General features: G+C 74.0%; 102 protein-coding genes, 1 tRNA gene and 1 pseudogene (1 of these 104 cut by a window edge). 59 read left to right on the top strand and 45 right to left on the bottom strand.

The features are described 5' to 3' along the window. Positions 1-136 precede the first annotated feature (136 nt). Positions 137-1,531, top strand: a complete 1,395-nt coding sequence (locus LPA42_RS15875) for an MFS transporter (RefSeq protein ID WP_198956590.1) — start codon at positions 137-139, stop codon at positions 1,529-1,531. A 69-nt stretch (positions 1,532-1,600) separates the two neighbouring features. Here LPA42_RS15875 and leuA read toward each other — a convergent pair whose 3' ends face one another. The 3 genes from leuA to LPA42_RS15890 all read right to left on the bottom strand — a co-directional run bounded on the left by leuA (position 1,601) and on the right by LPA42_RS15890 (position 5,307). Further along, complete coding sequence (leuA, locus tag LPA42_RS15880) at positions 1,601-3,361, bottom strand: 2-isopropylmalate synthase (protein WP_077937961.1); 1,761 nt, start codon at positions 3,359-3,361, stop codon at positions 1,601-1,603. Positions 3,362-3,747: 386 nt separating this feature from the next. After that, on the bottom strand, positions 3,748-4,323 hold the full coding sequence (locus LPA42_RS15885; RefSeq protein WP_077937962.1) for a nitroreductase family protein: 576 nt from the start codon (positions 4,321-4,323) through the stop codon (positions 3,748-3,750). 84 nt (positions 4,324-4,407) lie between these two features. Beyond that, the gene (locus LPA42_RS15890) at positions 4,408-5,307 is read right to left on the bottom strand and encodes a hypothetical protein (RefSeq protein ID WP_228986649.1); all 900 of its coding nucleotides are present in this window, start codon (positions 5,305-5,307) and stop codon (positions 4,408-4,410) included. Between the two features lie 242 nt (positions 5,308-5,549). Here LPA42_RS15890 and LPA42_RS15895 point away from each other — a divergent pair, with 242 nt between their 5' ends. Beyond that, positions 5,550-6,815, top strand: coding sequence for an aspartate kinase (locus tag LPA42_RS15895; protein ID WP_077937963.1), 1,266 nt, complete (start codon positions 5,550-5,552; stop codon positions 6,813-6,815). Positions 6,816-6,819: 4 nt separating this feature from the next. After that, positions 6,820-7,881, top strand: a complete 1,062-nt coding sequence (locus LPA42_RS15900; RefSeq protein ID WP_043964903.1) for an aspartate-semialdehyde dehydrogenase — start codon at positions 6,820-6,822, stop codon at positions 7,879-7,881. A 97-nt stretch (positions 7,882-7,978) separates the two neighbouring features. On the opposite strand, the gene LPA42_RS15905 is transcribed toward LPA42_RS15900, so the two are convergent. Then, the gene (locus tag LPA42_RS15905) at positions 7,979-9,358 is read right to left on the bottom strand and encodes a diguanylate cyclase (RefSeq protein WP_077937975.1); all 1,380 of its coding nucleotides are present in this window, start codon (positions 9,356-9,358) and stop codon (positions 7,979-7,981) included. A 239-nt stretch (positions 9,359-9,597) separates the two neighbouring features. Between LPA42_RS15905 and LPA42_RS15910 the strand changes: the two genes are divergently transcribed. The 6 genes from LPA42_RS15910 to LPA42_RS15935 all read left to right on the top strand — a co-directional run bounded on the left by LPA42_RS15910 (position 9,598) and on the right by LPA42_RS15935 (position 13,622). After that, entirely contained in the window at positions 9,598-10,377 is a 780-nt protein-coding gene (locus LPA42_RS15910; protein WP_077937964.1) for a phosphodiesterase, read from the top strand. 4 nt (positions 10,378-10,381) lie between these two features. After that, positions 10,382-11,014, top strand: a complete 633-nt coding sequence (locus tag LPA42_RS15915; protein ID WP_198956589.1) for a histone deacetylase — start codon at positions 10,382-10,384, stop codon at positions 11,012-11,014. A gap of 266 nt (positions 11,015-11,280) precedes the next feature. Continuing rightward, the gene (locus LPA42_RS15920) at positions 11,281-11,739 is read left to right on the top strand and encodes a lamin tail domain-containing protein (protein WP_228986650.1); all 459 of its coding nucleotides are present in this window, start codon (positions 11,281-11,283) and stop codon (positions 11,737-11,739) included. A gap of 87 nt (positions 11,740-11,826) precedes the next feature. Continuing rightward, positions 11,827-12,327 carry a hypothetical protein gene (locus tag LPA42_RS15925; protein ID WP_077937967.1) on the top strand — a complete coding sequence of 167 codons (501 nt, stop codon included), beginning with the start codon at positions 11,827-11,829 and terminating at the stop codon, positions 12,325-12,327. Positions 12,328-12,336: 9 nt separating this feature from the next. Beyond that, the gene (locus tag LPA42_RS15930) at positions 12,337-12,837 is read left to right on the top strand and encodes a GNAT family N-acetyltransferase (protein ID WP_077937968.1); all 501 of its coding nucleotides are present in this window, start codon (positions 12,337-12,339) and stop codon (positions 12,835-12,837) included. A 125-nt stretch (positions 12,838-12,962) separates the two neighbouring features. Continuing rightward, positions 12,963-13,622: an HNH endonuclease family protein gene (locus LPA42_RS15935; protein ID WP_077937969.1), complete on the top strand. Its 660-nt coding sequence runs from the start codon at positions 12,963-12,965 to the stop codon at positions 13,620-13,622. 365 nt (positions 13,623-13,987) lie between these two features. Here the strand turns inward: LPA42_RS15935 and LPA42_RS15940 are convergent, their stop codons facing one another. The 4 genes from LPA42_RS15940 to LPA42_RS15955 form a co-directional block, all read right to left on the bottom strand. Continuing rightward, positions 13,988-14,227 carry a hypothetical protein gene (locus LPA42_RS15940; protein WP_077937970.1) on the bottom strand — a complete coding sequence of 80 codons (240 nt, stop codon included), beginning with the start codon at positions 14,225-14,227 and terminating at the stop codon, positions 13,988-13,990. Positions 14,228-14,229: 2 nt separating this feature from the next. Then, the gene (locus tag LPA42_RS15945; protein ID WP_228986651.1) at positions 14,230-15,432 is read right to left on the bottom strand and encodes a helix-turn-helix domain-containing protein; all 1,203 of its coding nucleotides are present in this window, start codon (positions 15,430-15,432) and stop codon (positions 14,230-14,232) included. After that, the gene (locus LPA42_RS15950) at positions 15,419-15,586 is read right to left on the bottom strand and encodes a hypothetical protein (protein WP_228986652.1); all 168 of its coding nucleotides are present in this window, start codon (positions 15,584-15,586) and stop codon (positions 15,419-15,421) included. Before LPA42_RS15950 ends, LPA42_RS15945 begins: the two co-directional genes overlap by 14 nt. A gap of 187 nt (positions 15,587-15,773) precedes the next feature. After that, positions 15,774-16,976: a helix-turn-helix domain-containing protein gene (locus tag LPA42_RS15955; RefSeq protein WP_077937971.1), complete on the bottom strand. Its 1,203-nt coding sequence runs from the start codon at positions 16,974-16,976 to the stop codon at positions 15,774-15,776. A 729-nt stretch (positions 16,977-17,705) separates the two neighbouring features. On the opposite strand from LPA42_RS15955, the gene LPA42_RS15960 reads away from it, so the two are divergent. From LPA42_RS15960 to LPA42_RS15970, 4 genes are all read left to right on the top strand, one after another. Beyond that, positions 17,706-18,650, top strand: coding sequence for an ABC-three component system protein (locus LPA42_RS15960; protein ID WP_077937972.1), 945 nt, complete (start codon positions 17,706-17,708; stop codon positions 18,648-18,650). Next, positions 18,634-18,885: an ABC-three component system middle component 6 gene (locus LPA42_RS34735; RefSeq protein ID WP_077937973.1), complete on the top strand. Its 252-nt coding sequence runs from the start codon at positions 18,634-18,636 to the stop codon at positions 18,883-18,885. The genes LPA42_RS15960 and LPA42_RS34735 overlap by 17 nt, the downstream gene beginning before the upstream one ends. After that, complete coding sequence (locus tag LPA42_RS15965; RefSeq protein WP_077937974.1) at positions 18,875-20,575, top strand: ABC-three component system protein; 1,701 nt, start codon at positions 18,875-18,877, stop codon at positions 20,573-20,575. Before LPA42_RS34735 ends, LPA42_RS15965 begins: the two co-directional genes overlap by 11 nt. Positions 20,576-20,862: 287 nt before the next feature. After that, the gene (locus LPA42_RS15970; protein WP_228986653.1) at positions 20,863-21,927 is read left to right on the top strand and encodes a site-specific integrase; all 1,065 of its coding nucleotides are present in this window, start codon (positions 20,863-20,865) and stop codon (positions 21,925-21,927) included. Positions 21,928-22,001: 74 nt separating this feature from the next. Here the strand turns inward: LPA42_RS15970 and LPA42_RS15975 are convergent. Together LPA42_RS15975 and LPA42_RS15980 are read right to left on the bottom strand one after the other, a co-directional pair. Next, positions 22,002-22,075: transfer RNA gene (locus LPA42_RS15975), tRNA-Pro, on the bottom strand. A gap of 284 nt (positions 22,076-22,359) precedes the next feature. After that, positions 22,360-23,253 carry a metallophosphoesterase gene (locus LPA42_RS15980; RefSeq protein WP_228986654.1) on the bottom strand — a complete coding sequence of 298 codons (894 nt, stop codon included), beginning with the start codon at positions 23,251-23,253 and terminating at the stop codon, positions 22,360-22,362. A 25-nt stretch (positions 23,254-23,278) separates the two neighbouring features. Here LPA42_RS15980 and LPA42_RS15985 point away from each other — a divergent pair, with 25 nt between their 5' ends. Further along, positions 23,279-23,734: a GatB/YqeY domain-containing protein gene (locus LPA42_RS15985; RefSeq protein WP_074472220.1), complete on the top strand. Its 456-nt coding sequence runs from the start codon at positions 23,279-23,281 to the stop codon at positions 23,732-23,734. Positions 23,735-23,775: 41 nt separating this feature from the next. Here LPA42_RS15985 and LPA42_RS15990 read toward each other — a convergent pair whose 3' ends face one another. Further along, a complete protein-coding gene (locus LPA42_RS15990; protein ID WP_077937983.1) occupies positions 23,776-24,033 on the bottom strand; it encodes a hypothetical protein in 258 nt (85 codons plus the stop codon). Positions 24,034-24,200: 167 nt separating this feature from the next. Continuing rightward, positions 24,201-26,651 (bottom strand): transglycosylase domain-containing protein, encoded by a 2,451-nt coding sequence (locus LPA42_RS15995; protein WP_077937984.1) that lies wholly within the window; start codon positions 26,649-26,651, stop codon positions 24,201-24,203. 396 nt (positions 26,652-27,047) lie between these two features. Between LPA42_RS15995 and LPA42_RS16000 the strand changes: the two genes are divergently transcribed. Then, positions 27,048-27,365, top strand: a complete 318-nt coding sequence (locus tag LPA42_RS16000) for a WhiB family transcriptional regulator (protein ID WP_043964926.1) — start codon at positions 27,048-27,050, stop codon at positions 27,363-27,365. A 42-nt stretch (positions 27,366-27,407) separates the two neighbouring features. On the opposite strand, the gene LPA42_RS16005 is transcribed toward LPA42_RS16000, so the two are convergent. From LPA42_RS16005 to LPA42_RS16015, 3 genes are read right to left on the bottom strand one after another with little or no spacing between them, the layout of a single operon-like run. Continuing rightward, positions 27,408-28,559, bottom strand: coding sequence for an ArsA-related P-loop ATPase (locus tag LPA42_RS16005; protein WP_176734170.1), 1,152 nt, complete (start codon positions 28,557-28,559; stop codon positions 27,408-27,410). 54 nt (positions 28,560-28,613) lie between these two features. After that, entirely contained in the window at positions 28,614-29,591 is a 978-nt protein-coding gene (locus LPA42_RS16010; protein WP_077937986.1) for an ArsA-related P-loop ATPase, read from the bottom strand. A 48-nt stretch (positions 29,592-29,639) separates the two neighbouring features. Further along, positions 29,640-30,332: a hypothetical protein gene (locus LPA42_RS16015; RefSeq protein ID WP_228986655.1), complete on the bottom strand. Its 693-nt coding sequence runs from the start codon at positions 30,330-30,332 to the stop codon at positions 29,640-29,642. Positions 30,333-30,693: 361 nt separating this feature from the next. On the opposite strand from LPA42_RS16015, the gene LPA42_RS16020 reads away from it, so the two are divergent. The 7 genes and pseudogenes from LPA42_RS16020 to LPA42_RS16050 all read left to right on the top strand — a co-directional run bounded on the left by LPA42_RS16020 (position 30,694) and on the right by LPA42_RS16050 (position 38,741). Continuing rightward, on the top strand, positions 30,694-31,182 hold the full coding sequence (locus LPA42_RS16020) for a hypothetical protein (protein ID WP_043964934.1): 489 nt from the start codon (positions 30,694-30,696) through the stop codon (positions 31,180-31,182). 44 nt (positions 31,183-31,226) lie between these two features. Next, complete coding sequence (locus LPA42_RS16025) at positions 31,227-31,382, top strand: DUF4177 domain-containing protein (protein WP_018222171.1); 156 nt, start codon at positions 31,227-31,229, stop codon at positions 31,380-31,382. Positions 31,383-31,387: 5 nt separating this feature from the next. Next, the gene (locus LPA42_RS16030) at positions 31,388-31,849 is read left to right on the top strand and encodes a RidA family protein (protein WP_043966380.1); all 462 of its coding nucleotides are present in this window, start codon (positions 31,388-31,390) and stop codon (positions 31,847-31,849) included. Between the two features lie 123 nt (positions 31,850-31,972). Further along, complete coding sequence (locus LPA42_RS16035) at positions 31,973-32,785, top strand: MBL fold metallo-hydrolase (protein WP_077937987.1); 813 nt, start codon at positions 31,973-31,975, stop codon at positions 32,783-32,785. Further along, positions 32,782-36,363 (top strand): adenylate/guanylate cyclase domain-containing protein, encoded by a 3,582-nt coding sequence (locus LPA42_RS16040; protein ID WP_077937988.1) that lies wholly within the window; start codon positions 32,782-32,784, stop codon positions 36,361-36,363. Before LPA42_RS16035 ends, LPA42_RS16040 begins: the two co-directional genes overlap by 4 nt. A gap of 179 nt (positions 36,364-36,542) precedes the next feature. Beyond that, positions 36,543-36,914: pseudogene (locus LPA42_RS16045) on the top strand (hypothetical protein); the annotation flags it as partial. 222 nt (positions 36,915-37,136) lie between these two features. Beyond that, positions 37,137-38,741: a serine/threonine-protein kinase gene (locus LPA42_RS16050; RefSeq protein WP_077937990.1), complete on the top strand. Its 1,605-nt coding sequence runs from the start codon at positions 37,137-37,139 to the stop codon at positions 38,739-38,741. Here the strand turns inward: LPA42_RS16050 and LPA42_RS16055 are convergent. Continuing rightward, positions 38,728-39,078, bottom strand: coding sequence for a hypothetical protein (locus LPA42_RS16055; protein WP_141722195.1), 351 nt, complete (start codon positions 39,076-39,078; stop codon positions 38,728-38,730). The two genes, LPA42_RS16050 and LPA42_RS16055, sit on opposite strands and share 14 nt — an antisense overlap. A 296-nt stretch (positions 39,079-39,374) precedes the next feature. On the opposite strand from LPA42_RS16055, the gene LPA42_RS16060 reads away from it, so the two are divergent. The 3 genes from LPA42_RS16060 to LPA42_RS16070 all read left to right on the top strand — a co-directional run bounded on the left by LPA42_RS16060 (position 39,375) and on the right by LPA42_RS16070 (position 43,281). After that, positions 39,375-41,189 carry an alpha/beta hydrolase gene (locus tag LPA42_RS16060; RefSeq protein ID WP_077937992.1) on the top strand — a complete coding sequence of 605 codons (1,815 nt, stop codon included), beginning with the start codon at positions 39,375-39,377 and terminating at the stop codon, positions 41,187-41,189. A gap of 131 nt (positions 41,190-41,320) precedes the next feature. Further along, positions 41,321-42,262, top strand: coding sequence for a transporter substrate-binding domain-containing protein (locus LPA42_RS16065; RefSeq protein WP_043964943.1), 942 nt, complete (start codon positions 41,321-41,323; stop codon positions 42,260-42,262). Then, complete coding sequence (locus LPA42_RS16070) at positions 42,259-43,281, top strand: hypothetical protein (RefSeq protein ID WP_043964944.1); 1,023 nt, start codon at positions 42,259-42,261, stop codon at positions 43,279-43,281. The genes LPA42_RS16065 and LPA42_RS16070 overlap by 4 nt, the downstream gene beginning before the upstream one ends. Here the strand turns inward: LPA42_RS16070 and LPA42_RS16075 are convergent. Further along, positions 43,271-43,903: a hypothetical protein gene (locus tag LPA42_RS16075; protein WP_077937993.1), complete on the bottom strand. Its 633-nt coding sequence runs from the start codon at positions 43,901-43,903 to the stop codon at positions 43,271-43,273. The two genes, LPA42_RS16070 and LPA42_RS16075, sit on opposite strands and share 11 nt — an antisense overlap. Before the next feature lie 546 nt (positions 43,904-44,449). On the opposite strand from LPA42_RS16075, the gene LPA42_RS16080 reads away from it, so the two are divergent. Next, positions 44,450-45,595: a phosphatidylserine/phosphatidylglycerophosphate/cardiolipin synthase family protein gene (locus tag LPA42_RS16080; RefSeq protein WP_077937994.1), complete on the top strand. Its 1,146-nt coding sequence runs from the start codon at positions 44,450-44,452 to the stop codon at positions 45,593-45,595. Positions 45,596-45,646: 51 nt separating this feature from the next. After that, on the top strand, positions 45,647-46,291 hold the full coding sequence (locus tag LPA42_RS16085) for an MBL fold metallo-hydrolase (protein ID WP_077937995.1): 645 nt from the start codon (positions 45,647-45,649) through the stop codon (positions 46,289-46,291). 106 nt (positions 46,292-46,397) lie between these two features. On the opposite strand, the gene LPA42_RS16090 is transcribed toward LPA42_RS16085, so the two are convergent. The 9 genes from LPA42_RS16090 to LPA42_RS16130 form a co-directional block, all read right to left on the bottom strand. Next, a complete protein-coding gene (locus tag LPA42_RS16090) occupies positions 46,398-47,072 on the bottom strand; it encodes a hypothetical protein (RefSeq protein WP_198956594.1) in 675 nt (224 codons plus the stop codon). A gap of 162 nt (positions 47,073-47,234) precedes the next feature. Beyond that, positions 47,235-48,398, bottom strand: coding sequence for an acyl-CoA dehydrogenase family protein (locus LPA42_RS16095; RefSeq protein ID WP_077937996.1), 1,164 nt, complete (start codon positions 48,396-48,398; stop codon positions 47,235-47,237). Continuing rightward, positions 48,395-50,419 carry a biotin carboxylase N-terminal domain-containing protein gene (locus LPA42_RS16100; RefSeq protein ID WP_077937997.1) on the bottom strand — a complete coding sequence of 675 codons (2,025 nt, stop codon included), beginning with the start codon at positions 50,417-50,419 and terminating at the stop codon, positions 48,395-48,397. Before LPA42_RS16100 ends, LPA42_RS16095 begins: the two co-directional genes overlap by 4 nt. Positions 50,420-50,431: 12 nt before the next feature. After that, positions 50,432-52,033 (bottom strand): acyl-CoA carboxylase subunit beta, encoded by a 1,602-nt coding sequence (locus tag LPA42_RS16105; protein ID WP_077937998.1) that lies wholly within the window; start codon positions 52,031-52,033, stop codon positions 50,432-50,434. Beyond that, positions 52,030-53,715, bottom strand: coding sequence for an acyclic terpene utilization AtuA family protein (locus LPA42_RS16110; RefSeq protein ID WP_077938000.1), 1,686 nt, complete (start codon positions 53,713-53,715; stop codon positions 52,030-52,032). Before LPA42_RS16110 ends, LPA42_RS16105 begins: the two co-directional genes overlap by 4 nt. Continuing rightward, positions 53,712-54,557: a TIGR03084 family metal-binding protein gene (locus tag LPA42_RS16115; protein ID WP_228986656.1), complete on the bottom strand. Its 846-nt coding sequence runs from the start codon at positions 54,555-54,557 to the stop codon at positions 53,712-53,714. The genes LPA42_RS16110 and LPA42_RS16115 overlap by 4 nt, the downstream gene beginning before the upstream one ends. Positions 54,558-54,602: 45 nt before the next feature. Continuing rightward, positions 54,603-55,208: a TetR/AcrR family transcriptional regulator gene (locus LPA42_RS16120; RefSeq protein ID WP_077938001.1), complete on the bottom strand. Its 606-nt coding sequence runs from the start codon at positions 55,206-55,208 to the stop codon at positions 54,603-54,605. A gap of 336 nt (positions 55,209-55,544) precedes the next feature. Next, the gene (locus LPA42_RS16125) at positions 55,545-56,288 is read right to left on the bottom strand and encodes a metallophosphoesterase (RefSeq protein WP_077938002.1); all 744 of its coding nucleotides are present in this window, start codon (positions 56,286-56,288) and stop codon (positions 55,545-55,547) included. A gap of 84 nt (positions 56,289-56,372) precedes the next feature. Then, positions 56,373-57,050 carry a Crp/Fnr family transcriptional regulator gene (locus tag LPA42_RS16130; protein WP_007073398.1) on the bottom strand — a complete coding sequence of 226 codons (678 nt, stop codon included), beginning with the start codon at positions 57,048-57,050 and terminating at the stop codon, positions 56,373-56,375. A gap of 158 nt (positions 57,051-57,208) precedes the next feature. Between LPA42_RS16130 and LPA42_RS16135 the strand changes: the two genes are divergently transcribed. The 6 genes from LPA42_RS16135 (at position 57,209) to LPA42_RS16160 (ending at position 62,607) form a co-directional block, all read left to right on the top strand. Continuing rightward, entirely contained in the window at positions 57,209-57,907 is a 699-nt protein-coding gene (locus LPA42_RS16135) for an adenosylcobinamide amidohydrolase (protein ID WP_228986657.1), read from the top strand. A gap of 56 nt (positions 57,908-57,963) precedes the next feature. Further along, positions 57,964-59,148 carry a CapA family protein gene (locus LPA42_RS16140; RefSeq protein WP_228986658.1) on the top strand — a complete coding sequence of 395 codons (1,185 nt, stop codon included), beginning with the start codon at positions 57,964-57,966 and terminating at the stop codon, positions 59,146-59,148. An 84-nt stretch (positions 59,149-59,232) separates the two neighbouring features. After that, positions 59,233-60,021 carry an endonuclease III gene (gene nth, locus LPA42_RS16145; RefSeq protein ID WP_043964962.1) on the top strand — a complete coding sequence of 263 codons (789 nt, stop codon included), beginning with the start codon at positions 59,233-59,235 and terminating at the stop codon, positions 60,019-60,021. Then, positions 60,018-60,644 carry a TlpA disulfide reductase family protein gene (locus LPA42_RS16150; RefSeq protein ID WP_077938003.1) on the top strand — a complete coding sequence of 209 codons (627 nt, stop codon included), beginning with the start codon at positions 60,018-60,020 and terminating at the stop codon, positions 60,642-60,644. The genes nth and LPA42_RS16150 overlap by 4 nt, the downstream gene beginning before the upstream one ends. Beyond that, a complete protein-coding gene (locus LPA42_RS16155; protein WP_043964966.1) occupies positions 60,641-61,339 on the top strand; it encodes a CoA pyrophosphatase in 699 nt (232 codons plus the stop codon). Before LPA42_RS16150 ends, LPA42_RS16155 begins: the two co-directional genes overlap by 4 nt. An 89-nt stretch (positions 61,340-61,428) precedes the next feature. Beyond that, positions 61,429-62,607, top strand: coding sequence for a MarP family serine protease (locus LPA42_RS16160; RefSeq protein ID WP_043964968.1), 1,179 nt, complete (start codon positions 61,429-61,431; stop codon positions 62,605-62,607). 112 nt (positions 62,608-62,719) lie between these two features. Here the strand turns inward: LPA42_RS16160 and LPA42_RS16165 are convergent, their stop codons facing one another. The 4 genes from LPA42_RS16165 to eccCa all read right to left on the bottom strand — a co-directional run bounded on the left by LPA42_RS16165 (position 62,720) and on the right by eccCa (position 69,887). Continuing rightward, positions 62,720-63,427 carry a phosphatase PAP2 family protein gene (locus LPA42_RS16165; RefSeq protein ID WP_077938004.1) on the bottom strand — a complete coding sequence of 236 codons (708 nt, stop codon included), beginning with the start codon at positions 63,425-63,427 and terminating at the stop codon, positions 62,720-62,722. 30 nt (positions 63,428-63,457) lie between these two features. Then, positions 63,458-64,318, bottom strand: a complete 861-nt coding sequence (locus tag LPA42_RS16170; RefSeq protein ID WP_096761656.1) for a phosphatase PAP2 family protein — start codon at positions 64,316-64,318, stop codon at positions 63,458-63,460. 88 nt (positions 64,319-64,406) lie between these two features. After that, a complete protein-coding gene (gene mycP / locus LPA42_RS16175; protein WP_077938006.1) occupies positions 64,407-65,807 on the bottom strand; it encodes a type VII secretion-associated serine protease mycosin in 1,401 nt (466 codons plus the stop codon). A gap of 99 nt (positions 65,808-65,906) precedes the next feature. Beyond that, positions 65,907-69,887 carry a type VII secretion protein EccCa gene (gene eccCa / locus LPA42_RS16180; RefSeq protein WP_077938007.1) on the bottom strand — a complete coding sequence of 1,327 codons (3,981 nt, stop codon included), beginning with the start codon at positions 69,885-69,887 and terminating at the stop codon, positions 65,907-65,909. A gap of 101 nt (positions 69,888-69,988) precedes the next feature. Here eccCa and eccD point away from each other — a divergent pair, with 101 nt between their 5' ends. Then, complete coding sequence (eccD, locus tag LPA42_RS16185; protein ID WP_077938008.1) at positions 69,989-71,389, top strand: type VII secretion integral membrane protein EccD; 1,401 nt, start codon at positions 69,989-69,991, stop codon at positions 71,387-71,389. Positions 71,390-71,420: 31 nt separating this feature from the next. On the opposite strand, the gene LPA42_RS16190 is transcribed toward eccD, so the two are convergent. Next, positions 71,421-71,927: an inorganic diphosphatase gene (locus LPA42_RS16190; protein WP_077938009.1), complete on the bottom strand. Its 507-nt coding sequence runs from the start codon at positions 71,925-71,927 to the stop codon at positions 71,421-71,423. A 455-nt stretch (positions 71,928-72,382) separates the two neighbouring features. Between LPA42_RS16190 and dacB the strand changes: the two genes are divergently transcribed. The 3 genes from dacB (at position 72,383) to tilS (ending at position 76,082) form a co-directional block, all read left to right on the top strand. Further along, positions 72,383-73,897 (top strand): D-alanyl-D-alanine carboxypeptidase/D-alanyl-D-alanine-endopeptidase, encoded by a 1,515-nt coding sequence (dacB, locus tag LPA42_RS16195; protein ID WP_077938019.1) that lies wholly within the window; start codon positions 72,383-72,385, stop codon positions 73,895-73,897. 69 nt (positions 73,898-73,966) lie between these two features. Further along, positions 73,967-75,031, top strand: a complete 1,065-nt coding sequence (locus LPA42_RS16200) for a zinc-dependent metalloprotease (protein ID WP_077938010.1) — start codon at positions 73,967-73,969, stop codon at positions 75,029-75,031. A gap of 10 nt (positions 75,032-75,041) precedes the next feature. Beyond that, positions 75,042-76,082 carry a tRNA lysidine(34) synthetase TilS gene (tilS, locus tag LPA42_RS16205; RefSeq protein ID WP_077938011.1) on the top strand — a complete coding sequence of 347 codons (1,041 nt, stop codon included), beginning with the start codon at positions 75,042-75,044 and terminating at the stop codon, positions 76,080-76,082. 167 nt (positions 76,083-76,249) lie between these two features. Here the strand turns inward: tilS and LPA42_RS16210 are convergent, their stop codons facing one another. Further along, complete coding sequence (locus LPA42_RS16210) at positions 76,250-77,209, bottom strand: GlxA family transcriptional regulator (protein WP_077938012.1); 960 nt, start codon at positions 77,207-77,209, stop codon at positions 76,250-76,252. A gap of 151 nt (positions 77,210-77,360) precedes the next feature. Here LPA42_RS16210 and LPA42_RS16215 point away from each other — a divergent pair, with 151 nt between their 5' ends. From LPA42_RS16215 to folE, 4 genes are all read left to right on the top strand, one after another. After that, positions 77,361-77,498, top strand: coding sequence for a hypothetical protein (locus tag LPA42_RS16215; RefSeq protein WP_176734168.1), 138 nt, complete (start codon positions 77,361-77,363; stop codon positions 77,496-77,498). 102 nt (positions 77,499-77,600) lie between these two features. After that, positions 77,601-78,173, top strand: a complete 573-nt coding sequence (gene hpt / locus LPA42_RS16220) for a hypoxanthine phosphoribosyltransferase (protein ID WP_043964985.1) — start codon at positions 77,601-77,603, stop codon at positions 78,171-78,173. Positions 78,174-78,553: 380 nt separating this feature from the next. Next, entirely contained in the window at positions 78,554-80,569 is a 2,016-nt protein-coding gene (gene ftsH, locus LPA42_RS16225) for an ATP-dependent zinc metalloprotease FtsH (RefSeq protein WP_077938020.1), read from the top strand. A gap of 32 nt (positions 80,570-80,601) precedes the next feature. Next, a complete protein-coding gene (gene folE, locus LPA42_RS16230; RefSeq protein WP_043964986.1) occupies positions 80,602-81,267 on the top strand; it encodes a GTP cyclohydrolase I FolE in 666 nt (221 codons plus the stop codon). A 93-nt stretch (positions 81,268-81,360) separates the two neighbouring features. Here the strand turns inward: folE and LPA42_RS16235 are convergent, their stop codons facing one another. Together LPA42_RS16235 and LPA42_RS16240 are read right to left on the bottom strand one after the other, a co-directional pair. Further along, positions 81,361-82,239: a hypothetical protein gene (locus LPA42_RS16235; RefSeq protein ID WP_077938013.1), complete on the bottom strand. Its 879-nt coding sequence runs from the start codon at positions 82,237-82,239 to the stop codon at positions 81,361-81,363. Then, positions 82,236-85,259 (bottom strand): FtsK/SpoIIIE domain-containing protein, encoded by a 3,024-nt coding sequence (locus LPA42_RS16240; protein WP_096761657.1) that lies wholly within the window; start codon positions 85,257-85,259, stop codon positions 82,236-82,238. Before LPA42_RS16240 ends, LPA42_RS16235 begins: the two co-directional genes overlap by 4 nt. A 206-nt stretch (positions 85,260-85,465) precedes the next feature. Here LPA42_RS16240 and LPA42_RS16245 point away from each other — a divergent pair, with 206 nt between their 5' ends. Next, positions 85,466-86,029: a hypothetical protein gene (locus tag LPA42_RS16245; protein WP_077938014.1), complete on the top strand. Its 564-nt coding sequence runs from the start codon at positions 85,466-85,468 to the stop codon at positions 86,027-86,029. Between the two features lie 9 nt (positions 86,030-86,038). On the opposite strand, the gene LPA42_RS16250 is transcribed toward LPA42_RS16245, so the two are convergent. Genes LPA42_RS16250 through LPA42_RS16280 form a run of 7 tightly spaced genes read right to left on the bottom strand, consistent with a single transcriptional unit; the run spans position 86,039 to position 94,521 of the window. Continuing rightward, entirely contained in the window at positions 86,039-86,638 is a 600-nt protein-coding gene (locus LPA42_RS16250; protein WP_077938015.1) for a hypothetical protein, read from the bottom strand. Positions 86,639-86,651: 13 nt separating this feature from the next. Next, entirely contained in the window at positions 86,652-87,791 is a 1,140-nt protein-coding gene (locus tag LPA42_RS16255; protein WP_077938021.1) for a M23 family metallopeptidase, read from the bottom strand. Between the two features lie 8 nt (positions 87,792-87,799). After that, a complete protein-coding gene (locus tag LPA42_RS16260; RefSeq protein WP_096761658.1) occupies positions 87,800-88,357 on the bottom strand; it encodes a hypothetical protein in 558 nt (185 codons plus the stop codon). Then, positions 88,354-90,306 carry a DMT family transporter gene (locus tag LPA42_RS16265; protein ID WP_077938017.1) on the bottom strand — a complete coding sequence of 651 codons (1,953 nt, stop codon included), beginning with the start codon at positions 90,304-90,306 and terminating at the stop codon, positions 88,354-88,356. The genes LPA42_RS16260 and LPA42_RS16265 overlap by 4 nt, the downstream gene beginning before the upstream one ends. A gap of 1 nt (position 90,307) precedes the next feature. Next, positions 90,308-93,784 (bottom strand): ATP-binding protein, encoded by a 3,477-nt coding sequence (locus tag LPA42_RS16270; RefSeq protein WP_228986659.1) that lies wholly within the window; start codon positions 93,782-93,784, stop codon positions 90,308-90,310. A gap of 49 nt (positions 93,785-93,833) precedes the next feature. After that, positions 93,834-94,196, bottom strand: a complete 363-nt coding sequence (locus LPA42_RS16275; RefSeq protein WP_043965000.1) for a hypothetical protein — start codon at positions 94,194-94,196, stop codon at positions 93,834-93,836. A gap of 10 nt (positions 94,197-94,206) precedes the next feature. Further along, positions 94,207-94,521, bottom strand: coding sequence for a hypothetical protein (locus LPA42_RS16280; RefSeq protein ID WP_077938023.1), 315 nt, complete (start codon positions 94,519-94,521; stop codon positions 94,207-94,209). 353 nt (positions 94,522-94,874) lie between these two features. Here LPA42_RS16280 and folP point away from each other — a divergent pair, with 353 nt between their 5' ends. From folP to LPA42_RS16315, 7 genes are all read left to right on the top strand, one after another. Beyond that, on the top strand, positions 94,875-95,795 hold the full coding sequence (folP, locus tag LPA42_RS16285; RefSeq protein WP_077938024.1) for a dihydropteroate synthase: 921 nt from the start codon (positions 94,875-94,877) through the stop codon (positions 95,793-95,795). After that, positions 95,792-96,190: a dihydroneopterin aldolase gene (folB, locus tag LPA42_RS16290; protein WP_077938025.1), complete on the top strand. Its 399-nt coding sequence runs from the start codon at positions 95,792-95,794 to the stop codon at positions 96,188-96,190. The genes folP and folB overlap by 4 nt, the downstream gene beginning before the upstream one ends. Next, positions 96,187-96,714 carry a 2-amino-4-hydroxy-6-hydroxymethyldihydropteridine diphosphokinase gene (gene folK / locus LPA42_RS16295; RefSeq protein WP_077938026.1) on the top strand — a complete coding sequence of 176 codons (528 nt, stop codon included), beginning with the start codon at positions 96,187-96,189 and terminating at the stop codon, positions 96,712-96,714. Before folB ends, folK begins: the two co-directional genes overlap by 4 nt. A 19-nt stretch (positions 96,715-96,733) precedes the next feature. Continuing rightward, positions 96,734-97,270: a DUF3180 domain-containing protein gene (locus LPA42_RS16300; RefSeq protein WP_077938032.1), complete on the top strand. Its 537-nt coding sequence runs from the start codon at positions 96,734-96,736 to the stop codon at positions 97,268-97,270. A gap of 119 nt (positions 97,271-97,389) precedes the next feature. Beyond that, entirely contained in the window at positions 97,390-98,607 is a 1,218-nt protein-coding gene (locus tag LPA42_RS16305) for an ABC transporter permease (protein WP_077938027.1), read from the top strand. Positions 98,608-98,667: 60 nt separating this feature from the next. Further along, positions 98,668-98,976: a hypothetical protein gene (locus LPA42_RS16310; protein WP_074472273.1), complete on the top strand. Its 309-nt coding sequence runs from the start codon at positions 98,668-98,670 to the stop codon at positions 98,974-98,976. Positions 98,977-99,040: 64 nt separating this feature from the next. Further along, the gene (locus LPA42_RS16315) at positions 99,041-99,559 is read left to right on the top strand and encodes a hypothetical protein (protein WP_077938028.1); all 519 of its coding nucleotides are present in this window, start codon (positions 99,041-99,043) and stop codon (positions 99,557-99,559) included. A 33-nt stretch (positions 99,560-99,592) separates the two neighbouring features. Here the strand turns inward: LPA42_RS16315 and LPA42_RS16320 are convergent, their stop codons facing one another. Then, complete coding sequence (locus LPA42_RS16320; protein ID WP_077938029.1) at positions 99,593-100,606, bottom strand: ABC transporter ATP-binding protein; 1,014 nt, start codon at positions 100,604-100,606, stop codon at positions 99,593-99,595. Between the two features lie 2 nt (positions 100,607-100,608). Here LPA42_RS16320 and LPA42_RS16325 point away from each other — a divergent pair, with 2 nt between their 5' ends. From LPA42_RS16325 to LPA42_RS16340, 4 genes are all read left to right on the top strand, one after another. Next, positions 100,609-101,295: an ABC transporter permease gene (locus LPA42_RS16325; RefSeq protein ID WP_043965016.1), complete on the top strand. Its 687-nt coding sequence runs from the start codon at positions 100,609-100,611 to the stop codon at positions 101,293-101,295. Next, positions 101,292-102,017 (top strand): ABC transporter permease, encoded by a 726-nt coding sequence (locus tag LPA42_RS16330; RefSeq protein WP_077938030.1) that lies wholly within the window; start codon positions 101,292-101,294, stop codon positions 102,015-102,017. Before LPA42_RS16325 ends, LPA42_RS16330 begins: the two co-directional genes overlap by 4 nt. Positions 102,018-102,182: 165 nt before the next feature. Further along, complete coding sequence (locus LPA42_RS16335; RefSeq protein ID WP_077938031.1) at positions 102,183-103,187, top strand: glycine betaine ABC transporter substrate-binding protein; 1,005 nt, start codon at positions 102,183-102,185, stop codon at positions 103,185-103,187. 94 nt (positions 103,188-103,281) lie between these two features. Continuing rightward, positions 103,282-105,156: a hypothetical protein gene (locus LPA42_RS16340; RefSeq protein ID WP_228986660.1), complete on the top strand. Its 1,875-nt coding sequence runs from the start codon at positions 103,282-103,284 to the stop codon at positions 105,154-105,156. A gap of 35 nt (positions 105,157-105,191) precedes the next feature. Here LPA42_RS16340 and LPA42_RS16345 read toward each other — a convergent pair whose 3' ends face one another. Together LPA42_RS16345 and LPA42_RS16350 are read right to left on the bottom strand one after the other, a co-directional pair. Next, positions 105,192-106,361, bottom strand: a complete 1,170-nt coding sequence (locus tag LPA42_RS16345; protein ID WP_176734167.1) for an NADH-quinone oxidoreductase subunit D — start codon at positions 106,359-106,361, stop codon at positions 105,192-105,194. Next, a complete protein-coding gene (locus LPA42_RS16350; RefSeq protein ID WP_228986662.1) occupies positions 106,358-107,371 on the bottom strand; it encodes an SAM-dependent methyltransferase in 1,014 nt (337 codons plus the stop codon). Before LPA42_RS16350 ends, LPA42_RS16345 begins: the two co-directional genes overlap by 4 nt. Positions 107,372-107,417: 46 nt before the next feature. Between LPA42_RS16350 and LPA42_RS16355 the strand changes: the two genes are divergently transcribed. The 4 genes from LPA42_RS16355 to panD all read left to right on the top strand — a co-directional run bounded on the left by LPA42_RS16355 (position 107,418) and on the right by panD (position 111,117). Then, a complete protein-coding gene (locus LPA42_RS16355) occupies positions 107,418-108,695 on the top strand; it encodes a phytase (RefSeq protein WP_077938034.1) in 1,278 nt (425 codons plus the stop codon). A 147-nt stretch (positions 108,696-108,842) separates the two neighbouring features. Next, the gene (locus LPA42_RS16360) at positions 108,843-109,811 is read left to right on the top strand and encodes a Rossmann-like and DUF2520 domain-containing protein (RefSeq protein WP_077938035.1); all 969 of its coding nucleotides are present in this window, start codon (positions 108,843-108,845) and stop codon (positions 109,809-109,811) included. Beyond that, positions 109,808-110,656, top strand: a complete 849-nt coding sequence (gene panC / locus LPA42_RS16365; protein ID WP_077938036.1) for a pantoate--beta-alanine ligase — start codon at positions 109,808-109,810, stop codon at positions 110,654-110,656. The genes LPA42_RS16360 and panC overlap by 4 nt, the downstream gene beginning before the upstream one ends. Positions 110,657-110,691: 35 nt before the next feature. Beyond that, the gene (panD, locus tag LPA42_RS16370; RefSeq protein WP_043965029.1) at positions 110,692-111,117 is read left to right on the top strand and encodes an aspartate 1-decarboxylase; all 426 of its coding nucleotides are present in this window, start codon (positions 110,692-110,694) and stop codon (positions 111,115-111,117) included. 29 nt (positions 111,118-111,146) lie between these two features. Here the strand turns inward: panD and LPA42_RS16375 are convergent, their stop codons facing one another. Continuing rightward, positions 111,147-111,848 carry an SDR family oxidoreductase gene (locus LPA42_RS16375; RefSeq protein ID WP_077938037.1) on the bottom strand — a complete coding sequence of 234 codons (702 nt, stop codon included), beginning with the start codon at positions 111,846-111,848 and terminating at the stop codon, positions 111,147-111,149. Between the two features lie 128 nt (positions 111,849-111,976). On the opposite strand from LPA42_RS16375, the gene LPA42_RS16380 reads away from it, so the two are divergent. Together LPA42_RS16380 and LPA42_RS16385 are read left to right on the top strand one after the other, a co-directional pair. Further along, a complete protein-coding gene (locus tag LPA42_RS16380) occupies positions 111,977-112,873 on the top strand; it encodes a septum formation family protein (protein WP_077938038.1) in 897 nt (298 codons plus the stop codon). A gap of 138 nt (positions 112,874-113,011) precedes the next feature. Beyond that, positions 113,012-114,206, top strand: partial view of an L-aspartate oxidase gene (locus tag LPA42_RS16385; protein WP_077938039.1) — the 5' portion only. 503 nt of this gene lie beyond the right edge of the window; 1,195 of the gene's 1,698 nt are visible here — the first part of the coding sequence; its start codon is at positions 113,012-113,014; the stop codon falls past the right edge of the window.

A 114,206-nucleotide genomic window follows, 5' to 3' on the forward strand; every position in this document is an offset into this window, starting at 1 on the left:
TCCAGCTTGCGGGCTCCCGGCGATTGCGCACAGTACCCCGGCACCGTTTCCATGATTCGTGGCGTCCGGCAAATCGGCCGGAGGAACACTGGTACCCGTGACCGCACCCACACCGCCCCACGCTCCCGCGCTCCGGATGGGCACCCCCGCCGGCCGGGGCACCCTGCTCGCCGCCATCCTCGCCTCCGGCATGGTCTTCCTGGACAGCACGGTGGTCAACGTCGCACTGCCCCGCCTCGGTGCGGACCTCGGCGCCACCGTGGCCGGTCTCCAGTGGACCGTCAACGGCTACCTGTTGATGCTGGCCGCGTTCGTGCTGCTCGGCGGCGCGCTGGGCGACCGCTTCGGGCGGCGGCGCGTCTTCCTCCTCGGGGTGGTCTGGTTCGCCGTCGCCTCCGCGCTGTGCGGCCTGGCCCAGGGCACCGGCTGGCTGATCGCGGCCCGGTTCCTCCAGGGCGCCGGCGGCGCGCTGCTCACCCCCGGCTCGCTGTCGGTGCTCCAGTCCAGCTTCCACCCGGACGACCGGGGCCGGGCCATCGGCACCTGGTCCGGGCTGGCCGGGGTCTCCACCGCGCTCGGCCCGTTCGTCGGCGGCTGGCTGATCGACGCCCTGTCCTGGCGGTGGATCTTCTTCATCAACCTGCCGCTGGCCGTGCCGGTGGTGCTCGCCGCGCTGCGCTGGGCACCCGAGAGCCGCGACGTCGACGCCTCGCGTACCGGATCGGGCCGGCGGCGGTTCGACGTGGCCGGCGCGCTGCTCGGCGCGCTCGGCCTCGGTGGCGTGACGTACGCCCTGATCGACGCACCGGCCCGCGGGGTGACCTCGCTGCCGGTGCTGGCGTCGGTGCTGGTCGGCGTGCTCGCGGCCGTGGCGTTCGTGCTGGTGGAACGCCGCCGGGGCGACACCGCGATGCTGCCCACCGGCCTGTTCGGCAGCCGGCTCTTCTCGGTGCTGAACGTCTTCACGGTGGTGGTGTACGCGGCCCTCGGCGGGTTCACCTTCTTTCTCTCCGTCTACCTGCAGAACGTCGTCGGCTGGTCGGCCATGCTCACCGGCCTGGCCACCGTACCGATGACGGTGCTGCTGCTGGTCGGCTCGTCGCGGGCCGGCGCGCTGTCGGCCCGGATCGGGCCCCGGCTGCCGCTGACGATCGGGCCGGTCGTGGCCGCGCTCGGCCTGCTGCTGCTGCGCGGGGTGTCCCCGGGCGCGTCGTACTGGACGGACGTGCTGCCCGGGGTGACCCTCTTCGGCCTCGGCCTCACCCTCGTGGTGGCCCCGCTGACCGCCTCGGTGCTGGCCGCCGTGGCGGACCGGTTCGCCGGGGTGGCCAGCGGGTTCAACAACGCCGCGTCGCGGGCCGGCGGCCTGCTCGCGGTGGCCGCGCTGCCGCTGCTGGTCGGGCTGAGCGGCACCGGGTACGAGCAGGCGGCGGCCCTGACCGACGCGTTCCGGGGGGCGATGCTCTGGTGCGCGAGCGGGCTGCTGGCGGGCGCGGCGATGGCCGGCCTGCTGATCCACCGCCCCAGGTGAGCGGCAGCGCTCGTTAGGAAGGGCCCCCTGCTATGCAGAATGCGTTAACAGGGGGCCCTTCCTTGCACCTCAGGCGCGGGCGCGGTTGACGGCGCTGGTGACCGCCTTCACGGAGGCGGTGACGATGTTCGCGTCCACCCCGACGCCCCACACCGTGCGACCGTCCACCTCGCACTCGACGTACGCGGCGGCCTGCGCGTCGCCGCCGGAGGAGAGCGCGTGCTCGTGGTAGTCGAGCACCCGTACCGCCACGCCCACCGACTCCAGCGCGTTGACGTACGCGTCGATGGGGCCGTTGCCGACGGCGGTCAGCGACCGGGTGTCCGACCCGCCGACGCCGACCCGGGCCTCGATCTCGACCTTGCCGTCGACGGTGCCGATGGCGTAGCCGGCCAGCGTCAGCGCCGGGTCGCTCTGGTGGTCGACCAGGTAATGCCCGGCGAAGATGTCCCACATGGTGCCGGGGTCGACCTCGCCGCCGCCGTGGTCGGTGACCTGCTGGACCACGCCGGAGAACTCGATCTGCAGGCGGCGGGGCAGGTCGAGCTGGTGCTCGCTCTTCATGATGTACGCGACGCCGCCCTTGCCGGACTGCGAGTTGACCCGGATGACCGCCTCGTAGGTGCGGCCCAGGTCCTTCGGGTCGACCGGCAGGTAGGGCACGGCCCAGGCGAAGTCGTCGACCGGCACCCCGGCCGCCGCCGCGTCGGCGTGCAGGGCGTCGAAGCCCTTCTTGATGGCGTCCTGGTGGGAGCCGGAGAAGGCGGTGTAGACCAGGTCGCCCGCGTACGGGTGGCGCTCGTGCACCGGCAGCTGGTTGCAGTACTCGACGGCCCGCTTGACCTCGTCGATGTTCGAGAAGTCGATCATCGGGTCGATGCCCTGGGAGAACAGGTTGAGCCCCAGCGTCACCAGGTCGACGTTGCCGGTGCGCTCGCCGTTGCCGAACAGGCAGCCCTCGATCCGGTCCGCGCCGGCCAGCAGGCCCAGCTCGGCGGCGGCCACGCCGGTGCCCCGGTCGTTGTGCGGGTGCAGGCTCAGCACCAGGCTGTCGCGGCGGGGCAGGCGGCGGTGCATCCACTCGATCGAGTCGGCGTACACGTTGGGGGTGGCCATCTCGACGGTCGCCGGCAGGTTGATGATCAGCTTGCGGTCCGGGGTCGGGTCGATCACTTCGATCACCGCCGAGCAGACCTGGAGCGCGTACTCCAGCTCGGTGCCCGTGTACGACTCCGGAGAGTATTCGTAGTAGATCTCCGTGTCGGGGGTGTGGATCTCCGCGTACTTCTGGCAGAGCCGCGCGCCGCTGGTGGCGATGTCGGTGATGCCGTCCCGGTCCAGGCCGAAGACCACCCGACGCTGGAGCGTGGAGGTCGAGTTGTAGAAGTGCACGATCGCCCGCTTCGCGCCGCGCAGCGACTCGAACGTCCGCTCGATCAGGTGCTCCCGGCACTGGGTGAGCACCTGGATGGTCACGTCGTCGGGGATCAGATCCTGCTCGATGAGCTGCCGGACGAAGTCGTAGTCGGTCTGGCTGGCCGACGGGAAGCCGACCTCGATCTCCTTGTAGCCCATCTGCACCAGCAGCTGGAACATCCGGCGCTTGCGCTCGGGGGACATCGGGTCGATCAGGGCCTGGTTGCCGTCGCGCAGGTCCACGGCGCACCAGCGGGGCGCGGCCTCGACGTGCCGCGTCGGCCAGGTGCGGTCGGGCAGGTCGATCCGGAACTGCTGCTGGTAGGGCTGGTAGCGGTGGTGCGGCATCCGGCTGGGGCGCTGCCGGGCGAAGGGATCAGCGTCGGTGTCGGAGGCGGTGGCGGGTTGAGCCATGGCGGAGTGTTCCCCCTGAGTCAGGTGGCGTCAGCAATCGGAAGGCCGGCGACGGTGCGGCAGCGGCGGCTGGGCCGGTGCCGGGGCCGGCGCGGGGCGCCGACGGGAGGTTCGGATCTGCTGGACGGCGCGCTTCGACTCCGCGACGAGGTGCCGGCCGGTCAGGCCTCGTCGCGGCGACCAAGGAGAAGGTACGCCCGCCACATGACAGAGTGACCCTACGTGATGGGACGGGGGGTGGGAAGGCCGGTCCGCAGATTGAGACGGGAGTCGCAACCGGTCGAGATTCCTGCTGCTCGGACGCGGTGCCACCGGAGGCTGGGCGGCCGGGTCCCGTCCCAGCCTGGCGTCACGCTCGGCCCAGCCCGGCCGGCAATCGTCGACGCTCAGCGCAGCAGCAGGTCGGCCAGGGGCCGGCGGCGGCGCAGGCCGACCTCCTGTGCCCGCAGCGCGGTGGGCAGGCTGGACGGGTCGCCGAGTCGGCCCACCGCCGCCACCACCAGCGGGCGGACGCCGGCCGGCAGGTCCAGGTCGGCGGCGAGCCCGGCGTGGTCGAAGCCGGCGATCTGGCGCACGTAGAGCCCGAGCGCGGTGGCCTGCACGGTCAGGTGGGCCACCGCCTGCCCCAGGTCGTACGCCGCGCCGGTGCCGGCGTCGCGGGCGCCGCCGGTCACGGTGGTGCCGCTTGCCGTGGTGCCGGCGGTGAGGTGGGCGCCGAGCAGCAGGGCGGCGGCGTGCCGGGCCCACGGCTGGTCGTCGGAGGGGAGGTTGACCAGGATGCGTTTCCAGGTCTCGTCGTCCCGGTGGCCGAGGGCGAACCGCCACGGCTGACCGTTGCCCGCGGAGGGTGCCCAGCGGGCCGCCTCCAGCAGCGAGGCGGCCTCGTCGGCGGTCAGCGTGGCGGCGGGGTCGAACGCCCGGGGACTCCAGCGGAACGCGAGCAGCGGGGTCAGGTCAGCCATGGATGAAGCATCCCGTATCGGACTTTTTGCCCCGTAATGCGGGTCGGGTGAATGTGGCCGGAGCCACCCGTAACGGACGGCCGGTCAGGGCGTTGCCGTGCCAGACGGAGCCGGCTCCGGCGGGGACTCCGGCGAGGACTCCGCCGTGGGCTCCGGCGCGGCGACGCCGAGCGGCTCGCCGTCGGTGACCGGGCCGGCCAGCTGCACCGTCGCGGGCCCCGGGCCGGCCGGCCCGGCCAGGACGAGCGTGCCGCCGGTGGTCCGCACCGCCGTCGGGGTGCCGTCCGGGGCGTAGCAGTAGATGCCGACGTCCAGCGGGGCGTTCAACGAGGCCGAGGTGGTGTCGACCGAGTAGCAGGACCCGCTCGCCCCCTGCGGCGGTCGGGCCGGGGAGACCGCGAGAGGGGCCCGCCGGTCGGTGAGCACCTCCAGCCAGTCGGTGAACGGGTGCTGCACCCGGGGGTCCAGCCGGTGCGGGACGGCGTCCGTCGGGTCGCCGAGGCGTACGCAGCTCGCCGGCTCCGGCCGGCCCGCCGACGGCAGGCCGCACTGGTAGAGCCCGTCGGCCGTGGCGGCGAGCGACACGTCCGCCGTGCCGCCCAGCGCCCCGCCCGGCACGTCCACCCGCCAGGTGCCGTCGGCGGCGCTGGTCACCACGATCGAGCGGTCGGAACCGGTGCCGTCGGCCAGGGTGTAGCGGGCGGTGAAGCTCCGGTCCTGGGCCGCCGCGGCCAGGGCGGCCAACTCGTCGCGGGCGGCGTCGGCGGCGGCGGGCGCGGGGTCGGTGGGCGTCGGCGGGGCCGGCGCGGGGGCCGGATCGTCGGCGCAGGCGGCGAGCAGGGCCGGCAGGACGGCGAGCGCCGCGACGCCGGTCAGCCGCCGGGCCGCCGGGACGGGCGCGGGGATGCCGGTGCGGTGTGGGGCCGGCGGGGTGGGCGTGGGGACGCCGGTCGGACGCCGGGCCGCGCGGAGGTGGGCGTGCACCGGGTCATTCTGCGGTGCGCGGGCCGCGCCCGGGACCCCGCCGACGCCGTTGCGCGGGCGTGTCGCGTACCCCGCGGCGGGCTGGTGAGGGCGCGGCCCGGCCGGCCGGGCGGGCCGGATGGTGGGATCACCTGACCCGGCCTTCCGGGCCGCCGGATACCCTGATGGGGTCTGACAAGGTGCCACCGGCTGGTTGCCGGCGGTGCGACACGTCGAAGGACGCGGGGAGGGAGTGCACCGTCGTGGCACTCGTGGTGCAGAAGTACGGCGGATCCTCCGTCGCCAACGCCGAGCGGATCAAGCGGGTGGCCGAGCGCATCGTCGCCGCCCGCAAGGCCGGCGACGACGTGGTCGTGGTGGTCTCCGCCATGGGCGACACCACCGACGAGCTGCTCGACCTGGCCAACCAGGTGAGTCCGCTGCCGCCGGGCCGCGAGCTGGACATGCTGCTCACCGCCGGGGAGCGGATCTCCATGGCGCTGCTCGCCATGGCCATCCACAACCTGGGGTACGAAGCCCGCTCGTTCACCGGCTCGCAGGCCGGCGTGATCACCACCTCGGTGCACGGCAAGGCGCGGATCATCGACGTCACCCCGGGGCGGCTCAAGGGCGCGCTCGACGAGGGCGCGGTGGTCATCGTCGCCGGCTTCCAGGGCGTCTCGCAGGACACGAAGGACGTCACCACGTTGGGCCGGGGCGGCTCGGACACCACGGCCGTGGCGCTCGCCGCCGCGCTGCACGCCGACGTCTGCGAGATCTACACCGACGTCGACGGCATCTTCACCGCCGACCCCCGGATCGTGCCGAACGCCCGGCACATCCGCCACGTCACCTACGAGGAGATGCTGGAGCTGGCCGCCTGCGGCGCGAAGGTGCTGCACCTGCGCAGCGTCGAGTACGCGCGCCGCGCGGGGCTGCCGATCCACGTCCGCTCGTCATACTCGACCAACACCGGCACGATGGTCACCGGATCGATGGAGGACCTTGCTGTGGAACAGGCACTGATCACCGGCGTCGCCCACGACCGCAGCGAGGCGAAGATCACGATCGTCGGGGTGCCGGACGAGCCGGGCGCCGCCGCGCGGATCTTCGACACCGTCGCCAGCGCCGAGATCAACATCGACATGATCGTGCAGAACGTCTCCACCGAGGGCACCGGCCGCACGGACATCTCGTTCACCCTGCCCAAGACCGACGGCCCGACCGCCATGGCCGCGCTCAGCAAGATCCAGGAGCCGGTCAAGTTCAAGGGCCTGCTCTACGACGACCACGTCGGCAAGGTCTCGCTCATCGGCGCGGGGATGCGGTCGCACCCGGGCGTCGCGGCCGGCTTCTTCGCCGCCCTCGGCGCTGCCGGCGTCAACATCGAGATGATCTCCACCTCCGAGATCCGGGTCTCCGTGGTCTGCCGGGACACCGACCTCGACAAGGCCGTCCGGGCCATCCACGACGCCTTCGAGCTGGGCGGCGACACCGAGGCCATCGTCTACGCGGGGACCGGGCGGTAACGCCGTGCCGGCGCGGCCCACCCTCGCCGTGGTCGGGGCGACTGGTGCCGTCGGCACCGTCATGTGCGAGCTGCTGTCGTCGCGGCGCGACGTGTGGGGCGAGATCCGGCTGATCGCCTCCGAGCGGTCGGTCGGGCGGCGGGTGCGCTGCCGGGGCGAGGAGCTGACCGTCGGGGCGCTCACCCCGGAGGCGTTCGACGGCGTCGACGTGGCCATGTTCGACGTGCCCGACGACGTCTCCGCCGAGTGGGCCCCGGTCGCGGTGTCCCGGGGCGCGGTGGCGGTCGACAACTCCGGCGCGTTCCGGATGGACCGCGACGTCCCGCTGGTCGTCCCCGAGATCAACCCCGAGCAGGTGCGCAACCGGCCGAGGGGCATCGTCGCCAACGCCAACTGCACCACCCTCGCGATGATCGTGGCGATCGCCCCGCTGCACCGCGAGTACGGGCTGCGCGAGCTGGTCCTGGCGTCCTACCAGGCGGTCTCCGGGGCGGGGCAGGCCGGCGTGGACGCGCTGCACCTCCAGCTCGGCAAGATCGCCGGGGACCGGGTGCTCGGCTCCCGCCCTGGCGACGTGCGGCAGGCGGTCGGCGACGAGCTGGGGCCGTTCCCCGCCCCGCTGGCGCTCAACGTGGTGCCCTGGGCCGGCTCGCTCGCCGACGGCGGGTGGTCGTCCGAGGAGCTGAAGATGCGCAACGAGTCGCGCAAGATCCTCGGCCTGCCCGACCTCAAGGTCTCCGCGACCTGCGTACGGGTGCCGGTGGTGACCGGCCACTCCGTGGCCGTGCACGCCGTCTTCGCCACCGAGGTCGACGCGGAGGGCGCCCGGGAGGCCCTGCGCAACGCCCCCGGCGTGATCCTGGTCGACGATCCGGCCGCGGGGGAGTTCCCGATGCCGATCGACGCCGTGGGCACCGACCCGTCCTGGGTCGGCCGCATCCGCCGCGCCGTCGACGACCCGCGCGCCCTCGACCTCTTCGTCACCGGCGACAACCTGCGCAAGGGCGCGGCCCTCAACACCGCCCAGATCGGCGAGCTGCTGGCCAAGGAGCTCACCGCCCGCTGACGCCCCGCGCGCCGGCGGGCCCGCCCAGCCGGCGAGGCGCTCAGGCGCGGTGGGCCCGCCCAGCGGCGGCCGGGCGCTCAGGCGCGACGACGTCCGCTCAGGCGGCGGCCAGGCGGACGCCGTCGCGCCCCTGGCGCTTGACCGCGTAGAGGGCCTGGTCGGCGCGGCGCAGGGTCTGCTCGGGCGACTCGCCCGGCCGGGGCAGGGCGACGCCGACGCTGATCGTGCGGCCGGTGCCCCGGGCCGCCTCGGCCAGCCGCTCGGCGATGCGCACCGCCTCCTCGGGGCGGTTCACCTCGATCACGGCGACGAACTCGTCCCCGCCGATCCGGTACAGCTCGTCGCCCTGGCGCAGCGCCGCCTCCAGCGCCCGGGCCAGCCCCACCAGCAGCCGGTCCCCGGCCTGGTGGCCGTACGTGTCGTTGACCGCCTTGAAGCCGTCCACGTCGATGGCCAGCAGCGCCGTACGCCCCGGGGTGGCCCGCGCGATCCGCTGCCCGAACGGCCCGGTGTGCCGCAGCCCGGTCAGCGGGTCGGAGCTGGCCTGCTCGCGCAGCCGCGCCAGCGTACGCAGCCGGTCGAGGCACGTCCACGCCTGCCCGGCGAGCAGCTCCATCAGGTTGACCGTCGTCGGGTCGGGCCGCAGCAGCCGCTCGTCGGCGACCAGCAGCACCCCGCCGCCGTCGGGCGGCCCGACGGGCACCGCCACCAGGGTGCGCACCCCGGCGTCGGCGAGCGGCCGGTATTCCTCCGTGGGCGGGTGCCCCGCCTCGCCGAGGGTGTAGCCGGCGCCGTGCCGGTGGGCGCGGGTCACCATCCGGTGCAGGGCCGGCGCGCCCGCCTCGGTCAGCTCGGCCCGGATGCGGGACTCCAGCTCGCCCGGTGCGCCGGTGGGTGCGCCCAGCCGGGGGCCCCTCCCGCCGCCGGACAGCAGCAGCACGGCCGCGGAGAGGGTGGAGACCTCCCGGGCCGCGCAGATGGCGGTCGTCATCAGGTCCCACTCGGTGGGGGCCGCGGTCAGCGCGGCGGCGTGCCGCAGCAGCTTCTCGCTGCGGGTCTCGGCGGGCGGGCCGCCCAGCGCGGTGATCCGCGCGCCGAGCCGGGCGGCGACGCGTTCGGCGGTCTCCCGCCACGCGTCCAGCTCGACCGGGTCGGACCACTGGAGGTCGAGCACCCCGATCGGCCGGCCCGCCGGGTCGAGGACCGGCACGCAGACCTCGGCGGTCACGTCGGGGCGCACCGGGAGGTAGTCGGGGTCGGCGGCCACGTCCGCGACGGTGGCGGGCTCGCCGGAGGCGTACACCCGGCCGACGACGCCGGCTTTCGGCGGGACGGTGGCGAAGACCTGCCACGCGCCGGTGGCGGCGACGCAGCGCAGCCGGTCGCGCACCTGGAGCAGCACGGAGATCGTGGCCGGCGCGTACCGGGCCAGCGCGGTGACGGTCCACTGGCACGCCTCGACGGCGGTCGACGCCATCGGCAGGCGGACCGTGACGTCCCGGACGACCCGGTGGTGATCTACGCGCACGTGGTTCCTGACAGGGGAGGGAAGCGGCCCGACCAAGCGTACTCACCGCAGCTCAGCAGGCTGCCACCAAGATCATTTACTTCGTACACATGTGCTATCCACAGGCTGTGGACGCGGCCTGTGGACGGGGCCGTGGGCGGCGTGCGGCGGCGATAGCCTGAAGGCACCGGTCGACCTGGAGGCCCGCGATGCTCATCGCCCAGCTCAGCGACACCCACCTCACCACCGGTCCGCTCGCCGCCGAGCCCGCCGCCGCGCTGCACCGGGCGCTCGGCCGGGTGCTCGGCCTGCGCCCCCGACCCGACCACGTCGTCATCACCGGCGACCTCACCGAGCACGGCAGCCCCGAGGAGTACGTCGCGCTGCGCGACCTGATCGCCCGGTTCCCGGTGCCGGTGCACCTCGTCGCCGGCAACCACGACGACCGCGAGTCGCTGCTCGACATCTTCGGCGGCACCCCGCACCTCGGCGGCGGCTACCTCCCCCACTACGCCGTCGAGCAGCCCGACGGGACCATCGTCGTGCTCGACTCCGTCAGCCCCGGCGAGCCGGCCGGCCGGCTCGGCCCCGAGCAGCTCGCCTGGCTCGACGAGACGCTCGCCCGCCGACCCGGGCTGCCCGCCGTCGTCTGCCTGCACCACCCGCCCGTCCCGGTGGGCCTGCCCTACCTCGACGGCATGCGCCTGCTCGACGGCGACGACCTCGCCACGGTGGTGGCCGCCCACCCGCACGTCGTCCGGGTCGTCGCCGGGCACGTGCACCGCCCCGTCACGGTCGGCTTCGCCGGCACGGTGCTGACCACCGCGCCGAGCACCTGGCGGCAGTCGTCGCTCACCCTCGACGAGGGCGACGAGATGGGGTACGCCCTCGAACCCACCGCCTTCCTGCTGCACCTCGTCGCCGACGGCGGCTGCGTCACCCACACCGTGCAGGTGAGCCATGCGGCGGCCCGCACCGGCGCGTACTGACCGGATGGACGAACTTCTCTGGTACGTCGCCTACGGCTCGAACATGCACGCCGACCGGCTCGGCTGGTATCTGGGCGGGGGCCGGCCGCCGGGCGGGCTGCGGACGTACCCCGGATGTCGGGACTGCCGGCCGCCCCGCCGGTCGGCGGCGGTGCTGGTGCCCGGCGGCATCTACTTTGCCGGGGAGTCCCGGGCCTGGACCGGCGGGATGGCCTTCTACGATCCGGCGCTGCCCGGCACGGCGGCGGCGCGGGCCTGGCTGCTCACCCGCGAGCAGTTCGCCGACGTCGCCGCGCAGGAGATGTACCGGGAGCCCGGCGCCGACCTCGACCTGATCGGGGCCGCGGTCACCCACGGCCGGGCCACTCTCGGCCCGGGGCGCTACGAGACGCTGCTGTGCACCGGGCTCCGCGACGGCGTGCCCATGCTGACCTTCACCGCACCGTGGCGGGCGGCGGACGTCGAGTGGACCGCGCCCGCCCCCGGATACCTCGCGATGCTCGCCGCCGGCCTGCGCGAGGCGCACAGCTGGGCGCCGGCGCGCATCGCCGGCTACCTGGCGGGCCGCCCCGGCGTCGCCGACCGCTGGGACCCTCGGGCCGTCGACTCGTTGGTGGCGGCCACACTCGCCGGGTGAGGCTCGCCCGCCCGGGACGTGCCCCGGTACTGCCGTTCGCGTCACGCTGTGTCGCCGTTCGCCCCGTGCTCTCCCGCCGTTCGCGTCACGCTGCGTCGCCGTTCGCGCGGTCCCTCGGCACCGTTCGGCCGCGATCGGTGGGCCCTGCGGGCGTAGTTGCCGGCGCGGGTGTCGAACCATCCACAGTGGCTGTCCGACGCCGATAGCCTCTGCTCACGTTCCGCGCCGGCACCCGTCGAGGGCCGGCCGTCAGCATGTGGGGGATCGTGTTGAAGAAGAGGCTGACCGGCATCGCCGTCGCTCTCGCCGTCACCGTCGGTGGCTCGCTCACCCTGGCCGCGCCCGCGCAGGCCGCCACCCCGGCGATCCAGATCACCAAGGCCTACTACAACTCGCCGGGCACCGACGACCGGTCGAACAGCAGCCTGAACGCCGAGTACGTGAAGCTGACCAACCGCAAGACCACGACCGTCAACCTCAAGTCGTGGACGCTGCGCGACAAGTCGAGCCACATCTACAAGTTCACCAGCGACTTCAAGCTCGCCGCCGGGGCCAGCGTCACCATCCACACCGGCAAGGGCACCAACACCTCGACCCACCGGTACTGGGGGTCGGGCGCGTACATCTGGAACAACACCGGCGACACCGCGTACGTGCGCGACACGGCGGGCAAGACCATCGACTCCTGCTCGTGGGGGAGCAGCGGCAGCTACACCAACTGCTGACGCTGTCTGTTGGTCGGCCGGCTCTCATGAGGGGGGAGCCGGCCGCCAGCGTCCGGCCCGCTTGGTGGGTCTGCCATCCTGGGAGCGATGACGACGACCTGGCGACACCTGCCCGCGCCGGCCCGCGAGATCGCCCGGGCAGCCACCGACGCCGTGGCCGCCGCCCGGGTCCGGGACACCGAGGCGTACGACGAGGCGGCCGACCGGCTCGCCGGGGCGGACCGGTCCGGGCTGGTCCTCGGCGCGGTGGTCCGCCTGCTGCTGGAGGAGACCCACCCCGACGGGCTGGACGGCGACGACGTCCGGCAGGTGCTGGAATCGTGCGTCCGAAGCGCGGCGAGCTGGCGGCCCGACGTCGACCCGCACGTGGTGCTGGTGCTGCTGGCCGGCGCGCTCGGCGTGTACGACCCGGGCGACGACCCCACCCCGCCCGATCCGGCCGCGCTGGCCCGGCACGCGCCGCTGCTCCTCGCCGACCTGCTGGCCGCGAGCGCTTCGGAAGGGCCTCCGGCTGCGCCGGACCGGCCGCTCGACGGCCTGCTGACCGCCGCGTTCGCCGAGATCCGGCGCACCGAGCTGAACGACTGAGGCGTACGCGTGCTGCTCCGGGACGTCGACGCCGGCGACGTCGAGGCGTACCGCCGGATGCGCTGCGACCCGGTGATGATGGCCGACCTCGGCGGGCCGGTGCCGGAGGAGTCCGTGGCCGGTCAGCTCCGGCACGACCTGGACCTGGTGGCGCGCGGCGCCGGCCTGATCAAGATGATCGTGCCCGATCCGGCCGACCCGGCGGTCGTGGCCGGCACGGTGACCCTCCACCGGCACGAGATCGACGGTGCGCCCGCCGCCGAGATCGGCTGGATGGTGTTGCCCGAGCACCAGGGGCGGGGCGTGGCCGGGCGGGCGGTCCGGATGCTGCTCGACGAAGCGCGCCGGGTGGGCGGCTGGTCACCGGTGCACGCCTTCCCGGGGGTCGACAACGCAGCCTCGAACGGCCTCTGCCGGTCGCTCGGGTTCGCCCTGCTCGGAGGGCGGGAGACGCCGTTCCGGGGCCGGATCTTCCGGACCCGGCACTGGGTGCTCGACCTGCGTGCCTGAGGCGCGGTGGAGCCGCCTCGGGCGAGGGTTCGCGAAGCGTTCACCTGCGGGTCCTGGTTGTGGGAATGTCGCCTCTGTCTATATACATGGGGGACGATGCATCCCGCCTACCCGGACGGAGCACCATGAACCGCACGCCGCGCGCCGCCGCGATCACCCTCGCCGCCGCCCTCGCCGCCACCGTTGGCCTGGCCGACCCCGCCTGGGCCGCCAGCTACTCCGCGCCCCTGCAGACCGCCGTCGCGGCCCTGCCGGTGGCCACCGAGATCCGCACCGGCTACAGCCGGGACCTCTTCCCGCACTGGATCGACGCCGACGGCGACGGCTGCAACACCCGCAACGAGGTGCTGCTCGCCGAGGCGGTGACCGCGCCCACGATCAGCGGCACCTGCACGCTCTCCGGCGGGCGCTGGTACTCCTACTACGACAACGCCTACTGGACGGCCACCGGCGACGTCGACATCGACCACATGGTGCCGCTCGCCGAGGCATGGGACTCCGGCGCCCGCAACTGGTCCACCAGCCGCCGCCAGGCGTACGCCAACGACCTGGACGACTCCCGCCCGCTGGTCGCGGTGACCGACAACGTCAACCAGTCCAAGGGCGACCAGGACCCGGCCACCTGGATGCCGTCGTACAGCTCCGCCCGCTGCCGCTACGTCAACGAGTGGGTGGCCACCAAGACCCGCTGGCGGCTCACCGTCGACACGGCCGAGAAGGACGCGCTCACGAGCTGGGCGAACTCCTGCCCCAACGTCACCATCTCGGTCACGTACGCGTACTGACCGTCGTACGGCAGCCTCACCCGGCCGGTGGCAGTGACCAGGGCTCCTCGCCCAACAACTCCCGGCACGCCGTCACCACCTTTGCTGGGCCGCGTCGATCCGAGCCTCGGCCTGGCTCATGTCCGCCTCGCCGTGGCTGCCCACGTCCAACTCGCCGGCGTCGTACGCAGCCTCGTACAGCTCCTTCGTCGTCCGCTGCCTTGCCGCTGCCTACCGGCCGACGTCGATCGGCAGGAACGAGTCAAGGCCCCTCCGCGGAGGGGCCTTGACCTGTTCTCACCTCTGGTCAGGGTGGCCGGATTCGAGCCGACGACCTCTTCGTCCCGAGCTCGCGGCACGCTGGTCGGATCGGGTGTCGTCCGATGTCATCCGGTGTGCTGCGGGTCGTCCCGGTTCGGTGTGGCTGGCGGGGTTGCTGTACTCCGCTGCTGTACTTCCTCGGCGGTGTCGATGACGTTGCGGGCGGCGGCGGCCACGGTGCATCCCGACGTCCGGCAGATCGGGCAACGCCCGTCGGCACCGGGTTCGTGGTCGCGGAGGACCTTGCGCGCGGTGAGGGCCAGCCGGTTGCGGATCTGGGCCAGGGAGAGGAACGGCGCGGTCATGGTCAGGTCACCCCGAGGACGACGGCGAGTTGGATGATGGTGGCCGGGGCGTGTGGGTGTCGGGCGACCTGGGCGACGATGCTGCGGGCGGCGGGGCGGTGGCGCACCTCGGCCGGTGCCGTCCGGTCGGCCTCGACCAGGGCCCGCGCCGCGTTGGTGGGGTCGTCGGTGTAGAGGTAGGCGCGGGCGGCGTCGAGCAGGTGCGCGGCACGGTGTTCGGCAGGCAGCCACCGCCATCCCACCCGCTTGGTGGCTCTCCGGTGCCAGACGACCGCTTCGTGGGCGTTGCCGAGGTCGAGGGCGGCGGCGACCCGGGACAGGTCGACCGCTGCCGGCCCGAACCCCGTCCGGTGGTGGTCCTGACCGTCGCCGACCCGAGCGGCCATGGCGGCAGCCTCGTCGATCAGGTCGGCGGCGGCGCGGTCGTCGCCGTGGCGGGCGGCGGCCAGGGCCGCCTGGACGAGCAGCGTCCCGTACAGCGACAGCTCCGGCGGTTGCGCGTCGTCGGGGTCGGCCGGGGCGATCCGGTACGCGGCGGCCCGAGCCGTCGACACGGCTGCCTGTGTCCGCCCGTAGGCGCGGAGCGCCTGACCGAGTTGCACGGTGGCGGCGGCCACCAGAATGGGATCGCCGGTGGCGGTGAGCATGGCCCGGTCGGCGGCCAACCAGGCAAGCTCGGCCTCGCCCAGCTTCGTCAGCAGCGACGCGGTCACCCGGTACGCCTCCACCAGCGTTGCGCGCGCCTGCTCAGGTTCGTCGGCGTGCGCGCGCTGCGCGCCGGCCAACAGCTCTGGGACCATCGCGGTCACCCGCGCGTACCGGGCGTACTGGAAGCTGACCCACGTGTGGGCCGCATCCCGCGCGAGTTGATCCGCCGGCACCACGGCACGGTCGGTGACCGAGCGACCCACCGCGATGTCGTACGTCGACAGGGCCTCCCGGACCTGTTCGACGCCCTCGACCCGACCGGTCACGTCGGCGGGCTGGGTGTCCCGGCCCAGCAGCACCGCCGCGTCGATCCGCAGCACGGCGGCGATGTCGTGGAGGGTCGACACCCTGTCGAGGGACCGGACGCCCCGCTCGACCTTGTCCACCCAGCTCTTGGACTTGCCGAGCCGATCGGCGAACACCTGCTGCGACAACTGCCGCCGCCCCCGCCAGTACGCCACCCGACGGCCCACCGGCAACAGCTCAAGGCCGTTCACGACGCCACCGCCGGTCGGGCACCGCCCGGGTGGTCTCCTCGGCCGGTATCCGTTCGGCCTCGGCCTGCGCCAGGATCCGCCGTCGGGCGGCTTCCCGTTCCGCCTGCTGGATCTGCTCGCCCCTGCTGCCCTCGACCGGACCGGTGTCGCCCATTCCCCACCTCCGCTGGTAGGGGCGCGACGGCGTGCTCGTGGAAGGATCAACACCGCCGCGCCCGGCTCCGAGCGGGTCACGGCGCTCTGGCGTGTTCGCGCCGATTCCGCTCTCGCTCACAGCATTGAGCGATCGGCCGGTTACTCAAAGGTGTCGGTTGTCCGCTGGGCGGTTCGGCTGTCCTCTGTCAGTTGGCGGGCCGGTATGCCTCGTACACCTCGCGCAGCGCCGACACCTCTGTCGTGTCGGTCTGCTCGACCCTTCGCAGCACCTCGCGTGCCCGCCACCAGTTCGACGGTGCCACCCGCCCGGAACGGATCGCCTCGGCGGCGACGGCGCTTGCCTCGTCGGGCTGGTCGGCGGCCACCAACGCCAGGGCCAGGTCGAGGCGGGCAGACGCGGACCGCCGTGGCCGGTCACCCCCGTCGCCGCGTGGGTCCAACTCCGCCAACGCCACCCGGGCCACCTGCTCGGCAGCCGGGTCACCCGCCCACGACAGCGTCGTCGCCGTGTACGCCAACGCCTTCGTCGGGTCGTACCGGTAGTGATGCTCGGCCCGCTCCGGCACGGGCAGGTTCGCGGTCAACCGTTCCAGGCGGTCCAGCGCGTCACGGGTCCGCCGCACGTCACCCACGCGCGCCCATCCCCGCGCCTCCTGTGCCGTCGCCTGGATGTGCGCCGAGCTGCCCCGAGGTGCCACCTGTTGGGCCTGCTGGGACAGGTCGATCGCCTGCCGATGCTCACCCTGGGTGAGCCGGTCCCACGCCCGGGTCTCCAGACACCACGCCTGGATCTCCGCATGCTCGGCATGTTCGGCGAGCGCCGCGCCAGCGACCAGGTGCGCGCCGGCTGCGGAACGCTGCCGAAGGTCGATGTGCACCGTCGCACGCAGCACGGTCAACCACCCACCGGCAACGACCAGCCGCCGCCGCTGCACCAGGGTTCCCCGGCCATCCAGCAGCCGGCCCACGTACGCCAGGTGCCGGCGCACCATCGGCAGCAGGTCTGCCGGCGGGGTCGTCGCGTACGCGCTCGCCAGGTCGTCGACGCTGGCCTCGATGCGGGCGAGCGTCTCGGCGCTCACATCACTGGCCCGCACCCGGGCAAGCAACTCGTCGGCCTCGGCATCATGGTCGACAGGCTGACCGACGAGCCGCGCGAGCGCGCCGCCAGCCTGAAGGACCTCATCGAGGTGCCGGGCCGTCTCGGGCGTCGGAGCCTTGGCACCCGTCTCCAGGTCATGGAGGTGGCTCTTGCCCCGGTGCGCGAGCTGGCCGAGCGCCCGCAGCGACAGACCCCGGTCGGCACGCAGAGCCCGCAAGCGAGCCCCGAAACGCGGATCGACGTGCGGCACAACGGCGCTCCCAGCAGGAAGGAGGAACCCGCTCAGCTTCAGTCAGCGGACAACCACTACTGACGGTACATCGAGGACTGATTGAACCTAGCGACCGCCGCTCGCGGACCCGGCCGGTCACCGCTTGACGACGATTCATGGCGTCTTGTGAGTCCTGTGTGCCCCGACGCCGACCTGAGTGAGTGGCGCTCGCACCCCGCCGGACCCTCACCACGCGCCCCAGGCAACGCCTCCTGGGCGCACTGCTCGGCCGCCGCCCAGCCGACGAGGGCCCCACACCGACCCCTGTCGGGGGGAGCCGGACACTCCTGGTCGACCGTCGCCAGCCGGTGTCACGCTTTGCCGCTGTGCACGTGGGGCTCGCCATGCCGTGACCTACGTTGTCGCCCTCAATCGAGGCGTTTGCTGCCTCCTCGCTGCCTCGCCGCGACCGGATGCCTAGAGGCTCGTGCTGTCATCTTTTACCGCCGTGCTGCCGCGGCACCCTCCGTGTGTTGCAGTGCAAGCAGCCGGTCTCAATCGTGCACTGGTCGCGGATCGGCTCGGCCGTCACGGTGGCCGGCGGGGTGGTGCTACCCGGCAGATGCAACCGTCGAGTCGGAAAGGCGACCCTGCGTTCCGCAAGATCTTCAGGTGGTCCAGAGTGGTGTTCAGGGCCTGCCCAACAGGCGTGTTGCCGCCCGGGAGCTAGATCAGTCCCTTATGGGCAGCTAAGCTTAAGCAAGGCGTACCAGGTCGGAAAAGGCGATCCACTGCGAGGTGCCTGTGACTCTACTGAACGACCAGGATCGGGCGTGGTTTCAGAGTCACTTTATGGCTCTTTGTGTGCGCAAGACTGGATTCGACTGGCAGAGTTTCGTCACAGACCTGATGTACGCCAAGCATGGGGGGCAATTTTTGCAAGTCAACCCATCTGGGCGAGGAGACAAAGGCTGCGACGGTTGGATCGACGGCTTAATGCTAGCATGCTACGGAGCTAGTAACCCCAATCAAGCATACGTTACAAAGAAGATCAAGGACGACTTCACGACAGCCCTCACTCATTGGGGCTCCGACATGGAGCGATGGGCTTTCGTGCATAACGACGCAGTCGGGCTTCCGACCATGGCCGTTATGGGGATCGTGGAACTTCGCCGCGAGGTGAAGGGGAAGACGGAGGTGCAAATAGAGGCGTGGCCGCCTCAGGTTCTCTGGGATTACTGCTGTAACGACCTGTCGCGAAGCAAGCTCGCTTCTATTCTTGGGGCGCCACCGTCGGATCACCCTGCCGGGATGAGTTATATCGCACGCTGCGTTGAAACACTGGCCCGCACAAGGCTTCCTGCCGACCTAGAGGAAGTGCCGGAGGTCCCCTACGGCAAAATAGAGCACAACGAGTTCGGTGAGGAAGTTGCCGAGCTGATTAAGAAATTCCAGACCCAGACTAGTCATGTGCGCTACTATTTCAGCCAGGCTACTCCGGGCGAACAGTCACAGGCGTCGCAGATGCTGCGAGTGCGATTTGACAAATACCGGGCGCTTTTGGGAAACTCGGATGCGGTATTCCATGCATTGTGTGATAGCCTGGTCCAGGAGGCGTTCGCAAACAGTGAAGGATACGGCGACGCTGAGCAACAGCGAAGCGCCGCCATGATGGTTGTAACGCACTTCTTCGAGATCTGCGAGATTTTCGAGTCGCCTGAGGGGGTTGGCTATGCTCCTACCGTCTAAGGCGATAGCAGCAGATCAGGCCCTCATATCTGTCGGCGCTCAAGTGCTACTACAACTCGATAGGCCCGGGACTGTTAGTGCTGTCTGGACCCGGTTGTTGGAGTGGCGCGAACAGCGCAATATGCGCTCTTCGCTGCCCTTCTGGTGGTTCGCTTTATCGCTCGACACTCTTTTCGCAATCGGTGCCGTCGAGTTGCATAATGGCGAGCTAACGAGGACCCGCCGTGCTGCGTAGCCTCGACTCTGACCTACCACGGTTTAAGGTCGCCCGGTTCGAGCCGGGTGTAAACGTCGTCCTGGCGCACAGGACCCAGCTGGCCCGCGCTCAAGACACTCGGAATGCCGTAGGTAAGACGAGCTTTGTCAGCACACTAGACTTTTTGCTCGGCCAATCCGCTCCGCCAAACCACATCCTCCGACGACCAGAACTTGCTGATGCCACCTTTAAGCTCGTCCTTGACCTGACGGCTGGCCCCACGAACGTCACCCGCAGTGGCATCAATCCAGGCTACCTCCAGATCAACGGCCTGTCGGTGCGGCTACAAGCTTGGCGGCAGCAGCTCGGGACCGAACTATTTGGATTGACTGGCTCCCCAGAGGAGCCGTCCTACCGCGCACTCGTGGCTTTCTATCTCAGAAGCGTGTCGAACGGGGCGTTTCTAAATCCCACCGAGACGCATAGGAAGCAAAGCGTACTCGAAACACAACCGCCTCTTGCATATCTCTTTGGCTTGGACACGGGGCTTGTGGCCAAGGTTCGTGAGATTGCCGACGCCGACAAGAGCCTGCGAGAACTAAAGAAAGCGGCGCAAGACCCGATCTTAGGGATGACGCTCGGAAGAGCTCAAGATCTAGATGCAGAGATTCGAACCCTGCGCATTCAGGAAGAACAGCTCTCGGCCCAGCTATCTTCGTTCCGGGTGGTTGACCGCTATTCGGAGCATCGGGCGGATGCCGATGAGTTGAGCCGAAAGATCCGCAAGCTTAACGACCGGTTGGTGCTTACCGAGCGTCGGCTCGGCGATCTAGAAGCGGCCATAGACCGAGAAGATGAAACGCAGCCGGACCACGACTACCTGCGAGACGTGTACGACCAAGTGGGTGTCGTCTTGCCGGACATGGTCGTGCGTCGCTTCGAAGAGGTGGAAGCCTTCCATAGATCGGTCGTGAACAATCGACGTCGCTATCTTGAGTCTGAGCACGGCCGCCTAGTACAGCTAATCAGCGATGATCAACAAGCGCTGTCCGAACTAGACGCGGAACGATCTCAGCTGATGCGTCTACTGGAGGCTGGCGGGGCACTCGAGACGTACAACGAGCTACAGCGGCAACTCGGCGAGGTTGGCGGGAGGCTGGCGGAGTTGACCGAACGTCGCCTGACCGTTGATCGGTGGGAAAACGCTAATCGGCATCTACAGCTCCGTTCGGCTGAGCTTGAGCTGCTGGTCAGCACGGATCTCCAGGAGCGGCGGCTGCAGGTAGATGAGATCGCCGAGATGTATGCGTCATTCGCCTACGTGTTATACGGCAGCCGTCGTCCGGCTTCGTTAACAATAGAAGCATCTCGGACTGGTTACCGATTCTTCCCGACAATCGGCGGGGACGCGAGTGAAGGCGTCCGGAGCATGGCCCTTTTCTGCTTTGATTTGACCATGGCGGTTATTGCCCACCGGGCCGGGCGAGGACCAAATTTCCTTGTCCACGACAGCCATCTGTACGATGGCGTGGAAGCCAGGCAAGTAGCAGGGGCACTGAATCTAGCTTCTGACGTTACGGAGCGAGAAGGCATGCAGTATATAGCCACAATGAATTCAGACGACCTCGAAAAGGCTCAGCGCGAGGATCCCAAACTGCGCTTCCATCAGTGCGCAGAAATGACGGATGAATACGAGGAAGGCGGGCTCTTTGGCATCCGCTTCAACTGATGAACCTGCCGCTGCCGTAGGAACCTCCTCACCCTAGTAGTGCGCTTCGATCTCCTGTCCCTCCGTCAAGCTGAGCTTGACGTCCGATGCGAGCTGCCGCGCGGGCCAACTGAGGAGGCCGTGGTGGGCATGCGGCGCGTGTACTCCGGGCAGGCCCCCGGCCTGCCGGCAACGCCGGCCCGAGGGGTCGCAGAGGCTCCGGGGTCAAGGGCGGCCCGCAGGGCCGTCGCGCAGCGACGCGAAGCGCCCTTGACCTTGGAGGGGCGGCCACGCACACCCCGCGCCGCATGCCCACCACGGCCGGCGGTGACTCGCCCAACGGCGCGGCGGTCCCGACACTCGGCGACTATCTGGCCTACTGGCACCGGAAGGTTGTGTGCCCCAACCTCGCGCCGCTGACCTGCGCCACCTACGAGACGATCCTCCGGCTGTACGTGATCCCCGGCCTCGGCGGGAAGCGGCTCGACCGGCTCCAGGTGCGCGACGTGCAAACCTGGATCAACGAGGTGGCCCGCGCCTGCCAGTGCTGCGCCCAGGGCAAGGACGCTCGCCGCCCCGAACTCAGACGGCGCTGCTGCGCGCTCGGCCGGTGCTGCGGCGACGTGCCGTCCGCCCGCACCGTCAAGGACGTCCGGGGTGTGCTGCGCTCGGCGCTCAACCACGCGGCCACCGAGGAGCTGGTCACCCGCAATGCCGCCGCCCTGGTCAAGCTCCCACCGGTCCGTCGCCGCCGGGGCCGGGCGTGGACCAGCGACGAGGCGCGTCGGTTCCTGGAGTCCGCGCGGGCCGACCGCGATCCGTTGTACGCCGCGTACGTGCTGATCCTGGTGCTCGGCCTGCGCAAGGGTGAGGTGCTCGGCCTCACCGGGGACGCCGTGGACCTGGCGGCGGGGGAAGTGTCGATCAGCTGGCAGTTGCAGCGGGTCGGCGGGCAACTGCTGCACCGGGAGACCAAGACGCAGACCTCGGACGCCACCCTCCCGCTGCCGGACATCTGCGCGGCGGCGCTCGACCTCCGTCAACAGGCGAGGAAGGCCGACCGCGACCAGGCGGGCATCGCCTGGCAGGGCTCGCCGCTGCTGTTCACCACGCGCTACGGGACTCCCATCGAGCCGCGCAACTTCAACCGGTCCTGGGACGCCCGCTGCGCCCGCGCCGGGGTCCGGAGGATCACCGTGCACGACGCCCGGCGTACCTGCGCGACCCTGCTCGTCGACCTGGACGTGCACCCGCGCGTCATCATGCAGGTGCTCCGGCACACGGAGGTGCCGGTGACGATGGAGATCTACTCGCAGGCGTCCTCGGACGCCACCCGCGACGCCCTCAAGCGCCTGGGCGAGAGCCTCCGCTGACCGTTGCTGCGCTTCACTGCTGTACAAAGCACTAGAGGGCACATCCGTCGATAGGATGTGCCCTCTGACCTCTGTCGGGGTGGCCGGATTCGAACCGACGACCTCTTCGTCCCGAACGAAGCGCGCTACCAAGCTGCGCCACACCCCGAGGCGTGCGGACAAATAGTAGCCCACCCCGTCCGGTGGTCAAACTCGGTACCCCCACCGCCCCGCCCGGCCCCGGTGCGCCCCCGGCCGATGTCGTAAACGACTCAGCTCCCTAGCGTCCCGAGCAGCCCTGACGTCCCGCAACGGTGCCGACCGGGCGGCCTACGCGCCCGCCCGCCGTGCCCGCCGCCCCTCCGCGCAGAGCGGCCGGGCACGGCCAGGGACCGCGCCCGGAGGCGGCGCACGTCACACTCGCCGCCAGCCGCCAGCCGCCAGCCGCCAGCTTCAGCGGGGGATCAGGGTGAGGATGCTCGCCTCCGGCCGGCAGGCGAACCGCACCGGCGCGGTCGGGTGGGTGCCCAGGCCGGCCGAGACGTGCAGCCAGGCGTCCGAGTCCGGCCAGCGGTGCAGGCCCTTCGCCATCGACCGGGGCAGCCCGCAGTTGGTCACCAGCGCCCCGAAGCCCGGCACGCAGACCTGCCCGCCGTGGGTGTGGCCGGCCAGCAGCAGCTCGAAGCCGTCGGCGGCCATCTCGTCGAGCACGGCCGGCTCGGGGGAGTGGGACAGCGCGATCGACAGCTCCGCCGCCGCCGAGACGGGGCCGGCGACGGAGGGGTAGTCGTCCCGCGCGATGTGCGGGTCGTCGACGCCGACCAGCTCGATCAGTCGTCCGCCCGCCTTGAGCGTCGTCCGGGCGTTGTTCAGGTCCGCCCAGCCGGCGCCGGTGAAGACGTCGCGCAGCTCGTCGTACGGCAGCTCGGCGCCCTCGCTGTACTCCCGGTCGGGCAGGAAGTAGCTGAACGGGTTCTTCAGGACCGGCCCGGTGTAGTCGTTCGAGCCGAACACGAAGGCTCCGGGGAAGTCCAGCAGCGGTGCGAGGGCGCGCAGCACGCCGGGCACCGCGCCCGGGTGGGCCATGTTGTCGCCGGTGACGACGACCAGGTCCGGGTCGAGCGCCGCGAGCGACGCCACCCAGTCCTGCTTGCGCCGCTGTTCGGGCATCATGTGCAGGTCCGACAGGTGCAGCACGCGCAGCGGTTCGGTGTCGGCCGGCAGCACCGGCACGTCGAACCGGCGCAGGGTGAACAGGTTGCGCTCGACGAGTGACGCGTACGCCAGGGTTGCCGCCCCGGCCGCGACGGTGCCCACGCCGAGTCGGAATAGTGTGCGCTTTCGCATGCCGTTCAGGGTAGTTTCACCGGTCATGAGCACGCTGAAGGACCGCCTCACCGCCGACATGCGCGCCGCCCTGAAGGCGCGCGACGAGCTGACCACCTCCACCCTGCGGATGGCCCTGGCGGCCGTCGGCACGGCCGAGGTCGCCGGCAAGGCCAAGCGCGAGCTCACCGACGACGAGGTGCTCGCGGTGCTGACCAAGGAGGCGAAGAAGCGGCGCGAGGCCGCGACCGCCTTCGCGGACGCGGGGCGCGCCGAGCAGGCCGCGAAGGAGAGCGCCGAGGGCGAGGTGCTGGACCGGTACCTGCCGAAGCAGCTCTCCGACGACGAGCTGGCCGAGCTGGTCGCGGGGGCGCTCGCCGCCGGCGGCTTCACCGGCAAGGCGCAGATGGGCCCGGCGATGAAGGCGGCCCAGGCCGCGGTGGCCGGCCGGGCCGAGGGGGGCCGGGTGGCCGCCGAGGTACGCCGCCAGCTCGGCCTCTGACGCGCGCCCCTGCCACCCGTACGCCGGGCGTGTCCCGGTCGTCACGTGCTCCTTCGCCTGGCCGCCTCGGTCAGGAAGATCGCGAGTCGGGTGGCCGAGATCGCCAGGCCGGGGCCGAACACCATCACCCACAACGCGCGTGGCTCGACCAGCGAGAAGATCAGGACGATCGACACCGCGACGTGCGCGGCCAGGAAGCCGAGGCGTAGCCGCATGGGTCGTAATGGCAGCGACGCCACTACGACCCATGCGATTCCTATGGGCACCAGAATGAACCAGACGAGCGCAAACGCGGCCATCCGCTCACGTTATCCGGGCGGCGCCCCGCAGTTCGGCCTGCTCGATGTGACCCGCTGGATGACGGGCCTGTTCGACAGTTCTGTAATCGGCGATGAACGGCGACGGGCGGGCACCCCCGGTTGAGGGGTGCCCGCCCGTCGTCACCTGCGATGCGGGTGCGGCCCGGTCAGCCGTTGCGACCCGGTCGGCCGCCCTGGCCGGGTGGGTTGCCCGGGCCGGGCCCGCCACCGGTGCCGCCGTTGGCCGGCGGGCTGGAGGGGCCGCCGCTGCCGCTGCTGACCTCGATGACCACCACGCCGCCCTTGATGGTGCGCCCGTTCGGGCTGGTGCCGGCGGCCTGGCCGGCCGCGCAGCTCGACGGCACCTTGGCCGAGGAGACCACCGGGTCGAAGCCGGCGCCCCGCAGCCGGTCCTTCGCGGTCTCGACGTCCACGCACTTCACGTCGGGGATCGACCGCTGGTCACCCTCCATGATCTTGCCGCTGGGCGGGGTGAACTCGATGCCCTTCTTGCCCTTCATGGCGTCGCGCAGCGTCTCGTACACCGGGGGGTTGATGCCCGTCGGGGTGTCGTGGCCCATCTGCTGGTTGGTCTGCGGCCAGTCCGGGTCGGCCATGATGCCGGCGACCGAGTACTGCTTGGTCATCGCGACCAGCGACGAGGTCTTCTCCGAGTCGGTGGTGCCGGACTTTCCGGCCACCGGCTTGCCGACGATGTTCCGCACGTTGCCGGCGGTGGCACCGGTGCACCGGGTGGTGGACGACCGGTCGCCGACCGGGCAGCGGGCCGCGTCCACGGCCGCGCGGGCGACCTGGGTGCTGATCCGCTGCTCGCAGCGCGGGTTGGCGACGTCGAGCTTCTTGCCGTCCGGGCCCTTGATCTCCTGCACCGGGATCGGCTCGCAGTACTTACCGTCGGCCGCGAGGGTCGCGTACGCGTTGGCCAGGTCCAGCGGGGTGGTGGCCGACACGCCGAGGGTGAACGCGCCCCACTGGTGCGCCGCCTCCTTGTTGTTGGCGAAGTCGGCGTCCTCGCTCGAGCGGAACTCGATGCCCAGCTTCTGCGCCGCCTTGACCACGTTCTCCGCGCCGACCTGCTGCTGGAGCGGAACGAAGAAGGTGTTCACCGAGCGGCCGAACGCGCTCCACATGTTGTGCACGCCGGCCATCGACTCGACCGAGTTGGTCGGGCAGTAGTAGGGGCCCTGGCAGGCTGCCGGGCTGCTGGGATTGATGATGTATTCCGACTTGAACTGCTTCGGCGAGTTGATCGTGTAGCTGAGCGGGATGCCCTTCTCCAGCGCGGCCACGATCGTGAAGATCTTGAACGTCGAGCCGGCCTGGTATCCCTTGATGTCGCCGCCGCCGGAGAGCAGCGGGTTCACCGTGTTGGGGTAGTTGCCCCGGATGCCCTTGCTGCGCTTCTTCGGGTCGCTGTTCAGCTTGTTCTGCGGCTTCTTCGGGTCGTCGATCTTGAAGTTGCGGTTCACCGAGAGCGCGCGGACCCGGCCGGTGCCCGGCTCGACGACCGCGACCATCCGGGCCGCCTTGCTGTTGACGCCCAGGTTCTTGCGGACCGCCTTGTCGGCGCCGTTCTGCGCCTGCGCGTCGAGGCTGGTGACGATCGTGTAGCCGCCGCTCTTGAGCCGCCGCTCCCGGTCGTACGAGGTCGAGCCGAACGTCTCCTGCTGCATCCACCAGCGGTAGAAGTAGTCGCAGAAGAAGCCCCACTCCTTCTTGTTGGTGGCGACGCAGCCGTTCGGGGTGGTCTTGTCCTTGATCACCATCTTGGTGGCCTTGGCCGCGTCACCCTCCTGCTGGGTGATCGCGCCGATCTTGACCATGTTGTCGATCACGTAGTTGCGCCGGTCCAGGGCGAGCGGATACCCGGTCTTGGTGGTCGGGTCGTTCGTGCTCGGGGCCTTCACCATGCCGGCGAGCATGGCCGCTTCCTCGATCTTGAGCTTGCTCGGCGGCTTGCCGAAGTAGACCTGGCTGGCGGCGTAGATGCCGTACGCGCCGTTGCCGAAGGAGGCGAGGTTGAGATAGCGGGTGAGGATCTCGTCCTTGGAGAACTCCTTGTCGACCTGGAGGGCCAGCCGCATCTCGCGCAGCTTGCGGGCGCTGGTGTCCTCGGTCGCGGCGACGACGTCGGCCGGGTGGGTGGCCGAGTAGGCGATGGCCAGCCGGACGTACTGCATCGTCAGCGTCGACGCGCCCTGCTGGGAGTTCGCGCCGGACTGGTTGTTGACGAACGCCCGGGCGACGCCGTTGAGGTCGACGCCGTTGTGCTTGTAGAAGTCGTGATCCTCCGCGGCGATGATCGCCTTCGGCATGTACGGCGACATGTCGCCGAACTTCACGTCGCGCCGGTTCTCGTCGTACATGGTCGCGAGCGGCGTCTTGCCGTCGGAGGCGAGCAGGTAGCTGATCTGCGGCGCGCGGCCCACCGTCAGCTCCTTGGGCAGTGCCCCGAAGGTCTCAGCGCCGGCCTTGGCGGCCAGCCCGGACATCGCCACCGCGGGGAAGGCCGCCGCTGCGACCACCACGCCGGCCAGCAGGCCACAGACGAGCAGCGATGCGGCGTTGGTCAGCACATTATGGTCACGTTTCCGCATCCAGGTCACCTCGACAGGGTACGCGAGTAGGGAACGAGGGGCGCTGGGGCGTCTTTTCCCCATTTCCTGCGCGCGCCGACCTCGTTGTGCTAAACGCACGAGCCCTGGTGCGGGGTTGCGCGGATCCGCGATGAGTCTCCACCGATCGGAGGAGCGGCGCAGCGTTTTCACGTACTGCGGCCGGGTAGACGGGGGCCGAAGGCCCGGGAAGCCGGGAGTGTCCGTAATGATGGATTTTGCCGACAACGTTGCGTAATCATCCAACTACAGAGCATGATGGTTGGGGCGACAGCCACCGTCGTCCGTGCCGCCCTGGGGAGGCCGGCCGGACGACCGGGGGGATTCGACGGCTGGTCGCGCGAAGTCGGTAGGTACTGCAAGGGGGGACGTGTACACATGGGCATGATCACTGACTGGCCGTCACTGGCGGCGTGTCAGAACGGGGACCCGGACGCGCTGTTCGTACAGGGCGCTGAACAGAACGTGGCGAAGCGGATCTGCCGGAGCTGCCCAGTTCGGTACGAGTGCCTGGCCGACGCGCTCGACAACCGGATCGAGTTCGGGGTCTGGGGTGGCATGACCGAGCGGGAACGCCGGGCCCTGCTGCGCCGGCACCCCCAGGTCGCCAGCTGGCGGAAGATGTTCGAGGCGGCCATGAAGAAGAACGCGAAGGACAAGTCCGGCAAGGACAAGGTCCTCGTCCCGACCGGCTGACGGCCGGTCAGGCAGGCCAGGGCCGGCCGATCGCGGGCCGGCTCACGGCCGGCTGATCGCCGCGCCGATCGTCCGCAGCCCGTCGACGTCGTGCACGTCGGCGGGCTGCGCCGTCACCGACACCGCCGGCACCTGCGGGAACGCCTCGGTGAACCGGGCCGCCACCCGCTGCTCGCGCTGCGCCTGCTGGACCAGCGCGGCGTGCGCCCGCAGCACGTCGACCGTGCCGTCGTGCCCGCCGGCCTCGGCCAGCCGCTGCGCGGCGGCCAGGCACGCCTCGGCGTCCAGCGCCGGCACCGTCGGCTCGTGGACCCGGTTGAGCACCAGCCCGGCCAGCGGCATCCGCTCGGAGTGCAGCCGACCGGCGAAGTAGGCCGCCTCCCGGACCGCGTCGGGCTCCGGGGCCGCGACCAGCAGGAAGGCCGTCTCCCGCGCCTGGAGGATCCGGTACGTCTGCTCGGCCCGCTGCCGGAAGCCGCCGAACATCGAGTCCAGCGCCGCCACGAAGCCGGACAGGTCGGTGAGCAGCTGCGCGCCGAGCACCTTCTGCACCACCTTCGAGAACATCCCGAAGCTCGCGGTGACGAGGCTGAACATGCTGCGGCCCCCGCTGCGCGCCGGAGCCAGCAGCAGCCGCAGCATCCGGCCGTCGAGGAACCGGGAGAGCCGGGCCGGGGCGTCCAGGAAGTCCAGCGCCGAGCGGGACGGCGGGGTGTCCACCACGATCAGGTCCCACTCGCCCCGGGCGTGCAGCTGGCCCAGCTTCTCCATCGCCATGTATTCCTGCGTGCCGGCGAACGTGGAGCTCATCGCCTGGTAGAACGGGTTGGCGAAGATCTCCTGCGCCTTCGCCGGGTCGGTGTGCTGGAGCACCACGTCGTCGAACGTGCGCTTCATGTCCAGCATCATGGCGTGCAGCTCGCCGCCGCTGGCCTCGACGTCGATGCCCTTGACCTGGCGGGGCGTGTTGTCCAGCTCGGTCAGGCCCAGCGACTGGGCCAGCCGGCGGGCCGGGTCGATGGTGAGCACCACCGTGCGCCGGCCGTGCTGCTCGGCGGCGCGCAACGCGAGCGCGGCGGCGGTGGTCGTCTTGCCCACCCCGCCCGCCCCGCAGCACACCACGATCCGCACGCCCGGGTCGGCGAGGATCTGGTCGACGTCCAGCTGCGGCGCCGCGGCTTCGGAAGGCACCAATCGAGCGTATCGGGCTGAGCACGGTCTCCGCGCCGTGCCGGCCGCCAGTGTGAGTCAATCCGCCCGCACGAGCGCCCGGGACAGCTCCGCCAGCCCCGCCCGGTCCACCCCGCCGGGCAGCAGCGGCAGCTCGGTCAGGGGCAGCCCCAGCTCGGCCAGGTCGCCGCGCAGCGAGTCCTCCAGCTCCCGGCGGACCCGCTGGTCCCGGGCCTCGGCGGCGAGCCCGGCGACGGTGTCCCGGTCGGCCGGCAGCCCGGCGGCGGCCAGGCCACGCCGCAGCTCGGCGGCGGTCACCGGCCGGCCGGCGGGCAGCGGGGGACGGGCCGCGTTGACGATCACCCGCCCCACCGGGAAGCCGAGCTGGGTCAGCTCGGCGACGGCGTCCACCGTCTCCTGGACCGGCATCTCCTCCAGCAGCGTCACCACGTGCACCGCGGTCATCGGGGAGCGCAGCAGCGCGGCGACCCCCTCACTCTGGGTCTTGATCGGGCCGACCTTGGCCAGCCGGGCCGTCTCCGCCGTGACGTTGAGGAACCGGCCGATCCGCCCGGTCGGCGGCGCGTCCAGCACCACCGCGTCGTACGCCCGGCGTTGCCCGGCCTTGCGGGTCGTCGCCTCCTTGACCTTGCCGGTGAGCAGCACGTCCCGCAGGCCGGGGGCGATGGTGGTGGCGAAGTCGATCGCGCCGAGCTTGCGCAGCGCCCGGCCGGCCGCGCCGAGCTTGTAGAACATGTCGAGGTATTCCAGCAGGGCCTCCTCGGCGTCCACCGCGAGGGCCCGCACCTCGCCGCCGCCGGGGGCGTCGGTGAGGTGCCGCTCGGCGTACGGCAGCGGGTCGGTGCCGAAGAGCTGGGCGATGCCCTGCCGCCCCTCGACCTCGACCAGCAGGGTGCGCCGACCGTCGGCGGCCAGCGCCAGGGCCAGCGCCGCCGCCACGCTGGTCTTGCCGGTGCCGCCCTTGCCGGTCACGACGTTCAGGCGCGCCGGCCACTGCGTGGGGGCCGGGTCGGCCGGCCGCTCAGCTGCTCGCACCCGTCGAGCCTATCCACCCGGCGGGTGCCCCTCGGTCGGGTCGTCCGGTCAGGCGATCTCGCAGACCCACCAGCCGGTCTTCTGCACCACCGTGAAGCGGAGATCCTGGTCGGCGACCTTCTCGTCGGAGGTCGTCATGGTCACCCTGGTGGTGACGGTGGCCCGGTCGCCGGTCTGGTTGTCCACCTTCGGGCTGGTCCAGCGGAACCGGGCGTCCGAGTACTGCTCGGCGTACCGCTTCAGCTCCGTGACCTTGGCGGTGATCTTCCGGTCGTCGCGGGCGGCGGCGCAGACGTAGCCGGCCGCCTTGCGGGCGTCCCGCTCCCGGTAGACGGCGGTGAGGAAGTTTTCCACGGCGACCGCCGGCTCCTTCGCGCCCTCGCCGTTCTCCGTGCTGCGCAGCGTGAAGAACGCGGCGGCACCGCCGCCGCCGCAGAGCAGCAGCGCCAGGACCACCACGATCGAGGCGACGAGCACGCCCCGCCGCTGCTTCGGCGCGACCGGGGCATGGTAGGGCGGGTATCCCGGTGGGGGCGGCGGGATCGCGGCGGCCCCCGGGCCCGACGGGCCGCCGAAGGGGGTGGGCTGGGCGCCGAACGGCGCGGGTCCGGCCGGGGCGCCGAACGGGCCGGTGCCGGGCGGGGCGGGGGAGACCGGCCCGACGGGTGGGCCGGGCGTGTGGTCGCCGGAGGGCGGACCGCTGGGCGATCCGGTGGCGCCGCCGTTGGGCGGTTGGGTCATGTCGGTCCCCCGGGGGTGCGGCACGTCGTCGTCCCGGTGGGACGCGAGCGCTGGACGAGCGAAGGCGGGTGCGGAGGCGGCCGGGCCCGCGTGACCCGTCCGACGGGAAGGGTAACGGTGAACCCGGCCCAGGGTGGGGCCCCGGGCGGCCCGACCGACACGTCGATCACGGAAGCGCGTTCGGCGCCATCCGGTACCGGACCGCAATCTGTCGCATATGTGACTTTCGGTGCCTGATCATGCGCGTCCCGTTGTCCCTGTCCGAAAACGGTCCTACGTTCGTGCCGACGCGGGGGCGGATCGGCGGATGGCCCGAGCCGGATGGTGACGACGTGATCAGGTGCGAGGCCCGGAGGCAGTAATGCGCGACACCGACAACATCTCCCGAGCCCAGTTCCCGCCGCAGACCGGTTGCGCCCGGCGCGCCGGGGCCGGCCCCGCCGGCGAGGACGGCCCGGTCACCGGCCTGCCGTTCAACGAGCGTTCCTACCGCCGGCTCACCGACCCGGGGGAGATGCTGCGCACGCTCAGCCGGCCCGCCGAGCGCCCCCGCGACGAGGAGGAGACCGGCTACGTCATCCACCTGCCGATCCGGGTGCCCGACCTGGCGACGGCGACCGCGCTGGCCGGGCGCGTGGCGGTCTCGCTCGGCTTCCTGCCCGAGCTGGACGCCGGGGAGACCACCGTCTCGACGGCCGACGACCAGAACAACCGGCACCGGGTCTTCTGCGACCTGCTGCTGCCGGACCGGTCGCGCTGCCCCCAGCGGTACGACCACGAGGGCCCCTGCGGCGAGCCGCCGATCGCCCCGGAGCAGCGTCCCGCGCCGGGCGGTCCCGCCGGATCGTAGGCTGGGGCCGAAACAGTCGCCGCCTCCTAGGGAGCCCCGCACCGATGCAGAAGTGGGAATACTCGACCGTCCCGCTGCTGGTCCACGCGACCAAGCAGATCCTCGACAACTGGGGCGAGGACGGCTGGGAACTCGTCTCCGTGGTCCCCGGTCCCAACCCGGAGCAGCTCGTCGCGTACCTCAAGCGGCCGAAGGCGTGAGCGGCGTGGGCAACGGGCCGCACGCGAAGCTCGCCGAGCTCGGGCTGACGCTGCCCGAGGTGGTGCCCCCGGTGGCCAGCTACGTGCCGGCCGTGCAGTCCGGGCAGCACGTCTTTGTCTCCGGTCAGCTCCCGATGGCCGACGGCAAGCTGCTGGCCACCGGCAAGGTCGGCGCGGGGGTCTCCGCCGAGCAGGCCAAGGACCTGGCGCAGCGGTGCGCGCTGAACGGCCTCGCCGCCGTCGACGCGCTGGTCGGCCTGGAGAACGTGGTCAAGGTCGTCAAGGTGACCGGCTTCGTGGCGAGCGCCCCCGGCTTCACCGGCCAGCCCGGCGTGATCAACGGCGCGTCCGACCTGTTCGGCGCGGTCTTCGGCGAGGCGGGCCGGCACGCCCGTTCCGCGGTGGGCGTCTCGGAACTCCCGCTGGACGCCCCGGTAGAGGTCGAGCTGATCGTCGAGGTCGCCTGACCCGCACCCCCACCCCCGCGATCTTGCACTTCGGGCCCGGGCGAAAGCCGCGTAGAGGCACGAAACCCGGGCCGCAAGTGCAAGATCGCGGGGAGTGGCGGGGGGAGTCGTACGATCGCTGGCATGACCGGGCACATCACGGCGGCCGTGGCCGCGCTGGCTGACGAGCTGCCGGGATGGGTGACCCTGCTGCGGGCACCGAACCCGGGGCCGATGACCCTCGACGGCACCAACACCTGGGTGCTGCGGGCCGGGCCCGGCGAACCCGCGTTGGTGGTCGACCCGGGGCCCGCCGACGACGGTCACCTGGCGGCGATCGCCGCCCACGCCCCGGTCGCCACGGTGCTGATCACCCACGGGCACCCCGACCACACCGAGGGCTCGCCCCGGCTGCGCGAGCTGCTCGGCGGAGCGCCCGTGCGGGCCGTCGACCCGGCACACAGCCACGGCGGTCCGCCGCTGACCGCCGATGCCGTCCTGCACGCCGCCGGCCTCACCGTGCGGGCGCTGCCCGCCCCCGGGCACACCGCCGACTCCGTCTGCTTCCTCGTCGAGCGCGGCGACGAGCGGGTCGTGCTCACCGGCGACACCATCCTCGGGCGGGGCACCACCGTCGTCGCCCACCCCGACGGGCAGCTCGGGGCATACCTCGACAGCCTGGAGCTGCTCTCGACGTACCGGGGGATCCCGGCGCTGCCCGGCCACGGCCCGGCGCTGGCCGACTGCGGCGTCGCCGCCGAGTTCTACCTCGCCCACCGCCGCGCCCGGCTCGACCAGGTGCGGCAGGCGGTCGCCGAGGGCGCGCGGACCGCGCCCGAGGTGGTGGCCCGGGTGTACGCGGACGTCGACCGGTCGCTGTGGTGGGCGGCCGAGTGGTCGGTCCGCGCGCAGCTGGACTACCTGGGGGTGCCCCCCGAACCGGCGGACCGGCCGTGACCTGCCCCGTCTGCGGGACGGTCGCCGTACCGGGGGCCCGGTTCTGCCACAACTGCGGAGCCGCGCTGCCGGCCGCCGCCACGCTGCCCGCCGCCGAACGGCGGGTCGTCACCGTGCTCTTCGGCGACCTGTCCGACTTCACCTCCTGGTCGGAGGACCTCGACCCGGAACGCGTCGGCGCGGTCACCGACCGGGTGCTCGCCGCCCTCGCCGGGGCCGTCAAGACGTTCGGCGGGCACGTCGACAAGCTCACCGGCGACGGGATCATGGCCGTCTTCGGCGCGCCCGTCGCCCACGAGGACGACGCCGAGCGGGCCGTCCGCGCCGCCCTGTCCATGCAGCGGGCCGTGCGCCGGGTGCTCGACGACGAGCGGGGCGGCGGCGCGCCACTCGGCCTGCGCGTCGGCCTCAACACCGGCGACGTGATCGCCGGCATCCAGGCCGCCATCGAATACACCGTCATCGGCGACACCGTGAACACCGCCGCCCGGCTCGCCGACGCCGCCGCCGTCGGCGCCGTCTACGCCGGGGCGCGCACCTCCGCCGCCACCCGGCACGTGGCGTCCTGGCGGGCACTGCGCCCGCTGCGGCTCAAGGGCAAGCGGGAACCCGTCGAGGCGTACGAGCTGCTCGGCCTCCTCGACGCCCCTGGCACCCGCTCCGGCCTCGGCGACGAGGCGCCGTTCGTCGGCCGGGAGACCGAGATCGGCCGGGTCGCCGGCCGGCTCGCCGAGGTCATCGACCGGGGTGAGCCCCGGGTGCTGCTGATGACCGCCGAGGCCGGCATCGGCAAGTCCCGGTTCGCCGCCGAGGTCGAACGCCTCGCCGCCGGCTACGACGTCGGCGCCGGCCGGTACGCCGCGCACACCGGCGCCCGGGTGCTCTCCGTGCGCTGCGCCGCGTTCGGTGAACGCCGCCGGCTCGCACCCCTCGCCGACCTGGTCCGCGCCGCCGTCGGCCTGCCCAACGACGCGGCCACCGCGCTGACCCGGCCCGCCGTCGAGGAGCGGCTGCGCCGGCTCAACCAGCGCATCGGCCGGCTCGGCGACGACGCACCGCCGGTCGCCGCCGACCAGCTGCTGGCCCTGCTCGGGTACGCCGACCTGCCCGCCGGCAGCCCGGCCGACCAGGGCGAGTGGGGCGGCGGGGCGCAGCAGCCCGCCGACGTCGACGCCGTGCCCAACGCGGTCGCCGACCTGCTCAGCGCCCTGGCCGCCGAGGCGCCGTTGGTGGTGCTCGTCGACGACCTGCACGACGCCACCACCGAGACGATCCGCGCCCTCGGGGTCGCCCTGTCCCGCATCGCCGGCCCGGTGCTGGTGCTGCTGCTCGGCCGCCCCGAGCTGGTCCGCACCGCCGGCGCGCTGACCCGGGTCGCCGACGCCGAGGTGCACGCCCTGCCCCCGCTGCGCGGCGCCGACGCGGCCCGGCTGCTCACCAGCTATCTCGGCGGCGGGAAGCTGCCGCAGCCCGACGCCGACCGGCTGCTCGCCACCGCCCAGGGCAACCCGTTCTACCTCGCCGAGCTGGTCACCCTGCTCATGGAGCGGGGCGCGCTGACCGCCGTGGCCGACCGGTCCGCCCCGGCCAACTCCGGCTGGCGGCTCGCCCCCGGCTCGCTGGGCAGCCGGCTGCTCTCCCGCGACCTCGCCGCCGTGCTCGCCGCGCGCATCGACGCGCTGCCGCCGGACGCCCGGTCGGTGCTGCGCGACGCCGCCGTCGTCGGTGACACCGTGCCCGACGGCGCGCTGGAGGCGCTGCGCGAACAGCGCGCCGGGCGGGACGGCCGACCGGCCGCCGTGGTCGCCGTCGAACTGGACCGGGCCGTCGAGGAACTGCTGCAACGCCGGATGCTGCACCGCACCCGCACCGGGTACGCGTTCGCCACCCCGCTGATGCGGGAGGCCGCGTACTCCGGGGTGAGCAAGGCCGAGCTGGCCGAGCGGCACGCGGCGCTGGCCCGGTGGGCCGCCCCCGACGGGTCGGCCGCGCCGGGCGGGTTCACCGACACCGCCCGGGACGCGTTCGTCGCCGAGCACGTCGAGCGGGCCGCCACGCTCGCCGACGCCGTCAAGCTGCGCCCGGACGCGCCGGCCCGCACCGTCGCGCCGCTGGGCGTGGCCGCGCTGGGCCGGGCCGCCCGCCGGTCCCTGCAGGCCGGGGAGCCGGCCGCCGCCGTCGAGTACGCCGAACGCGCCGCCGAGCTGGCCCGCGACGGGCTGCCCGCCGCCGACCGGGTGGTGCACGCCCGCGCGCTGCTCCAGGTCGGCCGGCCCGGTGACGCGCTCGCCTACGCGGAGAAGATCGCCGCCAACGCCGGGGACGACGCGGGCACCCGGGCCAGCGCCCTGCTGCTCGCCGGGCAGGCCCACCAGACCCTCGGCGACCAGGGCCGGGCCGTGGCCTGCTGGCAGGAGGCGTTGCAGGTGGCCGGCGTCGGCGGGCTGCCCAACCTGCGCGCCTCGGCGATGCGCCGGCTCGGCATGGCCGACTTCATCGCCGGCCGGCTCGGCCAGGCCAGCAGCCGGCTCGCCGCGTCGTACCAGGTCAGCCTCACCGCGCAGGACCGGCGGGGGCAGGCGTGGTCGTTGCAGAACCTGGCCTGGGTCACCACCACCCGCGGCGACTTCGCCGGCACCGACGCGGTGCTGAGCCGGGCCGCCCGGCTCTTCGCCGAGCTGAAGGACCCGTACGGGCGGGCGTGGCTGCGCGGCACCACCGCGTTCGCCCGGCTGCTCGCCGGCCGGCTGCGCGAGGCCCGCCGGCTGGCGCGGGTCTTCCTGCCGTTCGGGGAGCGGGTCGGCGAGGCGTGGGCCGTCGGCACGCTGCGCGCCGTCGAGGCGTTCGCCGGGGCGGAGCTGGGCGAGCTGAGCGAGGCCGACGGGGCGGCCCGCCGGGCGTACCGGGACTTCGCCGAGGTCTCCGACGACTGGGGGCGGGGCTTCGCCCTGGTGGCGCGGGGGGTGGTCGCCCGAGGGCTGGGCGAGCCGGAGCACGCCGCCGACCTGCTCGCCGACGCCATGTCGTACGCCGAGCGGACCTCGCATCCGCTGCTCACCGGGATGGCCGGCACGCTGCGCGGCTTCGTGGCGCTGGACCTGGGCGACTGCGAGACCGCCGAACGGTCGGCGCGGGCCGTGCTGACCGCCGTCGAGCCGCACAACCCGCAGGCCCCCGCGCAGGTGGGCCCCCGGGTGCTGCTGGCGACCGCCCGGCTCGCCGCCGGTGACCCGGCAACCGCCGTGGGGCTGCTCGCCCCGGTGGCCACCGCCGCCGCGAACGCGCCCTCGCTGCTGTTCTCCCGCCAGCAGACCATGGCCCGGTACGCTTCCGCGCTGCTCGCCCACGGCCAGCTCGACCAGGCGCTGGACTGGGCGCACCGGGCCATGGCCGTCCCCGCCGAGGACGTGCGCAGCCAGGTGATCGCCGTGAGCGTGCTGGCCGAGGCGCTGGCCGCCTGCGGGCGTCCCGCCGAGGCGCTGGCCCGGGCCGAGGAGGCGGTGCGCCTGGCGTACGCGACGGAGCAGCGCAGCGAGCGGCTCGCGGCGGACGCGCTGCGCGTGCGCCTGCAGGGGTAAGGAGGGGCCCCTTGTTAACGCATACGGTAGAGAAGGGCCCCCTTCTCACGGGCGAGCGGCGGGGCGTGGCGGGGCGACTCTGTCGGTTCCGCCGATGCGGGTGTCGGCGGTAGCGACTACGGTGGCATCCCATGAGGCGGTCCACTGTGGGGCCGCCGTGCCCGTCCCCGGGAGGCGTGATGAGGCTGCCCCGCTCCAGTGCCGGCTGGACGATCGCGGTCTTCGGCGTCCTGGCGCTGCTGATGGGCGCGCTCGGGTTGCTCTGGCCGGAGGCGCAGCTGCGCATGCTCGGCTTCGAGGTGCCGCAGAGCCGGGCCGCCGGGGACTACACCGGCACGTTCCTGACGGCGTCGGCGATGGCGTCGTTCAACATGGGGGTCTACTACCTGCTGGCCACGGTCACCGAGTGGCGGGCCTTCTACCGGTTCACGGTCGTCTTCCGGCTGGTCACGTTCACCGTCTTCACCATCGTGGTGCTCGCCGACGTCGCGCCGGGGCGGTTCTTCATGGTGGCGCTCTGGGAGGGCCTGGGCGCGGTCGCCACCGCCGTGGCGCTGCACCTGGACGCCCGCCGTGCGGCGGCTACCGAGTCGGGCGGGTCGGCGGGCGCCGAGGCCGGTGCCGAGTCGGGCGTATCGGACGCGGCGGAGCCCGGGCGGCAGGTGCCGGCGGCGGCGGACAGCGGGCGTCCGACAGCCGCGTCGGCGGACGGCGCCTCCCGGTCTGCGGGCGCGGACCGCTGAGTCACCGGACCGGTTAGGTATTTTCGAGCAGTGACCGACACCCCGCCCGGCGCCCTGCGGCTGCCCATCGTGCCTGGTCTGACCGATCTGGAGGTATTTGCCCGGGGAGGGTACGCCACCGTCTACCGGGCCACCCAGATCTCCGTCGGGCGGGAGGTCGCGGTCAAGGTCGAGAACCGCACCCTGGACAACGAGCGGGACCAGGCCCGGTTCCTGCGCGAGGCGCGGGCCGCCGGGAGGATGTCGTCCCACCCGCACGTGGTGGACCTCTTCGACGTCGGCGTCACCGTCGACCGGCACCCCTACCTGATCATGGAGCTGTGCGACGGGTCGTACGCCGAACGGATGCGCACCTCGCCCCTGGGCCCGGCGGAGACCCGCGACCTCGGCGTCAAGATCGCCGACGCGCTGGCCCACTCGCACGCCAACGGCGTCCTGCACCGCGACGTCAAGCCGGCGAACATCCTGCACTCCCACTTCAACCCGGCGGTGCTGGCCGACTTCGGGCTCGCGGTGCTGGCCGAGGTGCGCGACCCGACGGTGACCCTGGAGGTGCTCACCCCGGCCTACGCGCCGCCGGAGATGTTCAACCACAGCCCGCCGTCGCCGGCCGTCGACGTCTACTCGCTCTGCGCCACCCTCTATGCCGTCATGTTCGGCCGGCCGCCCCGCTGGCAGTCCGAGCGCAGCCCCAGCCTCGTCACCGTGCTGGAGATGTTCCACCAGCCGATCCCCGGGCTGCCCGGGGTGCCCGAGGAGCTGATCGACGTGCTGCGGGCCGGCATGTCCAACGACCCGGGGGCCCGCCCGTCCGCCATCGAGCTGCGCGGCCTGCTCGCCGCCCTGCCGCTGGACCCGGTCAGCGCGCCCGTCAGCGGCGCCCCGGTCTCCGGGGGCCCCACGTCCGGCGGCCCGACGGGCACCACCACCGGTAGCCCGTCCACGTCCGGGGGCCTCTACGGCACCAGCCAGCCCGGCGTCACCGGCGGCCTCTACGGCACCGGCCAGCCGGGCCGCGCCGCCCCGCGTCCTTCGGTGGGGCACGACCATCCCACCGAGCCGGTGACGTCCGGCCGTCGGTGGCGGCGGCGCTGGTTCCTCGGCGGTGCCGGGGCACTCGCGCTGGCCGCCTCGGCGAGCGCCGGGGCCTGGGTCGCCGGCAGCGCGCCGGCCACACCGACGCCCACCCCCGTCGTCACGGTGGGCGGCACGACGACCGCCAGCAGGTGGGGGGCCCTGCCGGGCTGCGGCCCCGGGGCGGCGGGCCCGGCCGAGCTGCCGGCGGGCGCGCGGTGCGTCGCCGAGCTGCAGTGCTACGGGCCGATGCGGGTGCGCGGCACCCGGGCGGACGCGCCCCGGCTGCCCTGCGACGGCCGGCACACGTGGGAGGCCTACGCCGAGGGCGAGCTGCCCGCCGCCCTGACCGATGCCGCGCACGACGAGGTGGCCGCCGACCCGCAGGTGCGCCAGGTGTGCAGCCCCGTGACGTTCCGGCTGACCAGCGGGATCGCGTACACCAGCGGTTGGCGGCTGGAGGTGCTGCCGCCGGCGGCGGACGGCCCGGACCGGACGTTCCGGTGCCTGGCCGGGCGCGGCGTCGACGGGTTGTACGAGCCCACCCTCACCGGTCGCTGAACCCGCTCGCGCCCTGGCGGCGTTCCCGCATGGCCCGCAGGTCGCGGCTGTCCAGCGCCTCCAGGGTGTCGGCGTCGACGTCGCTGAGCCGGGCCACGGGCTGCCCCGACCACTGCGCCGGTTCGTCGCCCCCGCGTTCGCGGGCCTCCTCGCGGCGGTGCCGCCCCTCCGTCACCGACACCCCGGCGATCATCACGAGCAGGACGCAGAGCAGGGCGAGCACCACCGCCACGATGCTGCGCGGCTGCCACCAGACCAGCGCCACCAGCAGGGCGACCGCCGCCAGCGACGCGGCCACCGCCACGACGGGCACGTCGGGCCGAGGGATTCGGGTCACCCGTCAAGGATGGCGGAGCCGGCCGTCCTGTCAACCGCCGCCCCCCGGTCACCGGCCCTGCGGGGGCCGCCCGCCCCGCTGGCCCGTCCGAGCTGCCGACGCCCACCCGTCCCGACGGCGCTCGCTCCCCAGTGGATGGATGAGGGGAAGCGTCGAAGTGGCGAAATTCGTTACATCAGTCGGGGAAATGACCCTTTACTAGGCATTTTGCGGGCGGTGTTCGTTGGCCTCGGTCCCTAGAGTGACGGGGTCGGGGATGCCCCGACACGTCCCGTTCCCCACCGGAAGGCAGCCGAATGCCACGCACAACCCGGTCTCTCGCCGCAGCAGGAATCGCGGGGATCGTCCTCGCCGGAACGGCCATCGCGCCGGCCGGCGCGGCACCGACCACCGCCGGCTTCGGTCGTCCGGCCACCTCGGACCGGACCGACCCCGTCGAGGCCAGGCGCGTCGACAGCGTGCCGACGCCGAAGCTCGACTGGTACGCCTGCTACGGCACCGCCGAGTGCGCCACCGTGCAGCTCCCGCTCGACTACGACAAGCCGAAGGGCGCCACCACCGAGGTGGCCGTGCTGCGGGTCAAGGCGCGCGACCAGAAGAACCGGATCGGCAGCCTCTTCGTCAACCCGGGCGGCCCCGGCGGCTCCGGCACCGACCTGGCGCTCGCCGCGCCGTACTTCCTCGGCGACGACCTGCTCGACCGGTTCGACATCGTCGGCGTCGACCCGCGCGGCGTCGCCGCCAGCGAGAACGTCAGGTGCTTCCCGTCGGTCAAGGAGCAGACCAAGGCGTACGCCGGGCTGAACGTGGCCTTCCCGTGGACGAAGGCCGAGGAGCAGGCGTACGTCGCCTCGTCGAAGGCGATCGGCAAGGCGTGCTCCAGCACCGGCAAGCCGCTCACCGGTGCCATGTCGACGGCCGAGGTCGCCCGGGACATGGAGGTGCTGCGCCGGGCCGTCGGCGACCAGAAGCTGAGCTACCTCGGCTTCAGCTACGGCACCGCCCTCGGGCAGTACTACGCCAACATGTTCCCCGACCGGGTCCGGGCCGTCGTCGTCGACGGCGTGCTCAACCCGAACGCGTGGGTGGGGCAGGGCAAGGCCCGCAACCAGCTCCAGGAGACCCGGCTGGCCAGCGCCGACGGCGCGTACGCGGCGCTGCGGGAGATCCTGAAGCGCTGCGCCTCCGCCGGCCCGCCGGCCTGCCCGCTCGCCGCCGGTGACCCCGTCGCCGCCGTCGAGACCGTGGCGAAGCGGCTGCGCAAGAAGCCGCTGGTGATCGAGGACCCGGACACCGGGGAGACGTACCCGGTCAGCTACGCCGACTACGTCGGCGCGATGCTCAGCGGGCTCTACTCGCCGTACGGCTACTCGGACATCGTCGGCATCACCGCCGACCTGCTGGTGCTCACCGAGCCGGCGACGGCCACGGCGGCCCGCCGCGCCCAGGCCCGCACGGCGCTCGCCCACCGCGCCGCCACCGCCGCGACCCAGCAGGCCCGCCGCGGGTACGACTTCCCCTACAACAACAGCCTGGAGACCTTCCTCGGGGTGGACTGCACCGACGCGTACCACCCGAAGGACGCCGGCTCGTGGCCGGCGCTGGCCGCGAAGGAGGACGCGCGGGCGCCCTACTTCGGCCGGCTCTGGGCCTGGGCCACCTCGCCGTGCGCCCGCAACACGTGGACGGTGCGCGACTCCGACGCCTACACGGGGTCATTCGACAAGCGCACCAGCGCGCCGGTGCTGGTGGTCGGCAACTACTGGGACCCGGCGACCAACTACCAGGGCGCGGTCACCTCGGCGGCGCTGCTGCCGAACAGCCGCCTGCTCAGCAGCGACAACTGGGGCCACACCGCGTACGGCACCTCGGCGTGCGCGACCGGCGCCATCGAGGCGTACCTGATCAAGGGGACGCTGCCGGCCAAGGGCAAGGTCTGCGTCGGCGACGTCCAGCCCTTCGCCGAGCCGGCCGCCGGTGCGGCCGGCGACCGGGTCACCGTGACCAAGGACGACCTGGCCCGGCGGGTCGCGCCGGCCCGGGGCGAGCCGAAGCGGCTGCCCCCGGTGGTCGCCCCGCTGCCGGCGGTCGGCACGCTGACCGTCCGCTGAGGACACCCGGGGGCACGGCGGGCGATCGGGCGCCCGCCGTGCCCCCGGGCCCGTCGGACGGGTGACCACGGTAATGGATCCCTTTGGCTACTGTCGGTGTCCCGCAGTTGCACGGGTCAGCGAGGTCGCCGATGAACCAGTTCCTCACCCGGTCCCGGGTCCGCTCCGTCGCCACCACCCTGGCAGTCGCGCTGACCCTGCTGCTCGCGGCCGCCGCCGGCTGCGACAGCCGGCAGGAGCCCCGGATCCCGTCCGTCAACGACAAGCTGCGCGAGACGCACATCTACGGCCAGCCGACGATCAGGATCGGCGTCTCCACCGTCGGCCCGCTGATGGGCGAGCTGCGCGACGGCACCTACGCCGGCTTCGACATCGAGATCGCCCGGTACATCGCCGCCCAGCTCGGCTACGCGGGCGACCACCGGATCGAATGGGTGCCGGTGTCCACCGAGGACCGCATCCCCGCCCTCCAGGGCGGGTCGGTCGACCTGGTGGTCTCCACCTTCTCGATGACCGAGGAGCGCGCGAAGCTGGTCAGCTTTGCCGGCCCGTACCTGGTGACGACCCAGGAGGCGATGGTCCCCAACCGGCTCCGGGACAGCATCCGCACCATCGAGGACCTGCGCGACCCCCGCTACAAGGTCTGCACCAGCGGCGGCTCGACCACGGAGGCCGAGCTGGGCAGGCACCAGATCCGGGTGTTCGTGGTCAAGGAGGTCGGTGACTGCGTCGAGGGCATCCTCGCTGGGCGGTACGACGCGGTCAGCTCCGACGAGACCATCCTCGCCGGGTTCCTCTCCCGGCACCCGAAGGACTTCACGGTCGTCGACATGCCCTTCGGCACCAGCGAGCAGATCGGCGTCGGGGTGCCGATCAGCGACCCGGCGCTGCGCGACCTCGTCGCGTTCTTCCTCGACAAGAGCTACCAGCAGGGGCGCAGCGGGCAGAGCAGTCCCTGGCTGACCGCCTACCACCGGACCCTTGGGCCGTGGCTGCGGCAGCCGAAGACCCAGCCGCCGACGCTGGACGTCCCGGAGCTGGTCGACTTCGACGACAAGGTCCGCCCCTCATGACCGCGCCGGTGGCCACCGGAGGCGACGACGTGCACGCACCGGGCTCCGGCGCTGCCGAGCGTCGGGCCCGCGCCAGCCAGTCGTTCTGGGCGGTCGTGGTGGCCGTGCCCGCCGTCTTCTCGGTGCTGCGGCTCGGCGTGGAGGCCGGCGGCGAACTCCAGACCACCCTGCTGCTGGTCGCCAACGTCGGGCCGGTCAACCTGCTCGCCGGGTTCCTCACCACGGCCGCCCGGCTGCTCGCCACCGGGCTGGTCGCGGTGTTCGCCCTCGGCGCGGTGCTCGGCGTCAGCGTCGACCGGCTGCCCGGCCACCGCCGCCCGCTCTTCGCCCGCTGGGCGGAGCTGACCCCGACCTGGTTCGTGTTGACCAGCTTCCTGCTCGCCCTGACCACCTGGCAGATCCTCTACCTGCCGCTGCTGCTGCCCGCGTTCGCCGCCGCGTTCCAGCTCCGCCCCGAGCGCCTGCACGAGCTGGCCGCGGCGCGGGTGCTGATCGTCGCGGCCCTGCTCGGCGGCTGGCTGTTCCTGCTCGCACCGACCCTGCTCGACGCCTGGCAGCAGGGCGAACCGCTGGTCGTGGCGCTCTTCGTCGTGCCGCCGGTGCTCGCGCTCGCCATCGCCGGCCCGCTACCCGGCGCGGTGATCCGGCCGCTGGCCTCGATCACCCAGGCCGCCGTGCTGGCCATGCTGGTCTGGGCGGCGCTGCCGGTGATCAGCACGCCGGTGCTGCCGCTGACGGTCACCACCGTGCAGACCGCGCCCGACACGACGGAGGACGTGCGCGGCCACGTCGTGGTCGTGGACGACGTGAGCATGGTGTTGCTCCAGGAGCACGGCGGCGTCCGGTACGTGCCGATCGACCAGGTGAAGGCGCAGGTGCTCTGCCCGAGCGAGGGGGAGCTGCCCCGGCACCGGCTGCGGGTGCGCGACTTCCACGTGGAGGACTCGCTGCTGGAGGCACTGGGGCGGCGGGTCCGCCCGGTGCACCGCATCGACGCCGCCTGCCGGGTCACCGGCTGACCTGGCTTCCCCGGAGCAGGTAGGCGTGCTCGGCGGCGTCGGTCAGTTCGGCGACGACCTCCGGGCTGGCCGAGGTGCCCACGGCTGTCCACAGCACGTCGACCGGCGTCGGCCCGGCCAGCCAACGTCGCATCGACTCCTCCGCGCCGTCGGGCAGGGAACCACCGGACGACCAGCTTCCGATGACCTCGGCCAGGTGCCGGGCCGGGCCCTCGCCCGGTCCGTCCGCGAACCCGGCCAGGTAGGGCCCGACGTCGACCCCCAGCTCCGCGACCGCCGTCAGCAGGTCCCAGGCGGGCGTGACGGACGGGAACACGGCGAGGGTCAGCCGCCACCAGACGCGGGCGAAGTGCTCGACGGCGTCCCGTTCCTCGGCCGGCCAGGCCAGCCACTGCCCGCCGACCCGGCGCGTCACGGCGTCCGGCCAGAGCCAGTGCTCCATCGCCCCGGTGGCGTACGCCTCCAGCAGGCGGGGCACCAGGTGCGGTAGCTCCGTCCCGTCCCCCCAGGTTCCCGGGTTCATCAGGTACGTGCCGAGTTGGTCCGGCGTCAGCTCCCGCAGGGGCGTACGCGCGAAGAGCGCAACCTCGGCCGGGTCGACACAGTGCTCGCAGGCGGTCATGTCGGGCGGTGGGCGAAGGCGGCGTACAGCCGTTCCACCGCCTGCGCGAACTCGCGGTCTCCCCGCACGCCCCCAGTATGCCGGCCGGGGCGACGCCACTGCGGACCCCTGGAGGCGCCGAGCGCGGATCACGGAGAGTGATGGCTGTGCGGTCCGTCTCCTAGGGGCGGTTGATCTGACTCTTCGTCACGTTCCTTCGACCTCGTGAGACGTCTCGCGTCCCCTTTGCTCTGCACCCCTATCCGCAACACCTGCCCCAGCTGGGAATAGGCGAGAGCGAGAAGGCAGGAGGGCCCGGCAGTGGGTTGCGCTGCGTGATTCGTTGCGTATGTGGGTGCAGAGCAAAGGGGTTCGCCGGGGTGGTGGCGTCGGGTGAGTTGGTTGCGCTGCGTCACGCCTCGGCGGGGAGCGCGGGTGCGGGTGTGCCCGTCGCCAGCGTCGAAAGTGGTCGCGAGGAGTTGCGGAGAATGTGCGCAGCGTAGGCATACTGGGCGCTCCGGTTCGCGACGGCCGGGGAGTCGGCCGCCCTGCCACCGAGGAGTTCTCATGCTTCTACGTCGTACCGTCGGGCTGATCGTCACGGGTAGCCTCGCCGCCGCCGCGCTCCTGGCCCCGACCACGCCGGCGGTCGCGGCCGTGACCTCCGGCGCGGTCTTCAACAACCCGACGGTGGCCGGTCAGCAGTACGCCATCGTCGAGCACGTGCAGCGGCTGATCCAGGGTGCCGCCTCCGGGTCCACGATCCGGGTGGCGATGTACCACTTCACGCTCACCCGGGTGTCGAACGACCTGTCGGCCGCGTACGACCGGGGGGTGAACGTGCGGGTCGTGGTCGACAGCCAGTCCCGCTCCTACCCGGCGGTGACGGGCCTGATCGCCAAGCTCGGGACGAACCGGGCCGCCGCCTCCTGGGTGACCGTCTGCACCACCGACCGGGCCTGCATCGGCAACCTGAACACGCCGATCATGCACAACAAGTTCTTCCTGTTCTCCGACACCCTCGGGTCGACGAACGTCCTCGTGCAGAGCTCGGCCAACCTGACCAACGACAACGCCGAGCGGTACTGGAACAACGCGGTCACGATCGTCGGCAACACCGCCGTCTACAACTCCTACGTCACCTACCACGGCGACCTCGCCGCGCAGGTGAAGAACAACGACTACTACCGGACCACGTCCAGCGGCACCGCGAAGTCCTACTTCTTCCCCCGCGCCGGCACCACCCAGGACACCGACACGATCTACAACATGCTCAACGAGAACGTCACCTGCGAGGGCAACACCTCGACGGGCACCGAGACCGGCCGCACGATCATCCGCATCGGCATGTGGCACTTCAGCCGCAACCCGATCGCCACGAAGCTGCGCGAGTTGGCCGACCAGAAGTGCTGGGTGGAGGTCGTCTACACCGAGACCGACACCGATGTGCGCAACATCCTCTCCGGGCACGACCGGATCAAGCTGTACCAGATCACCGGCGACTACATCGTGCACTCGAAGTACATGCTCATCGAGGGAACGTACGACGGACAGAAGGACACCAAGTGGGCGGTGACCGGCAGCCACAACTACTCCAACGCCGCGCTCCGCGAGAACGACGAGGCGCTGCTGCGGATCCAGTCGGCGACCATCCACGACCAGTACCGCTCGAACTTCTGGAACCTGCGCGACGCCGCCGTGCCGGTGAGCTGACCGCGCCGGACGACACCCCCCTGGCCCGGCTGACCGGACTATATTCCGATCATGGCGGAATACGACGGATCAGCCCCCGGGGTACGCGAGCTGACGGCGCTGACCCTGAGCAAGATCTCGGTCGGGCCGGGCGACAACAACTGCTACCTGCTGCGCTGCCGCGCAACGGGTGCGCAGTTGATGGTGGACGCGGCGAACGAGCCGGAACGGCTGTTGGAGTTCTGCGGCGGGCGGCTCGACGCGGTGGTGACCACCCACAATCACTGGGACCACTGGGAGCACGGCCTGCCCGACGTCGTGGCGGCGACCGGGGCGCGCACCTACGCCGGCGCACCCGACGTGGACGGCATCACGGTCCCGACCGACGTGCCCGTAAAAGACGGCGACGTCATCCGCTGCGGCGAGATCTCCCTTGAGGTCATCCGGCTGACGGGCCACACGCCCGGCGGCGTCGCCCTGCTGTACGACGATCCGGCCGGCCACCCGCACCTGTTCACCGGCGACTCGCTCTTCCCCGGCGGAGTCGGCAACACCTTCGGCAACGCCGACGACTTCGAGACGCTGTTCACCGACGTGAAGACGAAGGTCTTCGACCGGCTGTCGGACGACACGTGGGTCTACCCGGGCCACGGCCGGGACACCACGCTGGGCGCGGAGCGGCCGGCGCTGGAGGAGTGGCACACCCGCGGCTGGTGACGTCAGCCCTGGCCGACGCCGTAGGCCACCGACTGCAGCCGAATCTTGGTACGAAAGCGCCCCCAGAGGGGCCATTTCGTACCAAGATTGCCAGCGGGATCCGGGGTCAGCAGGCCTGGCGCTGGCCCGTGTAGTGGACGCCGGCCCGGCCGATCACGGTCTCGTCGCCCAGGCCGGTGTTCGCGCCGCGCGCGATGTAGCACGAGTACCGGTGCTGGTTGATCACCTCAAGGTGCACGTGGGCACCGCTGTCGCCGTTGACCTGGTAGCAACTGGAGTAGCGGAACCGGCCGGTCTCGCCGAGCTTGGTCCACGGCCCCACCGTCGCGCCCACGGCGATGCCGCCGGGCTTGTTGTTCACGTGCATGACGTCCGCGCGGGCGAGGACCTGACCGGTGGTGGTGTCCCGCGCCTCCAGCCCGATGCGGTAACCGCCGTCGGCGAGGTTGCCGGTGGCGCAGCCCGGCCGGACGGTGACGACCGTGACGGCGACCGGGTGGCCGGACGCGGTCTTGGAGCCGAAGGGGGAGACGATGGTGCCGCCGGGGTTGCGGTAGATGTCCACCGCCCAGTCGTTGGTGTAGCCCCAGTTGCCGAAGACGATGTGGTGGGAGGCGGGGCCGGATTCCCCGAAGCGGTCCCAGGTCGAGGAGTCCTGGATCGGCGGGTAGACGCTGACCCAGTCGCCGTCGGGGTGGGCGCTGGCGGCGGTGGCCGGCGCGACGGCGGCGCCGAGCGCGAGGACGACGGCTGCTGCCGTACGGGCGAACCTTAGGTGCATCGTTCCTCCGGGGTCTCCTGGCGAGGCGGGCAGGACCGGTCCGGCAACCGGTGGGCGGCAACGGACCGGCAATGTCCAGCGATGCTATACCTGTCGATCTATCGATTTCTTGCCCCGCCGCCCGAGGCGGGACGAGACGGTGGGCCGGCGGCGGCACACGATTCAGTAGGACTTGTCTTGGCCGAGGACGTGCTGGGCTACGAAGTTGAGGATCATCTCCCGGCTCACCGGGGCGATCCGCCCCGCCCTTGCCGCGCCCAGCAGCGTCGCCACGCCGTACTCCGTGGTCATGCCCGCGCCGCCCAGCGCCTGCACCGCCGTGTCGACCGCGAGCGCGGCGGCCTCGCCGGAGGCGTACTTGGCCATGTTGCCGGAGACGCCGGCCTCCAGGTCGCGCCCCGCGTCGTACAGGGTGGCCGCCTTGTAGATCATGAGGCGGGCCAGTTCCACCTGCACGGCCGCGTGCGCGAGCGGGTGCGACACGCCCTGGTGGGTGCCGATGCTCCGGCCGCCCCACACCTTGCGGGTGGCCGTGTACTCGCTGGCGCGCTCGATCGCGTACCGGCCGGTGCCGACGCCCATCGCGGCGACCGTGATGCGCTCCGGGTTGAGCCCGGCGAACAGGGCGGGCAGGCCGGCGTCGAGCGAGCCGCCGACCAGGGCGTCGGCGGGCAGCCGCACGTCGTCGAGGTAGAGCATGAACTGGTTCTCCGGGGAGACGATCTCCATGTCCAGCTTCGACCGGGTCAGCCCGGGGGCGTCGGTCGGCACGAGGAACAGGGCCGGCTTGAGCTTGCCGGTCGCCGCGTCCTCGGTGCGGGCCACCACCAGCACGTACTGTGCCTCGTCGACGCCCGAGATGTAACACTTGCGGCCGGTCAGCAGCCAGTCGTCGCCGTCGCGGCGGGCCACCGTGCCGAGCCGGTGGAAGTTCGACCCGGCCTCCGGCTCGGTGATCGCGAAGACCACCTTCAGCGTGCCGTCGGCCATGGCGGGCAGGAAACGTTGGCGCTGCTCCTCGGTGCCGTGCCTCGTGACGATCGTGGCGACGATGGCGGGGGAGACCACGAGCAGCAGCAGCGGGCAGCCGGCGGCGGCCAGCTCCTCGCAGACGATGGCCAGCTCGGTGATGCCGCCGCCCCCGCCGCCGTACCCGGTGGGGATGTTGACGCCGAGGTAGCCGAGCCGGGCGGCCTCCTCCCACAGCTCGGTGGTGTGCCCGCCGGACTTCGCCTTCTCCACGAAGTAGCCGTGACCGTATTTTCGGCCCAGCGCCCGGACGGCGTCGCGGAGCTGCTCCTGCTCGTCGGTGAGGTCGAAGTTCATGACGCTGTCTCCTCGGGGGTGGTGACGACGGCCAGCACGGCGCCGGTGTCGACCTGGCCGCCGGCCGGCACCGGCAGCTCGGCGACCACGCCGTCGGCGGGGGCGAGCACGGGGTGTTCGAGCTTCATCGCCTCCAGGGTCAGCAGCAGGTCACCGGCGGCGACCCGCTGACCGACCTCGACGTGCACCCGGGCCACCGCGCCGGGCAGCGGCGCGAGCAGCGACCCGGCCGCCAGCTCCGCCGTGGGCAGCGGGAAGCGCGGCAGCTCCGTGAGGCTCGCCGCCCCGTCCGGGCCGTCCACGAAGACCTGCGACCCCACCCGGTGTACGGAGTACGCGCGCCGCACGCCGTCGACGTCGAGGACCACCCGGTCCGGGGCGGCGGCGACCAGCACCACGCTGGGCGGGAGAGGGCGGGCGGCGGGCGGCCCTGAGCCCTCGACGGGCGGAGCCGAGTCGCCGGCCGACAGCGCGCAGTCGGTGAGTACGCCGGTGCGGTCCAGTCGGTAGCGGACCTCGACCCCGTCGCCGTCCGGCCCCGCGTACCGGGTCACCTGCGGGAACGATGGCACGTTGCGCCAGCCGGAGGGGAGCCCGGCGAGCACCGTCGCAGTTGCCCGGCGAGCGGCGGCCGAGGCGAGCGCGGCGGCGAGGGCGGCCAGCGGCAGCTCGTCGGCGGGCAGCAGCGGGGCGAACACGTCGGGGTGCCGGTCGAGGAAGCCCGTGTCCACCTCGGCCGCGGCGAACGCGGGGCTGCGCAGCACCCGGACCAGCAGGTCCCGGTTGGTGGTCACCCCGTGCAACTCGGCGCGGGCCAGCGCGCCGGCCAGCAGCCGGGTCGCCTCCGCCCGGGTCGGCGCCCAGGCGACCAGCTTCGCCAGCATCGAGTCGTAGTGCACGCCGACCGTCGAGCCGTCCGCCACCCCCGAGTCGAGGCGCAGCCCCTTCGTCGGGGCGAACTCGCCCGCCACCTGCGGCACCGCGAACCGGTGCAGGACGCCCGTCGCCGGCCGGTAGTCGTGCGCCGGGTCCTCGGCGCACAGGCGTACCTCGATGGCGTGGCCGTCGGGCGGCGGGGCCGCCGCCAGCGGCAGGTGCCCGCCCTCGGCGACCAGTAGTTGCAGGCGCACCAGGTCCAGCCCGGTGACGGCCTCGGTGACCGGGTGCTCCACCTGGAGGCGGGTGTTCATCTCCAGGAAGAAGAACCGCCCGTCCGGGGCGAGCAGGAACTCGACCGTGCCCGCGCCGACGTACCCGACCGCGCGGGCGGCGGCGACGGCCGCCTCGTGCAGCCGCTGCCGCACCCCGTCCGGCAGGACCGCCGGGGCCTCCTCGACGATCTTCTGGTGCCGGCGCTGGATCGAGCAGTCCCGCTCGCCCAGCGCCATGACCGTCCCGTGGGTGTCGCCGAAGACCTGCACCTCGACGTGTCGGCCCCGCTCGACGTACCGCTCGACGAAGACCGTGCCGTCGCCGAACGCCGCCGCCGCCTCCCGCCGCGCCGAAGCGACGGCCTCGGCGAGCCCGGCCGGGTCGGCGACGATGCGCATGCCGCGCCCGCCGCCCCCGGCGGACGCCTTGACCAGCACCGGGAAGTCGGTGATCTCGTCGGGATCGGTCCAGGTGGGCAGCATCGGCACGCCCGCGTCGGCCAGCAGCGCCTTCGCCGCGACCTTGTCGCCCATCGCGGCGATCGCCTTCGCGGGCGGGCCCACCCAGGTCAGGCCCGCGTCGGTCACCGCCGCCGCGAACTCGGCGTTCTCGGCGAGGAAGCCGTAGCCGGGGTGCACGGCGTCCGCGCCGGTGCGGCGGGCCGCGTCCAGGATGAGGTCGACCCGCAGGTACGTCTCGGCGGGCGCGTTCCCCGGCAGGCGTACGGCCAGGTCTGCCTCGGCGACGAACGGCGCGTCGGCGTCGGCGTCGGAGTGCACGGCGACCGTGGCGACGCCGAGCGCCCGGCAGGTGGCGAGGACGCGCCGGGCGATCTCGCCCCGGTTCGCGACCAGCAGACGGGTGATCATGAAAGCAGCCCCCTACATCCGGAAGACGCCGAAGCCGTCGGCACCCTTGACCGGTCCACTGTGGATCGCCGACAGGCAGAGCCCGAGGACGGTACGCGTGTCCCGGGGGTCGATCACCCCGTCGTCGTAGAGCCGGCCCGAGAGGAACAGCGCCCCCGACTGCGACTCGATCTGCTGCTCGACCATCATCCGCATGGCGGCGTCGGAGTCCTCGTCGAACTCCTGCCCCCGGGCGGCGGCGGCCTGCCGGGCCACGATCGACAGCACGCCGGCCAACTGCGCCGGCCCCATCACCGCCGACTTCGCGTTCGGCCAGGTGAACAGGAACCGGGGCTCGTACGCCCGCCCGCACATGCCGTAGTTGCCGGCCCCGTACGACGCGCCCAGGTTGACCGTCAGGTGCGGCACCTTCGAGTTCGACACGGCGTTGATCATCAGCGCGCCGTGCTTGATGATGCCCCGCTGCTCGTACTCCGTGCCGACCATGTAGCCGGTGGTGTTCTGCAGGAAGACCAGCGGGGTGTCGGCCGCGTTGGCGAGCTGGATGAACTGGGCCGCCTTCTGCGCCTCCTCGCTGAACAGCACGCCCCGGGCGTTGGCGAGCACCCCGACCGGGGAGCCGTGCAGCTCGCCCCACCCCGTGACCAGCGCCGTCCCGTACGCGGGTTTGAACTCGTCGAACTCGCTGCCGTCGAGCACCCGGGCCAGGACCTCGCGTGGGTCGAACGGCACCTTCAGGTCGGCGCTGACGACGCCGAGCAGCTCCTCCGGGTCGTACTTCGGCGGGGCGGGGAACGCGGTGCGCGGCGGCGGGCCCTGCTTGCGCCGGTTGAGCCGGCGGACGCACTGCCGGGCCAGCCGGATGCCGTCCCGCTCGTCCTCCGCGAGAAAGTCGGCCAGGCCCGACCTGGTGGCGTGCATGGCCGCGCCGCCGAGGGACTCGTCGTCGGTGACCTCGCCCGTCGCCATCTTCACCAGCGGCGGCCCGGCCAGGTAGACCTGCGACCGGTCCCGGATCATGATCACGTGGTCGGACATCCCGGGCACGTACGCGCCGCCGGCCGTGGCGTTGCCGAACACCACGCTGACCGTGGGGATGCCCTCGGCCGAGAGCCGGGTCAGGTCGCGGAACACCCGCCCGCCCGGGATGAAGATCTCCGCCTGGGTGGGCAGGTCCGCCCCGGCGCTCTCCACCAGGTTGACCATCGGCAGCCGGTTGGCCAGGGCGATCTCCCCGGCCCGCCGGGTCTTCGCGAGCGACCACGGGTTGACCGCGCCGCCGCGTACCGTCGGGTCGTTGGCGACGACCAGGCACTCCACGCCCTCGACGACGCCGATCCCGGTGACCACGCTGGCCCCCACGGGAAAGTCCGTCCCGTACGCGGCGACCGGCGACAGCTCCAGGAACGGGCTGTCCGGGTCGAGCAGCAGCTCGATCCGCTCCCGGGGCAGCAGCTTGCCGCGCTGGTGGTGCCGGGCCACGTACTTCGCCCCGCCGCCCGCGCGAGCCTGATCGAGGGCCGCGTCCAGCTCGGCGAGCCGCTCCAGCAGGGCCTCCCGGTTGGCCCGGAAGGCCGGCGCGGCCGGGTCGAGCGAACTGTCCAGTGTGGTCACAGCCCCGTCTCCTCCGTCGGCAGGTCGACGACACGGGAGCGCAGCAGCTCGCCCAGCGCCTTCGCCTGCGGGTCGAACCGGGTCGACGCGGCCACGCCCTGCCCGAGCAGCCCCCGGATCACGAAGTTCACCGCGCGCAGGTTCGGCAGCTCGTGCCGCTCGACGGTCAGCGGGGCGGTCTCCGGCAGCAGCTCGGCCAGCCGCTCGACCGTCAGCCAGCCGCGCAGCCACGCCCAGGTCGCGTCGGTACGCGCCCAGACGCCCAGGTTCGCGTCGCCGCCCTTGTCGCCGGAGCGCGCCCCCACCACCTCGCCCAGCGCCCCCCGCCGCGTGCGCTGCGGGTGCAAGGAAGGGCCCCCTGTTAACGCATTCTGTTGTACAGGGGGCCCCTGCAAACACGTCACCGGCGGGGGAGCGATCGGCACCCGCTCGCCCGACGGCAGGACGGCCACGTGCTCCACCGCCTCCTGCGGCACGGCGTCGGCGGTGAACACCCCGTACGGGGTGGCGTCGCCGGGCAGCGTGGTCAGCGTGCAGCCCGGGTAGGAGGCCAGCGCCAGCTCGACGGCGGCGGCCGAGAATGCCCGCCCGGCCCGCGCCTTGTCGCCGTCCCGCAGGTGTACGTGCAGCAGCGCGCTCGCCGCCTCCGTGTCGCTCGCGTCCGGGTGGTCGGTGCGGGCCAGCACGAACTCCAGCCCCACCGGGCCGACCGCCGCCTCCAGTTGGCCCCGGACCAGGGCCGCCTTTGCCGGGATGTCCAGCCCGCACAGGACGAACGTCATCGAGTTGCGGAACCCGCCGAGGTTGTTCACCCCCACCTTGAGGGTGGGCGGCGGGGGCGTGCCCCGGACCCCGGTGACGCGCACCCGGTCCGGCCCGTCGGCGGTCAGCTCGACCGTGTCCAGCCGGGTCACCACGTCCGGGCCCAGGTAGTCGGGGCCGCCCACCTCGTACAGCAGCTGGGCGGTGACCGTCTCCGGGGTGACCGCGCCGCCCGTGCCCGGGTGCTTCGTGACGACCGAGGAGCCGTCCGGGTGGATCTCGACGATCGGGAAGCCGGGGCGGTGCCCGCCGTCGGGCAGCTCGGTGAAGAAGCTGAAGTTGCCGCCGGTGACCTGCGCCCCGCACTCGATGAGGTGCCCGGCCACGGTCGCCCCGGCCAGCGCGTCGAGGTCGCCGCGCCCCCAGCCGTACCGGGCGATGGCCGGCCCGACCGCCAGGGAGGCGTCGGTGACCCGGCCGGTCACCACGACGTCCGCCCCGGCGTCGAGGCACGCGGCGATCCCGAAGGCGCCCAGGTACGCGTTCGCGGTCAGCGCGTCGGGGCGGGGCAGGGCGTCGCCCTCGACGTACCCGATGCGGGCGGTGAGGCCGAGCCGGTCGGCGAGCGACCCGATCGCGGCGGCCAACCCGGCCGGATTCAACCCGCCGGCGTTGGTCACGATCCGCACCCCGCGTTCCAGCGCCGTGCCGAGGCACCCCTCGAGCTGACGCAGGAACGTCTTCGCATAGCCCAGGGCGGGGTCGCGCAGCCGGTCCCGGCCGAGGATCAGCATGGTCAGCTCGGCCAGGTAGTCGCCGGTCAGCACGTCCAGCTCGCCACCGTCGAGCATCTCCCGCCACGCGGTGGCCCGGTCGCCGTAGAAGCCGGACGCGTTGCCGACCCGCAGCGGCGCGCTCACGCGGCCACCCCGCGTCGGGCCGCCCCCGGGCCGGTCGTTCCGGGCCGTGCCGCCCCGGTCCGGGCGCCCGCCGGCCCGCGGCCGGGCCCGGGCGGGCCGGCGAACGCCTGCGCCACGTCGAGCCACGCGTCGGCGACCGGGCCGGTGGCCACCAGGTCGAGGTCGGCGCGGTGCCGGCGCTGGGTGACCAGCAGGCAGAGGTCCAGGGCCGGGCCGGTGACCCGGTCGGCGGCGTCCGCCGGGCCGTGGGCCCAGACGCCGCCGCCGGGCGCGGTGACCTCCACCCGCACCGGCGCCGTCGGGACCGCGCGGCCGTGGGCCGCGAACCCGTGCCCGAGGGTACGGAAACCGAGGTGTACGACGTGCCGGAGCCGGGCGGTCGGGGCGCGGGTGACGCCCAGCGCGTCGGCCACGTCCTCGCCGTGCGCCCAGGTCTCCATGAGCCGGGCGGTGGTCATGGAGGCGGCCGACATGCGGGTGCCGTACCAGGGCAGTTGCTCACCGGTCGGGACATCGGCGAGCGCGTCGGCGAGCGCGGATCGGCCCGCCCGCCAGCGCGCCAGCAGCTCGGCCGGCGGGGCCAGGAACTCCTCCGCGCCGGCGTCGACCAGGCGGGCCGGGTCGGGGGCGGAGGTCACCGAGGCGACGAACGCGTCGGGGTCGGTGGCCGCGAGCAGGGCGACGTGGTCGGTCCAGGCCAGGTGGGCGATCTGGTGGGCGACCGTCCAGCCGGGGGCCGGGGTGGGCCGCGCCCAGTCGCTCGGGGGCAGGGCGGCGACCAGGGCGTCCAGCTGCGCGGACTCGTCGGCCAGGTCCGTGCGCAGTTCCGTGCGGTCGACCATCGTGCCTCCAGGGGGCCGGTCGGGCGGGCCGGTCAGGCGGGCCGGTCAGGGGGTGAGCAGGGTGGCGAGCTGGCGCTTCCAGGTGGTGAGCAGGGCGGCGCGGCGGGCCGAGTCGTCGTTGAGCAGGTTGGCCACCCCGAGCCCGCGCAGCAGGTCGAGGGTGGCCTGCACGGCCTCGCGGACGCCGGGGCGACGCTCGTCGACGCCGAGCAGGGCCACGGTCAGCCGGTGCATCTCCCGGCCGACCTGCCGTTCGAGGGGGACCAGGGCGGTGCGCAGCTCGGCGTCGGTGCGGGCGGCGACCCAGAGTTCGAGAGCGGCCACGAAGAGCGGGCCGGTGAACGCCGCGCCGAGCAGGTCGATCACCCGGTCGAGCCGTTGCGGCCCGGCGGGCAGCGCCTCGGCCTCGGTGCGCAGCTCGTCGGCCCGGCGCTGGGCCAGGTGCGCGACGGCGGCGGTGACCAGGGCGGCCTTCGTGGGGTAGTGGTGCAGCTGCGCACCCCGGGACACCCCGGCCCGGGTCGCGACGACCGTGGTGGTCGTGCCGGACCAGCCGTGCTCGACGAGGCACTCGACGGTCGCCTCCAGCAGCCGGGCCCGGGTGGCGCGGCTGCGCTCCTGCTGCGGGACGCGGGTCGGTGTGGCGGTCACCCGGTCAGCGTGCCGCCGCCAAAACAAACAGTCAAGCCTGACTTTTTTGTGCGTCGGATGGGCCCGCTGGTCGGGGGTGCGCGCGTGGCTGATGTGGTCAGCGCCCGCAAGAGGGCTGATGTGATCCGCGCCCGCTGGGAGGCTGATGTCGTCCGCGCCCGCTAGGGAGCTGATGTCGCAGACGACTCACCGATCGGGCGCCGGGCGATGTCGTAGACGACTCAGCTCCCTAGTGTGCCGCGCGGATGCCGTCCCGGGCGGGACCGGCGGGGCGCCGTGGCGGGGTCGGGTCAGCGACAGCCACAGGGGCGGGTCAGCGACAGCCGCGGGGTCGGGTCAGCGGCCGTCGCGGGGGCCGAAGACGGCCAGCGCCTCGGCGTCGCTGTGCCGGGAACGCAGGTACTCGTCGGCCCAGCCGGCCGCGTCGGGGAAGCCGGACTCCGCCGCCACCCGCGCGCACGCCGCGTCGACGTCGAACGCGGTGCGCCGCAGCTGCACCCCCGGCCCGAGCAGCGCCCAGTCCGCCCCCGGCCCGCCGTACGGCATGCCGACGCTGCCCGCGTTGACCACCAGGCGCCGGTCGACCAGCCGGGCGAACGGCATGTGGGTGTGCCCGCAGACCACGGTCCGGACGTCGGCCGGCACGTCGGCGAGGACCTCGGCCCAGCGGGACAGCCGGGAGTCCACGAGGACGACCTCCTCGTCGTCGCGGGGCGTGGCGTGGCAGAACAGCACCTCGCCCAGCCCCGCGACCGATAGGGTCACCGCCGTCGGAAGCGCCGCCAGCCGGGCGACCTGGTCGTCGCGGAGCTGCCCCGCGGCCCAGTTCGACACCTCGATCGGGGACGGCCGCCCGGCCCGCGCCTCGACCAGTTCCCGGTCGGCGTTGCCGCCCACCCAGCGGACCCGGTCGCCGAGCCCGGCAAGCAGGTCCAGCACCTCGACGGGCTGCGGGCCGGCGGCGATGTCGCCGGTGAGCACGATCAGGTCGGCGGCGGCCACGTCCGGCTCGGCCAGGACCGCCTCCAGCGGGGGCAGCGCGCCGTGGACGTCGGAGAGGACAGCGACCCGTTCCAGCATCCCGTCACGGTGCGCCCCGGCCCGCCGGCCCGTCCAGGGATTCTCCGCCGGGCAGAACGCCCGCCGGGGCGGACGGGGGATGACTCAGACGCGGGCGCGGCGGGCCAGGCGCTCCGGGTCGAGGATGATGATGCTCTTGCCGTCGAGCCGCAGCCAGCCGCGCGAGGCGAAGTCGGCGAGCGCCTTGTTGACGGTCTCCCGGGAGGCGCCGACGAGCTGGGCGATCTCCTCCTGGGTCAGGTCGTGGGTCACCCGCAGCACGCCGCCGTCGCGGGTGCCGAACCGCCCGGCCATCTGCAGCAGGTTCTTCGCGACCCGCCCCGGCACGTCGGTGAAGATCAGGTCGGCCAGCGAGTCGTTCGTCCGGCGCAGCCTGCGGGCCAGCACCCGCAGCAGCTGCTCGGCGATCTCGGGCCGGTTGTTGAGCCACGGGCGCAGGGCCTGCTTGCGCAGGCGCACGAGCCGGGTGTCGGTCACGGCGGTGGCCGTCGCCGTGCGGGGGCCGGGGTCGAACAGCGACAGCTCGCCGACCATGTCCGACGGGCCCATCACGGCGATCAGGTTCTGCCGGCCGTCCGCCGCCCGGCGACCGACCTTGATCTTGCCGGACAGCAGGATGTAGAGACTGTCGCCGGGCTCGCCCTCGTTGAACACGACCTCGCCCTTGCGGACCTCGATCGTCTCCATCTCCTTGGCGAGCGCCTCGGCAGCCTCCGGGTCGACTCCCTGGAAGATCCCGCTGCGAGCCAGTACCTCGTCCATCGCGCACCTCCGCCTGCGCGTGCCGTCTTCTCGGCCGGGCCGCCGTCCGCTGATCCCTCGCGCGAGGCCAGTCTAGGCGCACGTGAGCGGTAATCAGAGCCGCACCCCTGGGAAACCCCTGGTCCCCCTCGCCGCGCCCGGGACGTAGGGTCGGCGGCGTGCTGACCGAGCCGACCCTGACCAGCCGCCACGAGGACGGCCGGGACGTCCCGCTGCTCGTGTGGCGCGCCGACCGGCCGTTACTGACCGTCAGCTCCGCGCCACTCGGCGGTGGGATCGGCGTACGGCACTGGGTGGTCAACGCGACCGTGCCCATGTCGTACCACCGGGACGACCCGGCCGACCACCTGGCCGAACTGGCCGACCAGCTCGGCCTCGACGGGCCCGGCGTCGGCCTCCTGACCGGTGTCGACGTCGCCGAGGTGGTCGCCCGCGCCGACTCCGGGGTGCGGGTCTGGGCGACCGTCGGGCTTGGCACCCCCGTCCAGGCCGCCGCGCCCGACCCCGCCGTCGGCACGCCCGCGCCCGCCCCGGCCCGGTGCGCCGCGCCCGCCCACCGAGTCGGCACGGTCAACATCGTGGTCGAGGTGCCCGCCCGGCTCGGCGACGCGGCCCTGGTCAACGCGGTGGCGACCGCGACCGAGGCGAAGGCGCAGGCGATCCGGGAGCTGGGGCTCGTGGCCACCGGCACCCCCACCGACGCCGTCACCGTGCTCTGCCCAGCCGACGGGGAGCCGTCCGCCTACGGCGGGCCCCGATCCGCGTGGGGCGCCCCGCTGGCCCGCGCGGTGCACGCCGCCGTGCTCGTCGGCGGGGCCGGGACCGTGGTCCCCTGGTCCGAACGGCGCACGGCCTGATTTTTCGGCCGATCGGCCATCGTCACCGCGTATCCCGCCCGGTAGCGTCGCGGGCGATGTATTCTCCCGCCCGCCCCGGCCCCCGTCCCCGCCTGCCCCGCGCCGGTGCCGCCCGCCCGCGCCGCCGCGCCGCGCTCGCCCTCGGCGTGCTGCTCGGCACGCTGCTCGCCGCCGGCTGCGCCGAGACGACCGACGCGCCCACCTGGCAGCCCGGCACCCGGGCCGGCGCGACCGGCACCGCCTCCCCGGCCCCCTCCGGCGACACCCCTGAGGGCAAGGTCGAGAGCGTGTCGCTCTCGGCCACCGGCGACATCATCATGGGCAACGCGCCGAACCGGCTCCCGCCGAACGGCGGCAAGGGTTTCTTCGACTCGGTGCAGAAAGCGCTCGCGGCCGACCTGGTGATGGGCAACCTGGAGGAGCCGCTCACCGTCGACACCGGCACCGGCAAGTGCGGGGCCAACTCGACCCGCTGCTTCCAGTTCCGCGCCCCGCCGGAGTACGCCGCGCACCTGCGCGACGGCGGGTTCGAGCTGCTCAACCAGGCGAACAACCACGGCTACGACTACGGCCCCAAGGGCTACCGCAACACCCAGGCCGCGCTGGAGAAGTACGACCTGGCGCACACCGGGGCGCCCGACCAGATCACCGTGGTCGAGGTCGAGGGCGTCAAGATCGCCGTCGCGGGCTTCTCGTCGTACGTCTGGTCCAACAGCCTGGTCGACATCGACGCCGCCAGCGCGGTGATCAAGAAGGCGGCCACCATGGCCGACCTCGTCGTCGTGCAGGTGCACATGGGCGGCGAGGGCGCGGACAAGACCCGGGTGCGCCCGGGCACCGAGATGTTCCTCGGCGAGAACCGGGGCGACCCGATCAAGTTCTCCCACGCCATGGTCGACGCGGGGGCGGACCTGGTCGTCGGCCACGGCCCGCACGTGCTGCGCGGCATGGAGTTCTACGAGGGCCGGCTGATCGCCTACAGCCTCGGCAACTTCGCCGGCGGCGGCAACTCGCTGAGCAACAACGGCCGGCTCGGCTGGGGCGGCGTGCTCAAGGTGTCGCTGAAGCCGGACGGCAGCTTCGCCGGCGGCTCGTTCACCTCGACGTACATGAACTCGATCGGCAAGCCGACCATGGACCCGGACGACCGGGGCCTCGGCCTGGTCCGGGAGCTGAGCCGGCTGGACTTCCCGAAGAGCGGCGCCCGCCTCGACGACGAGGGCCGGATCACCGAGCCGTGAGCCGGCGGCCGGCCACCGGTCGCCGGGCGCGGCCGGGCCGCGTGGCGCGGCGGGCCGTCACCGGGCCGACGTAGGCTTTCCGTCGTGACCACCAGTCCCCCCGCAGCCAACGAGACCGACCTCGGCCGCACGCGTCGCGCCCGGAAGATCCACCGGGTGCTCACCCAGACGCACCCCGACGCCCACTGCGAGCTGGACCACACCAATCCGCTGGAGCTGGCCGTCGCCACCATCCTGTCCGCCCAGTGCACGGACAAGAAGGTCAACGAGGTCACCCCGAAGCTGTTCACCCGCTACCCGACGGCCGCCGACTACGCCGGGGCGGACCGGGCCGAGCTGGAGGAGCTGATCCGGCCTACCGGCTTCTACCGCAACAAGACCAACTCGCTGATCCGGCTGGGTCAGGCCCTCGTCGAGCGGTACGACGGGCAGGTCCCCGGCAAGCTCGACGACCTGGTGACGCTGCCCGGGATGGGCCGCAAGACCGCCAACGTCATCCTCGGCAACGCCTTCGGCGTCCCCGGCATCACCGTCGACACGCACTTCCAGCGGCTGGTGCACCGCTGGCGGCTGACCGCCGAGACCGACCCGGTGAAGATCGAGCACGCGATCGGCGCGATGTTCCCGAAGCGCGACTGGACGATGCTGTCGCACCGGATCATCTTCCACGGCCGGCGGGTCTGCCACGCCAAGAAGCCGGCCTGCGGCGCGTGCACGCTGGTGAAGCTCTGTCCGTCGTACGGGACGGGGCCGACGGAGCCCGCGCCGGCCGCGAAGCTGCTCAAGGGCCCCCGGGCGCGGGACCTGGCCGTCGCGGCGGGCGTCGACCCGGAGCTGGTGCCGCAGCAGGCGGTCGCCGCGGAGGCGCCGTGACGCACCGCTCCACCGCCCGGCGTTCGCTGGTCGCCCTGCTCCTGCCGTTCGCGCTGCTCGCCGCCGCCTGCACGGCGACCCCGGCCGAGGAGAAGACGGCCGAGCCCCGGCGGAACACCCGGCCGTCGCCGTTCGCCGCCTGCGCGACCCTGACCGTGCCGCCCCCCTCGGCCGCGCCCACCCCCGCCGGGTCCGGCGGGCCGGAGCTGCCCGAGCTGACCCTGCCCTGTTTCACCGGCGGCGACCTCGTCGCCCTGCGGGACGTGCGCGGGCCGGCCGTGGTCAACCTGTGGGCGTCCTGGTGCCCGCCCTGCCGCAAGGAACTGCCCGCGTTCCAGCGGCTCAGTGAGCGCGCGGACGGCAGGCTCCAGGTGATCGGGGTGAACACCCGCGACAGCCGGGACGCCGCCCAGTCGATCGGCGAGGACTTCGGCGTGCGCTTCCCCGTCCTGTTCGACCAGGGCGAGAGCCTGCGCCGGGCACTCAACCGCAACGCGGTCCCGCTGACCGTTCTCGTCGGCGCGGACGGCCGCATCCGGCACGTCGACACCTCCGGCGCGCTGGACGACGCCCGGCTCGCCGCGCTGGTCCGCGAACACCTCGGCGTGGTGGTGCCGGCGTGAGCCGTACGCCGCCGCCCTGGATGCAGCCCCTGCTGTCCCGGCTCGGCTCCGCCCGCGCCGAGGACTTCACCCGGATCGCCACCCCGGCCAGCGGCGGGCGGGAGAGCGCCGTGCTGGTGCTCCTCGGCGAGGAGCCCGGGGCGGGCCCGGACGTGCTGGTCCTGCAACGCGCCGCCACCCTGCGCAACCACGCCGGGCAGCCGGCGTTCCCCGGCGGGGCGGCCGACCCGGGCGACGCCGACTCGGCCGCCACCGCCCTGCGCGAGGCCAACGAGGAGGTCGACCTCGACCCGGCCAGCGTCACCGTCCTCGCCGAGCTGCCGAGGCTGTGGATCCCGGTCAGCGACTTCGTGGTGACGCCCGTGCTCGGTTGGTGGCACCGGCCGCACCCGGTGCACCCCCGGGAGCCGGCCGAGGTCGCGCACGTCGCCCGGCTGCCGGTCGCCGAGCTGGTCGCCCCCGAGAACCGGCTGCGGGTCCGCCACCCGAGCGGCTGGGTCGGCCCGGCCTTCTCGGTGCGCGGCATGCTGGTCTGGGGGTTCACGGCCGGGGTGCTCGCCGCCCTGCTGGAGATGGGCGGGTGGACCCGCCCCTGGCCGGACGACCGGGTCGTCGACCTGCCGCCGGCCGGGGCCGCCCCGGCACCCTCCGCCGGCACCGACGCCGCCGACGAGATGGCCGGACCGCTCGCCTGACCGCTGGCGCGGCGGCGGGACGCTGACCGGACCGTCACGTTCCGCGAGCGGTGGGCACCCGGCGGGCCCGCTGCCCGTACCCTTGGGGCGTGTCCGCCGTGGATCTCGTTCTGCTCCTGCTCATGCTCGTGTTCGCGATCAGCGGATACCGTCAGGGCTTCGTCATCGGGGTGCTGTCGTTCTCCGGGTTCTTCCTGGGCGCGCTCATCGGTCTACAGGTCGGCCCGCTGCTGGCCCGCCAGTTCACCGACAGCGGCACCCGGGTGCTGATCTCCCTCGTCGCCGTGTTCGGGCTGGCCGTGGTGGGGCAGGCGCTGGCCGGTTGGCTCGGCTCGCACCTGCGCCAGACCATCACCAGCGACATCGCCAAGCGGGCCGACGACATCGGCGGGGCGGTCGTCTCGCTCTTCGCCGTCATGCTGGTCGCCTGGCTGGTGGCCGTGCCGCTGGGCTCGTCCTCGCTGCCCTGGCTGGCCTCCTCGGTGCGCAACAGCGCGCTGCTCACCGTCGTCGACCGGGTCCTGCCGGACCAGGCGCAGGAGCTGTCCACCGCGCTGCGGGACACCGTCGACACCAACGGCTTCCCGGACGTCTTCGGCGATCTCGCGCCCACCCGGGCCCGGCAGGTCGAGCCGCCCGACCCGGCGCTCGCCGGCTCCCAGGTGGTGGCCGACGGTCGGCGTGCGGTGGTCAAGGTGCTGGGCTCCGCGCCGAGCTGCGCGCGCCGCATCGAGGGCTCCGGCTTCGTGTACGCCGACGACCGGGTGATGACCAACGCGCACGTGGTGGCCGGCACCCGGTCGGTGGCGGTCGAGTTGAACGGCGACCGGTACGACGGGGAGGTCGTCGTCTACGACCCGGACCGGGACCTGGCCGTGCTGCGGGTGCCGGGGCTGCCCGGCCCGTCCCTGCGGTTCGCCGCCGGCAACGCGGGCAGCGGGGCGGACGCGATCGTGCTGGGCTTCCCGCTCGACGGGCCGTACAACGCCCAGTCGGCGCGGATCCGGGACGTCGATCGGATCACCGGCCCGGACATCTACTCCTCCGGCGACGTGACCCGGGAGATCTACACGATCCGGGCGCTGGTGCGCAGCGGCAACTCGGGCGGGCCGCTGCTCTCCTCGAACGGCCTGGTGCTCGGGGTGATCTTCGCGGCGGCGGCGGACGACCCGAACACCGGCTTCGCGGTGACGGCGGCCGAGGCCCGCCCGGTCGCCCTGGCCGGTGCCGAGCGGACCCGCCCGGTCGGCACCGGCGAGTGCACCTGAGCCGCAGGAACGCTGCCGCCCCCGGCCGCCGTGGCGGCCCTCCGGCTCCGGCGGTCGGGACCCGGGCCGGCCGTCCGGCTCAGGCGGTCGGGACCCGACCCGGTCACCCGGCTCAGGCCGTCGGGACCCGGGCCGGCCGGCCGACCGTGGGCAGCTTCTCCCGGCCCCACCGCACGCCCCGGTCCAGCACCGCCCGCGCCATGATCACCACGCACGTGCCGCCGTTGAGGAACGACGCCAGCACGTCGCTCGGGTGGTGCATGCCCCGGTACATCCGGGTCAGGGCGACACCGACCGGCACCAGGACGAGCAGCGCCCACCAGGCGACCTTCGCCGGGGTGCTCCGCGCCCGCAGCGCCAGCAGCACCGCGATGCCGACGTAGAGCGCCACGGCGGCCGACGTGTGCCCGGACGGGAAGCTGGACGTCGGCGGGGAGACGTCCATGTGCTCGACCGCCGGACGGCGGCGGTCGATGGCCATCGTGGTCAGCAGGAACACCAGCGCCTGAGCGGTGACCGCCGCGCACAGGAACAGCGGCTCCCGCCAGCGGTGCAGCACCAGCCGCAGGACCACCGCCACGATCGCGGTGACCAGCACGATCAGCTGGGTGCTGGCCAGCGTGCTGAACACCAGCGACACGTTGTTCCAGCTGGCGGTCCGGTCGGCGGCCAGCTCGCGGTTGACCGCGTCCTCCACCGTGAGCGGCCAGGTGTGCGCGAAGACCCGGGTGACGAGGACGCCGAGCAGCACCATGACGGAGAGCAGCAGGGCCACCGGCAGCAGCACCCGCTTGGCTGCCTGACCCACCAGTTCGGACATGGCCCGCCCAGTACCCGCGCGGGCCGCCCGCTACGCCTGCCCCCGGGCCGGGCGGGGCCGCTCCATCCCGTCGGCCAGCTCCGCCCCGTCGGCGGGCTTCGCCCCGTCGGCCAGTTCCGGCTCGACGCCTTCCGTGGTGGCGGGGCGCGCCGACCGGTGACCGGTCCGGGTGCGCCAGGTGCGGAAGGCGGCGGTGGTGGCGGCCACCGTCGCCACGCCCAGCAGCCAGCCGGCGACCACGTCGCTCGTGTAGTGCACGCCGAGCGCCAGCCGGCTCACCCCGGTCAGCACCGTCACCACGACGGCGGCGACCCAGAGCGCCCACCGCAGGGCGGGCCGCCGCCGGGCGTACGGGAGGAAGACCAGCAGCAGCACCCCGGCGGCGAGGGCCGCGTTCAGCGCGTGCCCGGAGGGGAACGAGTATCCGGCGGCCCGGGCGACCGGGTCCAGCAGGTCGGGCCGGTCCCGGCCCACCAGCAGCTTGAGCAACGCGCCGAGCAGGCCGCCCACCGCCATCGTGGTGACCGCCCACCAGGCCAGCCGCGGCGCGCGCCGGGCGAACAACCAGACCACCACGGCGAGTACGGCGACCCGCAGCGGCCCGGGACCGAACACGTTGGTCCAGACGGTCATGAACCACACCCAGCCCGGGTGGCCGACGGCGTACCCGTGCAGGTCGTGCGCGACCGAGGCGTCCAGCCGGTGCAGCGGCGGCCAGGAGCCCAGCACCAGCAGGGCGAGCAGGGCGAACGGCACCAGGACCAGGAAGACGGCGGTGGCGGCGAGGGTGAGCCGCAGCCCCAGCGAACGGTCGGGGTCGAGCCGGCGGGCCCGCCACGACGGCGACGCGGGGACGTGGGTGCGCTGACCGGACGTGCTCATGCCCGGCATCCCTACCCAGCGGGACGCCGGATCAGACCGGCCGGGCCGGGAATCGGGTGGGCCGGGCATGGAACCGGACCGCCCCGCCGGGATGCGGTCAACGGCTGCGCTGGCGCAGGCGGCGGGCCACCAGCGCGGCCCCGGTGACCAGGGCGGCGAGGAGGGCCCCGCCGGCCCAGAGCCGGTGCGGGTCGGTGTCGTCGCGGCCGCCGGCCGGCTGGGCTGTCCAGCGGGTGTGCTGGCGGGGCGCGGTGAAGCCGAGCGGGTCGCCGCCGGCACCCGCGACCGGGGCGTCCTGCTCGGCACCGGGCGCCGGGCCGAAGCCCACCACGCCGGGGGAGGACTGGTCGTCGAGCGGGTTGCGCCCCACCGGGGGCACGTCGGCGGTGAGCGCGGCGACCGGGTCGACCAGGCCGTACCCGAAGCGGTCGTCCCGGCCGGTGGGCCCGATGTCCCGGGCGGTGCTGATCAGCCGGTTGACCACCTCACCGGCGGACATCTGCGGCCAGCGGGCCCGGATCAGCGCGGCGGCCGCGGCCACCAGCGGCGACGCGAAGCTGGTGCCCTGCACCCGCCAGTAGCCGCTGCCGGGCCGGGCCCCGACCAGGCCGGTCGCCGGGGCGGTGAGGACCGTGGCGCGGCCGGTGATCGACCCGGACCACAGGTTGTCGCTGGCCCGTTCCAGGCCCGCGACGGCGATCACGCCCGGCTCCCGCGCCGGATACCAGACGTTGGTGTCGGAGGAGGCGGCGACGTTGCCGGTGCAGGCGACCACCACCACGTCGCGGGCGAACGCGTAGTCCAGCGCCGCAGCCAGGGCCGGGCTGTCGCCGCTGCCGCCGAGCGACAGGTTGATCACCCGGGCGCCGTTGTCGACGGCCCACCGGACGCCCCTGGCGACGATCAGCGCGTCGTCGTAGCGGTTCTCGTCGTCGAGGACCCGCACCGGGAGGATCTTCGCGTCGGGGGCGAGGCCCACCGCCCCCCGCCGGTCGTCGTTGCGGCCGGCGATCAGGCCCGCCACCGTCGTGCCGTGCCCGACCGGGTCCGGCCCGTCGGTGTCGCCGTCGTCGACCAGGTCGATGCCCGGCAGCACCTGGCCGGCCAGGTCCGGGTGGGAACCGTCCACCCCGGAGTCGATCACGGCGACGACGACCCCGCGCCCGGTCGAGGTGCGCCAGGCCGTCGACGCCCGCAGCTCGTCGAGCTGCCACTGCTCGTCGCGGACCTGGTCGGCCCGGGCCGGCGTGTCGACGGGGGACACCCGCCAGGACGAACCCGCCGACACCGGCGCGGCGAGCGGTGCGAACCCGGAAACCGGGGCGGCGAGCGGGGCGAACCCGGGCAGCGCGGTGGGGGGCGGTGCGGCGAGGGCCGCCGGCGGCACCGGGCCGACGAGCGACACCGCGAGCGCGGCGGTGCCCACCAACGCGCGGCCGGTGAACCGTCGCGCCGTCGCGGGCCTGCCGTGCCGAACCCCAGTCACATTCCCAGCCATTCATCGCGGCGGACACATGCTGCTCGGAGATTACCGGTTCCCACCCCCGCCACGCGCCATTCCGGGGTCGGATCACCGGGTCGTCGGCGGGGCGGACCCCTACGGCGGGGGAAGATGGGCCAGCTGCACCAGGCGTACGCCCTCGCGCCGGGTCACCAGCCGGGCCCGCCCCGGCGGGAGCGGCCCGGGCCGGACCTGCCCGACGATCGGCCCCTCGTCGGGACTGCCGGCCATCACCAGCCCCGGGGTCGACAGCTCCTTGAGCCGCTGGAGGAACTGGTCGTAGCCCCGGCCGGTGCCGCCGGCCCGGCGCGCCAGCACCAGGTGCAGGCCGATGTCCCGCGCCTGGGGGAGGTATTCCTCCAGGGCCCGCAGCGGGTTGACCGGCCCGCTGGCCACCAGGTCGTAGTCGTCGACCAGCACGAACAGCTCCGGCCCGGACCACCACGACCGTTGGCGCAGCTGCGCCGGGGTGACGTCCGGGCCGGGCAGCCGCAGCTGCATGTAACCGGCGGCGGATTCCACCAGCTCCGTGGTGCGGGCGGCGGCCGTGCCGTAGCCGATCCGGTGTTCGGTCTCGATCGCGCCGAGCAGGCTGCGCCGGTAGTCGACCAGGATCACCCGCGCCTGCTGCGGGGTGAACCGGCTGACGATGGTCGCCGCGAGGGCCCGCAGGAACGACGACTTGCCGCACTCGGCGTCGCCGAAGACCAGCAGGTGCGGCTCGGTGGCGAAGTCGAGCACCACCGGGCGCAGGTCCGCCTCGGCGATCCCCACCGGCAGCGCCAGCCCGGCCGTCGCGCCCAGGTCCAGCTCCGCGTACGGCAGCACGGGCGGGAGCAGCCGGACCGGGGGCGCCGCCGGCCCGTCCCACGCCCCGGCGACCGCCTTGACCAGCGTCGCCGTGTCGCCGTCGGCCAGTCGGGGCAGGGCGGTGAGGAAGTGCAGGCTCTCGCCGGTCATGCCCCGGCCGGGCGTCTTGTCGGGCACGGCCGCCGCCGCCGCGCGGCGCACCAGCAGCGAGTCCGACGGGTCGCCGAGACGCAGCTCCACGCGGGAGCCGAAGAGGTCCCGGATCGCCGGGCGGTAGTCCGTCCAGCGGAGCGCGGTGGCCACCACGTGCACCCCGTACGACAGGCCCCGGGTGGCCAGCTCGGTGACCAGCGGCTCCAGGTCGTCGTACTCGCTGCGCAGCGTGTTCCAGCCGTCCACCACGAGGAACACGTCGCCGAACGGGTCGGTGACGGGCTGCCCGGCGGCGGCGAGGGCGGCCCGCCGCTGCCGGTACGCGGCCATCGACTCCACCCCCAGCTCGGCGAAGCGGCGCTCCCGGTCGACCAGCACGGTGACCAGCTCCCCGACGGTGCGCCGCACCGCGGTCTGGTCGGTGCGGCCGGACACCCCGCCCACGTGCGGCAGGTCGCGCAGCGCGGCCAGCCCGCCACCGCCGAAGTCCAGGCAGTAGACCTGCGCCTCGACGGGCGTGTGGGTCAACGCCAGCGCGCACACCAGGGTGCGCAGCAGGCCCGACCTGCCGCTCTGTGGGCCCCCGACGACGCCGACGTGCCCCGCCGACCCGCCGAGGGTGAGCCAGAGCAGGTCCCGCCGCTGCTCGAACGGCTTGTCGACGACGGCCACCGGCACCTGGAGCGCGCCGTGCAGCTCCGGGTTGGCGAAGGTCAGCCCGCGCGTCGGGTCGACGCCGACCGGGCCGAGCAGCTCGTCGAGGGTGGGCGCGGCGTCCAGCGGCGGCAGCCACACCTGGTGCGCGGGCGGGCCCTGCCCGGCCAGCCGCCCCACCAGCACGTCGAGCAGGCTGGCCCGCCCGGCGTCGTCCTCGGCGGTCGCCGTCAGCGCCGGGGTGGGCGGCTCCGGCACCGGCACCACGTGGGTGGTGAAGGTCAGCAGGCGGGGCGCGCCGGGCCCGCCCGACCCCGCCACGCCGGCCCGCCGCCGCAGCGGCCCCGAGACGTACGCGGCCTTGAAGCGCATCAGCGGCTCGGTGCCGAAACGCAGGTAGCCGTGGCCCGGCGAGCGGGGCAGCTCGTGCGCGTCCGGCACCCCGAGCACCGTCCGGGACTCCAGGGCCGAGAAGGTCCGCAAACCGATCCGGTACGACAGGTGGGTGTCCAGCCCGCGCAGCCGCCCCTCCTCCAGCCGCTGGCTGGCCAGCAGCAGGTGCACCCCCAGCGACCGCCCCAGCCGGCCGATCTGCACGAACAGGTCGATGAAGTCGGGCTTGGCCGACAGCAGCTCGGAGAACTCGTCGCAGACCAGCAGCAGCGACGGCAGCGGGGCCAGCGGCGTGCCCGCCGCCCGCGCCCGCTCGTAGTCGCGCAGGCTGGCGTAGTTGCCGGCCCGGCGCAGCAGCTCCTGGCGGCGCATCAGCTCCCCGTTGATCGCGTCGACCATCCGGTCGACCAGCGGCAGCGCGTCGGCCAGGTTGGTGATTACCGCGGCGGTGTGCGGGAGCCGGTCGAAGGAGGCGAACGTGGCCCCGCCCTTGAAGTCGACCAGGACGAAGTTGAGCTGCTCGGAGCTGTGCGTGGCGGCCAACCCGAGGACCAGGGTGCGCAGCAGCTCGGACTTGCCGGAGCCGGTGGCCCCGATCAGCAGCCCGTGCGGGCCCATCCCGTCCTGCGCGGACTCCTTGAGGTCCAGCTCGATCGCGCCGCCGTCGGCGCCCACCCCGATCGGCACCCGCAGCCGGTCGCGCGCCGACCGGGGCGCCCAGCCCTGCTCGGCCGTGAAGCCCTCCGGGTCGCCGATGCCGAGCAGCTCGGGCAGGCCCAGCTCGGCGTTGACCGGGGCGTCCGGCCCGCGTACGGCGGTGGCGAGCCGCAGCGGGGCGAGCCGGCGGGCGACCGCCTCGGCGTCGGCGGACGCCAGCCGGTCGGGGGTGCCCACCTCGGCGTGCCCGTCGGCCGAGTGCGAGTGCAGCCGGCCGCCGCGCAGGTCGAGCAGGAGGGCGTACCGGTCGAGCAGCCGGGGCGGCGGGGTGTCCAGGTCGACCACGGTGACCGCGTCGATGCCGCCGTCGCCGACGAGGTCGGTCGCGCCGGTGAGGTCGCCGCCGTCGAGCACCACCACGACGTGCGGCCCGTCGGTCGCCGGGCCGGACGGGCTGAACCGGGACCGGCTGGCCAGCACCTCGTCGAGGAGCCGTTCCAGCTCGACGGCGGAGCTGGTGACCAGCCGGACGGGGCCGACGGCGTCGGTGCGGGTGGGATGGTGGGCGTGCGGCAGCCACTTCACCCACTCCCACAGCGCCCGCCGCTCGGGGCCGGCGCAGACGGCGATCAGCAGCTCGTCGGGGGCGTGGAACACCGCGAGCTGGGTGAGCAGCGCCCGGGCCAGCGCCTGCGCGTCGGGCGACCCGGTGCCGGGGCGGATGCCCGCCTCCGCGCCCTCCCGGGACGCCCCGCCGCGCACGAAGACCCGGGCGAAGCTGCGCAGCGACAGGGCCACCGGCAGGTCGGGCACCACCGCGTACGCGTCGAGGAACCGCCGCAGCGCCCCGGCGGTCATCGGCTCCAGCTCCTCCAGCGGGCGGGTGACCGGGCCGACCAGCGGGGTGGCCAGGGTCTGCGGGCCGACGCCCACCCGCACCACGGCGAAGTCCGGGTCGCCGGGCCGACGCTCCCACACCCGGTGGCTGTCGACGGTGGACCACAGCCGGCCCGGGTCGGGGTGGCGGTAGTGCAGCCCGGCCCGCTGCCGCTCGGCGGTCTGCCGGACCCGGCGACGCAGCGTGCCCAGGTGCCGCAGGTATTCCCGGCGGGCGGCCATCATCTCCGACTTCTTCGGGGTGCCGGAGGCGCTGCCCCACGAGGTGACCAGCATGGCCAGGGAGGAGAGCCCGAACATCCCGCCGACCACGTACGAGTACGCCCCGCCGCCCCGGCCGAACATCATCGCCATCGCGACCGACCCGCCCAGCATGGGCAGCACCATCAGCGCCTGCTGCCAGCGGCCGCCGGTGACGGCGGGGATCTCCGGCGGGGCCTCGACGGGCAGCTCGCCGACCGGGATCTCCGGTGCCGGCCGCCGGGGTGGTCGCTTGATGACGACGGTGGACACTCGGCCTCCCCACAGCGCTCGGTAACCCGAGCCTGGCTCATCGTAGGTAAAGTCCTGTCGTCCGCGCAGCCACCGTCCCCCCTCGATATGGAGATGCGCCGATGACAGTCGGGTTGGCCCGGGTCACGATCAGCGCCCCCCAACGCCGGGTCGACGTCGCCCTGCCCGAGCAGGTCCCCCTGGCCGAGCTGCTGCCCGAGGTGCTCCGGCACGCCGGCGAGGGGCTGGCCGACGACGGCGAACGGCATGGCGGCTGGGTGCTGCGCCGCACCGACGGGGCGGTCCTGGCCACCGCCCAGGCGCTGCTGCCGCAGGGCGTCCGCGACGGCGAGGTGCTGCACCTGGTGCCGGCCCGCGCGCAGTGGCCCGAGCTGGAGTACGACGACGTGGTCGAGGCGATCGTCGACGGGGCCCGCCGCCGGGGTGCCGCCTGGTCGCCGGCCGCCACCCGGTGCGCCGCCCTCGCCGGGGCGGCCGTGCCGCTCGGCGTGGGGCTGCTCGCCGCCCTCGCCGCCGGCCCGGGGCCCGGGGCCGGCTGGCCCGTCGCGGTCGCGGTGGCGCTGCTGCTCACCCTCGCCGGGGCGGTCGCCTCCCGCGCGTACGGCGACGGGGCCACCGGCGCGACCCTCGGCGGCTACGCCCTGCCGTACGCGTTCGCCGCCGGCGCCCTCGCGGTCAGCTCCGGCGACCCGGTCGGCCCGGTCGCGCCGCTGCCCTGGCTGGGCGCCCCCGAGCTGCTGGCCGGAGCGGTGGCGCTGCTGCTGGTGGCGGTGCTCGGCCTGCTCGGGGTGGCCAGTCGGGTGCGGGTCTTCGTGGCCGGCGCGACCGTCGGCGCGGGCGGGGCGCTCGCCGCCCTCGGCGGGCTGACGCTGACCGCCGGGGGTGCCGCGGCGGTGCTGCTCTGCGCCCTGGTCTTCGCGCTCGGCGCGCTGCCGCTGCTGGCCATCCGGCTGGGCAAGATGCCGCTGCCGCCGATCACCCTGCCGGGCGACGGCGGCCCCGGCGCGGACGCCGCCCGGGACCTGCCGGACCGGTCCCGGGTGCACGCGGCGGTGGCCCGCACCGAGGAGATGCTCACCGGGATGCTGCTCGGGCACGCCGTGCTGGTGGCCGGGGCGGCGGTGGTGCTGGTGACGGCGGGCGGCGTGGCCGGGCGGCTGCTGGTCGCCGTGGTCTGCGCGGTGCTGCTGCTGCGCACGCGGCTGTTCGTGGCGGTCCGCCACCGGGTGCCGCCGGTCGTCGCCGGGCTGGCGGGGGCCGTCCTGCTCGGCGGGGTGCTCGCCGTGGGCTCCGGGCCGGCGGGCCGGCTGGCGCTGGCCGTCGGCGGGCTGGCCGTCGCCCTGCTCGCCGTGGCGGCCGGCACCACGTACGCCCAGCGGCCCGCCTCCCCGTACCTGGGCCGGGCGGCCGACCTGGTCGACACGGCGCTGGTGGTGTCCGTGGTGCCGGTGGCCTGCGCGGTGCTCGACCTGTACGAGCGGGCCCGGGGGCTGCTCGGTTGAGCGGCTCCCGGGCCCGTCGGCGTGGGTGGGGTCAGTGGATGGTCTCGCCGCGCTCCTCGGCCTCCTTGGCCCGCCGGTACGACGCGTGGATCTCGGCCTCCGCCTCGACGCGACCGACCCAGGTCGCGCCCTCGACCGACTTGCCGGGCTCCAGGTCCTTGTACACCTCGAAGAAGTGCTGGATCTCCAGCCGGTCGAACTCGCCCAGGTGGTGGATGTCGCGCAGGTGCTCCTGACGCGGGTCCTCGTAGGGCACGCAGAGGACCTTGTCGTCGCCGCCCTTCTCGTCCGTCATCCGGAACATGCCGATGGTGCGGCAGCGGATCAGGCAGCCCGGGAACGTCGGCTCGGGGACCAGCACCAGCGCGTCCAGCGGGTCGCCGTCCTCGCCCAGGGTGCCCTCGATGAACCCGTAGTCCGCCGGATACTGCGTGGACGTGAAGAGGGTGCGGTCCAGCCTGATCCGGCCGGTCGCGTGGTCCACCTCGTACTTGTTGCGGTGACCCTTGGGGATCTCAACCGTGACGTCGAAATCCATTTCCCACGCTCCCTCGTTTGCCCACGCTGGCTGACGGAACCAAGTGGCGGCGCCCCCCCCGAGCAGGTGAATGCCCACCTGCCCGCTCCGGCCGCCGCATAGTGTTCGGACCGAAGTAGTGTCACCCAAGCTGTTTTCCGCACGGGGAGGAGGGGGTCGTGGGGAGGGAAGATTCACACTACCGCCCGCAGGGGGTTGACGGGCGGAAGAAGCCGCGCCCGGGGTCCGGGAGCGCGACCGGCCGGGTGCCGGTGCCCGAGGCGCACGTTCCGCGCGCCCAGGAGCCGGCCGGGGACGCCTTCGATCCGGAGGCCACCGCCCCGATCGTGGGGTCCGGCGAGCCGGTGTGGCGGCCCCCGGACACCAACCGCTCCCCGGAACTCGTCGCGACCCCCGCCTCCGCCGCGCCGGCCGTCCCCGCCGGGTCGGAGCCGGCCGCCGCGGCGGCCCCGCCCATGCCCGGCGGTCCCGGTGACCCGCCGGCCGGCCCCCCGCCGGGGTACGACCCGTCGCCCGCCCGCCGACGCCGCCTCCCGCTGGCCGTGCTCGCCGTGCTGCTGCTGTTCGCCCTGGTCGGCGCCGGCCTGGTGGTGGTCCGGCCCGGCCCGGTCGCCGGCTGGCTCGGCGACGGCAAGGACATCTCCCGGGCCGACGCCGAGGTCGTCGAGCCGGATCCGACGCCGGTCCTCGCCGGCCCGGACGCGCACGCCCCGGAGCCCACCGCCGACGGGGTGAAGGCCGCGATCGAGCCGCTGCTGGCCGCCCCGGAGCTGGGCGACCGGGTGAACGTCTCCGTGTCCGACGTGACGACCGGCCGGTCGCTCTACTCGCGGGGCGGCGACGACGCCACGGTGCCCGCCTCGGTGACCAAGCTGGCGACCGCGGTGACCGTGCTGGCCGCCCGCGGCCCCGACCACCGCGTGCCGACCCGGGCGGTGGCCGGCGCGGCACCGGGCGAGGTGGTGCTCGTCGGCGGCGGCGACCCGACCCTCGCGGTCGACGGCGACGGCTTCTATCCCGGCGCGGCCCGCCTCGACGACCTGGCCGAGCAGGTCAGGAAGGCCCTCGGCGGCACCGCGCCGACCCGGGTCACCGTCGACTCCTCGCTCTTCCCCGGCCCGGTCTACGGGCCCGGCTGGGACGCCGACATCCCGACCGGCGGGTTCGGCGCGGCGATCAGCGCGTTGATGACCGACGGCGCGCGGGTGGACCCGGTGGCGGCGAAGAAGAACTTCGACGCGAGTCACGGCTGGGCGCAGCGCAGCCCCCAGCCGGACCTCGCCGCCGGCCGCGCCTTCGCCCGGCTGCTGGGGCTCTCCGGCGCCGCCGCCGAGGTCAAGCGGGGCACCGCGCCGGCCTCCGGCGGCGAGTCGACCGGTGCGGCCCCGGCCCCCGGCGCCGAGCTGGGCAAGGTCGAGTCCCCGCCGATGATCCGGCTGGTCGACATGATGATCACCGACAGCGACAACGTGATCGCCGAGGCGCTCGCCCGGCAGGTGGCGCTGGCCCGGGACCAGCCGGCGTCCTTCGCCGGCGGCGCGGCGGCGATGGACATCGTCCTCGGTGAGCTGGGCCTGCCCGCCGACGAGATCACCCTCTCCGACGCCAGCGGGCTGTCCCGCAGCGACCGGATCAGCCCCTCCCTGCTGACCGACCTGATCGCCATCGCCGGTGACGGCTCCCACCCGGAGCTGGGCAGCATCTTCGGCGGCCTGCCGGTGGCCGGCTGGTCGGGCACCCTCGACGGGCGGTACCGGTCGGACGGCACGACGGCCGGGGCCGGCGTGGTCCGCGCCAAGACCGGCACGCTGACCGGGGTGCACGCCATCGCCGGGCTGGTCACCACGGCCGACGGGCGGCTGCTCACCTTCGCCGTGCTCGCCGACAAGGCCCCGGCGGGCAGCCTCGACGACACCCGCCGCGCCCTCGACCGGGTCACGTCCGCCCTGGCCCGCTGCGGCTGCCGCTGACCGGTCCGCGGTGGTATGTCCTCCGATCACCGAAAGGTGGGGGTGTTCCGGCGCGGGTACGGTGGGTGCATGGCGCAGTTCGTGGACTGGGATCTGGCCGCCGCGACGGCGGGGGCCCTGGGCAAGTCGGGGCCCCGGGTGTCGTACGCCGAGGCCACCGAGGTGGTCTCCGAGCTGCGGCGGCTGACCGACGAGGCGGCCGGGCACGTGGCCGACTACACGGGGCTGCGGTCCCAGGTGGTCCACCCGCCCGTGCGGGTGGTGGACCGCCGGGACTGGGCGGCCACCAACATCGCCGGGCTGCGGGAGGTGATCACCCCACTGGTCAGCCGGCTCTCCGGCGACAAGCGGCCGGGCCCGCTCACCGAGGCGGTCGGCTCCCGGCTCACCGGCGTGCAGGCCGGCACCGTGCTGGCGTACCTGTCCGGCCGGGTCCTCGGCCAGTACGAGGTCTTCTCCGGCGACCCCGGCCAGCTGCTGCTCGTCGCGCCGAACATCGTCGAGGTGGAGCGGAAGCTCGGGGCCGACCCGCGCGACTTCCGGCTCTGGGTCTGCCTGCACGAGGTGACCCACCGCACCCAGTTCACGGCCGTGCCCTGGATGCGGGCCTACTTCCTCGGCGAGGTGCAGGCGTTCGTGGACGCCTCGCAGGGCGGCGAGCACCTGCTGGAGCGGCTGCGCCGGGGCGTCGCCACCCTCTCCGACGCGGTGAAGGACCCGGACAGCCGGGCCAGCGTGCTGGACATCGTGCAGACCCCCGCCCAGCGGGCCGTGCTCGACCGGCTCACCGCCCTGATGACCCTGCTGGAGGGGCACGCCGAGTTCGTCATGGACGGCGTCGGCCCGCAGGTCATCCCCAGCGTCGAGTCGATCCGGGCCGCGTTCAACCGGCGTCGGGAGACCGGCAACCCGCTGGAGAAGGCGATCCGCCGGCTGCTCGGCGTCGAGGTCAAGATGCGCCAGTACGCCGAGGGCCGCAAGTTCGTGCACGGCGTCGTCGAGCGCGTCGGCATGGACGGCTTCAACAAGATCTTCGGTTCCCCGCTGACCCTGCCCCGGCTCGACGAGCTGGGCGACCCCGACGCGTGGGTGGCCCGGGTGCACGGGCCGGCCGCCACCCCGACCGCCGGCTGACCGTACGCCGATGCCCGCGCTCGCCCCGGCGGTCGCCGCTGTCCGGCTCGCGGTCCGCCGCGCGCTGACCGGGCTGCCCGGGGCCGGGCCGGTGCTCGTCGCCTGCTCGGGCGGGGCCGACTCGCTGGCCCTTGCCGCCGCCGCCGCGTTCGTCGCGCCCCGGCTGGGCCGCCCGGTCGGCCTCGTCACCGTCGACCACGCGTTGCAGGCCGGGTCCGACCGGCGGGCCGCCGACGTCGCGGCCTGGGCCGCCGGGGCCGGCTTCGCGCCGGTCGAGGCGGTACGCGTCGACGTCGCCGGCCGCCCCGGCGGCCCCGAGGCGGCGGCCCGCGAGGCGCGCTACCAGGCGCTCGCCGAGGCGGCCCGGCGGCACGGGGCGGCTGCCCTGCTCACCGGGCACACCCGCGACGACCAGGCCGAGACGGTGCTGCTGGCGCTGGCAAGGGGCGCCGGCCCGCGCGGGCTCGCCGGGATGCCGCCCCGGCGGGACCTGGCCGGGGTGCCGCTGCTGCGGCCCCTGCTCGACGTAAGCCGCGAGCAGACCCGCAAGGCGTGCGCCGCGCTCGGCCTCACCCCGTGGGAGGACCCGCACAACGCCGACCCGTCGTACGCCCGGGCCCGGGTCCGGGCCGACGCGCTGCCCGCGCTGGTCCGCGCCCTCGGCCCCGGGGTGGTGGACAACCTGGCCCGGACCGCCCGCCTGGCGGCCGCCGACGCGGCGGCCCTCGACGAGCTGGCCGCCGCCGCCCTGCCCGTGACCTCGTCGGCCGGCAGCTCGTCCGCCGCCGACGGCCCGGCCGGCGTGCGGGCCCCCGGCGGCGGGCTGGTGGTGGCGGCGCTGGCCGGGCTCGCCCCGGCCGTGCGGACCCGGGTGCTGCACGCCTGGGCCCGGGAGCTGGGCGCGTCGCCGGCCGCGCTGTCGCACCGGCACGTCGAGGCGCTCGACGCCCTGGTCACCGCCTGGCACGGCCAGGGTGAGGTCCATCTGCCCGGCGGCCTGCGGGTGGCCCGCCGCGCGGGCCGGTTGACCGGGTCCGACCCGGCCGGCTGACCCGCCGGGTTGACCTTCGTGCACTGCCCGGCGCGACGTCGCGCCGGCTGCGCCCTCTCCGCCGCCCCGGCTGGCTCGGGTGATCGACTCCGTGCCGGCGACGTGGGGGCTTCCGGCTCACGGTGACCCCGCCAGGTCGCCGGCCTGGAGCGGAGCACGCTGGAGGCTCAGGACGCGGCGACGCGGTCGCGGAAGGTGGTGCGGTAGGCGTGCGGGGTGGTGCCGACCCGCCGGGCGAAGTGGTGCCGCAGCGCCGCGGCGTCGCCGAAGCCGGACCGGCCGGCCACGCTCTCCACGCTCAGCGGGGTCTCCTCCAGCAGCCGTCGGGCCAGCAGGACCCGCTGGTTGGTCAGCCAGTCGTGCGGGGTGGTGCCGGTCTCGGCGCGGAACCGGCGGGCGAAGGTGCGCGGCGTCATCCCGGCGCGGGCGGCGAGCTCGTCGACGGTGACCGGCCGGTCGAGGTGACTCACCAGCCAGGCCAGGACCGGCTCCAGGGTGGGCGCCTCGGGGGCCTTCGGGATGGGCGCCTCGACGTACTGCGACTGGCCGCCGTCGCGGTGCGGCGGGACGACCATCCGGCGGGCGAGCCGGGTGGCGGTGGCCGAGCCGTGCTCGTGGCGCACCAGGTGCAGGCAGGCGTCGATGCCGGCGGCCGTGCCGGCGCCGGTGAGCAGGCGGCCGTCGGCCACGTAGAGCGAGTCGCAGCGGACCCTGGCCCGGGGGTGGCGGCGCTGCAGTTCGTCGACGTACCGCCAGTGCGTGGTGCACTCCCGGTCGTCGAGCAGCCCCGCCGCGCCGAGCACGAACGCGCCGGTACAGACGCTGAGCACGTACGCGCCGCGCGCCTGCGCCCGGCGCAGCGCCGCCAGCACCTCGGGCGGTGCGACCGTGTCGTCGTGCCCGGGGACCGCCACGAGGTCGGCGTCCTCGACCGGCGTCAGGTCCGCGTTCGGGGTGACGAGAAAGCCGGAGGAGGTACGCACCGGAGCGCCGTCGGCGGCGCAGACGTCGAACCGGTAGCCGGGGAAGCCGTCGTCGGTGCGGTCGGTGCCGAACACCTCGGCGAACACGCCCAGCTCGAACGGGACCACCTGGTCCATCATGACGACGGCGACGGAACGGAGCATGTGACGAGGGTAACCGCGCGGGTGGCAGAAAATCGAGGTGCAGTGGCATTCCTGCCACTGTCCCGCCGCCCGGCGGGGGCGCAGACTTGGGTCAAGTCCGGTGCGCACCGGCGGCGAAAGCATCCCAAAGCCTGCGAAAGCGAGCGCCGCCATGGAATCCCTGTTGCTCCTGCTCTTCCTGCTCTTTCTGGCCGCCGCCTCGGCGGCCGGCCTCACCGCCGACACCCGGGACTCGGCGGACTGGAAGCCCACCGACGGCGGTCGCCGGTGGCGGTCCCGCACCTGCTGACCTGATTGCTGTCGGTATGCGCGAGAAATGCCAGGCGGGGCCAGCCCCGAAAGAGGCGGCCCCGCCGACGGCGGACATCCGGCGTACGGCAGGCTAGGAGCCATGGCTGACGGCTCCTGGTACGACGCCGACATCGACCACGTGATCATTTCCGAGGCGCAGATCCGCGAGAAGACCGCAGAGCTGGCCAAGCAGGTGTCGGCGGATCACGCCGACGTCGACGGGCTGCTGCTCGTCTGCGTGCTCAAGGGCGCGGTCATGTTCATGGCCGACTTCGCGCGGGCGCTCGGTCGGCAGGGCCCCCCGGTCGAGCTGGACTTCATGGCGATCTCCTCGTACGGCCAGGGCACCACCTCCTCCGGCGTGGTGCGCATCCTCAAGGACCTGGATCGGGACATCGCCGGCCGGCACGTGGTGGTCGTGGAGGACATCGTCGACTCCGGCCTCACCCTGTCCTGGCTGCTGCGCTACCTGGAGTCGCGGTCGGCGGCCAGCGTCGAGGTCGTCGCCCTGTTCCGCAAGCCGGAGGCGATCAAGGTCCCGGTGCCGGTGAAGTACGTCGGGTTCGACATCCCGACCGAGTTCGTCGTCGGCTACGGCCTCGACTTCGGCGAGCGCTACCGCGAGCTGCCCTACGTGGGCGTGCTCAAGCCCGAGGTCTACGCCCGCGCCTGACCGACGGGCGCGGCGCGGTGCCCGTCAAGCGGACGTTCAGCGCACTCTCAGCTGATCGGACTACGGTAGAGGCCGGTGGTGTGGACGCACCCTCCACGTCCGACCCCTCGACCCGCGTGACCGGGCGGTCGGGTGGCCGGGCGGGGAAACCACGCCACGCCGGCTGAAACCCGGTTCGCCTTACGCGTAACTGCTGGCCTCGCAAGGCCACATGTCGCGCACACGGTGTACCGTCGAGTGACCGTGACGCGGCAGTGACGCGTCCCGGGGTCGAGGCCGGCCCGCACGGCGGCTCCGGCCGCCGCCGCGGCGGCGACAGCCATTCAGACGGTCAGGACGTCGATCAGGAGGATGCGGGCGTCTCGGCGCTCGACAACAGCATGGAACGTACGCGTTTCTTCCGCCGACCGGTGGTCTGGATCATCCTGGTCATCCTCGGCGCCGTTGTGCTCAGTCAGCTGTTCACCGCTGGTCCCAGCTACCACCGCGTGGACACTTCCGTTGCGCTCGACCAGCTGCACACCGCCAAGATCAAGAAGGCGGTCTTCCAGGACAAGGAGCAGACGCTCCAGCTGGACCTGGAGAGCAAGACCAAGTTCGGTGACACCACCACCGACCGGATCGAGGCCCAGTTCCCGTACGAGGTCGGTGACGAGGTCTGGAACGAGGTCCTCGCGGCCAAGGCGGCGAACCGGATCACCGGCCCGGCCGACACCAAGGTGTCGTCCGACAGCGTCTGGGTGAGCCTGCTGGTCAACCTGCTCCCCATCGCGCTGCTCGTGCTCCTGCTGCTGTTCTTCATGTCGCAGATGCAGGGTGGCGGCTCCCGGGTGCTCAACTTCGGCAAGTCCAAGGCGAAGATGATCACCAAGGACACCCCGAAGACGACCTTCGCGGACGTCGCGGGCGCCGAGGAGGCCGTCGAGGAGCTGCACGAGATCAAGGACTTCCTGCAGAACCCGGCGAAATACCAGGCCCTGGGCGCCAAGATCCCGAAGGGCGTGCTGCTCTTCGGCCCGCCCGGCACCGGTAAGACGCTGCTCGCCCGCGCCGTCGCCGGCGAGGCGGGGGTGCCGTTCTACTCGATCTCCGGCTCCGACTTCGTCGAGATGTTCGTGGGTGTCGGCGCGAGCCGGGTCCGCGATCTGTTCGAGCAGGCCAAGTCCAACGCCCCGGCGATCGTCTTCGTCGACGAGATCGACGCCGTCGGCCGTCACCGCGGCGCCGGCATGGGCGGCGGCCACGACGAACGCGAGCAGACCCTCAACCAGCTCCTCGTCGAGATGGACGGCTTCGACACCAAGGGCGGGGTCATCCTGATCGCCGCCACCAACCGGCCGGACATCCTCGACCCGGCGCTGCTGCGCCCCGGCCGCTTCGACCGGCAGATCCCGGTGGACGCCCCCGACATGGAGGGCCGCAAGGCCATCCTGCGGGTGCACGCCAAGGGCAAGCCGTTCACCCCCGACGTCGACCTCGACTCGGTGGCCCGGCGCACCCCGGGCTTCAGCGGCGCCGACCTGGCCAACGTGATCAACGAGGCCGCGCTGCTCACCGCCCGCAAGGACCAGCGGGCGATCACCAACGACTCCCTGGAGGAGTCGATCGACCGGGTCATCGCCGGCCCGCAGCGCCGCACCCGGGTGATGAGCGACCAGGAGAAGAAGATCACCGCGTACCACGAGGGTGGGCACGCGCTGGTCGCCTGGGCGCTGCCGCACGCCGCACCGGTGCACAAGGTGACGATCCTGTCGCGTGGCCGCTCGCTGGGCCACACGCTGGTCCTGCCGACGGAAGACAAGTACACCCAGACCCGCGCCGAGATGGTCGACACCCTGGCGTACGCGCTGGGCGGCCGGGCCGCCGAGGAGCTGGTCTTCCACGAGCCGACCACCGGCGCCGGCAACGACATCGAGAAGGCCACCGGGCTGGCCCGCGCGATGATCACCCAGTACGGCATGAGCTCCAAGCTCGGTGCGATCAAGTACGGCACCAGCGGCGACGAGCCGTTCCTCGGCCGCAACATGGGCCACGAGCGGGACTACTCCGACGCGGTGGCCGCCGAGATCGACAACGAGATGCGGGCGCTGATCGAGCTGGCCCACGACGAGGCCTGGGAGATCCTGGTGGAATACCGGGACGTCCTGGACAACATCGTCCTGGAGCTGATCGAGAAGGAGACCCTCTCCACCGCCGACATGGCCCGGATCTGCTCCCGCGTGGTGAAGCGCCCGCCGATGGCCCCCTACAACGGCTTCGGCAAGCGTCAGCCCTCCACCGAGCCCCCGGTCCTCACGCCGACCGAGAAGGAGGCGCTCAAGGCGCAGGCCCAGGCCGACGGTGCCTCCGTCGGCGGCGGCCTGCCGGGCTCCAACAACTCGGACGGTACGCACTGAGCACCGACCCGACGCCCGGTCACGAGGCACCGATCCCGAGTGCCTCGTCGACCGAGCCCGACACCGACGGTCTGGACTACCTCGCCGCGCGGCTGGTCAACGGCAAGTTGACCGGTCGCCCGGTCGAGGAGTCCGTCGACCTGGCCCGCATCGAGAAAGCCGTACGCGAGATCCTCATCGCAGTCGGCGAGGATCCCGACCGCGACGGTCTCGTGAAGACCCCGGCCCGGGTCGCCCGCGCGTACGCCGAGCTCTTCGCCGGCCTGCGGGTCGACCCGGCGCAGGTGCTCAGCACCACCTTCGAGGCCAACCACGAGGAGCTGGTGCTCGTCCGGGACATCGACGTGATGAGCCTCTGCGAGCACCACCTGCTCCCGTTCCGGGGCAGCGCGCACATCGGCTACATCCCCGGGCCGGACGGCCGGATCACCGGCCTGTCCAAGCTCGCCCGGCTCGTCGAGGTCTTCGCCCGCCGTCCCCAGGTGCAGGAGCGGCTCACCTCGCAGATCGCCGACCTGCTGATGAGCAGCCTCGCCCCGCGTGGCGTCGTGGTCGTGCTCGAATGCGAGCACATGTGCATGGCCATGCGCGGCATCCAGAAGTCCGGAGCGAAGACCATCACCTCCGCGGTACGCGGCGTGCTCCAGCACGACGCCAAGTCCCGCGCCGAGGCGATGGCCCTGATCATCCCCCGCTGACCGCGGGGCAGTCCGACGCCGGGGCGACCACGCGGTCGCCCCGGCGTCGTCGTACCCGGCCCCTGGCCGCGCGGCCGGTCACAGCCCCGCTGATCAACCGGCCAGCATCGCCAGCACGAGCCCGGCGGTGGTCAGCACAGCCGGGACGAGACACACCAGGACCCCCCACCGGGGCGTCCGGTCCACCGGTCTGCCGGCCGGGGCACCGGCCCGCCCGGCCGGCGCGGAGGGCACGGCACCACCGCCGGCCGGCACGACCGGGTCGCCCGCCGGGCGCACCGGGGCCGCACCGTGCGCCGCTGCCCCACCGACGTTCCGCCCGGCGTGGTGTGCCGCCGCCGTCCCCGAGGTCTCGCCGAAGAGGCGGCCCACGCCGATCCAGCCCACGACGAAGGCGGCCGCAGGCATCGGGAGCCCGCACACCAGGGCCACCACGCTCGCCGGGCCGGGACCCGTCGTCGCGTACAGCAGCACCTGGAGCAGCGGAACGACCAGCGCGAGCGGCCCGTAGACCAGCAGGTTGCGCAGCCGTGGCGGCCACGTCCCCGCACCGGTCCGGCCGCGCCCGGCCAACAGGCCGTCCGCCCCGTCCGCCCACTCCCGCGCCGCGCGCAGGGCCGTCGACACCGCCGTCGGCCCGCCGACCATCTCCCGGGCCGCCTCGCTCAACTCCGGCGGCGACGGCGCCAACACGATCGGGGGTACGCCCAACTCGCGCAGCCGGGACCGCTGCGGCGCCAGCCGCTCGCGTACCCCGGTCAGCTCCTCGCGGGCGGCCTGAACCGCCCGGGCCTGCTCTGTCGCGGCGGTCGCCGCGCCCCGGCGTACCCCGTCGAGCTGGCGGGCGGCGGCGACGTATTCCGTCCACGCCGCGGCGCCGTCGACGGCGGGCACCGGGTCGACGCCGGTCCGTTGTCGGACCGGCCCCGCAGCCGGCGGCGCGGCGATGACGCTGATCGACTCCCGGCTCACTCGCCCTCCCCGTCGTCGGTCCCTGCCGTGGCACGGGCGGCCCCCGTCGGGGTGCCGCCGCCCGTCGGGGTGTCGGCTCTCGTCGCGGTGCCGCCTCCCGGCGTGGTGTCGGCTTCCGTCGTGGTGTCGGCTTCCGGCGGGGGGCCCGTCGACGGCGGAGCGTCACCGCCCGGACCGGCGAACGGCACCAGCAGGACGCCCCGCTCGTCCGGGCCGTCCCAGAGCATCGCCCGGCCAGGCCGGGGACGCCACTGCACCGGATGCCCGAACAGCGCCGCGAGCTGGGCTCCCGGCACATCCACCGCGACCACGGCGGCCAGCTTGTCGAGATCGTCCTCGGCCCGGGCCACCGCCGTGAACGGCGGCACCGTGCGCCACCAGCCGAGCAGATGCCGGCCGGCGGGCGGGCCGTCCCGCAGCAGGACCCGCAGCCGGTCCGCCAGCAGCTCGTGAACGGCGGCCGGGTCGGCCGGCCGATCGCGCGGGTCAGGCCCGTTCGCCGGCCGCTCGTTGGCGGCGCGCCGGTCCGTCGGCCGCCCCTGCGACGCAGGCCCGTCAGCCGGTCGCTCCTGCGAGGCGACCCTGTCCAACCCGAAGACCACCAGGTAGCCGGGTTCCTCGGCGGCGACGGCGTCGAGCAGGCCCGGCAGGTCGACACGCTCCACCCGGTGCTGGCCGGCGAGGTCCGCCGCGAGGGCGTCCGCCACCAGTGCCGCCTCGGCGGCGAGTGCGGCCACCACGAACCGTCCCGTGCCCGGTGGGTGGTGCGCCGCGACACTACGGGCCGCGGTGGCCAACAGAGCGACCGCCTCCGCCCCCGGACCGAGGACGGCCAGGTTACGGCCGGCACCCGAACCCAGCGGCACCATGACCGTCGACCGGGACAGATCCACCGCCCGGCCCAGCAGGGCTACCGGCCCCCGCGCCCGCCCCGCGAAGGCCGCCCGGTAGTGCGGATCGTTACGCAACGACGGGCGCGCCCAACCGGCGAAGACGACCGGCGGAGCCGACCGCTCCGGACGGGCCGCCCAGAGCCTGCGCCGCAGCTCCCCGATCGTCTCCGGAGCCTCGTGCGGGTCGGGGAAGCGGACCATCCGCTCGTGTCCCCGGGTGGCACCCCGGGGACCGCCCAGGCCGCCCGCAGTGTTCACCACCGCACTGCCCACCGGCAGCCCGGCCGCGGCGTCGTTGCTCGGCTCCAGCACCGGACCGCCGCCGGCCAGCGCCACCCGCACCGGGAACTGCCCGAGCATCGAGTCGCGGGTCGTCGGCCCGCCGGCGATCCCGAGATCACCCTCCCCGGCCAGGACCAGGTGCACGCCGTACGCCCGACCGGAGCGGGCCAGGGCGTCCAGCCGGGCGACCGCGTCAGTGGCCAGCCGGTCCCGCTCGGCCAACAGGAGCGGAAGATTGTCGATCACGCAGACCACCCGGGGCAGGGCCTGATGCTCACGCAGGCCGGCGAACCGCTGCCCACCGGCGCGCTGGCCGGCCTCCTCCCGGCGACGGGCCTCCGCCGTCAGCTCGTCGAGGAGGTCCAGCACGTACTCCCGGTCGGCGGCCATCCCCGCCGACCGCACCTGCGGCACCCAGGACCGGTCCCGCTCGGTCTGCAGGAACTCCGCGAACGACTCGCCGTCACCCAGGTCGGCCAGGTGCAGGACCAACTCGTCCGGGCCGTACCGGGCGGAGAGGCCGAGCAGCACGTTGCTGAGGAACGCGGCACGATCCGCCCCGGACCGTCCGCTGACCAGCCAGTGCGGGGTCAGTTCGGTGAACCCCACGGTCACCGGACGGCCACCCGCGTCGCCGACCGTGGTGGAGACGCCCTCCGCGGAGCCCACCGCCCACAGTGGCGCGGTCGGGTCGGGCAGCAGGTCGGCCAGGCTGAGCCGGGAACCGGCCTCGATCTCCGCGGCCAGCCGTCGGCACACGGCGTCGACCAGCTCCGACGGCGGATCGTCGTCGACGAAGACGGGGGAGTTCAGCCCGCCGGGTGGCTCCGCCCCCGGACCCGCCAGGGAACCACCCGGCGGGTCGCCCAGCAGCGCGTACGCGTTGCGCATGGCCAGCGGGGTGGCCTGCGGCAGGGGAGCCCGGGTCGCGTACGGGCCGGCCGGTGGCCAGCCGGCCACGATCAGGTGCAGGCCGGCAGCCCGACCCCGCGCCGCCAGCGCCTCGACCCGATCCAGATCGGCCGGATCCGTCGCCTCCGGCCACCCGGCCACGACCAGCAGCAGCGTACGGTCGTGCCGGCGCGGCCGGCCACTGCCCGGCGACACCCACTGCTCCGCCTCGGTGAGCACGGCCCGCAGCCCGGCGACGTCCGTGGCCGGCGGGGGCAGCAGGCCGGCGTCCGCGAGCCCGGCGAACGGGGCGAACGTGCCATCCGGTGGTGCAGCCCGTCCGGTGCCGGTGCAGCTGGTGTCGGTGGTCGTGGCCGGGCTCGCGCCTGCGTTCGTGGTCGTGGCCGTGCGTGCGGCGGTGGCGGTGCTCGGTCCTGCGCCGGGCACAGTGTCCGTTCGCGCGCCGGTCGCGGTGCCGACGGTGGTGGTGCTGATGCTTGCGGCGCCGGTCCCGTCGACGACGCGGACCAGCAGGCAACCGGCGGGCGTCGCCGCCAGCAGGCGCAGCAGCACGGCCCGGAGCAGCCCCGCCACTCGTGGATCCCGGGCGTCGCTGTCGATCGTCAGATGGCCGGTGCCGAGCAGCGGCACGAGGGCGGGGAAGCGTGCGTCGTCCAGCGGCGCCGCCATGCCCACCCGGACGAACGGCGGTGGACCCTCGCCCGAAAGGGCCGCCACGGTGAGCGTCTCCAGTGACGCCCCCGCCCAGCCCGGTGCGAGCAGAGCCGCCGTGGACCGCAGCCGGTCCGCCAACTCGTACTGCCGGCGCTGGTCGGCCGGCGCGGGCCGGATCTCGTCGAGGATGGCGGCCGCCGCGGCGGCCGTCGCCTCCGCCCTGCGGTGCAGGGCAGCGGCGCGGTTGGTGCGTATCCTCGGACCGAACACCGCGTCCACCCCCTCGTCCCGAGGTTGGGAACCCCTCCCCGAGCAGTGACGGTATCCCAGGTCCCGCCCGTCCTCAGGGATGCGGCACGGCGGGTGCGCCGGAGATGTCCGTGACCGGTCGGATTCTCACCGCTGGGGGTCGTCCTGTCACGATCCGCTGCATCCTGGGCATTGGGTACGAGGCGTCCAGCCGATAGCCTCAAGGGGTGGAATCAGTGCAGCCCCCCGCCGGTTCCCAGGTCTCCCGCGTACCGGCGCAGCGGACCCCGCCGGAGCAGTTGGTGCCCCCGTCGGGGACACCGACGCCAGCACGTCGGCCGGGGCGGGTGCGGACCATCATCACGGTGGTGGCCGGGGTGCTCGGGTTGCTGCTCGTCGGCGGCGGTATCACCGCCTTCGTGCTGTATGACCGCGCGACCAGACCGGATCGCAGCGCCCCGGACGTGGTGGTCGACAACTATCTGCGTGCGTTCCTTGTCGACCGCAACGACATCAAGGCCGACCAGTTCACCTGCTCAGAAAGCCTGCCGGAGCTGGAGGAACTCAGCAGACTTCGCGACGATCTGGTCGCCCGTGAGGACCGGTTCTCCACCACGATTTCCGTGAGCTGGGGCAGGCTGGACCTTCAGGAACAGGGGGAGGGGGTGACTGTTCGAGTTGATCTGATCATCTCTGCTTATGTCGACGGCGTCTCACAGAGCGACCGCCAGTCGTGGCAGTTCGATGTTAGAAAGACCGGTGATGAGTGGCGGGTATGTGGCGGCACCGCTGCGGCCTGAACTCCCTCACTACTCGATCCAGAGGAGATGGACCGGCACCTCCAAGGTGGTGGGCGGCTGACCTCGCCAGGCCCAGCGATACCACTCCAGTTCCGGCGTGACCCGAACGCAGATGTCCCCCTCGCCCCCCGAGTAGGTCTCGGTCACCGCGCGGAGGTCCCGCTGCTCACCGGAATCGGCTACGTGCACGACCCGGCGTCCCGTGACGGCGCCGGCCTCGAAGACGGGAGTCGGCGCCCGATGGGTCGGCGCGTCCAGGGAGACCAGGTTGACGCTGGAGACCCCGACCGGCGGGACGCTCGGCCGGTTTCCCAGGGTTTCCACCCACACCCGTTCGACCGGCACCAGCGGGGCAAAGACCTCGACCTGCTCGGACTCCGCGCGGTACCACTCCTGCTCGGGAATGACCGGCACGTAGGTCCGGCTGTTCTGCACCACGCGTTCGTCGGCGCGCAGGTCGCCGCGCCAGCCGAGACCAGGCAGCCCGACCAGCACCCGCCGTCCCCGCAGGTCGACCCGTCCGGTCGCGGGCACGATCTCGACCGGCCTGGGTGGCTGGGGCGCCCAGTCAGGCTGGTCGGCGAAGGGGTCGGGAAGTGGCCCGGTCATGCGTACCGGAGCCCTACGCCTTGCCGTTCAGCGGCGCGCCCCGGTCCCGCATGAAGGGCACCGGGTTTACGGCACCACGACTGGACCGGTCCCCGTCGAGGTGTACCTCGAAGTGCAGGTGCGGGCCGGACGAGTTTCCGCTGCTCCCGACCTCACCGATCACCTCGCCGGCCTTGACCAGTTGGCCGGGGACCACCCGAGGCTTGACGATCATGTGGCAGTACCGGGTCACGTAGCCGCCGGCGTGCAGCACGTCGACGAACCAGCCACACCCACCCTTGCCCGGATAGCCGTCCACATCGCAGCTCAGCTGGCCGTTGTTGGCAGGGTCGCAGCGGGCGACCAGCACCCGGCCCGTTGCCGCCACGCGGATCAGGGTGCGCTTCGGCGCAGCGATGTCCACCCCGTTGTGTCGGGGGCGACTGGCCGTCCGGAATCCGGAGCCGACGCCCCCCGGAATCGGCGCCGTCCAACCCGAGGCGGCGATCTGGCCGCGGGAGGCGGCATTACAGATGCTGCGCTGAGCCACCTGCACCGTGCGGGCCGCCCCGCCGGCGAGCGCGTCGACGATCTTGCTGGCCAGTTCCTCGTGCTTCGCGTAGGCGTCGGGGAACGCGCTCACCTGCACCCGTTGCGCGGCCCGGGTCAGCGAGAGCTGCTCCCATCCCGGGACCTTCACCAGCTTCTCGTAGAACTTGCGTGACGAGTAGGACGGATCCTGCAACTGCTCGGGAGACCCCCAGCCCTGGCTGGGACGCTGCTGGAACAGACCCACCGAGTCGTGGTCGTTGCGGCTGCCCAGGTGGGGAAGATTACGTAGGCCGGACTCCTGCATGGCGGTCGCGACGGCGATCACCCACCCGCGGGGCGGGACCTTCATGTCCGAGCCGACCTTGATGATGACCGCGGCGTTGCGGATCTGGCTCTCCCCGTACTGTGCGAAGCGAGGCATCTTGCCGGAGACCTTGACCTGGTGGGACGAGCCGCAGGCGGACTGGGTCTCTGGGGAGAGATCGTCGCTGCCGCCGCTCAGTTCGGTGAGGAAGAAGGCCGCGGTCCCTCCGGTGCAACAGAGCAGCGCGAGCGTGGCGGTCAGTGCTACGGCCAGCGCGCCGAGCCGCAGCTTACGCCGCGGGCTGTTGCCGTCTCCCATGTGCTCGCTCATGTCCGCTCCCAGTCCACGGCGTCGACCAGCCACTGCCCCTCGGGGGCCACCAGTTCCAGGCGTAGCCGCCCGGTGTCGAGCGGAACCAACACCTCGACGAAGCGTTCCGTCCGCGGGCGGAGGCTCGCTTCGCCGGCCGTTCGTTCCGCCGGAACACCCGCCGGATCGGCGCCCGAGAGCTTCTCGGTGAGCTCCGGGGTGGAGAGCGGGCGCAGGGCCTCGTGCCACTCGTCCGCGCTGTTCCCGCGGCCACCGAGCCACGCGGCGACGAACCGGTCCGCGATCTGCTCGGGGGTCGGTGCGCCGGGGCGGGTCACCGGCGTCGGGGGCGCGGTGCCGCCGAGTACGCCGTCGTCACCTGAGGTCGGGTCGACGGTGGTGATCGGCTGCCGGGGCCGATTGCTCAGCCCTGCCGCCGGGTCCCCCGGACCGGACACCAGCCGGGCGGCACCGATCACGCCGAAGACCAGAGTCCCGATGGCCAGCGCGATGCCCAAGCGGGACCGCAACACCCGAGTGAAGAGATACTCCACCGCTCGTCGCATGGCCCTCACCGCGCTTCGGTGCGGATCCGCGGTGCGGAAGGCCGGGGCGTGGCCGGCTCGGCGCCGCCGGGCCGGTAGATGACGAAGGACGGGTTCTCCGCCGGAACGTCCGGCTCGGTCCAGGTCGAAGGCTGGCGGCGTCGTGGCCGGGGCGCGGCGGGCCGCGCGGGGCTGCGCTGTTCCGGCACGGTGGCCTCGTCGGGACGTTCGCGTCCGTCGGGCCGCTGCCGCTCCGCGGCGTTCGCGTTGCCGACGGCGGCGTGGCTCGGGTCCTCGTGCCGGGCCTCGGGCCGCAGAGTCGTCCGCTCGACCGTCGCGCCGCGCTTCCGGGCCAGGGCCGGCTCGTTCGTGCCACCAGGCTCGGCCACGTCGAGCCTCGCAGCGGTGCGCATGTCCCGGAAGAACCGTCGGTGCCACGATCCCGCCGAGCTGACGGCCTCGCTGCTGTCCTTGCCGCCGAGTTGGGTGATCCGCCGGTACGGCCGCAGCAGCAGCCAACCGACCACCCCGCAGAGCCAGACGAGCACCACCTGGAGCCAGCCCGCCAGGGTCGCCGTGCTCATGATCAGGTCCACGGCGAAGAGGTAGATGGCGGCTCCGGTGCCGAAGATGGCGATGTTGAACACGGCGGCGACGACGGCGTTGGCCAGCCGGCGCAGCCCGGCGCTCGCCGGGCGCATCAGCCCGATCGTGCCGAGGATCGGCGCCGCGATCACCGCCCACCGGAAGATGAGGAAGCCCAGCAGCACCAGCAGCGACGCGGTGAGGTCGAACATCGCGAAGAGCAGCGCGGCGAGCACGGCGATGAAGCCGGAGCCGACCCGGTCCATGTCCCGAAGGCCCTGGAGGTACTCGTACGCCTCCCGGTCCTCGTTCTTGATCTGCTCCGCGACCCGGGCCCACTGCTGCTGCTTGGCGGAGATGGTCGTGTCCCGGGTCGCCGGATTGGCCCGGATCTTCTCCGTCTCCTCCCAGGACAGCGACTTGGCGTCGTAGAGCGCTGGCCCGTACTTCTTGGCGGTCTCGCTGTCGGCCGACCCGAGCACCCCGCGCAGCCAGTTGCGGTAAAGCATGGACTCGGTCGCGGTGTCACTGGCCCGCACGGCGGGAGGGCGCTTGTCGATGCAGGCATCCGGGTTGGGCAGGGCGCACTTTTCAGGCGGTGTGTCCCGGGTCGCCGGCCCGACGGCGTCGTGGACCACGCCGAGGGTGGTGACGAGGGTGCCGTCGGCGATGTTCGCGGACTTCACGGGCCACGCGGCGAGGGCGGTCACCGCCACCATCACCAGCAGGGCCCAGCCGGCGGTGGTCATGGCGTTGCTCATGTCGGACTGGCGGGACCGCCAGAGCAGGTAGAGCCCCACCACGCAGAGCGTGATGATGCCGAAGACGCTGAACACCTTCTGGTAGACGGCCTTGGTGGCCTGCTCCACCAGGGGGTCGGCCCAGGCCCACATCGACCGGGGATCCCAGGCCCGCTCCCGCAGCGCGTTCGAGCCGCCGATGATCGCGGTGGCGATCATGAACTCGCCGTTCGCCACCGTGGTGGTGAACTTGTAGTCCGGATGGATCACCGCGGAGGCGCAACCGCCGGGCAGGTCGTAGGTCGGGAAGCTGTATCCGGCGTATCCGTAGTCGCTGTAGAGACCCTTGGGGCCGGGCAGCTTGGCGGAGTCGGGGCGGGAGGCGAACCAGCCGGCGAGGCCCGAGTCGGGTGCGGAGGGGACCGGGGCGTTGCGGCATTCCACCTGGTCCTTGCTGACCGCGCCCAGCTTGTCGACGCAGGTGCGGAAGTCCGCCTGCCATTCCTGGGTGCTGCACAGGTCAGCCTTGGCCTGCGCGGTCGGCAGGGCGGCGTACGCGGCGTCGCCGCCCACGACCGGCCAGGAGACCGTGGCGCCGGCGAGTACGCCGAGCGCGAGCAGGAACGCCGCTATTCGGGCCCGGCCCCTCGCCATGTCACGCCTCCAGGTCCGCGATGGTCGGCAGTTGGCCCGCTGCCGCGGCGACCGCGGCGGGGGTGGTGTCCAGGTGGTCCAGCAGCCCGTCGACGTACGACACGTCCACCCGGACCTTCTGCACCCGCCCGTCGACGTCGCGCATGACGAACTCGCGGAAGCCGAGCCGGGTGGCGGAGGTGGCGTCCGCTGTGGACAGGGAGGCCAGTGTCGCCTCGTACCCGTCGTTGACGGGGACGCGGAGCAGCCGCAGCGCCTCGGAGGCGATCTCGGTGTCCTCGGCGATGCGGCCGACGAACACGGTGGAGACGAGGTTCTGCACGTCGAGGCCGAGGATGTCGCGCGGGTTCTGCGATGCCACCAGCGCGGCGAGGTTCCATTTGCGGGAGTCGCGGGCGAGGCGCACGAGGAACGACCGGCCGGAGCGCCAGCCCTCCATGAAGTGCGCCTCGTCCAGGCCGACCAGCTTCCTGGAGGACATCGACCCGCCGTAGCAGCGCCGCACCGCGAGCCGGTGGGCGGTGTGCAGCATGGGCAGCGCGAGCGCCTCCTCGGCCGACCAGTACTCGCGTTCGATCTTGAGGTCGGGCAATCGCAGCCCGGCCATGGTGATCACGGTCAGTGCCGCGTCGGCGCCGAGCAGCCCCTCCGGCGGGCGGCCGAAGAAGAGCATGGCCAGCGGCATCTCGGCGGTGTCGAGCAGCAGGTTCGCCAGTTCCTTGCCGGCGTCGTCGTCGAGTTGACCGAGGCAGGCGACCACGTCGTCCAGCGTGGACGTCTCCTCGGCCGGCACCTGCCGGACCGCGTGCCGGAACAGGGTGGCGGTGGACGCCTCGCGGGCCACCTGCGGCGGCACGAGCATCATGCAGATGTCCTGCACCAGCATGCGCCGCTCGGCGCGGGCGTTGGAGACCGCGATCTCGAACTCCCGGTCGCCGGCCGCACCGGCGCTGAACTCGCTGCGCAGCGGCGTCGGGATGAGCGCGTACGGCGCCAGCGTCCCCTGCTCGGACCCGGTGAGGTTGAGCACCCGCGAGTATGGCCGCAGCTCCGGCATGCTGCACAGCCGGGCCAGCGGGCCGGACGGGTCGAGCAGGGTCACCTGCACCCCGCGCCGGGCGGCCAGGTAGCCCAGTGCGCCGAGCAGGGTCGACTTGCCGCCGCCGGGCTCGGCGACGAAGACCGCGAGCCCGGAGCGTTCCCGCACCTCCATCGGGAAGTGCAGGTCGAGGAAGACCGGCCGGCGGCAGGTGCCGGCGGTACGCCCGATCAGGTCGCCCCGCCGGTCGCCGACGGTGGACGCGGCCTGCGGCAGCGCGGCGGCGAGCAGGTTGACCGGCATCCGCCGGACGTAGCCGGTGTTGGCGATCGGCTCGCCGGGGATGAACTCGCGGGCCAGCCAGTCCTGGTTCTTCGGGTGCTGCAACGACACGCGCAGTTCCCGGGAGTAGAGCTGGATCAGCCGGCGGGCCCGCTCCAGGCACTCCTCGCGGGTGCGGCCGCCGACGGCGATGCGGTGCCAGCCGTGGGCCCGGGCGGAGTCGACCGGCAGACCGGTGGTCATCTCGTCGCCGATGACCAGCGCCCGCTTGGCCAGCCGCTCCAGCTCGGGCGGGGCGTCGATGCCGTGCTCGGCGTAGTCGAGCTGCTGGGAGCGGATCATCCGCAGCCGGTGTTCGAGGTTGCGGAAGGAGTCACCGGAGCCGAGGATGTCGACCCGGGTGGAGATCTCCATCGGCCAGGGCAGCCGCTCGTGGAAGTGCAGCCAGGGCTCGTGCCGCTCGGGAATCTCCAGCGGCTCCATCCGACCGACGGCGAGCACGGCCACGTGCCGCTCCTCGCCGGTCATCCGGTTGACCAGCTTGACCGTCGACCCGTACGGGGTGCGGTACCGCTCCACCTGCTCGGTGAGGGCGAGCAGGTCGCCGCGTTCCCACCGGCCGTTGGTGACGGGGGAGAGGGCCCCGGGCGGGGCCATGCAGAGCGCCACCGAGCGGTAGAGCAGCCACTCCAGCTCCTGGGCCGTGACCCGCCTGCCGCGCATGCCGAACGCCCCCAGCACCTCGTCGAACTGCTCGACGGTGCGGCCGAGCTTGCGGCGTTCGCCCTCGGCGACGCCGCGGCCGAAGGTGCGCAGGAGCCGTTCGGTGAGCGAGTCGCCGAGGGAGCGCCGGGCGAAGGTCACCCCGAGATACGTCTGCCCCTCGGCGTGGTTGACGGACAGCAGGTGCCGCTGGGCGGCCACCAGGTGGTCGCCCCAGCCGGTGGTGCCCGGCACGTCCGGCAGCGGGGATGCGGTGTGCGCGTCGATGGTGCGGGCCCACTCGTCGGCCGGGAACGGGCGGGTGGTGCGGCGCAGGTGCAGCCGGAAGCCGGCGAGGCCGGCGTACTGCTCCGAGATCGCGGCGAGCAGGGCCTCCCGCTCGGCGTCGGGCCGGAACGCCCAGCGCACCTCGGGCAGCCAATACCACGCCGTGACGGTGTTGGGGGTGAAGGTCAGGTGGCCGGCGATCTCGGTGATGGCCAGCTCGACCGACGGGTCACGGTCCCCGAACTTGATCTTCGGCGGCTTCACCTGCCGCGCGGAGCGGGCGGGCTTCGCGGGCTTGGCCGGCTTGGCGGGTTTGCCGGCCCGCTCCCGCCGCTCGGCTGTCCGCTGCCGGGGTGCCGTCACCTCGCGGCCGGCCGGGGGTGGCGCCGGCTCCGCCGCCGGGCGTGCCGGTCGATCCGGCTCCCGGCCCCGGGGCGGGGCCTCGGCGTTGCGCTGGGGCGACGAGACGGAACCGCGCTGCGGGGCCGGCGTGGCGCCGCGCTGCGGGGCGTGCCCGGCCTCCCGCCGTGCCGACGCCTCGGCGTCCCGCTGCGGGGACCGCTCGGGCTCCCGGCGCACGGGCGGCTCGGGGTCCTGCCAGCCGTACGTCTCGTCGTCGGGGTCGGTGGGCGGGGCGACCGCGACCGGGGGCGGCGGCAGGTCGGGCGCGGGCACCGGTCGCGCCGCCGGCAGCCGCTCGACGTGCTGCTGGGGGACCCGGGGCCGGCCGTGCGGCGTGGGGGCGGCGAGGGGCCGTTCGGCGGGGGCCGGCGGGATCTCGGCCCGCGCGGGCGGGGCCGCGACGGCCGGCGGCTGGTGCGGGATCGGGGGGTGCTCGCGGGCCGTGGGTCGGGGCGGCGCGGGCAGCGCAGGCCGGGGCACCGGGTGGGCGCCGCCGAAGAGGTCGAGGAACGGCGAGTCGATGTCGGCACTGTCGGCGACCATCGGCGGGCTCGGCTCGGGGCCGGCCGGCGCGGGACGCCCGGGCGTGGGTCGGGGTGCCTGGAAGACGCCGACGCGGCCGTGGCCGGGGGTGGTGGCCAGGGCGGGGTCGAGGGCGACCTCGTCCAGATCCTCGTCCGGAGGGTAGTCGAACGAGCGCGCACGGTTACCGTGCGTGGCCGCGTGACGTCCTGCCGGGGAACCCGGCGTGGAAGAGCGACTCATGCCACCGCCTCATCCGCGTGCTGCTTCGGCCCGATCGGCGTACGCCCGGTCATGCCAGTTCCTCCCGGATCCTGATCCGGCTCGCCACCAGGCGCGGGTCGCGCTGCTCGGCGGCCGACTCCCGGGTGCGCCGCCAGTCGGTCAGCGCGGTGCGGATCACCATGCGCGCGGGCCGGTCGGGGTCGACGTACCGGAAGATGAACGAGGTGCTCACGATGGCGAGCGCGATCTCCCAGGCGGGAAAGAGCTCGACCTGCAACGTGAACAGCCAGTGGATGAACATGTAGAGGGGTACGAGCAGCATGAACACGCCGTACTGGGCGTACGGCAGGTGGACGGGCAGGGTATAGCCGGGCGGCCCGAGGTAGACCAGGCGGGCCCGGTAGATGTCGTCGTCGGTGCGCAGCCGCATCTGCCCGCGCCTATTCGAAGATCAGGTCGATCAGGTAATCACCGACGAAGAAGAGTGTGGCCGCTCCGGCGATGAAGGCCAGCCCGACGATCGCGATGGCGGAGCTGGTCAGGACCTTGGAGATCTCGCCGCGGCTGGCCCGGCCGATGAAGATGACGCCGAGCACGGCCAGCAGGATCGGCGCGATCTTGCTGGCGAAGAACGTGACGACGCCGTTGGTGTCGATGCCCTTGGGTGCCGGCTCGGCGAGTGGAGTCGACGCCAGGGTGTGGAGCGCGTGGGTGACGCCGGACGACGTCGCCTCCATGAGCTCGATGGCGATCACTGGAACCTCCCCTGTTGCGGCCGGCGGAGCCGCGGCGGTGCGGTGGTCAAGCCTGGCGGGATGGTGCTCACTCTGCGCAGTGTCGGCGACCCTGCGTTCGTCACCCACCACGCGGAGTAGTGAGCTTTGGGGGGATTTTTCCCGCTTCGGCCCTCCCTCCAGGCTTCGCCGTCTCGCTGCTGGGCAATTCCAAAGGGTACGGGCCGCCCCCCTTTGCGACAAGCCGCGAAGAGTCGGCCCGGAACGACCCGGACGACCGATCGTACACTCGTTCTAATTGGCATGTCAGGGGTGTCGCGGGCGGGGTGCACCGGGCTGCCGGAGCCCGCCGCCACGACCGGTACCGTGCAGTCGTGACCGATCTGGTACGGACTCGGACCCCGGTGGTGATGGGCGTCCTCAACGTCACGCCCGACTCCTTCTCGGACGGCGGCCGATACGCCGATCTCGACGCCGCCGTCGCACACGGGGTGCGACTGAAGGGGGAGGGCGCGCACCTGGTCGACGTCGGCGGCGAGTCCACCCGTCCGGGGGCCGACCGGGTGGACGCCGCCACCGAGGCAGCCCGGGTGCTGCCGGTGGTCCGGGAACTCGCCGCCAACGGCGTCGCGGTCAGCATCGACACCAGCCGGGCCCGGGTGGCCGAGGCCGCCCTCGCGGCCGGGGCGGCGGTGGTCAACGACGTGTCCGGCGGCCTGGCCGACCCGGACATGGCCCGGGTGGTCCGCGACGCCGGCTGCCCCTGGGTGCTCATGCACTGGCGCGGGCACTCGCGCGGCATGAGTGCGCTGGCCCACTACACCGACGTGGTGACCGACGTGCGGGCCGAGCTGGCCGAGCGGGTCGACGCGGCCCTGGCCGCCGGGGTGGCCGCCGACCGCATCGTCATCGATCCCGGGCTCGGCTTCGCCAAGACCGCCGAGCACAACTGGCAGCTCACCGCCCGCCTGCCCGAGCTGCTGGAGCTCGGCCTCCCGCTGCTGTTCGGGGCGAGCCGCAAGTCGTACCTGGGCCGGCTGCTCGCCGCCGCCGACGGCACCCCCCGGCCGACCGCCGGCCGGGAGACCGCCACCGCCGCGACCAGCCTGCTCGCGGTCGCGGCCGGGGCCTGGGGGGTACGCGTGCACGACGTGCTCGGCACCGTCGACGCCCTGGCGGTCTGGCGGGCCAGCGGCAGTCCGCGCCTCGCGGCCGCCCGCGAGGGTGGGCGGGCGGCCGGTGGGGGCCAGCGGGCGACGGCAGGAGTCGGAAGTCCGACGGAGGGGGAACGGTGACCGACCGGATCACGCTGACGGGCCTACGGGCGCACGGCCGGCACGGCGTCTACGACTTCGAGCGGGAGCGGGGGCAGGAGTTCGTCGTCGACGCCGTCCTCGAACTCGACCTCGCGCCCGCCGCCCGTTCCGACGAGGTGACCGACACGGTGCACTACGGGGAGCTGGCCGACCGGCTGGTCGCGGTGCTGACCGGCGAGCCGGTGAACCTGATCGAGACGCTCGCCGACCGGCTGCTCGCGATCTGCCTGGCCGACGACCGGGTGACGCGCGCGACGGTGACCGTGCACAAGCCGGAGGCGCCCGTGCCGCACGCCTTCACCGACGTCGCCGTCACCATGTCCAGGACGCGGACCGACCCCCCACCGGCCGGACCCGACGGGGGCGTCGCGTGACCCGCGCCCTGCTCTCCCTCGGCAGCAACCTCGGCGACCGGGCGGCCCACCTGCGCTCGGCGGTCGACTCCCTCGGCGAGGCGGTGCTGCTGGTCTCGGGCGTCTACGAGACCCCGCCGTGGGGCGACGCGGACCAGCCCGCGTACCTCAACGCGGTGGTGCTGGCCGAGGACCCGGCGGCGGCCCCCCGGGACTGGCTGGCGCGGGCCCGGGCCGCCGAGCGGCGCGCCGGCCGCGAGCGCGACCCGGCGCGCCGCTTCGGCCCCCGCACCCTCGACGTCGACGTCGTCGCCGTCTGGGACGACACCGGCGAGCCGGTGGTCAGCGACGACCCGGAGCTGACCCTCCCGCACCCCCGGGCCCACCTGCGGGCGTTCGTGCTCCGGCCGTGGATCGACATCCAGCCGTACGGGCGGCTGCCTGGGCACGGCTGGCTGACCGACCTGCTCAACGCCGAACCGGTGGCCGGCGACGCCCTGGAACTGAGCCCCCGACCGGATCTGGCGTTAGAGTCGTCGGCATGAGCCAGTGGAGCCGGCCGGCATGACCCAGGCGCAGTCCCGACCGCCGGGCGGGCCGGACCCCGACCGCTCCAGGATGGGCCCCACCCGGATCTCCACCCTGGTCGTCGCCGGCCTGGCCGCCGCGGCGGTGGCCTGGCTGCTGATCAGCACCCTCTACGGCGGCTTCCCGCGGCTGCCCTGGCTGCCGGTGGTCACGCTGGCCGCGTTGGCGGTGCTGGAGGCGTACGCGGCGGTCAACACCCGCAGCCGGATCGAGCGCCGGCCGGGGCGCGACCCGGTCAATCCGCTGCTGGTGGCCCGGTTCGTGGTGCTGGCGAAGGCGTCCGCCCTGGCCGGGGCGATCTTCGCCGGCTGGTGCGCCGGGCTGACCGGGTGGCTCTTCGTCGAGCCCACCCGGGCCGCCGCAGAGGACCGCCCGGCCGCCGGTGCCGGCCTGCTCGCGGCACTCGCCCTGGTGGCCGCCGCGCTGTGGCTGGAGCGGTCCTGCCGGGTGCCGGAGCGGCCCGAGGACGAGCGTGACGCCGACCGGCGGGAGGGCGGCCCGGGTCAGCGCTGAACACGGGGGGTTACGCCCGGAGCGGCGCGCAGGTACCGTGCCTGGCGACCGGAGAGCAACGGCCGCCCCGGTCCGCCCGGGTCGGACCCTGCGGCCGTGACCTGGGGAGGGCACGCGTCATGGGGCACGAGGATCCGGGCCGGCACCACCCCGTGGAGCCCTCGTCGGGCGTGCCCGCGTCGGTGCTGGAGAACGTCTTCGACGACCCGGCCCACGGCGAGCCGGGCCGCGACCGCGTCGCCGTGCACGTCGTCTGGGAACTGCTGCTGGCCGCCGCCCTCGCCGTACTGACCTGGCTGCTGTGGCAGGCGGAGCCGGCCGCGCTGCGTGACGACGGGCTGCGGTCCCTGCTGGTCGACGTGGTGGCGCTGGGGCTGCTCGTGCTGGCGGCCGGGCTGACCCTGCGGACCTCGGCCGTGAACCTGGCGGTCGGCCCGGTGGCGGTCGCCGCCGCCCTGCACGTCGCCGAGCAGGGCGACCGCGGGGTCGAGGTCGCGCTGGGCCACGCCGTAGCGGTGGCCGCCGTCGGCGGGCTGGCCGTGGGGCTCGCCGTGGTGCTGCTGCACGTGCCCGGCTGGGCGGCGAGCCTGGCCGGCGCGGCCGGCGTGGTGGTCTACATCCAGCAGCGCCCCGCGCCGGTGCTGGTGCAGGGCGGGTACGACCCCCGGGACACCGCGTTCTACCTCTTCGCCGGCTTCGCCGCCGTGGCCGTCCTCGGCGGACTGTTCGGGGCCATCCGCCCGGTGCGCCGCCTGGTCGGCCGGTTCCGCCCGGTGGCCGACCCGGCCCGCCGCCGGGGCGGGGTGGCGGCCACCATCGTCGTGTTCGCCTTCGTCCTCTCCACGGTGTTCGCCGCGCTCGCCGGCATCCTGTTCGCCAGCAACGGCGACGGGCCCGTCGTCCCCACCGAGGGGCTGGGCTGGACGACGCTCGCCGTCGGCATCGCGCTGCTCGGCGGCACGAGCGCGTACGGCCGGCGGGGCGCGATCTTCGGCACGCTGCTCGCCGTCAGCCTCGTCGTGGTCCTGCGGGCCTGGCTGGACGCCGAGGGCTGGATCGTGAGCCGGTGGGCCGTCGGCGGGGTGGCCCTCGGCGTCGGGCTGGTGGTCACCCGGCTGGTCGAGACGTACGGGCGGCCCCGGACGGTGGGCGCGGACCCGGAGCCGGTCCCCCGGGGCGACGGCACGATCAGCTCCGGCTGGTCGGTGCCCCGGCCGGCGCCGGTGGGCGACTGGCCCCCGGCCCTGCCCACCCGCACCGACGACACCCCGACCGACCCCTGGGACGCGTCGCGCTGGGACGACCGCCCGCCGCGCTGGGACGCCGGCGACCGCTGACCTGCACGAGTCGGGGGCGGCGGCGCGCCACCGGTGATCTCGCCGGTTAGGCTCGGCGGCATGACCGAGACACCTTCCACCGGCACCGGCGGGCACACGTTCGACGAGTTGGACGCGCTCTCCACGGAGGAGCTGCGGGAGCGGGCGTTCGCGACGGCCCGGGAGCGGCGCGACGTCGGGTTCTTCTGGTCGGTGCTGCGCCACCTGCCGAACGCCGACGAGGCCGCCGCGCTGGACGGCGCGCCGAACTCCGTCGGCCCGACCATCGACGAGGCGGCGGCGCTGTGGCGGGAGCTCACCGGGCACGGCTACGAGGAGTCCGCGCCGCTGCTGCGGGCCAAGTTCATCGACTACCTGATGAAGCACTGACCGGAGCGCGGTCACCGTGGTCCGCAGGTTTGCCCGCCGGGGCGCGCCGGGAACTGGTCGCCTCATGGCCGCCATCAACCGCTCGGGTGTCACCGGCCGGTCGGGCCCCGTCAGCCGGTACGGGACCGCGGCCGGCACCGGCACCCTCGCGGTGCTGCTGCTCGTCGCGGTCTGCGGCAGCCCGCTGTACGTCGGCTGGACCGAGGACCACACCGACCCCGAGTCGGCCGGCGGCTGGTTCCTGCGGCTGCTGGCCTGGCCGGCGTGGCGGTTCGGCTCCGGCGACTCGGGGCAGGGCGTGCTCGCCACCGACCTGCGCGCCATCCTGCTGGTGGTCCTGGCGGCGGCCCTGCTCTACCTGCTGCCCGCGTCCCAGGTGGCCCGGGTGCAGGGGTCGGTGAGCCAGTTCTTCTCCGGCTGGGGCGCGTACGTGCTGGCCGCCGGCCTGGCCGCGCTGCTGAGCACGCTGCTGGGGCCGGCCCCGTCGCTGCTCGCCGCGTTGCAGGCCGCCGGCACCGGAGCCGGGTACGGCTTCCTCTCCGGCTGGATCATCGGCACGGCGAGCCTCGGCGGCCGGGCCTGACCGCCACCGCGCCGCCCCGCCGCCCCGCCTGACTCAGGCCGCCTCCCGGCCGGCGCCCAGCGCACGTTCCCGGGTGAGCACGCCGGCCGGCCCGCCCTCGGCGGTCACCAGCACCCGGTCCGCGCCGGAGGTCAGCATCACCGCGAGCGCGTCGTACGCCGAGGTGCCCAGCGCGACCTGCGGCAGCCCGGCCGGGTCGGCGGGGGCCGGCTCCAGCGCCTCCCGGGTGACCGGGGTGACCGCCAGCGCCCGGATGCCCCGGTCCGCGCCGACGAAGTCCCGGACGAACTCGGAGGCGGGCGCGGCGAGCAGGGCCGCCGGGGTGTCGTACTGCTCCAGCCGGCCGCCCTGGGAGAGCACGGCGATCCGGTCGCCGAGCCGGACGGCCTCGTCGAGGTCGTGGGTGACCAGCACAATGGTCTTGCGCACCTCGGCCTGCAGGCGCAGGAACTCCTCCTGCAGCCGGGTCCGCACGATCGGGTCGACCGCCGAGAACGGCTCGTCCATCAGCAGCACCACCGGGTCGGCGGCGAGCGCGCGGGCCACACCGACCCGCTGCCGCTGCCCGCCGGAGAGCTCGTGCGGGTAGCGCCGGCCGAACCGGCCCGGGTCGAGCCCCACCAGCTCCAGCAGCTCCTCGCTGCGGCGGCGGATCCGGTCGGAGGGCCAGCCGAGCAGCCGGGGGACGGTGCCGACGTTGGCCACGACCGTCTGGTGGGGAAACAGGCCCACGTTCTGGATGACGTACCCGATGCGGCGGCGCAGCGCGACCGGGTCGACGCGGGTCACGTCCTCGTCGCCGAGCAGGATCCGGCCGGCGGTCGGCTCGATCAGCCGGTTGATCATGCGCAGCACGGTCGACTTGCCGCAGCCGGACGGCCCGATCAGCACCACCAGCTCGCCGGCCGGCACCCGCAGGCTCAGCTCGCGGACCGCCTCGGTGCCGTCCGGGTACCGCTTGCCGATGCCCTCCAGCGCGATGGCCGCCGCGGGGGTCCCGGCCGCCTCGGGTCCGGCGGCGCTCCGGGTGTTCGGGGTAACGTCCACGCATGTCCTTCCGCCTGAGCTACCGGGCCGACCCGGGTAACCCGTGGTTCTCCTGGCAGTACGTGCGGGACAACTCTGACACGATCGTCGCCGCGCTGCGCGACCACGCCTCCCTGACCGCCCGGGCCGTGCTGATCGCCGCCCTGGTGGCCCTGCCGCTCGCGGTGGCGGCCCACTGGTTCCGCCCCCTCGCCGGTCCGATCCTCGCGTTCACCGGGGTGCTCTACACGATCCCGTCGCTGGCCCTGTTCGCGTTCCTCGCGCCCTACCTGGGGATCGGGGCGGTGACGGTGCTCAGCGTGGTGGTGCTGTACGCGCTGCTGGTCATCGTCCGCAACGCCGTCGCCGGGCTGAGCCAGGTGCCGCCCGAGGTCCGCGAGGCGGCGGAGGGGATGGGGTACGGCCGGTGGGGCCGGCTGCTGCGGATCGAGCTGCCGCTGGCGCTGCCCGGCATCCTCACCGGCCTGCGGCTGGCCACCGTGTCGACCGTGGCGCTGGTGACCGTCGGCGTGGTGGTCGGCCGGGGCGGGCTGGGCCAGCTCATCTTCGCCGGCTTCCAGAACAACTTCTACAAGGCCGAGATCATGACCGGCACGCTGCTCTGCGTCCTGCTCGCCCTGGTGCTGGACCTGGTCCTCGCCGGGCTCGGCCGGGCGGTCACCCCCTGGCTGCGCGGGCGGGCCCGATGAGCAACCCGGTCGGCCAGGCGGTGCTCTGGCTCAACGACCCGCTGAACTGGACCAACCCGGGCGGCATCCTCGACCGGCTCGGCGAGCACCTCGGCATGTCGGCCGCGGCCGTGCTGCTCGGCTGCCTGGTGGCCTGGCCGGTCGGGCTGTGGCTCGGGCACACCGGCCGGGGCGGCGGGCTGGTCGTGCTGGTGTCCAACGTCACCCTGGCGATCCCCACCCTGGCCCTGCTGACCATCCTGCCGCTGACCTTCCTCGGGTTCGGCCGGCCCGCCGTGGTGGTCGCGCTGGCCGTGTTCGCGGTGCCGCCGCTGCTGGCCAACGCGTACACGGGGGTGCGGCAGACCGACCCGGAGGCCCGGGACGCGGCGCGCGGGATGGGGCTGTCGGGCGGGCAGGTGCTGCGCCGGGTGGAGCTGCCGCTGGCGGTGCCGTACCTGGCCGCCGGGTTCCGCACGGCGGCGGTGCAGGTGGTGGCGACGGCCGCGCTGGCCTCGTTCGTCAACGGCGGCGGGCTGGGCCAGATCATCCGGGCCGGCTTCGGCCTGGACATCGCCGCCGGTGGCGGGCAGATCATCGCGGGCGGCCTGCTGGTGGCGGGGCTGGCGATGCTGGTCGAGCTGGTGTTGGCCCTGGTCGAGCGGCTGGTCACCCCGCGCCCGCTGCGTCCGGCGCGGCGGCGGGCCAACCGCCGGGCCGCCGACGCCGTCGCCGGGAGCTGACGGCCCGGGTCACGCTCGGGTGACGATCCGGTGACGAACCTCGCCTCGGGTTGTCGGTCCCGGCGGGCAGGATGTTGGGTGGAAGATCGCGGGCGACGACAGGAGATCGTCCGTCGGACACGCGGCCGGCCCGAGGGCCGCGCCGGGACACGGAAGGCGGGCTTGATGCGCGCACGTACACGGCTGGCCATCGGCGCGGTCGGCGCCCTCGCGGCGGCCGGTTTCCTCACCGGCTGCGGCGACGCCGGCTCCTCCGGCACCGAGGCCCCGCAGCAGGGGGCGTCGGGGGCGGGGTGCGCCCCGGTCGCCGGTGACCAGCTCGTCGTCCTCGCCGACGACAAGAAGCTCCAGAACACCGACAACGTCATCCCGGCGGTCAACGCCAAGGCGGCCACCCCGGAGCTGCTCGCGGCGCTGGACAAGGTCTCGGCCGCGCTGGACACGCCGAAGCTGATCGCGCTCAACAAGGCCGTCGACGTCGACCGCAAGACCAGCAAGGTCGCCGCCGAGGAGTTCGTCACGGCCAACAACGTCACCCAGGGCATCGCCAAGGGGTCGGGCGGCACGATCGTCGTCGGCGCCGGCAACTTCACCGAGAGCCAGACCATCGCCGAGCTGTACCGCATCGCGCTCACCGCCGCCGGCTACCAGGTCAAGGTGCAGCAGATCGGCAACCGGGAGCTCTACGAGCCGGCCCTGGAGAAGGGCGAGATCCAGGTCGTCCCGGAGTACGCGGCGACCATGGCCGAGTTCCTCAACACGAAGGCCAACGGCAAGGACGCCCAGCCGGTCTCCTCGCCGGAGCTGGACAAGACCGTCGCCGCCCTCAAGGCCGCCGGCGAGAAGGCCGGCATCGCCTTCGGCACGCCGTCCGCCGCCCAGGACCAGAACGCGTTCGCCGTCACCAAGGCGTTCGCCGACAAGTACGGGGTGAGCACGCTGTCCGACCTGGCGGCGAAGTGCTCCGGCAGCGCGACCGTGCTGGCCGGCCCGCCGGAGTGCCCGCAGCGCCCGAAGTGCCAGGCGGGCCTGGTGGAGGTCTACGACTTCAAGGCCGGCTCGTTCAGCTCGCTGGACGCGGGCGGCCCGCAGACCAAGAACGCCCTGAAGACGGGGAGCGCCAGCGTCGGCCTCGTCTTCTCGTCCGACGGGGCGCTCGCGGCCAGCTGACCCGCCCACCGGTCGCCGGTCTCCCCACCGGGCCCGGCGACCGGTGCTGGCAGGGCGTTCCCAGTAGGCGGAACTCTCGGTAGGCTGCACATCCATGCCCGCCCCGGTTGCCGCCACCGACAGGCGTGATCCCCGACTGCTGCCCGTGCTGTTCTGGATCGGCGTGGCGCTGGCCCCCGTCGCGGCGCTGATCCTGCTGGTCGCCGACGGCAACGGCCCGCTGCGGTTCGCCGCCGTGCTGGCGATCCTCGCCGTGGTGCTGATCGGCCTGTCGATCGCGCTGCGCGCCGACGGCGAGGGCGGGCACGGCGAGGCCGAGGAGCTGCGCGACGAGATCGACCAGCTGCGCCGGGAGTTGCGTGGCGAGATCGTGGCCGCCGCCCAGCGCGGCAACCAGGCGCTCGACGCGTCCCAGCGGGCCCAGGAACAGGTCGGCGCGCTGCGTCGCCGGCTGGACGCCGCGGCGGCCGGGATCGCCGCCGATCCCGAGCCGCCGGCTGTGCAGTCGGTGGGCACGCAGCCGGCGGGTGCGGGCCGGGCCCGGGTCGCGCCCGCCGAGACGTACGCCGACGCCGGCCCGCCCGGCGACGCCGAGGCGGCCCCCGCGGCCCCGCTCCGTGCGCCCGCCCGCCCGGACGACGCGTCCCCCGGCCACCGCCCCCGGCCCACTCCACGCCACGGCGTGGACGGCCCGCCCCGACCGGGCGTCTACGGCGGCGACCGTCCGGCCCAGCCGGGCGTCTACGGCGGCGACCGTCCGGCCCAGCCGGGCGTCTACGGCGCGTCGGCCCGCCCGGCCGAGCCGGGCATCCGGGTGCCGCAGCCGGCCACCCCCGACCCCGCGCCGGCCCCCGCCCCGGCCCCGCGCCCGGTCGGCATGGTCCGGCACACGGAGACCGTGCACGTCACCACCCGGCACACCGTCGTCGACGGGCCGGACCCGGCAACGGGCGGCTACGGCGGCTACGGCGGCGAGCGCTGGTCCCCGGCTCCCGGAGGCTACGGCGACGGGTGGTCCCCGGCTGCGGACGACCGGTGGTCACCGCCTACCCCGGAGCGGTCGTGGGCCGGCGGCCAACGACCGGCGACCGGCGAACCGGAGGGCCGGTCGTGGGCCGGGCACGCCGACCCGGCCGCCCACGTGCGGGGTGCCGACGCCCACCGGGACCCTGCCCCGGTCGACCCGGAGCCGTTCGACGATCGCGCCTGGGCGCGGCAGCAGCCCTCCCGGGACGAGCCGGCTCCCGCCCCCCGCCCCCAGGCTTGGGGCGTGCCCGTGCAGCCGGAGGCGCGGGGCGGCTACGGCGGTGTGCCGGCCGGCGGCGGCGCGGCGGGTAGGTACGAGGCGGACCGCGCACCCGCGTACCCGCCCGCGCCCGCCGCCTCCGGTCAGTGGTCCGAGGCGGCGGCCGGCGACCGGTGGGCGGAGGTACGCGACGACGACCGGGGCCGGGAGGTCCGGGTGGGTGAGCGCCGGGCCGCGGCGCACGCCGACGCGACCGGCAGCGGATACCGGGTGGAGGACCGCTGGGCGGCGGTCCGCCACGGCGACCCCCACCCGGAGGGCGGCCCGGCGGACCGCTGGTGGGACGCCGCCGCTGCCGGACCGGGGACCGACCGGTCGGGCGGTTGGCCGGACGCGGACCGCAGCGGCGCGGGCCCGGACGGTCGGCCCGGCCGCGCGGAGCCGGGCAGCGGCACGGACTGGGACCGCGGGACGTGGTCCGAGCCGGCCTCCCCGGCGCTGCCGGCGGGCGGCGTGCCGGTGCCGGCGCAGTGGCGTCCGCCGGCCCCACGCGAGGCACCGTCGGCGGAGCAGTGGGGCGCGGCGGAGCAGTGGGGTGCGGCGGAACCCGAGCCGGCCCGGCCCAGCCGGCACCAGCGCGCCGACGGGCAGCGGTACGGGTATCCGCCCCGCGACGAGACGCCCCGCGCCGGCGCTGCCCGCCCGGCCGACCACTGGCGCTGACCGGCGGCACGGGCCGGTCAGGACCGGGAAACCCGTTACTTGTCGATGTCTCCCACCACGAAGAACATCGAGCCGAGGATCGCGATCAGGTCCGGCACCAGGCACCCGGGCAGCAGGGTGGCCAGCGCCTGCACGTTCGCGTACGACGCGGTGCGCAGCTTCAGCCGCCACGGCGTCTTCTCGCCCCGCGACACCAGGTAGTAGCCGTTGATGCCGAGCGGGTTCTCCGTCCACGCGTACGTGTGCCCCTCGGGGGCCTTCACCACCTTCGGCAGCCGGGTGTTCACCGGCCCGGTGAGCCGGTCGACCCGCTCCAGGCACTGCTCGGCGAGGTCGAGCGAGACGTACACCTGGTCGAGCAGCACCTCGAACCGGGCGTGGCAGTCCCCGGCGGTCTTCGTCACCACCGGCACGTCGAGCTGGTCGTAGGCCAGGTACGGCTCGTCGCGGCGCAGGTCCAGGTCGAGCCCGGAGGCGCGGGCGACGGGCCCGGACGCGCCGAACGCGGCGGCGTCGGCGGCCGACAGCACGCCCACCCCGACGGTGCGGGCCAGGAAGATCTCGTTGCGCCGGATCAGGTTGTCCAGGTCCGGCAGGCGGCGGCGCACCTCGCCGATGGCGGCGCGGGCCCGGCCGGTCCAGCCCGCCGGCACCTCCTCCTTGAGCCCGCCGACCCGGTTGAACATGTAGTGGATGCGGCCGCCGGAGACCTCCTCCATGACCGCCTGGATGGTCTCCCGCTCCCGGAACGCGTAGAAGACCGGGGTGATCGCGCCGATCTCCAGCGGGTAGGACCCGAGGAACATCAGGTGGTTGAGCACCCGGTTCAGCTCGGCCAGGGCCATCCGCAGCCAGGTGGCCCGCTCGGGCACCTCCATGCCCATGAGCCGCTCGACGGCGAGCACCACGCCCAGCTCGTTGGAGAACGCCGACAGCCAGTCGTGCCGGTTGGCGAGCACGATGATCTGCCGGTAGTCGCGCACCTCGAACAGCTTCTCCGCGCCCCGGTGCATGTACCCGACGATCGGCTCGGCGGCGACCACCCGCTCCCCGTCGAGGACGAGTTTGAGCCGCAGCACGCCGTGCGTGGAGGGGTGCTGCGGGCCGATGTTGAGCACCATGTCGGTGCCGAGCTGCTCGCCGCCGGCCCCGGTGCCGACGGTCAGCTCGCGCAGGTCACCGGTGTCCGTGGTCATGCCCGTCATCGTGCCATGAGCGCATCGACGGCGACGCCGACCGGCTGGAGCAGCCACCAGTGCCCGCCGAGCCCGGCCGGGTCGGTCAGCTCGGCCACCGCCGACGCGGCGGCGAGCGCCCGCACATAGCCGGCCGGGTCGGTGCCGGCCAGGCTCAGCGGCGGTCGCCCGCCGTCGGCCCCGAGCGCGAGCAGCGCCTCCCGCTGAGACACCAGGGTGTACGCGCACCGGGCGACCCGCTCCCCGGCGGAGGCGACGGAGTCCATGGCCACGTGGGCGGTGACGTCGCACGACCCGTCCGGCACCGGTGGCACCTGCCGTCCGCCCCGGTATCCGGTCAGCGTCCCGCCCACCGGCCGCGCCTGACGCAGGTGCCCGTAGTCGACGGCAACAGCCACCCCCCGCCGCAGACACCCCACCACCCCGGCCCAGGCCAGATCCCGCCCCCGCCCCACCTCCACCCGCCCCCCGGGGCCGGAGGTGGGGTGCCAGCGGGTCAGCCAGGTTCGGTCCTCTGTGGTCAGTGGGGGGCCTGGGGTCTCCTCGCCCGTGCTCGGGTTCACCAACACGTAGCGCCAGCCGGTTTCGGTGGGGACGGCCACGTCGACGGGGACGTTGTCCAGCCATTCGGTGGCCAACAGCAGGCCGGTGATTCCCGTCGGGGTCTCGGTCGTCCAGTCGATGGCCGGAGGCAGGTCCGGCGGGCGGGGGGCCAGTTCCACGGCCGTGAGGCGGAGGCGGCTGCTGAGGGACCCGGCCGCCTTGTCGGCCAGGGTGGCCAGGGCGCGCAGCAGCTCGCCCCGGCCGGCACCCACGTCCACGATGTCGAACGGCGTGGGGAAGCCGAGGGCGGCATCGAGCCGCGTGACGAGCCGGAACACCGCGGCCGCGAACGCCGGGGAGGCGTGCGCGCTTGTGCGGAAGTGACCGGCCGGGCCCGCCCCGGCGACGAAGAAACCCGCCGGCCCGTACAGGGCCCGGTCCATCGCGTCCCGCCAGCGCAGCGCCGTGGAGTTCATCCCGCGTTCAGGGTCCGTCACCGTGCCGACCCTACGGTCTGCGGGCATGAGACGAATCGCGATCCCCGCGCTGGTGGCCGTACCGCTGCTGCTGGCCGCCTCCGGTGCCGCCGCCGCGCCCGCCCGGGACGACGCGCCGCGCGCCGTGCGGGCGGTGGCCGAGACCCCCAGCCTGTACGACGACGAAGCCGGCGGCGACGCCGACGCCGACGACCCGGCGATCTGGGTGCACCCGACCGACCGGGCCGGCAGCCTGGTGATCGCCACCGCAAAGAACGGCGGCCTGCGGGTCTACGACCTGGCCGCCCGCGAGCGGCAGGCGATCGCCACCCCGCCCGCCCCGGGCCCGGACGACGAGTCCGGCCGGTTCAACAACGTCGACCTGGTGGCCGGGTTCCGGCTCGGCGGGCAGCGGGTCGACCTGGCGGTGGTCACCGACCGGGGGCGCGACCAGCTCCGGTTCTACCGCATCGACCCGGCCACCCGGCTGCTCACCGACGTGACCGCGCCGGGCGTGCCGTTCGCGTTCAGCCGGGACCAGGGCGAGGTCGACGAGCAGCGCACCGCGTACGGGCTGGGCACCTACGTCGACCCCGCCGGGGCCGCGTACGCGGTGGTGAGCCGGCGCAGCACCCCGGAGGTGGGGGTGTTCCGGCTGGTCGAGCGCGCCGGGCGGGTCACCTACCGGCCGGTGGACCGGCTGACGCTGCCGTCGGCGTTCACCCTGCCCGACGGCACCGCCTGGTCGCCGTGCACCGACCCGGGCGACGGCCCGCAGGTGGAGGGGACCGTGGTGGACCCGGACACCGGCGTGGTGCACCTGGCGCAGGAGAAGGTGGGCCTGTGGCGGACCCGGCTCGCGGGCGGCCGGTTCGCCGGCGCCCCGAAGCTGGTCGAGCGGGTCCGCGAGTACGGCGTGCCGGCCGCGTTCGACCCGGCGGAGGACGACTGCGTGACCGACTACCCGGCCGATCCCGGGTTCGGCGGCCGGATCGCGCAGGACGTGGAAGGGCTGACGATCTACCGGACGGGCCGCCTGAGCGGCACCCTGGTCGTCTCGGCCCAGGGCGACGACACGTTCCACACGTACGACCGGCGCACCGGCCGCCCGACGGGCCGCTTCGCGGTGGTCGACGGCGCGGTGGACGGCTCCCAGGAGTGCGACGGCGCGGCGGTGACCGCCACCCCGCTGCCGGGTTTCCCCGGCGGGCTGCTGGTGGTGCACGACGGCCGGAACACCCCGGACACCCCCGGCGGGGACGGTGAGGCACGCCCGGACACCGACTTCAAGTTCGTCGACGCCGGCTTCCTGCGCGGCCGGTGACCGTGGCCGGGCCGGGCCGCCGTGGCACCCTGCGGCGGCCCGGCCCGCGCCGGCGGTGAAGGTTTTCACACCTTCTTGTTGCGACCTCTTCACCGCGGCGCATACTTGCCATCGACCGGTACCCCCTTCGAGGACTGGATCGTTGCCATGAGCGCACCGCTGCGCCCGCGTCCGGCTGCCCCCGCGCGGGCCGCCGCACCCTCGGGCGGCGCCACACTCTCCTTTCCCCGCGTGCTGACCGTCGGCGTCCTCGGCGCCGGCCGGGTCGGTGCCGTGCTGGGCGCGGCGCTCGCCGCCGCCGGGCACCGGGTGGTCGCCGCCTCCGGCGTCTCCGGGGCGACCAAGGCCCGCATCGCCCTGCTGCTGCCCGACGCCGCCAACCGTTCCGCCACCTCCGTGGCGCACGCCGCGACCGACCTGCTGCTGGTCGCCGTGCCCGACGACGAGCTCGCGGCGGTGGTGGCCGGCCTCGCCGAGACCGGGGCGCTGCGCCCCGGCCAGGTGGTCGCGCACACCTCGGGCGCGCACGGGCTGGGCGTCCTCGCCCCCGCCGCCGCCGTCGGGGCCCGCCCGCTGGCCCTGCACCCGGCGATGACCTTCACCGGTACGCCCGACGACCTCGGCCGGCTCGCCGGCATCTCGTACGGCGTGACCGCGCCGGCCGAGCTGCGCCCGCTGGCCGCCCGGCTGGTGGCCGACCTCGGCGGGGTGCCCGAGTGGGTGGGGGAGGCCGACCGGCCGCTCTACCACGCGGCGCTGGCGCACGGCGCCAACCACCTGGTGACCCTGGTCAACGAGGCGGCCGACCGGCTGCGCGACGCCGGGGTGGGCCAGCCGGAGAAGGTGCTCGCCCCGCTGCTGCGGGCGGCGCTGGAGAACGCCCTGAGCCTCGGCGACGACGCGCTGACCGGCCCGGTGTCCCGGGGCGACGCCGGCACCGTACGCCGGCACCTGGAGCGGCTGGCGTCGACCGCGCCCGACTCGGTCGCGGCCTACCTGGCCCTGGCCCGGCGCACGGCGGACCGGGCCATCGCGTCGGGCCGGCTGCGCCCGGCGGACGCCGCGCCGCTGCTCGACGTGCTCGGCGGGACCCGACGAGAGGTGAGGCACGCATGACGGAGCTGGTGCGGACCCGCGCGGAGCTGGCGAAGGCGCGCGCCGCCCTGACCGGCACCGTCGGCGTGGTGATGACCATGGGCGCGCTGCACGCCGGCCACGAGACGCTGCTGCGCGCCGCCCGGGAGCGGGCCGACCACGTGCTGGTGACGATCTTCGTGAACCCGCTCCAGTTCGGGCCGAACGAGGACTTCGACCGCTACCCGCGCACCCTGGAGGCGGACCTGGAGGTCTGCCGGCGGGCCGGTGCCGACGTGGTCTTCGCGCCGGACCGGGGCGAGGTGTATCCGGACGGCGAGCCCCTGGTGCGGGTGGACCCGGGGCGGCTCGCCGCCGACCTGGAGGGCCTGAGCCGGCCCGGCTTCTTCCACGGAGTGCTGACCGTGGTGCTGAAGCTGTTCCAGCTGACCCGCCCCGACCTGGCGTTCTTCGGCGAGAAGGACTACCAGCAGCTCACCCTGGTGCGGCGGATGGCCCGGGACTTCGACGTGCCCGTCGAGGTGGTCGGCGTGCCGACCGTGCGGGAGCCGGACGGGCTGGCCCTGTCCAGCCGCAACCGCTACCTCTCGCCCGCGCAGCGGGAGGCCGCGCTGACCCTGTCCGCCGCGCTGCGGGCCGGCGCGGCGGCCGCCGACCGGGGCGAGCCCGGCGGCGAGGTGCTGGCCGCCGTGCACCGGGCGCTGGGCGACGGCCCGCCCGGGGTCGAGGTCGACTACGTGGCGCTCACCGACGCCGACCTGGAACCCGGCCCGCCCCCGGGGCCGGCCCGGCTGCTGATCGCGGCCAAGGTCGGCACCACCCGCCTCATCGACAACGTGGCGATCCGGCTCGCCCCCCGACCCTGACCCGTCCTCCCGCCCGCGAAAGGCAAGGCACCCCGATGTTCCGCACCATGCTCAAGTCGAAGATCCACCGGGCCACGGTGACCCAGGCCGACCTGCACTACGTGGGCTCGGTGACCGTGGACGAGGACCTGCTCGACGCGGCCGACCTGCTCCCCGGCGAGCAGGTGGCGATCGTGGACGTCACCAACGGCGCCCGGCTGGAGACGTACGTGATCCCCGGCGAGCGGGGCAGCGGCGTGATCGGCATCAACGGCGCCGCCGCCCACCTCGTGCACCCGGGCGACCTGGTCATCCTGATCTCGTACGGGCAGTTCGACGACGCCGAGGCGCGGGCGTACCGGCCCCGGGTGGTGCACGTCGACGCCGCCAACCGGGTGGTCGAGCTGGGGGCCGACCCGGCCGCGGCGGCCCCGGGCACCGCCGGCGACCCGGTCCCGAGCCCGCTGGCCGTCGTCGGCTGACCTGGGCCGCTCGCGCTGCGGCCTGCGCCTCAGACCGGCTGGCCGATCGGCCGGACCACCACCGTGTTCACGTCGACCCCGGCGGGCTGGCAGACCGCCCACGTGACGGAGTCGGCGATCTGGTCGGCGGTGAGCAGGTGGCCGTCGGGCAGCGCGCCCAGCCCGTCCCAGAACGGGGTCTCCACGCGGCCGGGGGCGATCAGGGTGACGCCGACCCCGTCGGCGGTGACCTGTCGGCGGGTGTTCTCGGCGAGGCCGGTGACGGCCCACTTGGTCGCGCCGTAGAGATTGCCGGGGGTGTTGACCAGCCCGGCGACGCTGCCGACCAGCACGATCCGGCCCCGGGTGGCCCGCAGCGCGGGCAGGGCGGCGTTGATCAGCAGCGCCGGGCCGAGCACGTTGGTGAGCACCATGTCCCGCCAGGCGGCCGGGTCGCCGTCGGCCACCGAGTCGTGGTTGGCGTAGCCCGCGTTCGCGACGGCCACGTCCAGCCGCCCGTACGCCTCGACGGTGGCGGCCACCGCAGCGGCCACCGCCTCGTGGTCAGCGGCGTCGCCGGGGAGCGTCAGCAGCTCCTTCGGCTCGCCGAGGGACGCCGCGAACCGGCCCAACCGGTCGGTGTTCCGGCCGGTCACGGCCACCCGGTGGCCCCGGCCGAGCAGTTGGCGGGCGACGGCGGCGCCGATGCCGGTCGAGCCGCCGGTGACGAGGGTTACGGGAGATTCGGTCATGCCGCGACGCTAGGTGTTCGAGTGCACTCCAGGTCAACCTCGAATGTCTGCCCGTACGCGGTATGTCACCGATGGTCATCCCTGGCTACTCTTGGGTCCCGTCGCGAGCTGGTGGTTGGGGAGGCCCGATGCGTCGTGCGTTGACGAGCGTGTGCGCCGCCCTGGTGACGGCGGTCGTGCTGGCCGGCTGTGGGGGCCCGGCGGGCCTCGACGGCGACCTCACCGACGACTGGGCCGCCCCGGGGCCGGCGGGCCCGTTCACCCCGGCCGCCGAGGTCTGCCAGGTCGCCGACTTCGTCGACGTGCTGCCCCTGTCGGCGTACGCGCCGGTCGACTGTGCGCTCCCGCACCGGGTGGAGACCGTGCACGTCGGCGCGTTCCCGGCCGACCGGGCCGCCCCGCCCGGCAGCGGCTCGCCCGAGCTGCGCGCCCCGTTCGCCGACTGCGACACGAAGGCCACCGCGTACGTGGGGGACGACTGGCGGGCCGGCCGGCTCCGGCTGGCCGTGGCGGTGCCGTCGAAGACGGGCTGGACATCCGGGGCCCGCTGGTACCGCTGCGACCTGACCGAGGTCAGCACCGCCGAGGCGGGCGCGACGCCGGTCACCCGCACCGGCAGCCTGCGGGGCGCCCTGAAGGGGCCCTCCCCGCTGCGGCTGGGCTGCCAGCGCAGCGAGAACGTCGGGCGGCGCGGCGCGCAGGTGCTGAAGCCGGTGGAGTGCGCCACCCGGCACGACGCCGAGTTCGTCGGGGTGTGGAAGGCGCCGGACAAGCCGTACCCGGCCCGGGACGCCGACTGGCTTCCCTTCTACACCGGCTGCCGCACGGTCCTGGCCCGGTACGTAAGGGTGCCGGACGACGACGACCTGCGCTACCGCAGCGGCCTGGTGGTGCGCCCGCCGAGCGCGGGGCGTTGGCGGGTCGGCGACCGGGGGGTCCGCTGCTACCTGTGGCTCAGCGACCGCACGGTGACCGCCTCCCTGAAGGGCGCGGGCCCGGCCGGCCTCCCGGTCCGGACGAAGTGACCGCCGCCCCGCCGGCCGGGCGCGGCGACGCCGCCCCGCCCGACCCGGACGCAGGGCACGCCGGCGGCCCGGGGTAGCCCAAACCACTCGTCCCGCCCCCGCCGCCCGAGGTGAACGGCGTTCGGGTTGACTGTGCTCATGGACCTACCGACCGTCGACCTGCCCGTCCTGCCGACGCTGCTGGCCGCGCCCGCGCCCGGCTGGGTGGAGACCACCGACGTGATCGTGGTCGGCTCCGGGGTGGCCGGGCTGACCGCTGCGCTGCACCTGCGCGAGGCCGGCCTGCACGTCACCGTGGTCACCAAGGTCAACATCGACGACGGCTCGACCCGCTGGGCCCAGGGCGGCATCGCCGCCGTGCTCGACCCGGCGGACACCCCGTCCGCGCACGCCTTCGACACCGAGGTCGCCGGGGTGGGGCTGTGCGACCCCGCCGCCGTGCGGGTGCTGGTGGAGGAGGGGCCGACCCGGCTGCGGGAGCTGATGCGCATCGGCGCGGAGTTCGACCGCCACCCCGACGGCTCGCTCATGCTCACCCGGGAGGGCGGGCACCGGGCCGACCGGATCGTGCACGCCGGCGGGGACGCCACCGGCGCGGAGGTGCAGCGCGCCCTGCACGCGGCGGTCCGCCGCGACCCCTGGATCCGGCTGGTCGAACACGCCCTCGTGCTCGACCTGCTGCGCGCGCCCGGCGACGGGCCCGGCGGGCTCGGCCCGGCCTGCGGGATCACCCTGCACGTGCTCGGCGAGGGCAGCGAGGACGGCGTCGGCGCGCTGCTGGCCCGCGCGGTGGTGCTCGCCACCGGCGGGATGGGGCAGGTCTTCTCCGCCACCACCAATCCGGCCGTCTCCACCGGCGACGGCGTGGCGCTGGCCATGCGGGCCGGCGCGGCGGTCACCGACGTGGAGTTCGTCCAGTTCCACCCCACGGCGTTGATCACCCCGGCCGGCGCCGGCGTACCGGGGGCCGGCCGGGCGCAGCAGCCGCTGGTCTCCGAGGCGCTGCGCGGCGAGGGCGCGCACCTCGTCGACGGCGACGGCAAGCGGTTCATGGTCGGCCAGCACGAGCTGGCGGAGCTGGCCCCCCGGGACGTGGTGGCCAAGGGCATCCACCGGGTCATGCTGGCCACCGGCGCCGACCACGTCTACCTCGACGCCCGACACCTCGGCGGCGACTTCCTGGCCGGGCGCTTCCCGACCATCGTCGCCTCCTGCCTGGCCATCGGCGTCGACCCGGCCACCGACCTGATCCCGGTCGCCCCGGCCGCCCACTACGCCTCGGGCGGCGTCCGCACGGACCTGCGCGGCCGCACCTCCATCCCCGGCCTGTACG

The sequence above is a fragment of the Micromonospora sp. DH13 genome, from assembly GCF_020873825.1.
GTDB lineage: Bacteria > Actinomycetota > Actinomycetes > Mycobacteriales > Micromonosporaceae > Micromonospora > Micromonospora haikouensis.

Bases quoted from the DNA above. Each gene is read 5' to 3' on its own strand.
- LPA42_RS16095 (WP_077937996.1), bottom strand. From the start codon at position 48,398: ATGAACTTCGACCTCACCGACGAGCAGGAGCAGCTCCGCGACGCCGTC.
- LPA42_RS16100 (WP_077937997.1), bottom strand. From the start codon at position 50,419: ATGATCACCCGTCTGCTGGTCGCGAACCGGGGCGAGATCGCCCGGCGC.
- LPA42_RS16080 (WP_077937994.1), top strand. From the start codon at position 44,450: ATGCTTCTACGTCGTACCGTCGGGCTGATCGTCACGGGTAGCCTCGCC.
- LPA42_RS16275 (WP_043965000.1), bottom strand. From the start codon at position 94,196: ATGCGGCTGCGCACCGACGACGACATCTACCGGGCCCGCCTGGTCTAC.
- mycP (WP_077938006.1), bottom strand. From the start codon at position 65,807: ATGGCTGGGAATGTGACTGGGGTTCGGCACGGCAGGCCCGCGACGGCG.
- LPA42_RS16345 (WP_176734167.1), bottom strand. From the start codon at position 106,361: ATGACGGGCATGACCACGGACACCGGTGACCTGCGCGAGCTGACCGTC.
- LPA42_RS15950 (WP_228986652.1), bottom strand. From the start codon at position 15,586: ATGGGCGACACCGGTCCGGTCGAGGGCAGCAGGGGCGAGCAGATCCAG.
- LPA42_RS16085 (WP_077937995.1), top strand. From the start codon at position 45,647: ATGGCGGAATACGACGGATCAGCCCCCGGGGTACGCGAGCTGACGGCG.
- LPA42_RS16330 (WP_077938030.1), top strand. From the start codon at position 101,292: ATGAGCAACCCGGTCGGCCAGGCGGTGCTCTGGCTCAACGACCCGCTG.
- LPA42_RS16315 (WP_077938028.1), top strand. From the start codon at position 99,041: ATGGCCGCCATCAACCGCTCGGGTGTCACCGGCCGGTCGGGCCCCGTC.
- LPA42_RS16125 (WP_077938002.1), bottom strand. From the start codon at position 56,288: ATGCTGGAACGGGTCGCTGTCCTCTCCGACGTCCACGGCGCGCTGCCC.
- LPA42_RS16200 (WP_077938010.1), top strand. From the start codon at position 73,967: ATGGCGCAGTTCGTGGACTGGGATCTGGCCGCCGCGACGGCGGGGGCC.
- LPA42_RS16255 (WP_077938021.1), bottom strand. From the start codon at position 87,791: ATGGGAGACGGCAACAGCCCGCGGCGTAAGCTGCGGCTCGGCGCGCTG.
- LPA42_RS16310 (WP_074472273.1), top strand. From the start codon at position 98,668: ATGACCGAGACACCTTCCACCGGCACCGGCGGGCACACGTTCGACGAG.
- LPA42_RS34735 (WP_077937973.1), top strand. From the start codon at position 18,634: ATGCTCCTACCGTCTAAGGCGATAGCAGCAGATCAGGCCCTCATATCT.
- LPA42_RS16300 (WP_077938032.1), top strand. From the start codon at position 96,734: ATGACCCAGGCGCAGTCCCGACCGCCGGGCGGGCCGGACCCCGACCGC.
- ftsH (WP_077938020.1), top strand. From the start codon at position 78,554: ATGGAACGTACGCGTTTCTTCCGCCGACCGGTGGTCTGGATCATCCTG.
- LPA42_RS16170 (WP_096761656.1), bottom strand. From the start codon at position 64,318: ATGCCGGGCATGAGCACGTCCGGTCAGCGCACCCACGTCCCCGCGTCG.
- LPA42_RS16090 (WP_198956594.1), bottom strand. From the start codon at position 47,072: ATGCACCTAAGGTTCGCCCGTACGGCAGCAGCCGTCGTCCTCGCGCTC.
- LPA42_RS16210 (WP_077938012.1), bottom strand. From the start codon at position 77,209: ATGCTCCGTTCCGTCGCCGTCGTCATGATGGACCAGGTGGTCCCGTTC.
- leuA (WP_077937961.1), bottom strand. From the start codon at position 3,361: ATGGCTCAACCCGCCACCGCCTCCGACACCGACGCTGATCCCTTCGCC.
- LPA42_RS15910 (WP_077937964.1), top strand. From the start codon at position 9,598: ATGCTCATCGCCCAGCTCAGCGACACCCACCTCACCACCGGTCCGCTC.
- LPA42_RS15970 (WP_228986653.1), top strand. From the start codon at position 20,863: ATGCCCACCACGGCCGGCGGTGACTCGCCCAACGGCGCGGCGGTCCCG.
- LPA42_RS16020 (WP_043964934.1), top strand. From the start codon at position 30,694: ATGCGCGACACCGACAACATCTCCCGAGCCCAGTTCCCGCCGCAGACC.
- LPA42_RS16335 (WP_077938031.1), top strand. From the start codon at position 102,183: ATGCGCGCACGTACACGGCTGGCCATCGGCGCGGTCGGCGCCCTCGCG.
- LPA42_RS16215 (WP_176734168.1), top strand. From the start codon at position 77,361: ATGGAATCCCTGTTGCTCCTGCTCTTCCTGCTCTTTCTGGCCGCCGCC.
- dacB (WP_077938019.1), top strand. From the start codon at position 72,383: ATGCCCGGCGGTCCCGGTGACCCGCCGGCCGGCCCCCCGCCGGGGTAC.
- LPA42_RS15990 (WP_077937983.1), bottom strand. From the start codon at position 24,033: ATGGCCGCGTTTGCGCTCGTCTGGTTCATTCTGGTGCCCATAGGAATC.
- LPA42_RS16035 (WP_077937987.1), top strand. From the start codon at position 31,973: ATGACCGGGCACATCACGGCGGCCGTGGCCGCGCTGGCTGACGAGCTG.
- LPA42_RS16075 (WP_077937993.1), bottom strand. From the start codon at position 43,903: ATGACCGCCTGCGAGCACTGTGTCGACCCGGCCGAGGTTGCGCTCTTC.
- LPA42_RS16130 (WP_007073398.1), bottom strand. From the start codon at position 57,050: ATGGACGAGGTACTGGCTCGCAGCGGGATCTTCCAGGGAGTCGACCCG.
- eccD (WP_077938008.1), top strand. From the start codon at position 69,989: ATGACAGTCGGGTTGGCCCGGGTCACGATCAGCGCCCCCCAACGCCGG.
- LPA42_RS16380 (WP_077938038.1), top strand. From the start codon at position 111,977: ATGCGTCGTGCGTTGACGAGCGTGTGCGCCGCCCTGGTGACGGCGGTC.
- LPA42_RS16065 (WP_043964943.1), top strand. From the start codon at position 41,321: ATGAACCAGTTCCTCACCCGGTCCCGGGTCCGCTCCGTCGCCACCACC.
- LPA42_RS15985 (WP_074472220.1), top strand. From the start codon at position 23,279: ATGAGCACGCTGAAGGACCGCCTCACCGCCGACATGCGCGCCGCCCTG.
- LPA42_RS15885 (WP_077937962.1), bottom strand. From the start codon at position 4,323: ATGGCTGACCTGACCCCGCTGCTCGCGTTCCGCTGGAGTCCCCGGGCG.
- LPA42_RS16350 (WP_228986662.1), bottom strand. From the start codon at position 107,371: ATGAACTCCACGGCGCTGCGCTGGCGGGACGCGATGGACCGGGCCCTG.
- panC (WP_077938036.1), top strand. From the start codon at position 109,808: ATGACGGAGCTGGTGCGGACCCGCGCGGAGCTGGCGAAGGCGCGCGCC.
- LPA42_RS16305 (WP_077938027.1), top strand. From the start codon at position 97,390: ATGGGGCACGAGGATCCGGGCCGGCACCACCCCGTGGAGCCCTCGTCG.
- LPA42_RS16190 (WP_077938009.1), bottom strand. From the start codon at position 71,927: ATGGATTTCGACGTCACGGTTGAGATCCCCAAGGGTCACCGCAACAAG.
- LPA42_RS16060 (WP_077937992.1), top strand. From the start codon at position 39,375: ATGCCACGCACAACCCGGTCTCTCGCCGCAGCAGGAATCGCGGGGATC.
- LPA42_RS15980 (WP_228986654.1), bottom strand. From the start codon at position 23,253: ATGCGAAAGCGCACACTATTCCGACTCGGCGTGGGCACCGTCGCGGCC.
- LPA42_RS16165 (WP_077938004.1), bottom strand. From the start codon at position 63,427: ATGTCCGAACTGGTGGGTCAGGCAGCCAAGCGGGTGCTGCTGCCGGTG.
- LPA42_RS16015 (WP_228986655.1), bottom strand. From the start codon at position 30,332: ATGACCCAACCGCCCAACGGCGGCGCCACCGGATCGCCCAGCGGTCCG.
- LPA42_RS15905 (WP_077937975.1), bottom strand. From the start codon at position 9,358: ATGGCGTCGACCGCCGTCGAGGCGTGCCAGTGGACCGTCACCGCGCTG.
- LPA42_RS15940 (WP_077937970.1), bottom strand. From the start codon at position 14,227: ATGACCGCGCCGTTCCTCTCCCTGGCCCAGATCCGCAACCGGCTGGCC.
- LPA42_RS16070 (WP_043964944.1), top strand. From the start codon at position 42,259: ATGACCGCGCCGGTGGCCACCGGAGGCGACGACGTGCACGCACCGGGC.
- LPA42_RS16115 (WP_228986656.1), bottom strand. From the start codon at position 54,557: ATGGTCGACCGCACGGAACTGCGCACGGACCTGGCCGACGAGTCCGCG.
- LPA42_RS16355 (WP_077938034.1), top strand. From the start codon at position 107,418: ATGAGACGAATCGCGATCCCCGCGCTGGTGGCCGTACCGCTGCTGCTG.
- hpt (WP_043964985.1), top strand. From the start codon at position 77,601: ATGGCTGACGGCTCCTGGTACGACGCCGACATCGACCACGTGATCATT.
- LPA42_RS16270 (WP_228986659.1), bottom strand. From the start codon at position 93,784: ATGAGTCGCTCTTCCACGCCGGGTTCCCCGGCAGGACGTCACGCGGCC.
- LPA42_RS16025 (WP_018222171.1), top strand. From the start codon at position 31,227: ATGCAGAAGTGGGAATACTCGACCGTCCCGCTGCTGGTCCACGCGACC.
- LPA42_RS16375 (WP_077938037.1), bottom strand. From the start codon at position 111,848: ATGACCGAATCTCCCGTAACCCTCGTCACCGGCGGCTCGACCGGCATC.
- LPA42_RS16140 (WP_228986658.1), top strand. From the start codon at position 57,964: ATGTATTCTCCCGCCCGCCCCGGCCCCCGTCCCCGCCTGCCCCGCGCC.
- LPA42_RS16325 (WP_043965016.1), top strand. From the start codon at position 100,609: ATGTCCTTCCGCCTGAGCTACCGGGCCGACCCGGGTAACCCGTGGTTC.
- panD (WP_043965029.1), top strand. From the start codon at position 110,692: ATGTTCCGCACCATGCTCAAGTCGAAGATCCACCGGGCCACGGTGACC.
- LPA42_RS15915 (WP_198956589.1), top strand. From the start codon at position 10,382: ATGGACGAACTTCTCTGGTACGTCGCCTACGGCTCGAACATGCACGCC.
- LPA42_RS15935 (WP_077937969.1), top strand. From the start codon at position 12,963: ATGAACCGCACGCCGCGCGCCGCCGCGATCACCCTCGCCGCCGCCCTC.
- LPA42_RS16250 (WP_077938015.1), bottom strand. From the start codon at position 86,638: ATGACCGGGCCACTTCCCGACCCCTTCGCCGACCAGCCTGACTGGGCG.
- tilS (WP_077938011.1), top strand. From the start codon at position 75,042: ATGCCCGCGCTCGCCCCGGCGGTCGCCGCTGTCCGGCTCGCGGTCCGC.
- LPA42_RS15925 (WP_077937967.1), top strand. From the start codon at position 11,827: ATGACGACGACCTGGCGACACCTGCCCGCGCCGGCCCGCGAGATCGCC.
- LPA42_RS16360 (WP_077938035.1), top strand. From the start codon at position 108,843: ATGAGCGCACCGCTGCGCCCGCGTCCGGCTGCCCCCGCGCGGGCCGCC.
- LPA42_RS15995 (WP_077937984.1), bottom strand. From the start codon at position 26,651: ATGCGGAAACGTGACCATAATGTGCTGACCAACGCCGCATCGCTGCTC.
- LPA42_RS16340 (WP_228986660.1), top strand. From the start codon at position 103,282: ATGCCCGCCCCGGTTGCCGCCACCGACAGGCGTGATCCCCGACTGCTG.
- LPA42_RS16000 (WP_043964926.1), top strand. From the start codon at position 27,048: ATGGGCATGATCACTGACTGGCCGTCACTGGCGGCGTGTCAGAACGGG.
- LPA42_RS16265 (WP_077938017.1), bottom strand. From the start codon at position 90,306: ATGGCGAGGGGCCGGGCCCGAATAGCGGCGTTCCTGCTCGCGCTCGGC.
- LPA42_RS15875 (WP_198956590.1), top strand. From the start codon at position 137: ATGGGCACCCCCGCCGGCCGGGGCACCCTGCTCGCCGCCATCCTCGCC.